Source organism: Paraburkholderia sp. BCC1886, assembly GCF_900996245.1.
Lineage (GTDB): Bacteria > Pseudomonadota > Gammaproteobacteria > Burkholderiales > Burkholderiaceae > Paraburkholderia.
Genome location: NZ_CAAJGK010000039.1, coordinates 57,672 through 173,014 on the forward strand (window position 1 = coordinate 57,672; position 115,343 = coordinate 173,014).

General features: G+C 62.5%; 101 protein-coding genes and 1 pseudogene (2 of these 102 cut by a window edge). 46 read left to right on the forward strand and 56 right to left on the reverse strand.

What is annotated here, in order from left to right:
* The 3 genes in view from FQ746_RS08470 to FQ746_RS08480 are tightly spaced (at most 22 nt apart) and all read right to left on the reverse strand, a layout consistent with a single transcriptional unit that may run on beyond the window.
* A protein-coding gene (locus FQ746_RS08470; protein WP_144108494.1) for a phosphoadenylyl-sulfate reductase crosses the window boundary here: on the reverse strand, positions 1-686 show its 5' portion. The gene continues 70 nt to the left of window position 1, outside the view; only the first 686 of its 756 coding nucleotides appear in the window; its start codon is at positions 684-686; its stop codon lies beyond the left edge, outside the window.
* The gene (locus FQ746_RS08475; RefSeq protein WP_144108495.1) at positions 683-1,234 is read right to left on the reverse strand and encodes a DUF934 domain-containing protein; all 552 of its coding nucleotides are present in this window, start codon (positions 1,232-1,234) and stop codon (positions 683-685) included. Before FQ746_RS08475 ends, FQ746_RS08470 begins: the two co-directional genes overlap by 4 nt.
* A 22-nt stretch (positions 1,235-1,256) precedes the next feature.
* Positions 1,257-2,936 (reverse strand): nitrite/sulfite reductase, encoded by a 1,680-nt coding sequence (locus tag FQ746_RS08480; RefSeq protein ID WP_144108496.1) that lies wholly within the window; start codon positions 2,934-2,936, stop codon positions 1,257-1,259.
* Positions 2,937-3,175: 239 nt separating this feature from the next.
* Here FQ746_RS08480 and FQ746_RS08485 point away from each other — a divergent pair, with 239 nt between their 5' ends.
* The 19 genes from FQ746_RS08485 (at position 3,176) to FQ746_RS08575 (ending at position 27,438) form a co-directional block, all read left to right on the forward strand.
* Entirely contained in the window at positions 3,176-4,117 is a 942-nt protein-coding gene (locus FQ746_RS08485) for a CysB family HTH-type transcriptional regulator (protein ID WP_144108497.1), read from the forward strand.
* Positions 4,118-4,158: 41 nt separating this feature from the next.
* Complete coding sequence (locus tag FQ746_RS08490) at positions 4,159-5,319, forward strand: ABC transporter substrate-binding protein (protein ID WP_144108498.1); 1,161 nt, start codon at positions 4,159-4,161, stop codon at positions 5,317-5,319.
* Between the two features lie 219 nt (positions 5,320-5,538).
* Positions 5,539-6,696 (forward strand): efflux RND transporter periplasmic adaptor subunit, encoded by a 1,158-nt coding sequence (locus FQ746_RS08495; RefSeq protein WP_144108499.1) that lies wholly within the window; start codon positions 5,539-5,541, stop codon positions 6,694-6,696.
* Between the two features lie 13 nt (positions 6,697-6,709).
* The gene (locus tag FQ746_RS08500) at positions 6,710-9,913 is read left to right on the forward strand and encodes an efflux RND transporter permease subunit (protein ID WP_144108500.1); all 3,204 of its coding nucleotides are present in this window, start codon (positions 6,710-6,712) and stop codon (positions 9,911-9,913) included.
* 42 nt (positions 9,914-9,955) lie between these two features.
* The gene (locus FQ746_RS08505) at positions 9,956-10,216 is read left to right on the forward strand and encodes a hypothetical protein (protein WP_144108501.1); all 261 of its coding nucleotides are present in this window, start codon (positions 9,956-9,958) and stop codon (positions 10,214-10,216) included.
* 174 nt (positions 10,217-10,390) lie between these two features.
* Entirely contained in the window at positions 10,391-11,044 is a 654-nt protein-coding gene (locus FQ746_RS08510) for a protein-L-isoaspartate O-methyltransferase family protein (protein WP_144108502.1), read from the forward strand.
* Between the two features lie 129 nt (positions 11,045-11,173).
* Positions 11,174-11,497 (forward strand): rhodanese-like domain-containing protein, encoded by a 324-nt coding sequence (locus tag FQ746_RS08515; RefSeq protein ID WP_144108503.1) that lies wholly within the window; start codon positions 11,174-11,176, stop codon positions 11,495-11,497.
* Positions 11,498-11,510: 13 nt separating this feature from the next.
* Positions 11,511-13,040 (forward strand): TolC family outer membrane protein, encoded by a 1,530-nt coding sequence (locus FQ746_RS08520; RefSeq protein WP_144108504.1) that lies wholly within the window; start codon positions 11,511-11,513, stop codon positions 13,038-13,040.
* Positions 13,041-13,254: 214 nt separating this feature from the next.
* Entirely contained in the window at positions 13,255-13,695 is a 441-nt protein-coding gene (locus tag FQ746_RS08525) for a DUF2844 domain-containing protein (protein WP_144108603.1), read from the forward strand.
* Between the two features lie 42 nt (positions 13,696-13,737).
* The gene (locus FQ746_RS08530; protein WP_186310676.1) at positions 13,738-15,090 is read left to right on the forward strand and encodes a DUF3443 domain-containing protein; all 1,353 of its coding nucleotides are present in this window, start codon (positions 13,738-13,740) and stop codon (positions 15,088-15,090) included.
* Positions 15,091-15,231: 141 nt separating this feature from the next.
* A complete protein-coding gene (locus FQ746_RS08535; RefSeq protein ID WP_144108505.1) occupies positions 15,232-15,693 on the forward strand; it encodes a DUF2844 domain-containing protein in 462 nt (153 codons plus the stop codon).
* An 86-nt stretch (positions 15,694-15,779) separates the two neighbouring features.
* Positions 15,780-17,222, forward strand: coding sequence for a DUF3443 domain-containing protein (locus tag FQ746_RS08540; protein ID WP_260853953.1), 1,443 nt, complete (start codon positions 15,780-15,782; stop codon positions 17,220-17,222).
* 491 nt (positions 17,223-17,713) lie between these two features.
* Positions 17,714-19,012 (forward strand): urea ABC transporter substrate-binding protein, encoded by a 1,299-nt coding sequence (urtA, locus tag FQ746_RS08545; RefSeq protein WP_144108506.1) that lies wholly within the window; start codon positions 17,714-17,716, stop codon positions 19,010-19,012.
* A 219-nt stretch (positions 19,013-19,231) separates the two neighbouring features.
* The gene (gene urtB / locus FQ746_RS08550; protein WP_144108507.1) at positions 19,232-20,857 is read left to right on the forward strand and encodes an urea ABC transporter permease subunit UrtB; all 1,626 of its coding nucleotides are present in this window, start codon (positions 19,232-19,234) and stop codon (positions 20,855-20,857) included.
* Position 20,858: 1 nt separating this feature from the next.
* Complete coding sequence (gene urtC, locus FQ746_RS08555; RefSeq protein WP_144108508.1) at positions 20,859-22,037, forward strand: urea ABC transporter permease subunit UrtC; 1,179 nt, start codon at positions 20,859-20,861, stop codon at positions 22,035-22,037.
* On the forward strand, positions 22,034-22,897 hold the full coding sequence (urtD, locus tag FQ746_RS08560) for an urea ABC transporter ATP-binding protein UrtD (RefSeq protein ID WP_144108509.1): 864 nt from the start codon (positions 22,034-22,036) through the stop codon (positions 22,895-22,897). The genes urtC and urtD overlap by 4 nt, the downstream gene beginning before the upstream one ends.
* A 631-nt stretch (positions 22,898-23,528) precedes the next feature.
* On the forward strand, positions 23,529-24,221 hold the full coding sequence (urtE, locus tag FQ746_RS08565) for an urea ABC transporter ATP-binding subunit UrtE (RefSeq protein ID WP_144108510.1): 693 nt from the start codon (positions 23,529-23,531) through the stop codon (positions 24,219-24,221).
* Between the two features lie 123 nt (positions 24,222-24,344).
* Positions 24,345-25,226 carry an urease accessory protein UreD gene (locus FQ746_RS08570; RefSeq protein ID WP_144108511.1) on the forward strand — a complete coding sequence of 294 codons (882 nt, stop codon included), beginning with the start codon at positions 24,345-24,347 and terminating at the stop codon, positions 25,224-25,226.
* 256 nt (positions 25,227-25,482) lie between these two features.
* Positions 25,483-27,438, forward strand: a complete 1,956-nt coding sequence (locus tag FQ746_RS08575; RefSeq protein ID WP_144108512.1) for a hypothetical protein — start codon at positions 25,483-25,485, stop codon at positions 27,436-27,438.
* Between the two features lie 44 nt (positions 27,439-27,482).
* Here the strand turns inward: FQ746_RS08575 and FQ746_RS08580 are convergent, their stop codons facing one another.
* The 4 genes from FQ746_RS08580 to FQ746_RS08595 all read right to left on the reverse strand — a co-directional run bounded on the left by FQ746_RS08580 (position 27,483) and on the right by FQ746_RS08595 (position 30,853).
* Positions 27,483-28,223: an SDR family oxidoreductase gene (locus tag FQ746_RS08580; protein WP_144108513.1), complete on the reverse strand. Its 741-nt coding sequence runs from the start codon at positions 28,221-28,223 to the stop codon at positions 27,483-27,485.
* Complete coding sequence (locus tag FQ746_RS08585; protein ID WP_144108514.1) at positions 28,220-29,389, reverse strand: alkene reductase; 1,170 nt, start codon at positions 29,387-29,389, stop codon at positions 28,220-28,222. Before FQ746_RS08585 ends, FQ746_RS08580 begins: the two co-directional genes overlap by 4 nt.
* A 45-nt stretch (positions 29,390-29,434) precedes the next feature.
* Positions 29,435-30,127, reverse strand: a complete 693-nt coding sequence (locus FQ746_RS08590; RefSeq protein WP_144108515.1) for a type 1 glutamine amidotransferase domain-containing protein — start codon at positions 30,125-30,127, stop codon at positions 29,435-29,437.
* Between the two features lie 120 nt (positions 30,128-30,247).
* Positions 30,248-30,853, reverse strand: a complete 606-nt coding sequence (locus tag FQ746_RS08595; protein ID WP_144108516.1) for a TetR/AcrR family transcriptional regulator — start codon at positions 30,851-30,853, stop codon at positions 30,248-30,250.
* Here FQ746_RS08595 and FQ746_RS34730 point away from each other — a divergent pair.
* The 8 genes from FQ746_RS34730 to ureG all read left to right on the forward strand — a co-directional run bounded on the left by FQ746_RS34730 (position 30,791) and on the right by ureG (position 36,677).
* Complete coding sequence (locus tag FQ746_RS34730; protein WP_186310678.1) at positions 30,791-31,066, forward strand: hypothetical protein; 276 nt, start codon at positions 30,791-30,793, stop codon at positions 31,064-31,066. The genes FQ746_RS08595 and FQ746_RS34730 overlap by 63 nt on opposite strands.
* 62 nt (positions 31,067-31,128) lie before the next feature.
* Entirely contained in the window at positions 31,129-31,941 is an 813-nt protein-coding gene (locus FQ746_RS08600) for a transporter substrate-binding domain-containing protein (protein WP_144108517.1), read from the forward strand.
* Positions 31,942-32,189: 248 nt separating this feature from the next.
* A complete protein-coding gene (locus tag FQ746_RS08605; RefSeq protein WP_144108518.1) occupies positions 32,190-32,492 on the forward strand; it encodes an urease subunit gamma in 303 nt (100 codons plus the stop codon).
* Between the two features lie 27 nt (positions 32,493-32,519).
* Positions 32,520-32,825, forward strand: a complete 306-nt coding sequence (locus FQ746_RS08610; protein ID WP_144108519.1) for an urease subunit beta — start codon at positions 32,520-32,522, stop codon at positions 32,823-32,825.
* Between the two features lie 79 nt (positions 32,826-32,904).
* Entirely contained in the window at positions 32,905-34,611 is a 1,707-nt protein-coding gene (gene ureC, locus FQ746_RS08615) for an urease subunit alpha (protein ID WP_144108520.1), read from the forward strand.
* Between the two features lie 2 nt (positions 34,612-34,613).
* Positions 34,614-35,354 carry an urease accessory protein UreE gene (ureE, locus tag FQ746_RS08620; RefSeq protein ID WP_144108521.1) on the forward strand — a complete coding sequence of 247 codons (741 nt, stop codon included), beginning with the start codon at positions 34,614-34,616 and terminating at the stop codon, positions 35,352-35,354.
* On the forward strand, positions 35,341-36,021 hold the full coding sequence (locus tag FQ746_RS08625; RefSeq protein WP_144108609.1) for an urease accessory protein UreF: 681 nt from the start codon (positions 35,341-35,343) through the stop codon (positions 36,019-36,021). The genes ureE and FQ746_RS08625 overlap by 14 nt, the downstream gene beginning before the upstream one ends.
* An 11-nt stretch (positions 36,022-36,032) precedes the next feature.
* The gene (gene ureG / locus FQ746_RS08630; protein ID WP_144108522.1) at positions 36,033-36,677 is read left to right on the forward strand and encodes an urease accessory protein UreG; all 645 of its coding nucleotides are present in this window, start codon (positions 36,033-36,035) and stop codon (positions 36,675-36,677) included.
* An 11-nt stretch (positions 36,678-36,688) separates the two neighbouring features.
* On the opposite strand, the gene FQ746_RS08635 is transcribed toward ureG, so the two are convergent.
* The 5 genes from FQ746_RS08635 to FQ746_RS08655 all read right to left on the reverse strand — a co-directional run bounded on the left by FQ746_RS08635 (position 36,689) and on the right by FQ746_RS08655 (position 42,478).
* Positions 36,689-37,465 (reverse strand): cell filamentation protein Fic, encoded by a 777-nt coding sequence (locus FQ746_RS08635; RefSeq protein WP_313955567.1) that lies wholly within the window; start codon positions 37,463-37,465, stop codon positions 36,689-36,691.
* 90 nt (positions 37,466-37,555) lie between these two features.
* Positions 37,556-38,869, reverse strand: a complete 1,314-nt coding sequence (waaA, locus tag FQ746_RS08640) for a lipid IV(A) 3-deoxy-D-manno-octulosonic acid transferase (RefSeq protein ID WP_144108523.1) — start codon at positions 38,867-38,869, stop codon at positions 37,556-37,558.
* A gap of 43 nt (positions 38,870-38,912) precedes the next feature.
* Positions 38,913-39,797, reverse strand: coding sequence for a Kdo hydroxylase family protein (locus tag FQ746_RS08645; RefSeq protein ID WP_144108524.1), 885 nt, complete (start codon positions 39,795-39,797; stop codon positions 38,913-38,915).
* A 55-nt stretch (positions 39,798-39,852) separates the two neighbouring features.
* Complete coding sequence (waaC, locus tag FQ746_RS08650; protein ID WP_144108525.1) at positions 39,853-40,854, reverse strand: lipopolysaccharide heptosyltransferase I; 1,002 nt, start codon at positions 40,852-40,854, stop codon at positions 39,853-39,855.
* A 229-nt stretch (positions 40,855-41,083) separates the two neighbouring features.
* Positions 41,084-42,478 carry a phosphomannomutase/phosphoglucomutase gene (locus FQ746_RS08655; RefSeq protein ID WP_144108526.1) on the reverse strand — a complete coding sequence of 465 codons (1,395 nt, stop codon included), beginning with the start codon at positions 42,476-42,478 and terminating at the stop codon, positions 41,084-41,086.
* 289 nt (positions 42,479-42,767) lie between these two features.
* Here FQ746_RS08655 and FQ746_RS08660 point away from each other — a divergent pair, with 289 nt between their 5' ends.
* Genes FQ746_RS08660 through galE form a run of 4 tightly spaced genes read left to right on the forward strand, consistent with a single transcriptional unit; the run spans position 42,768 to position 47,107 of the window.
* Positions 42,768-44,030, forward strand: coding sequence for an oligosaccharide flippase family protein (locus tag FQ746_RS08660; RefSeq protein ID WP_144108527.1), 1,263 nt, complete (start codon positions 42,768-42,770; stop codon positions 44,028-44,030).
* A complete protein-coding gene (locus tag FQ746_RS08665; RefSeq protein ID WP_144108528.1) occupies positions 44,027-44,866 on the forward strand; it encodes a glycosyltransferase in 840 nt (279 codons plus the stop codon). The genes FQ746_RS08660 and FQ746_RS08665 overlap by 4 nt, the downstream gene beginning before the upstream one ends.
* Positions 44,867-44,914: 48 nt before the next feature.
* Positions 44,915-46,072 (forward strand): glycosyltransferase family 4 protein, encoded by a 1,158-nt coding sequence (locus tag FQ746_RS08670; protein WP_409932385.1) that lies wholly within the window; start codon positions 44,915-44,917, stop codon positions 46,070-46,072.
* Between the two features lie 12 nt (positions 46,073-46,084).
* Entirely contained in the window at positions 46,085-47,107 is a 1,023-nt protein-coding gene (gene galE, locus FQ746_RS08675; protein WP_144108529.1) for a UDP-glucose 4-epimerase GalE, read from the forward strand.
* A gap of 73 nt (positions 47,108-47,180) precedes the next feature.
* Here galE and FQ746_RS08680 read toward each other — a convergent pair whose 3' ends face one another.
* The 3 genes from FQ746_RS08680 to FQ746_RS08690 form a co-directional block, all read right to left on the reverse strand.
* Entirely contained in the window at positions 47,181-48,296 is a 1,116-nt protein-coding gene (locus tag FQ746_RS08680) for a hypothetical protein (protein WP_260853944.1), read from the reverse strand.
* Positions 48,297-48,315: 19 nt separating this feature from the next.
* Entirely contained in the window at positions 48,316-49,554 is a 1,239-nt protein-coding gene (locus FQ746_RS08685) for a lipopolysaccharide biosynthesis protein (protein WP_144108530.1), read from the reverse strand.
* A gap of 74 nt (positions 49,555-49,628) precedes the next feature.
* A complete protein-coding gene (locus FQ746_RS08690; RefSeq protein ID WP_144108531.1) occupies positions 49,629-51,890 on the reverse strand; it encodes a polysaccharide biosynthesis tyrosine autokinase in 2,262 nt (753 codons plus the stop codon).
* Between the two features lie 408 nt (positions 51,891-52,298).
* Between FQ746_RS08690 and FQ746_RS08695 the strand changes: the two genes are divergently transcribed.
* The 3 genes from FQ746_RS08695 (at position 52,299) to FQ746_RS08705 (ending at position 55,390) form a co-directional block, all read left to right on the forward strand.
* A complete protein-coding gene (locus tag FQ746_RS08695) occupies positions 52,299-53,210 on the forward strand; it encodes a polysaccharide deacetylase family protein (RefSeq protein WP_144108532.1) in 912 nt (303 codons plus the stop codon).
* A gap of 220 nt (positions 53,211-53,430) precedes the next feature.
* The gene (locus FQ746_RS08700; RefSeq protein WP_144108615.1) at positions 53,431-54,375 is read left to right on the forward strand and encodes a glycosyltransferase; all 945 of its coding nucleotides are present in this window, start codon (positions 53,431-53,433) and stop codon (positions 54,373-54,375) included.
* 94 nt (positions 54,376-54,469) lie between these two features.
* On the forward strand, positions 54,470-55,390 hold the full coding sequence (locus FQ746_RS08705; RefSeq protein WP_144108533.1) for a glycosyltransferase: 921 nt from the start codon (positions 54,470-54,472) through the stop codon (positions 55,388-55,390).
* A 108-nt stretch (positions 55,391-55,498) separates the two neighbouring features.
* Here the strand turns inward: FQ746_RS08705 and FQ746_RS08710 are convergent, their stop codons facing one another.
* From FQ746_RS08710 to FQ746_RS08730, 5 genes and pseudogenes are all read right to left on the reverse strand, one after another.
* On the reverse strand, positions 55,499-56,605 hold the full coding sequence (locus tag FQ746_RS08710) for a glycosyltransferase (protein WP_144108534.1): 1,107 nt from the start codon (positions 56,603-56,605) through the stop codon (positions 55,499-55,501).
* A gap of 102 nt (positions 56,606-56,707) precedes the next feature.
* Positions 56,708-57,307, reverse strand: a pseudogene (locus FQ746_RS08715) (sugar transferase); the annotation flags it as partial.
* 758 nt (positions 57,308-58,065) lie between these two features.
* Positions 58,066-58,467 (reverse strand): hypothetical protein, encoded by a 402-nt coding sequence (locus FQ746_RS08720; protein WP_260853946.1) that lies wholly within the window; start codon positions 58,465-58,467, stop codon positions 58,066-58,068.
* A gap of 38 nt (positions 58,468-58,505) precedes the next feature.
* The gene (locus FQ746_RS08725) at positions 58,506-60,464 is read right to left on the reverse strand and encodes an RICIN domain-containing protein (protein ID WP_144108536.1); all 1,959 of its coding nucleotides are present in this window, start codon (positions 60,462-60,464) and stop codon (positions 58,506-58,508) included.
* A gap of 19 nt (positions 60,465-60,483) precedes the next feature.
* Positions 60,484-61,128: an SCO family protein gene (locus FQ746_RS08730; RefSeq protein ID WP_144108537.1), complete on the reverse strand. Its 645-nt coding sequence runs from the start codon at positions 61,126-61,128 to the stop codon at positions 60,484-60,486.
* A 1,098-nt stretch (positions 61,129-62,226) separates the two neighbouring features.
* Between FQ746_RS08730 and FQ746_RS08735 the strand changes: the two genes are divergently transcribed.
* Positions 62,227-62,562 (forward strand): hypothetical protein, encoded by a 336-nt coding sequence (locus tag FQ746_RS08735; RefSeq protein ID WP_144108538.1) that lies wholly within the window; start codon positions 62,227-62,229, stop codon positions 62,560-62,562.
* Between the two features lie 202 nt (positions 62,563-62,764).
* Here FQ746_RS08735 and FQ746_RS34735 read toward each other — a convergent pair whose 3' ends face one another.
* Positions 62,765-62,929: a hypothetical protein gene (locus tag FQ746_RS34735; RefSeq protein WP_186310677.1), complete on the reverse strand. Its 165-nt coding sequence runs from the start codon at positions 62,927-62,929 to the stop codon at positions 62,765-62,767.
* Here FQ746_RS34735 and FQ746_RS08740 point away from each other — a divergent pair.
* Complete coding sequence (locus FQ746_RS08740) at positions 62,928-64,013, forward strand: glycosyl hydrolase (RefSeq protein WP_144108539.1); 1,086 nt, start codon at positions 62,928-62,930, stop codon at positions 64,011-64,013. The genes FQ746_RS34735 and FQ746_RS08740 overlap by 2 nt on opposite strands.
* Before the next feature lie 493 nt (positions 64,014-64,506).
* Here the strand turns inward: FQ746_RS08740 and FQ746_RS08745 are convergent, their stop codons facing one another.
* Positions 64,507-66,057 (reverse strand): methyl-accepting chemotaxis protein, encoded by a 1,551-nt coding sequence (locus tag FQ746_RS08745; RefSeq protein ID WP_144108540.1) that lies wholly within the window; start codon positions 66,055-66,057, stop codon positions 64,507-64,509.
* A 174-nt stretch (positions 66,058-66,231) separates the two neighbouring features.
* On the opposite strand from FQ746_RS08745, the gene FQ746_RS08750 reads away from it, so the two are divergent.
* Entirely contained in the window at positions 66,232-67,332 is a 1,101-nt protein-coding gene (locus FQ746_RS08750; protein ID WP_144108541.1) for an MraY family glycosyltransferase, read from the forward strand.
* Between the two features lie 9 nt (positions 67,333-67,341).
* Here the strand turns inward: FQ746_RS08750 and FQ746_RS08755 are convergent, their stop codons facing one another.
* The 4 genes from FQ746_RS08755 to FQ746_RS08770 form a co-directional block, all read right to left on the reverse strand.
* Positions 67,342-67,713: a hypothetical protein gene (locus tag FQ746_RS08755; RefSeq protein WP_144108542.1), complete on the reverse strand. Its 372-nt coding sequence runs from the start codon at positions 67,711-67,713 to the stop codon at positions 67,342-67,344.
* A gap of 157 nt (positions 67,714-67,870) precedes the next feature.
* A complete protein-coding gene (locus FQ746_RS08760) occupies positions 67,871-69,760 on the reverse strand; it encodes a polysaccharide biosynthesis protein (RefSeq protein WP_144108543.1) in 1,890 nt (629 codons plus the stop codon).
* An 11-nt stretch (positions 69,761-69,771) separates the two neighbouring features.
* Positions 69,772-70,794 (reverse strand): MraY family glycosyltransferase, encoded by a 1,023-nt coding sequence (locus FQ746_RS08765; RefSeq protein ID WP_144108544.1) that lies wholly within the window; start codon positions 70,792-70,794, stop codon positions 69,772-69,774.
* An 11-nt stretch (positions 70,795-70,805) separates the two neighbouring features.
* Positions 70,806-71,765, reverse strand: coding sequence for a UDP-glucose 4-epimerase family protein (locus tag FQ746_RS08770; RefSeq protein WP_144108545.1), 960 nt, complete (start codon positions 71,763-71,765; stop codon positions 70,806-70,808).
* A 468-nt stretch (positions 71,766-72,233) separates the two neighbouring features.
* Here FQ746_RS08770 and FQ746_RS08775 point away from each other — a divergent pair, with 468 nt between their 5' ends.
* From FQ746_RS08775 to FQ746_RS08790, 4 genes are read left to right on the forward strand one after another with little or no spacing between them, the layout of a single operon-like run.
* Positions 72,234-73,205 (forward strand): glycosyltransferase family 4 protein, encoded by a 972-nt coding sequence (locus tag FQ746_RS08775; RefSeq protein ID WP_144108546.1) that lies wholly within the window; start codon positions 72,234-72,236, stop codon positions 73,203-73,205.
* Entirely contained in the window at positions 73,202-75,373 is a 2,172-nt protein-coding gene (locus FQ746_RS08780) for a glycosyltransferase family 2 protein (protein ID WP_144108547.1), read from the forward strand. Before FQ746_RS08775 ends, FQ746_RS08780 begins: the two co-directional genes overlap by 4 nt.
* Positions 75,366-78,167 carry a glycosyltransferase family 4 protein gene (locus tag FQ746_RS08785; protein WP_144108548.1) on the forward strand — a complete coding sequence of 934 codons (2,802 nt, stop codon included), beginning with the start codon at positions 75,366-75,368 and terminating at the stop codon, positions 78,165-78,167. The genes FQ746_RS08780 and FQ746_RS08785 overlap by 8 nt, the downstream gene beginning before the upstream one ends.
* Positions 78,164-79,228, forward strand: a complete 1,065-nt coding sequence (locus FQ746_RS08790; protein ID WP_144108549.1) for a glycosyltransferase family 4 protein — start codon at positions 78,164-78,166, stop codon at positions 79,226-79,228. The genes FQ746_RS08785 and FQ746_RS08790 overlap by 4 nt, the downstream gene beginning before the upstream one ends.
* Before the next feature lie 13 nt (positions 79,229-79,241).
* Here the strand turns inward: FQ746_RS08790 and FQ746_RS08795 are convergent, their stop codons facing one another.
* Genes FQ746_RS08795 through FQ746_RS08810 form a run of 4 tightly spaced genes read right to left on the reverse strand, consistent with a single transcriptional unit; the run spans position 79,242 to position 82,794 of the window.
* Entirely contained in the window at positions 79,242-80,135 is an 894-nt protein-coding gene (locus FQ746_RS08795; RefSeq protein ID WP_144108550.1) for a hypothetical protein, read from the reverse strand.
* Entirely contained in the window at positions 80,132-80,722 is a 591-nt protein-coding gene (locus FQ746_RS08800) for a histidine phosphatase family protein (protein WP_144108551.1), read from the reverse strand. Before FQ746_RS08800 ends, FQ746_RS08795 begins: the two co-directional genes overlap by 4 nt.
* A gap of 19 nt (positions 80,723-80,741) precedes the next feature.
* Complete coding sequence (locus FQ746_RS08805) at positions 80,742-81,755, reverse strand: glycosyltransferase (RefSeq protein ID WP_260853948.1); 1,014 nt, start codon at positions 81,753-81,755, stop codon at positions 80,742-80,744.
* Positions 81,756-81,807: 52 nt separating this feature from the next.
* Positions 81,808-82,794 carry a glycosyltransferase family 4 protein gene (locus FQ746_RS08810; RefSeq protein ID WP_144108553.1) on the reverse strand — a complete coding sequence of 329 codons (987 nt, stop codon included), beginning with the start codon at positions 82,792-82,794 and terminating at the stop codon, positions 81,808-81,810.
* A 210-nt stretch (positions 82,795-83,004) separates the two neighbouring features.
* Here FQ746_RS08810 and FQ746_RS08815 point away from each other — a divergent pair, with 210 nt between their 5' ends.
* Positions 83,005-84,117, forward strand: coding sequence for a methyltransferase domain-containing protein (locus tag FQ746_RS08815; RefSeq protein ID WP_144108554.1), 1,113 nt, complete (start codon positions 83,005-83,007; stop codon positions 84,115-84,117).
* A 116-nt stretch (positions 84,118-84,233) separates the two neighbouring features.
* Positions 84,234-85,862, forward strand: a complete 1,629-nt coding sequence (locus FQ746_RS08820; RefSeq protein ID WP_144108555.1) for a hypothetical protein — start codon at positions 84,234-84,236, stop codon at positions 85,860-85,862.
* Positions 85,863-85,885: 23 nt separating this feature from the next.
* Here the strand turns inward: FQ746_RS08820 and FQ746_RS08825 are convergent, their stop codons facing one another.
* From FQ746_RS08825 to FQ746_RS08910, 18 genes are all read right to left on the reverse strand, one after another.
* On the reverse strand, positions 85,886-86,308 hold the full coding sequence (locus FQ746_RS08825) for a GtrA family protein (protein ID WP_144108556.1): 423 nt from the start codon (positions 86,306-86,308) through the stop codon (positions 85,886-85,888).
* Positions 86,305-87,588 carry an NAD(P)/FAD-dependent oxidoreductase gene (locus tag FQ746_RS08830; protein WP_144108557.1) on the reverse strand — a complete coding sequence of 428 codons (1,284 nt, stop codon included), beginning with the start codon at positions 87,586-87,588 and terminating at the stop codon, positions 86,305-86,307. Before FQ746_RS08830 ends, FQ746_RS08825 begins: the two co-directional genes overlap by 4 nt.
* 13 nt (positions 87,589-87,601) lie before the next feature.
* Positions 87,602-88,540, reverse strand: coding sequence for an NAD-dependent epimerase/dehydratase family protein (locus tag FQ746_RS08835; RefSeq protein WP_144108558.1), 939 nt, complete (start codon positions 88,538-88,540; stop codon positions 87,602-87,604).
* A 44-nt stretch (positions 88,541-88,584) separates the two neighbouring features.
* Positions 88,585-89,325 (reverse strand): SDR family oxidoreductase, encoded by a 741-nt coding sequence (locus FQ746_RS08840; protein WP_144108559.1) that lies wholly within the window; start codon positions 89,323-89,325, stop codon positions 88,585-88,587.
* Positions 89,322-90,641, reverse strand: a complete 1,320-nt coding sequence (locus tag FQ746_RS08845; protein WP_144108560.1) for an FAD-binding oxidoreductase — start codon at positions 90,639-90,641, stop codon at positions 89,322-89,324. Before FQ746_RS08845 ends, FQ746_RS08840 begins: the two co-directional genes overlap by 4 nt.
* Positions 90,638-92,062 carry a UbiA family prenyltransferase gene (locus FQ746_RS08850; protein WP_144108561.1) on the reverse strand — a complete coding sequence of 475 codons (1,425 nt, stop codon included), beginning with the start codon at positions 92,060-92,062 and terminating at the stop codon, positions 90,638-90,640. The genes FQ746_RS08845 and FQ746_RS08850 overlap by 4 nt, the downstream gene beginning before the upstream one ends.
* Before the next feature lie 4 nt (positions 92,063-92,066).
* Entirely contained in the window at positions 92,067-93,206 is a 1,140-nt protein-coding gene (locus FQ746_RS08855; RefSeq protein ID WP_144108562.1) for a glycosyltransferase, read from the reverse strand.
* Complete coding sequence (locus tag FQ746_RS08860) at positions 93,203-94,468, reverse strand: glycosyltransferase (RefSeq protein WP_144108563.1); 1,266 nt, start codon at positions 94,466-94,468, stop codon at positions 93,203-93,205. Before FQ746_RS08860 ends, FQ746_RS08855 begins: the two co-directional genes overlap by 4 nt.
* A complete protein-coding gene (wecB, locus tag FQ746_RS08865; RefSeq protein WP_144108564.1) occupies positions 94,461-95,582 on the reverse strand; it encodes a non-hydrolyzing UDP-N-acetylglucosamine 2-epimerase in 1,122 nt (373 codons plus the stop codon). Before wecB ends, FQ746_RS08860 begins: the two co-directional genes overlap by 8 nt.
* Positions 95,579-97,162 carry a polysaccharide deacetylase gene (locus FQ746_RS08870; protein ID WP_144108565.1) on the reverse strand — a complete coding sequence of 528 codons (1,584 nt, stop codon included), beginning with the start codon at positions 97,160-97,162 and terminating at the stop codon, positions 95,579-95,581. The genes wecB and FQ746_RS08870 overlap by 4 nt, the downstream gene beginning before the upstream one ends.
* Positions 97,159-98,541, reverse strand: a complete 1,383-nt coding sequence (locus FQ746_RS08875) for a phenylacetate--CoA ligase family protein (RefSeq protein ID WP_144108566.1) — start codon at positions 98,539-98,541, stop codon at positions 97,159-97,161. Before FQ746_RS08875 ends, FQ746_RS08870 begins: the two co-directional genes overlap by 4 nt.
* Positions 98,542-98,729: 188 nt before the next feature.
* A complete protein-coding gene (locus tag FQ746_RS08880; RefSeq protein WP_144108567.1) occupies positions 98,730-99,506 on the reverse strand; it encodes an ABC transporter ATP-binding protein in 777 nt (258 codons plus the stop codon).
* Positions 99,507-99,510: 4 nt separating this feature from the next.
* Positions 99,511-100,329, reverse strand: a complete 819-nt coding sequence (locus FQ746_RS08885; RefSeq protein WP_144108568.1) for an ABC transporter permease — start codon at positions 100,327-100,329, stop codon at positions 99,511-99,513.
* A 126-nt stretch (positions 100,330-100,455) separates the two neighbouring features.
* A complete protein-coding gene (gene rfbD, locus FQ746_RS08890) occupies positions 100,456-101,382 on the reverse strand; it encodes a dTDP-4-dehydrorhamnose reductase (RefSeq protein WP_144108569.1) in 927 nt (308 codons plus the stop codon).
* Positions 101,383-101,394: 12 nt separating this feature from the next.
* Positions 101,395-101,946: a dTDP-4-dehydrorhamnose 3,5-epimerase gene (gene rfbC / locus FQ746_RS08895; protein ID WP_144108570.1), complete on the reverse strand. Its 552-nt coding sequence runs from the start codon at positions 101,944-101,946 to the stop codon at positions 101,395-101,397.
* The gene (gene rfbA, locus FQ746_RS08900) at positions 101,931-102,824 is read right to left on the reverse strand and encodes a glucose-1-phosphate thymidylyltransferase RfbA (protein ID WP_144108571.1); all 894 of its coding nucleotides are present in this window, start codon (positions 102,822-102,824) and stop codon (positions 101,931-101,933) included. Before rfbA ends, rfbC begins: the two co-directional genes overlap by 16 nt.
* A gap of 10 nt (positions 102,825-102,834) precedes the next feature.
* Positions 102,835-103,896: a dTDP-glucose 4,6-dehydratase gene (rfbB, locus tag FQ746_RS08905; RefSeq protein ID WP_144108572.1), complete on the reverse strand. Its 1,062-nt coding sequence runs from the start codon at positions 103,894-103,896 to the stop codon at positions 102,835-102,837.
* Between the two features lie 279 nt (positions 103,897-104,175).
* A complete protein-coding gene (locus tag FQ746_RS08910; RefSeq protein ID WP_144108573.1) occupies positions 104,176-105,087 on the reverse strand; it encodes a GDP-mannose 4,6-dehydratase in 912 nt (303 codons plus the stop codon).
* Positions 105,088-105,291: 204 nt separating this feature from the next.
* Between FQ746_RS08910 and FQ746_RS08915 the strand changes: the two genes are divergently transcribed.
* Positions 105,292-106,170, forward strand: a complete 879-nt coding sequence (locus tag FQ746_RS08915; protein ID WP_144108574.1) for a symmetrical bis(5'-nucleosyl)-tetraphosphatase — start codon at positions 105,292-105,294, stop codon at positions 106,168-106,170.
* 33 nt (positions 106,171-106,203) lie between these two features.
* Here FQ746_RS08915 and FQ746_RS08920 read toward each other — a convergent pair whose 3' ends face one another.
* The 8 genes from FQ746_RS08920 to FQ746_RS08955 all read right to left on the reverse strand — a co-directional run bounded on the left by FQ746_RS08920 (position 106,204) and on the right by FQ746_RS08955 (position 113,422).
* Positions 106,204-107,076: a lysophospholipid acyltransferase family protein gene (locus FQ746_RS08920; protein WP_144108575.1), complete on the reverse strand. Its 873-nt coding sequence runs from the start codon at positions 107,074-107,076 to the stop codon at positions 106,204-106,206.
* Positions 107,077-107,101: 25 nt separating this feature from the next.
* A complete protein-coding gene (locus FQ746_RS08925; RefSeq protein ID WP_144108576.1) occupies positions 107,102-108,409 on the reverse strand; it encodes a dihydroorotase in 1,308 nt (435 codons plus the stop codon).
* 100 nt (positions 108,410-108,509) lie between these two features.
* Positions 108,510-109,532 carry an aspartate carbamoyltransferase catalytic subunit gene (locus FQ746_RS08930; protein WP_144108577.1) on the reverse strand — a complete coding sequence of 341 codons (1,023 nt, stop codon included), beginning with the start codon at positions 109,530-109,532 and terminating at the stop codon, positions 108,510-108,512.
* 121 nt (positions 109,533-109,653) lie between these two features.
* Entirely contained in the window at positions 109,654-110,199 is a 546-nt protein-coding gene (gene pyrR, locus FQ746_RS08935; RefSeq protein ID WP_144108578.1) for a bifunctional pyr operon transcriptional regulator/uracil phosphoribosyltransferase PyrR, read from the reverse strand.
* On the reverse strand, positions 110,186-110,626 hold the full coding sequence (ruvX, locus tag FQ746_RS08940) for a Holliday junction resolvase RuvX (protein ID WP_144108579.1): 441 nt from the start codon (positions 110,624-110,626) through the stop codon (positions 110,186-110,188). The genes pyrR and ruvX overlap by 14 nt, the downstream gene beginning before the upstream one ends.
* Complete coding sequence (locus FQ746_RS08945; protein WP_144108580.1) at positions 110,623-111,201, reverse strand: YqgE/AlgH family protein; 579 nt, start codon at positions 111,199-111,201, stop codon at positions 110,623-110,625. Before FQ746_RS08945 ends, ruvX begins: the two co-directional genes overlap by 4 nt.
* Before the next feature lie 235 nt (positions 111,202-111,436).
* Positions 111,437-112,960 carry a hypothetical protein gene (locus tag FQ746_RS08950; RefSeq protein ID WP_144108581.1) on the reverse strand — a complete coding sequence of 508 codons (1,524 nt, stop codon included), beginning with the start codon at positions 112,958-112,960 and terminating at the stop codon, positions 111,437-111,439.
* Between the two features lie 291 nt (positions 112,961-113,251).
* The gene (locus tag FQ746_RS08955) at positions 113,252-113,422 is read right to left on the reverse strand and encodes a rubredoxin (RefSeq protein ID WP_007178992.1); all 171 of its coding nucleotides are present in this window, start codon (positions 113,420-113,422) and stop codon (positions 113,252-113,254) included.
* A 334-nt stretch (positions 113,423-113,756) separates the two neighbouring features.
* On the opposite strand from FQ746_RS08955, the gene FQ746_RS08960 reads away from it, so the two are divergent.
* Together FQ746_RS08960 and FQ746_RS08965 are read left to right on the forward strand one after the other, a co-directional pair.
* A complete protein-coding gene (locus tag FQ746_RS08960) occupies positions 113,757-114,617 on the forward strand; it encodes a hydroxymethylpyrimidine/phosphomethylpyrimidine kinase (protein ID WP_144108582.1) in 861 nt (286 codons plus the stop codon).
* A 222-nt stretch (positions 114,618-114,839) separates the two neighbouring features.
* Positions 114,840-115,343, forward strand: partial view of a sulfotransferase family 2 domain-containing protein gene (locus FQ746_RS08965; RefSeq protein WP_144108583.1) — the start only. Its footprint extends 711 nt past the window's final position; only the first 504 of its 1,215 coding nucleotides appear in the window; it begins with the start codon at positions 114,840-114,842; the stop codon falls past the right edge of the window.

Consider the following 115,343-nt stretch of genomic DNA (forward strand, 5'->3'; position numbering starts at 1 on the left):
CCGCATTCTTTCGAGTCGCGCGATTCCCACCACCAGCGGCCGGCGCGGCTGTCTTCGCCGGGGCGCACGGCGCGCGTACACGGCTCGCAGCCGATGCTCGGGTAGCCGCGCGCATGCAGCGGGTTGACCGGTACGTCGAACGCTTTCAGGTAGGCCCACACGTCCGCTTCCGTCCAGTCCGTCAACGGATTGAACTTGGCGATATTGCGTGCGCCATCCAGCTCTTCTTCGTGCAGTTCCGCGCGCGTGACCGACTGCTCGCGGCGCTGGCCGGTTACCCATGCGCTGACATCCGACAGCGCGCGGTTCAACGGCTCGACCTTGCGGATTTCGCAGCAACGCTTGCGCAGGTCGACGCTTTCATAAAACGCGTTCAGGCCGTGCGAGCCGACGTATTCATCGACCGCAGCGGCTTGCGGATGAAACTGCTCGATGTCGTAGCCATAACGCTCTTTCACGCGATCCAGCATGCCGAGTGTTTCCGCATGCAGCCGGCCGGTGTTCAGCGAGAAGATGCCGATCTTGACGCCACGCGACAGAATCGCGTGCGTGAGCAGCATATCTTCGGCAGCGAGGCTGCTCGCGAGTTTCACGTTGGCGTGACGCGCGGCGATCGAATCGAGCAGCGCATCCAGGCGCTCGACCTTGGCGGTGAGTTCCGGCGTGATCGATTGAACGTCGCTCATGCCGACGCCTTGGCGGACTCTGCTGCCTCTGCCGCCTCGCGGCGGCGGAACAGCGGCGACGGGTTATCGACGGCGCCCTGGTACTGCACGCTGAATTCGTCGAACGCCTTCAACGCGTCGTCGAAGTCTTTGTCCTCGCGCAGCGCATACGCATCGAAACCGCAGCGGAACATGAACGTGATCTGATCGCGCAGCACGTCGCCGATTGCGCGTAGTTCGCCCTTGTAGCCATAGCGTTCGCGCAGCAGGCGGCCGATGCTGTATCCGCGGCCGTCGCGAAATACCGGGAAGTCCACGCCGATCAGCGCGATTCTGTCGAAGTCGGCGACGAGTTCCGCCGGTTCATTGTCGGGCGCGAGCCACACGCCGATTTCCGCCGCGCTGCGCGATGCGCGCAACGCGTCGCCCGAAGCCTGCCACAACGCCAGCGGCACCAGTACCTTGCCGGCCGGCAAATCGTTCACCGCGGGCAGCGTGCCGTCTTCCGCGGGGCGCACCACCGTCCAGTCGTCGCTGACGATCGCGCGATTCTTGATGATAGAAGCCATCTGTTCAGTATCCTTTGCGCGCTTACGCGTGAGCCGGTTGACGCGACGCGTACACCCGGTCCTTGAACGGCGCAATGCCAATGCGGTTGTACGTTTCGATGAAACGCTCGCCTTCGTGGCGATGCTCCACGAACGTATCGATCACCTTGCTCATCACGTCCGGCATTTCTTCCGCCGAGAACGACGGGCCGATCACGCGGCCGAGATGCGCACCCGTGGCGCCGTTGCCCTGCTCGCCGCCCAGTGTCACCTGGTACCACTCCGAGCCGTCCTTATCGACGCCCAGAATGCCGATGTTGCCGATGTGATGGTGACCGCATGCGTTGATGCACCCGGAGATGTTCAACGACACGTCGCCCAGGTCGTACACGTAATCCAGATCGTTGAAGCGCTCCTGAATCGCCAGTGCGATCGGGATCGACTTCGCATTCGCGAGCGAGCAGAAATCGCCGCCCGGGCACGCGATGATGTCGGTCAGCAAACCGATGTTCGCCGTCGCGAAGCCCTGCACCTTGGCCTTTTCCCACAGCGCGAACAGATCGCGTTTCTTCACGTTCGCAAGAATCAGATTCTGTTCGTGCGACACGCGGATTTCGCCGAGCGAATACTCGTCGGCCCAATCGGCGACGGCTTCCATCTGCGTATCGGTTGCGTCGCCCGGGGCGATCGTGGTCGGCTTCAGCGACAGCGTGACCGACGCGTAGCCCGACACCTTGTGCGGACGCACGTTGCGCTCGACCCAACGCGCAAAGCCACGGTTTTCCAGCAGATGCTTTTCGAACGACGCGTCCGTATCCGGCAGCTTGTCGTACGCGGGCGGCGCGAAGTCCTGCACCACCCGATCCACTTCGGCTTGCGTGAGCGTGGCCGGGCCGTCTTTCAGGTGCTGCCATTCTTCTTCGACCTGCGCCGAGAATTTCTCCGGCGACAGCGCCTTCACCAGAATCTTGATGCGCGCCTTGTAGATGTTGTCGCGGCGGCCGTAGCGGTTGTACACGCGCAGCACGGCTTCGCAATAGGTCAGCAGATGTTGCCAGGGCAGATCGCGGCGAATGATCGCGCCGATGATCGGCGTGCGGCCCATGCCGCCGCCGGCCAGAATGTCGACCACCAGTTCGCCCTGCTCGTTCTTTTTCAGATACACGCCCATGTCGTGAATCTGCACGGCGGCGCGGTCTTCGGTCGAGCCCGACACGGCGATCTTGAACTTACGCGGCAGCCACGCGAATTCCGGGTGGAACGTCGACCACTGGCGCAGGATTTCTGCCCAGGGACGCGGATCGACCACTTCGTCCGGTGCGACGCCGGCGAACTGGTCGGCCGTGATGTTGCGGATACAGTTGCCCGAGGTCTGGATGCCGTGCATCTGCACGGCAGCGAGCTTGCGCAGGATCTCCGGCGTTTCTTCGAGCTGGATCCAGTTGTACTGGATGTTCGAGCGCGTCGAGAAGTGACCGTAGCCGCGGTCGTGTTCGCGCGCGATCTGCGCGAGCACGCGCATCTGGTCGCTGCGCAGATTGCCGTAAGGAATCGCGATGCGGTGCATGTACGCGTGGCGCTGCATGTACAGGCCGTTCTGCAAACGCAGCGGACGAAACTCCTCTTCGCTCAATTCGCCCGACAAGCGGCGGCGAACCTGATCGGCGTACTGCGCGACCCGTTCATCGACGATGGTCTGGTCGTACTGATCGTATTGGTACATTCGGGGACCCCAATTTTTTTGCGTAACGCTTTCGTGACACGCGACGTCCGGTTCGCCGCGCCGTGAAACCAGTCTGTCATCACCCTTTGTCAGCAGAAACCGGGCAGGGTTTAGGCCCAGCGCTCATTTCTTTATGACAAATACAGATAACCATATTGAAAAACATGGACTGATCGTAATAAACTCGCCTTATATTTCAAACGACTAAAAAATTCTTTTGATATGCGGAGAGGTTATATATGAACCTGCACCAGTTCCGCTTCGTGCGCGAGGCTGTGCGGCAGAATTTCAATCTGACCGAAGCAGCCAAAGCCCTGTTTACCAGCCAGCCGGGCGTCTCCAAGGCGATCATCGAGCTGGAAGACGAGCTGGGCGTCGAAATCTTCACCCGTCACGGCAAGCGCGTGCGCTCGCTAACCGAGCCGGGACGCATCATATTGCAGTCAGTCGAAAAAATCCTGCAGGAAGTCGAAAGCCTCAAGCGGGTCGGTAAAGATTACGCGGCGCAGGATCAGGGCAACCTCGTGATTGCCGCCACTCACACGCAGGCCCGCTACTCACTTCCGGCCGCCATCGCCGAATTCAAGAAGCGCTTCCCTAAAGTTCATCTGTCGATCCTGCAAGGCAGCCCCACGCAGGTTGCCGAGATGGTCATTCACGACCAGGCCGACCTGGCCATCGCTACCGAGGCGATCGCCAACTATAAGGAACTGGTGTCGCTGCCCTGCTTCCAGTGGCACCACGTAGCGGTGATGCAGCCGGATCATCCTTTACTGGACCGAAAACTTTTGTCGCTGGATGATCTGACCCAGTATCCGCTGATCACCTACGACAACGCGTTTGCCGGGCGCACCAAGATCAACGAGGCGTTCCGTCTGCGGGGCCTGCATCCGGACATCGTGCTGGAGGCGATCGACGCCGACGTCATCAAGACTTACGTGGAACTGGGTCTGGGCGTGGGCATCATGGCGGATATCGCGTTCAGCGCCGAGCGCGACCGGCATTTGCGTGCCATGCCGGTGGGGCACCTGTTCGGCAGCAATGTGACGCGGGTCGCGCTGAAACAGGGCGCCTACCTGCGCAGCTATGTGTATACGCTCGTCGAACTGCTGTCGCCGAGCATGAACCGCAAGCTGATCGAACAGGCGCTCAAAGGCGAACACGAAACTTACGAACTCTGATCCACCCTGCTTTGCGCTTTTCCGCTATGGAGACCTCCTGGATGACGTCGTATAAGAACAGCATCAGCGGCCTCGCCGCTCTCGGCGCGCTCTTGCTCGCCACCGCCGCCCACGCGGACATCAAGGTCGGCATCGACCTGTCCAGCACCGGCCCCGCCGCGGTGATCGGCATCACCAGCAAGGAAGCCATGCTGATGTGGCCCGCCACCATCGCCGGGCAGAAAGCCGACTACATCTTCCTCGACGACGCGTCCGACCCGGGCGCCGCCGTGCGCAACATCCGCAAGCTGATCAACGAAGACCACGTCGACGTGATCGTCGGCCCGAACATCACGCCGGCGGCGATGGCCGCGCTCGATCCGGTCGCCGAAAGCCAGACCCCGATGATCACGCTGATCGGCTCGGCCAGCGTCGTCGAACCGCAGGAAGGCAAGAAGGTCTGGGCCTACAAGATGGCGCAGACCGACAGCGCGATGGCCGACGTGATGACGCGCTACATGTCGAACCACAACGTGAAGACGGTGGGCTTCATCGGCTTTGCGGACGGTTACGGCGAAAGCTGGCTCAACGAGTTCAGCAAGTTCGCGGCGCTGCGCCATATCCAGCTGGTCGCGACGGAGCGCTATAACCGCACGGACGCGAGCGTCACCGGCCAGGTGCTCAAGGTGATGTCCGCGAAACCGGACGCGATCCTGATTGCCGGCGCCGGCACGCCGACGGTTCTGCCGCAACGCACGCTGATCGAGCGCGGCTACAAAGGCCCGATCTATCAGACGCACGGCATCGCCACGCCGGAGTTCATCAAGCTGGGCGGCAAGGACGTGGAAGGCACGCTGTTCCCGACCCAGCCGGTGGTGGTCGCACGTACGCTGCCGGCGGATCATCCGGCGAAGAAGGCGGCGCTCGCGTTCACCAACGACTACGAAGCGAAGTACGGCGCGGGCAGCGTGACGCAATTTGCCGGCGACGCGGCGGGCGTGTATCCGCGTCTGCAGGATGCGGTCGCGCGTGCGCTGAAAACGGCGCAGCCGGGCACGCCGGCTTTCCGTACCGCGTTGCGCGACGAACTGGAACATGCGCATGAACTGGTGGTGCCGAACGGCGTGGTGAACACCAGCCCGAAGGACCACGTCGGACTGGATCAGCGCGCGAGCGTGATGGGGACGATCAAAAACGGCAAGTTCGTGTACCTCAGCCAGTAACGGCGATCGTCCGGCACGCAGGAAGCTCCCGATACGCAAAACGGCTCGCCCCGCCAGGCGAGCCGTTTTTCGTTCAGGCCGCTCGCAGTAGTGAGATAGCGGCGCGCACGCAAGCTGCGTGTACCATGCTGACGGTTCGCTTGCAGTGAGGTGAGGCCAAGGCTCGACGGCCGGGTCCGCGAGCGCCGCGTCCGTTTCGTGAAATCCGTCAGACCGCGCATGCCAGAAAACAGAAAACGTATCGTCATCGCCGTTGTCGTGCTGCTCGGGCTGCTGGCCGTCGCCATCGCGATCGGCCAGGCCATCAAAAAACGCGGCGCAGTGGCCGCGCCGCCCGACACGACGTCCGCCGTCATCGAATTCGCGCCCGACGACCTCACCGCGGTCAGCCGCCGCACGTTGTCCGAGACACTGCCGCTCACGGGGTCGCTGCGCGCCGTCACGCAGGCGGCAGTCAAATCGAAAGTGGCCGGTTCCGCGCTCGACGTGCTGGTGCGCGAGGGCGACGCGGTCAGAAGCGGACAGATTCTCGTGAAGATCGACGCGCGCGATTACGTCGCCCGCGCCGAGCAGACTCGCGGGCAGATGGCGGCGATGTCGGGCCAGCTCGACATTGCGAAGCAGACGCTCGACAACAATCGCGTGCTGGTCGAAAAGGGTTTCATCTCGAAGAACGCGTTCGACACCGCGGCAAGCCAGTACGCGATCGCGCGCGCCAACCTCGATGCGGCGAAGGCCGCGCTCGCGTCGTCGAATCTCTCGCTCGCCGATACCGTCGTGCGCTCGCCGCTCGACGGGCAGATCGCGTCGCGCTCGGTCGAGCCTGGCGAGAAAGTCGCGGTGGACGCCAAGCTGTTCGACGTGGTCGATCTGCGCACGCTCGAACTGGAAGCACCGGTGCCGGTCGGCGAGATCGGCCGCGTGCGCGTCGGTCAGCCTGTGACCATCCGGTTCGACGGCATCGACGCGCCGGTGCAAGGCGCGATCACGCGCATCAACCCCGCCGCCCAGGCGGGCTCGCGCTCGATCATGGTGTACGTGCAGATGGCGAACCCCACGGGGACGTTGCGCGTCGGCATGTTCGGGACCGGCACGATTGCGGTCGGCAGCCGGCCGAACGTGCTGGTGGTGCCGGCGACCGCCTTGCGTAGCGACGGCGCGCGGCGCAGCGTCTACGCGCTCGCCGGCGGCAAGCTCGTCGAGCAGACGGTGCAGGCCGGCGCATCGGGCATGGCGGAAGGAGCGGCCTGGACGGAGATCGTCGGCGGACCGCTTGGCGTCGGCCAGCAGATCGTGAAGAACAATCTCGGCTCGCTGCGCATCGGCAGCACGGTGCGGATCGTCGCCACGCCCGCAGCGGGCGCAAGCTCGCCCTGACCGGAGCGCCGCCATGTGGTTCACGCGCATCAGCATCGGCAACCCGGTGCTCGCCACGATGATGATGATGGCGTTCCTCGTCATCGGTCTGTTTTCCTATCAGCGGCTCAAGGTCGACCAGTTCCCCGACATCACGTTTCCGGTCGTGGTCGTGCAGACGGCTTATCCGGGCGCGTCGCCCGAGTCGGTCGAATCGGACGTGACGCGCAAGATCGAGGAAGCGGTCAACACCATCAGCGGGATCGACGAAATCACCTCGCGCTCGTACGACGCGCAGTCGGTGGTGATCGTCCAGTTCGATCTCGCGGTCGATGCCGTGCAGGCCGCGCAGGACGTGCGCGACAAGATCGCGCTGATTCGCCCCGACCTGCGCGACGGCGTCAAAGACCCGCGCGTGCTGCGCTACGACCCGGCCGATATGCCGATCGTCACGGTGGCCGTGTCGAATGCGCCGGGCGCGTCCCTGTCGACGCGCGATCTCACCACGGTCGCCGATCAGATCGTGCGCAAACGGCTCGAGACCGTGCGCGGCGTCGGCTCGGTGTCGCTGGTCGGCGGCGTGAAACGGCAGGTGCAGATCGATATCGATCCGCAGAAACTGCAGGCGCTGTCGATCGGCGTCGATCAGGTGATCCGCGCGGTGCAGAACGAAAACCAGGAGATTCCGGCCGGCCCGCTGACCTCGCGCAACGTCGAACAGACCGTGCAGATCAAAGGGCGCTTCGAGAAACCGGACGACTTCAAACGCATCATCGTCGCGCGGCGTGGCGCGCAATCGGCGATTCCGAGCGCGTCGTCGTCGACGCAGCCGGTCACGCTCGACCAGCTCGCCGAGGTGGTCGACGGCCAGCAGGAAGCGGACAGCGTGGCGCTCCTCAACGGCCGCCGCGCGCTGTTTCTGTCGATCATCAAGGCGCAGGGCGAGAACACCGTCGACGTCGCGCATGGCGTGCGCGACGAAGTCGCGCGCCTGCAGCCGCAACTGCCGCCGGGTATCAAACTCGACATCACCGACGACTCGTCGATCAACATCGAAGACAGCGTCAACGAAGTGAAGCGCACGCTGGTGGAAGGCGCGTTGCTGACGGTGCTGATCGTGTTCCTGTTTCTCGGCTCGTGGCGCAGCACGGTGATCACCGGCCTGACGCTGCCCATCGCGCTGATCGGCACCTTTGCGGTGATGTACGCGTGCGGCTTCACGATCAACGTGATTACGCTGATGGCGCTGTCGCTGTGCGTCGGCTTGCTGATCGACGACGCGATCGTGGTGCGAGAGAACATCGTGCGCCACGTGCAACTCGGCGCGGACCATCGCACGGCGGCGCTCGACGGCACGAAAGAAATCGCGCTCGCCGTGCTGGCCACGACGTTCTCGATCGTCGCCGTGTTTCTGCCGGTGGGTTTCATGGGCGGCATCATCGGACGGTTCTTTCATCAGTTCGGCATTACCGTGGCGGCCGCCGTGCTGATCTCGATGTTCGTCTCGTTCACGCTCGATCCGATGCTGTCGTCCATCTGGCCGGACCCGGACCTGCACGATGCCGATACCGGGCGCAAAGGCTACCGTTATGGACGCGCGATCGAACGTTCGCTGCATCTGTTCGACACGCAGATAGAGCGGCTCACGCGGTTTTATCAGCAACTGCTCGGCTGGTCGCTGCAGCATCGCGCCATCACGCTGACGGTGGCGGCGGCCACGTTTTTCGGCAGCCTGTTTCTGGTGCCGCTGGTCGGCACCGAGTTCGTGCCGAGCGCCGACTTCTCGGAAACGCAGATCGGTCTGAGCACGCCGGTGGGGACCTCGCTCGATGCCACGTCGGAAAAGGTCGCGCAGGTCGAAGCGATTCTGGCGACTTACCCGGAGGTGCGCTTCAGCTACGCCACCATCAATTCGGGCAATACGCAGGGCAAGAACACGGCGCTCATCACCGTGCGATTGCTGGACCGGCGCGACCGCTCGCGCGGCATGCTCGAACTGAACCAGATATTCCGCGCGCGGCTGGCGTCGGTCGCGGGCGTGTCGATCAACGAGATCGGCGTGCCGGACGGCGCGGGCAGCACCAAGGCGATCCAGGTGAGTCTGCAGGGCGGCGACATCGACGAACTGCGGCGGCTGTCGGAAGCGGCAGAGGCGCGCATGACGAAGATTCGCGGCCTGGTCGATCTCGATTCGAGTCTGAAGGCCGACAAGCCGATCGTCGCGATCGACGTGAAGCGCGAACTTGCGTCCGACCTCGGCGTGGGTGTGGCCGACATCGGTGCGGCATTGCGTCCGCTGCTCTCGGGCGATGCCATCAGCACCTGGCGCGCGCCCGACGATCAGGATTACGACGTCAGCGTGCGTCTGCCGCGCGCGCAGCGCGAGGACGTCGACGACCTGGCCCGGCTGATGATCGCCACCAGCCGCACCGACGCCAGCGGCGCACCCGTGCTGGTGCCGCTGCGGCAAGTCGCGGACATCGTGCAGACTACCGGCCCCGACGTGCTGAACCGGCGCGACCTGCAACGCGAGGTGATGCTCTCGGCCAACGTGAACGGGCGCTCGCCGGGCGAAGTGGCAGCGGACATCGCGAAGACGCTCGACGCGATGCATCTGCCGGCGGGCTACCACTATCGCTTCGAAGGCTCGACCAAAAGCATGAACGAGTCGTTCGTATTCGCGGTGGAGGCGTTGGCGCTGGCGGTGATTTTCATCTACATGATCCTCGCCTCGCAGTTCGCCAGCTTCGCGCAGCCGCTCGCGATCATGGCGTCGCTGCCGCTCACGCTGATCGGCGTGCTGGTCGCGCTGCTGCTATTCGGCAGCACGCTGAACATGTTCTCGATCATCGGCTTCGTGATGCTGATGGGCCTGGTCACGAAGAACGCGATCCTGCTGGTGGATTTCGCGAACCAGGCGCGCCGCGGCACGCTGCTCGACGCGTCCGGCAAGGGCCGCGTGCTGGCGCGGCGCGAGGCCTTGCTCGAAGCCGCCCGCGTGCGTTTGCGGCCGATCCTGATGACCACGCTCGCGATGATCTTCGGCATGCTGCCGCTGGCGGCGGCGCTCGGCGAAGGCGGCGAACAGCGCGGGCCGCTGGGGCAGACGGTGATCGGCGGAGTGATTACCTCGTCGATCCTGACGCTGGTGGTGGTGCCGGTGGTTTATACGGTGCTGGAGGATTGGGGGGATTGGGTGCGGGGGAAGCTCGGCCGCCAGAACCCACCCCGCCGATGAAATTGCTACAGTAGACGCCTTCCGACGCCCCCACCCAAACCCATGCGCACCACCCGAGCCATCCACGCGGTCGAACGGCTGAAAACCCGTAGCGGCAATCCGCAGTTCGCGGCCATCAGCCTGTCCGGCGGCCTCTTCTATCTCGTCGACAAATCGGGCGGCAGCGACCAGAAAGTCTCCGAACCTCTGACGCTGGACGATTTCGTCAAATTCGTCGACGGCTTCGGGCCGCCCAGGCCACGCAAGGCCAGCAAGCTGGATATCGCGTTCGAAGAACAGATCAGGAAGAGCAAAAACAGCTAGAACGCCGGCCGGGACAGCCAGGTGGACCGCCGCCGGCAGGCTGCCCGGCTCGCGCAAACGCCCGGCTGCCATTTGGTACAATCCCGCAGTTACCCTGGCCGTGGTCTGGAGTGCAGACCGCCAGCCATGGGCCCCGTCGCCAATGCGTTGTCATCCCAACCTGCCGAACCCGCCATGAACATCGAGCAAGCGCGTTTCAACATGATCGAACAGCAGATCCGCCCCTGGGAAGTGCTCGACCAGGACGTGTTGAATCTGCTCTCCATCGTCAAGCGTGAACATTTCGTCCCCACGGTCTACCGCGATCTGGCCTTCGTCGACTTCGAAGTGCCGCTGCCGGCCGGTCAGCACATGCTGGCGCCGCGCGTCGAAGCCCGCGTGCTGCAGGAACTGGCGGTGAAGAAACACGAAAGCGTGCTCGAAATCGGCGCCGGCTCGGGTTACATGGCAGCACTCCTCGCCCACCGCGCGCAACACGTGCTGACGGTGGACATCGAACCGGAACTGGCCGAACTGGCCAGAAACAACCTCATCGCCAACGGCGTGCTGAACGCCGAAGTCGTCACCGGCGACGCCGCCCGCGGTTGGGCCGGCGCGGCGCCGTACGACGTGATCTGCGTATCGGGCGGCTTGCCGGTGCTCCCGCAGGAAATCCTCGAACATCTGAAAATCGGCGGCCGTCTGGCTGCGTTCGTAGGCGTGGCGCCCGTCATGAAAGCGCAAATCATCACGCGCATCGACGAAAAGCAATATCGCATTGCCGACGTGTTCGAAACGTATGTCGAACCGCTCGCCAATGCGGTTCAGCCGCCGCGTTTCAAGTTTTAACCGGCACGCAACGCTTCCCGCGGCGGAAAACGCGGGATTCTTCATATTCCGCATGGCCGGCTGATCGCGTAATGACTGCCGGCCTTGCTTCCGGCCTGCTCTCCGGCCTCTGAACTGGATGTCCCTTCGATGCAAAATCTGACCGCTCCCGCACTCGCCGAATGGCTCGCCGACTCGTCGCGTCCCGCGCCCGTGCTGCTCGACGTGCGCGAGCCGTGGGAAATCCAGACCGCGTCGATTGCCGGCGCGGTGTCCATCCCCATGCGGGACATTCCGGCTCGCAGCGAAGAACTCGACGACGACGCGCAAATCGTCTGCGTCTGTCACCACGGCGCGCGCAGTGCACAAGTCGCGATGTTTCTCGAATCGCGCGGCCACGCGAACGTGTTCAATCTGCAAGGCGGGATCGACGCGTGGTCGCGTCAGGTCGACCCGGCCGTCCCCACTTACTGATCTCACGCCCCTCATGACGCGCCAGCGGTTGCCGGTTCTACTGGCCGCTCTGGCGCTTGCCGCGACCTTCACGCTGGGCTTGCGCCCGGCGCACGCGGTCGGTCTGTCCCAGCTCTACGACGAAGCTCTCTCGAACGACGCGCAGTTGCAAAGCGCGCGCGCGGCGCTTGCCGCCAACAGCGAAGAGTTGCCGCTCGCCCGCGCCAAGCTGTTGCCGCAAGTCTCGGCGTCGCTCACCGCGAGCCGCCAGAGCACGGATTTCGGCGGCGGCTTCCCCTCCTCCTACGGCAACAGCAATGGCTACGTGATCTCGCTCACGCAGCCGCTGATTCACGTCGATAGCTGGTACGGCTATGCGCAAGGCCAACTGGCCGTGGATTCGGCGCAGGCGTCGTTCGCACAGGCCCGCCAGGATCTGATCGTACGGCTCGGCCAGGCCTACTTCGATACACTCGGCGCGCAGGACAGCCTCGCCATCACACGCTCGCAGAAGGCGTCGATTGCGCAGCAGCTGGAATCGGCGAAGCGCTCGTTCGAAGTCGGCAACACGACCATTACCGATACCAACGAAGCGCAGGCAAGATTCGATCAGGCGATTTCGCAGGAAATCGCCACGCAGAACGACCTCGCGGTGAAACTCGCGGCCTTGCAGCAGATCGTGGGGCATCCGGTCGCCCAGGTCGACGGCCTCGTGGCCGGGGCACCGCTGCCGCCGCCAATGCCCGCCGCCATCGACGACTGGGTCGACAGCGCCAGCGAAGCCAACTACGCGGTCGTGCTCAGACAGATCGCGCTCGCCAACGCGCAGCGCGAGACGTCGAAGGCGAAGGCGGGCCATCTACCCACCGTCGATCTGGTGGCGAGCCGCTCGCGCAGCAGCCTTGGCGCGGCGGGTGCGGGGAGCTTCGGCGGCAATTTCGGCGGCGGCTTCGGCAGCGGTGCGAATACGCTCGCGCCCGGCACGCCCGCGCTCGCCGCGGAACTGGGCAACCTCGGGTCGTCTTATACGAACAGCACGATCGGCGTGCAGGTGACGATTCCGATTTTCGCCGGCGGTGCCACGCAAAGCCGCGTGCGGCAGACGCTGGCGCTCGAGGATCAGGCCGCCGCCGATCTGGACAGCGCGCGTCGTCAGGCCGCGCTCTCGGCGCGCCAGGCGTTTCTCGGCGTGGTGAGCGGGCTCGCGCAAGTGCGTGCACTGCAAACCGCCGAGCGCTCGGCGCGCACTTCGCTCGAATCGAACCTGCTGGGTTATCAGGTCGGCGTGCGCATCAACATCGACGTGCTCAACGCGCAGGATCAACTGTTCTCGGCGCGCCGCGATCTGGCGAGAGCGCGCTACGACACGCTGCTCAACGGCCTCAAACTGAAGGCCGCGACCGCCAGCCTGACGGATGCCGACGTGCTGCAACTGAGCGCGCTGCTCACGCCCATCGACGACGGCGCGCTGACCGCTTTGCCGCAGGCGCCGGGCGTCCCGCATCCGGGTGTGGCCGCGAAAGGTGCGGCCGGGAAAGGCGGGCGGCAGACCATGCCGAGGTAGAGCGGCGCGTTGGTACTGCGCCTTTGCAAACCTCCGCAGTTTATTGAGCCGCTTCTCAGCCTCGCCAGGGAAATTTCGCACGATTTTCCGCGCCTTCGACAGGCACCATGCTCCGAACGTTTTGAGGAGCTGGGTGATGAGGTTGTCGAACATTTCTTTCGTGAGCGGCAGAGCGGCTGCGCTGGCCGCCGTGGTCGTCCCTGTCGCCGTGCTCATGCTAATGGCGCCCTTGCCGTCGCAGGCGAGCCTGGGGGGCGCACCGGGCAGCGGCACGCTCGCGCCCACCTCGCTGCGCGCCACGCCGCCCACTGTCCAATCGGCCTCCGTGTCCAGCACGGCTGCCGCCGTGCCCTACACCATCCACCAAACGGTCGACGCCAACGGCGTGACCATTCGCGAATACGCATCGCCCGACCGGGTGGTGTTCGCGGTCACGTGGGAAGGCCCGATTCGTCCCGATATGAGCGCGCTGCTCGGCAGCTATTTCCCCAACTACGTCAACGCAGGACAGAGCGGCGCACGCGGCACGGGCCCGCTCGTCGACGGCGACGACGCCTTTCGCATCGAATCCGCCGGCCGTCTTGGGCGTTTCTACGGCATGGCCTACCTGCCGCGCAGGATGCCCGCCAATGTTCGCGCGGGCGACCTGCAATAACCCGCTCGATAACACGCTCGACCAGTGACCGAAAACTCGAATATGACTAACTTCAGAACGAAGCGCGGGCGCGGTGCCGCGTTCCCGACTCTTCCAACTCTCCCGGCTCTCATTGCCGCGATGGGGCTCCTGCTGTGCGCTTGCGGCGGCGGAGGCAGCGGTGGTCAGGACGGTAGCGCGGTCGGCTGGAATGCCGCGCCCGAGTGGATTGACAAGCCCGGTGGCTCGGGTAGCGCCAGTGGGTCGGGCAACTCGGGCGGCAGCGCTCTGCCGGCTACCGGCGACAACACCGTGCCGATTCACGTCGACAACCGCATGGGCAGCATCAACATGCTGTCCGCGTCGATCAAGGTGTGCGTGCCCGGCTCGGCAGCGCCGGGCCAGTGCGTGACGGTAGACAACATGCTGATCGACACCGGCTCGACGGGTGTACGTATCGCGGCACGCGCGATTCCCACCATCGCGCCCTTGCTGCTGACGCAGGCGGGCGCGCTCGACGACGCCACGGGTGCCGCGCCGATCGCCGAATGCATGCTGTTCGCTTCGGGGTTCACGTGGGGATCGGTCAAACGCGCGGACATTACGATCGGCAGCAAGACGGCGAGCAACATTCCGATCCAGTTGATGGCGGATGGCGCCTTCGCCACGCCGACCGACTGCATGCAACACGGCGGCGCCGATCTGAGCACGGTGGAGAGTCTGGGCGGCAACGGCATCATCGGTATCGACCATTTCACCGGCGACTCGCGCGACGCGTTGACGACGGCCATTCCGGCCAACTACTACTATTGCCCGTCGCAGAACAACTGCATCAGCACGCGCATGCTGGCAGCCAAGGAAGTCACCAATCCGGTCGCGGCCTTTGCCACCGACAACAACGGCACGGTCATCCGTCTACCGGCGTTGCCCGCCGGCGGACAGGCGGCCGTCACGGGGCAACTCATCTTCGGTGTCGGCACGCAGCGCAACAATACGTTGCCGGCGAGCGCGACGGTACTCGCCGTGGACGACTACGGCATGTTCACGACGCAGTACAAAGGACAGGTGTTCAACCGCAGCGCAATCGACAGCGGCACCAATGCCTACGCCTTTCCGGACAGCGCGATTCCCAAGCTCGGCAGCTGGTACACCCCGGCGACGCCGCTCACGCTCAGCGCGACCATGGAGTCCAACACCGCCGCGTCCGCGCCGTTGCAGATGCCGCTGCGCGTGGCCAATGCGGGCGGTTTGATGGCGACCGGTTACGCGGCATTCGACAACATTGGCATGTACTTCTCGAATAGCCGGGGCAACATGTTTTTGTGGGGACTGCCGTTCTTTTTCGGTCGCGATGTTTATACGGTCATCGGCTACGCGAAGGTGGGCACGCTGACGGGACCGTTCGTCGCGTTCTAGCGCGAGATTCGGATCGTGGAGGGTGATCGGGAAGATCGAAGCTGAACTTCGCGGCGTTTCCTACGAGTCATTCGGACTTTTCTGGTCATCCCGATAAAAGCTCGCTGGCAACATGCTCCGACCTTTCCTCTGGAGCCCGTAATGAACTTCGTGAAGATCGCGCTTGCCGGCGCGGCACTGTGGCCGCTCGCCTCGCTGGCAACATTGGGCGGCGCGCCGGCAACCGGCACGAGCGCCGCGCCGTCCCTGTTGCGCTCGGCCGCTTCGCTCAATAGCGCGTCGGTGGCGCTGCCCTACAGCGTGCGCTACACGCTCGGTGCCGACGGCGTGGCGATCCGCGAATACGTGCTGCCTGAGAACGTTGTGTTCGCGGTCAGCTGGCAAGGGCCCGTGCGCCCGGACATGACCGCCCTGCTCGGAAGCTATCTGCCGAATTTCGCGAATGCGGGCGCGGGCACTGGTCGAAGCCGCGGCGCAGGTCCGCTCGTTCAGCACGATGGGAATTTGCATATCGAGTCCGCCGGGCGGCCGGGACATTTTTTCGGCAAGGCCTATTTACCGCGTCTCGTTCCTTCGCAGGTTCGGGTGGAGGAACTGCAATGAAGATGCTGCGTGGGAATGCGTGCCGGTCGAGCAACCTGATGACTTTGCAGAAAACGCTGGGCGTTGCGCTCGTGACGTCGAGCGTGATGCTGACTGCTTGTGGCGGAGGCGGGAGCGATGGCAATGGCGAGGGCGCGAGTGCGGCTCAGGATAATGCGGCGGCGGTGAAGCCGGCATCGGTGCCGGCGGCAACGCCGACAGCGGTTCCGGCTCCGGCACCGGCACCAACTCCGGCACCAGCACCGAGTCCGAGTCCGGCACCAGCTCCGGCTCCGACTCCGACTCCGACTCCGACTCCGGCTCCGAGTCCGGCTCCGAGTCCAACTCCAACGCCCACCCCATCGCCGAGCCCGAGCCCGAGCCCGAGCCCGAGCCCGAGCCCAAGCCCAAGCCCAAGCCCAAGCCCCACCCCAAACACCCTCCCCATCACCGTCGAACGATGGACGGGCAACTACCCGAACACGCCCTACGTCAGCGTGACGATCTGCGTCCCCGGCGTGCAAGGCAGCGATCAGTGCGCGACGCTCGACCACATGGTGCTCGACACCGGTTCCGTCGGCGTGCGCGTGCTCGGCAGCGCCCTCGGTCCGCTGCTCGCCGCGCGTCTGCCGTCGCAATCCGGCGCCACCGACGACCCGACCGGCAACGCGCCGATCGCCGAATGCGCGGTGTTCGGATCGGGCTACACGTGGGGGCCCATCCGGCGTGCCGACGTGAAGATCGGCGGCAAAGTCGCAGGCAACCTGCCGCTTCAGGTGATTGCGGACACCCAGGCCACGGTGCCGGGCGACTGTCAGTCGCGTGGTGTCGTCAACCTCGGCGCGCCCGCCCTGCTCGGCGCGAACGGCGTGCTCGGCATCGGTCCGGCGCAACGCGATTTCCCGGCCGCGGCAAACACGGTCTTGCCATCGGCTTACTACTACTGCACGACGGCCACCGGCACGTCGGCGAGCGGCTGCACGAGCACTCGCGTCCCGCTCGACACTCAGGTGATGAATCCGGTCGCCAACTTCCCGACCGACAACAACGGCACGATCATCCGTCTGCCGTCCGTCCCGGCGGAGGGGTCGGCGAGCGTGACAGGCGAACTGGTGTTCGGTATCGGCACGCAGTCCAATAACGCACTGCCCGCGGCGGCCAACGTTCTCGCGCTCGATCAATACGGCTACTTTCCCACCACGTATAAGAGCCGTGCGCTCACCAGTGCGATCGACAGCGGCTCCAATGCCAACATCTTCCCGGATTCGTCCATCCCGTCGTCCAGTCAGTGGTTCGTGCCGACTGCCACACTCGGTTTGTCCGCAATTCTGCGTAGCAGCGGCCTGACGTCGACGTCGGTCACTGTGCACTTCCCGCTCGCCAACGGCTGGACGCTCACAGCCAATCGCAACGCGGCCTACGACAGCCTCGGGGCGCCGTCCGCCGGCATGTTCATCTGGGGCTTGCCGTTCTTCTTTGGACGCGACGTCTACACCGCGCTCAGCAATGCGACCGCCGGTAAACAGTCGGGACCGTTCATCGCGTTCTGAACAGCGCTAACCCGACCAGTAACAAGCAACCAACGCCCGGCGTCTACCACGACGCCGGGCGTCTGCTTTTCATTTCCGGCATCACTTCCGGCGTCACTTCCGGCATCACAACGGCCAGACCACCAACACGTCGCCACACGAATCAGCGCCTCCCAGCCCGAGCCGCGTCCCCACCACACCGAAAAAATCCCCCATGCACAACCGCGCGGCGGCGATGCACCGCGGAAGCCCGTCGGCGGAGCACAACGCTTCCTCGCAGCGCGACACGCACTCGAACGAGGCGATTAGCCATCCAACGCACCAGGTTCGTGCACGAACGCGCAGGACTTACCGCCGCGTCAGTCGCGCCGCAGCCCGCGCCGCCAATACCGGCAGTCGAACTTACTGCATGGCACACCCTTTGCAGTACACAAACGGCACGTCATGCGGGGCTCCTACCGCTGGCTGAATACGACGCCTAAAAACACTCACATCATGGCAAGGGGATACACATGAAACGTCGCAGTCTCTTGAAGTTCGGTTCGATGTCGGGCGCGCTGGCGCTGGCGGGTCAGGTTCCGTTCGCGAACGCGCAGTCGGGCAGCGGCCCGATCAAGGTGGGTATTCTGCATTCCCTGTCGGGCACGATGGCCATCTCCGAAACGTCGCTGAAAGACACCGCGCTGATGACCATTTCGGAAATCAACAAGAGCGGTGGCGTGATGGGCCGCCAGCTCGAGCCCGTGGTGGTCGACCCGGCGTCGAACTGGCCGCTGTTCGCCGAAAAAGCCCGCCAGCTGATCACGCAGGAAAAATGCGCCGTGGTGTTCGGCTGCTGGACGTCGGTGTCGCGTAAATCGGTGCTGCCGGTCTTCGAAGAACTGAACGGCCTGCTGTTCTACCCGGTGCAATACGAAGGCGAAGAAATGTCGCGCAACGTGTTCTACACGGGCGCCGCGCCGAACCAGCAGGCCATTCCGGCCACCGAATATCTGATGAGCGCCGAAGGCGGCGCAGCCAAGCGCTTTTTCCTGCTCGGCACCGACTACGTGTACCCGCGCACGACCAACAAGATCCTGCGCGCGTTCCTCAAGTCGAAAGGCGTGCAGGAAGCCGACATCCAGGAGGTCTACACGCCGTTCGGTCATAGCGACTATCAAACCATCGTCGCGAACATCAAGACCTTCTCGCAAGGCGGCAAGACCGCGGTCATCTCGACGGTGAACGGCGACTCGAACGTGCCGTTCTACAAGGAACTGGGCAACCAGGGCTTGAAAGCGTCGGACGTGCCGGTCGTGGCGTTCTCGGTCGGTGAAGAAGAACTGCGCGGTATCGACACGAAGCCGCTGGTCGGCAACCTCGCCGCATGGAACTACTTCATGTCGCTGCGCAATCCGACCAACGAGAAGTTCAAGAAGCAATGGGCGGCATGGGTCAAGGACAACAACCTGCCCGGCGGTACCAAGCGCGTGACGAACGACCCGATGGAAGCGACTTTCGTCGGCATCCACATGTGGAAGCAGGCTGTCGAGAAAGCGAAGAGCACGGACGTCGACAAGGTGCGCGTCGCGATGATCGGCCAGAAGTACGCGGCACCGTGCGGCTTCACGCTCGAAATGGACGGCAATCACCATCTGCACAAGCCGGTGATGATCGGCGAAGTGCGCGCCGACGGTCAGTTCAACGTGGTGTGGCGCACCAAGACCACGATCCGTGCGCAGCCGTGGAGCCCGTACATTGCCGGCAACGCGGGCAAGCCGGACGTGGTCAGCTCGATTCCGGCATTCCTGAAGCGTTCGCGGGTTGCCTGAGCGGATGGCGTGAGCAGGCAGCCTGCTCACGCGAACGGATGAGCGCACCCGCACCGCCAAGGGTCGTGGGCGGGCTCATCCGAGGTGTTCCTGAGAAGGGGCGCGGTTCGCGCCCTGTAACCCGACGGTGCGGCAATCAAGATGACGATGGCTATCGCTAACGCCATCGCGCTCGCCGCCCGCCGGTTTCTCGCCCGCCGGTTTTTCTAAAAGGCCACCATGGCGTCCTCATTCCTCCCATTCGTACGGCGCAGCATTGGCGGCGTGGCGCTCGCCTTGATCGCCAGCATGCCGCTCGCCGCTTTTGCGCTCACCCAAGCCGATGTCGCGCCGCTGGCCGCCGACGACTTCGACGCGAAGTCCGCGGCTATCGACAAACTGATCGCCAATCACGACAAAGCATCGCTTGCCGTGCTCAAGGCGCTCTCCGACGACACCGCGCTCGCCACCGATTCCGGCGCCGTGTTGCTGCAGGACGGCGACACCACGCGCGACGCGATCACCGGCAAGACGGTCGAAGCCGGCGACGCTCAACCGGTCACGCTGAACAACCTGCTGCGCTCGAAAGTGGCCGGCGCGCTGTCCGGCCTGCAACTCGATTCGCCGGATCCGGCGACCCGCGAAGCGGCGATCAAGCTGCTGCTGCAAAACCCTGATCCGTCGATCAAACCGCTGGTCGACGCGGCCCGCGCCAAAGAGACCGACCCGGCACTGAAAAAACGTCTCGACACCTTGTGGGCGATGACGGCCCTGCACGACACCGATGCGGCCAAACGTCTGGAAGCCGTACAACTGGTCGCGGCACGTCACGACCTGGACATGAACGAACTGCTGCGTCCGCTGGTCGCGAAGAAAGCGGACGGCACCTTCAACGAAGCGGATGACCGGGTGCGCGCCGCCGCGCAAGCCGGTATCGACGAACTCGACGCGATCCAGCGTCGCAGCCAGATCGCGGGCACGCTGTTCGCGGGCCTGTCGCTCGGCAGCGTGCTGTTGCTGGCCGCGCTGGGGCTGGCGATTACGTATGGGCTGATCGGCGTCATCAACATGGCGCACGGTGAATTCCTGATGATCGGCGCCTACGCGACCTACGTCGTGCAGAACCTGTTTCAGCGCTTCGCGCCCGGCGCGTTCGACTGGTATCCGCTGCTCGCGGTGCCGGCCTCGTTCGCCGTGGCCGGACTGGTCGGCATCGTGCTCGAACGGCTCGTGCTCAAGCATCTGTATGGACGGCCGCTCGAAACGCTGCTGACCACCTTCGGCGTGAGCCTGATCCTGATTCAGGCCACGCGGATGATTTTCGGGGCGCAGAACGTGCAGGTGATCAACCCGTCGTGGATGAGCGGCGGCGTGACCGTCCTGCCGAATCTGATCCTGCCGTACAACCGCCTCGCGATTCTGGCGTTTTCGCTGATCGTCGTCGGCATTGCGTGGACCGTGTTGACGAAGACGCGTCTCGGTCTGTTCGTGCGCGCGGTGACGCAGAACCGTCGCATGGCAGCGTGCGTCGGCGTGAAGACGGCGCGGGTCGACTCGTATGCATTCGCATTCGGCGCGGGCATTGCCGGACTCGGCGGCTGCGCGCTGTCGCAGATCGGCAACGTCGGTCCCGATCTGGGCCAGAGCTACATCATCGATTCGTTCATGGCCGTCGTGCTGGGTGGCGTCGGTCAACTGGCCGGCACGGTGATCGGCGGCTTCGGGCTCGGTCTCGTCAGCAAGGCTATCGAACCGTTCTGGGGCGCCGTGCTCGCGAAGATCGCGGTGCTGGTGCTGATCGTTCTGTTCATCCAGAAGCGTCCGCAGGGCATGTTCGCTCTCAAGGGCCGTAGCGCGGAGGCATGACATGACATCTGTAACTTCCACGGCGTCCGTGGGCCCGACCGGCGGCGTACCGGGGCGCGACGCGCAGTCCGGTTTCGCGCTCGGTCTGCCGGCGCGGCCCGCGCTGTTGTCGCGCCGCGCATGGCTTGCGCTGATCGCCCTGATCATCGTCTTTGGACTCGGCGTGCCGTTCGCGACGCTGGTGGTGCCGGAGACCAGCGCGTTGCATCTGTCCGCTTACGCGATGACCATTACCGGCAAGTTCATGTGCTACGCGATCGCCGCGTTGGCGCTCGATCTGGTGTGGGGTTATTGCGGCATTCTGAGCCTCGGGCACGCGCTGTTCTTCGCGCTCGGCGGCTACGCCATCGGCATGTATCTGATGCGCGAAATCGGCAAGCAGGGGACGTACGGCAGCAATCTGCCGGACTTCATGGTGTTTCTCGACTGGCACCAGTTGCCATGGTATTGGGAGGGCACCGAGCATCTCGGTTATGCGTTGTTGCTGGTGGTGCTGGTGCCGGCCGTGGTCGCGTGGGTGTTCGGCTTCTTCACGTTCCGTTCGCGGGTGAAGGGCGTGTACCTGTCTATCATCACGCAAGCCATGACGTTTGCCGCAATGCTGCTGTTCTATCGCAACGAGACGGGCTTCGGCGGCAACAACGGCTTTACCGATTTCAAGCGGATTGCCGGCTTTCCGATTACGCATCCGGGCACGCGCACTGCCTTGCTGATGATCACCTTCGCCGTGTTGATCCTGGCTTTTCTGGGCGCGCGGGCGATCGTCACGTCGAAGCTCGGCCGGGTGGTGACGGCGGTGCGTGATGGCGAGACGCGGCTGATGTTCGTCGGCTATAGCCCGCTTGCTTACAAGCTGTTCGTGTGGACCGTGTCGGCGGTGTTGTGCGGCATTGCGGGGGCGCTGTACGTGCCGCAGGTCGGCATCATCAACCCGGGCGAGATGTCGCCGGGCAACTCGATCGAAATGGCGATCTGGGTTGCGGTGGGCGGACGCGGCACGTTGATTGGACCGATCATCGGCGCGTTTGCGGTGAATGGCGCGAAGAGCTTTTTCACAGCGAATTTCCCGGAGTACTGGCTGTTTTTCCTTGGACTGATCTTCGTGCTGGTTCCGCTGTTGTTGCCTAACGGCATCATGGGGCTGATCGAGCTCGTGACACGCAAGAGGAATCGCACATGAACGAGAACCCGATGGTGCCTGATCTGGCGTTGCCGGAGGATCCGGCTGAGAGTTCGCTGAGCGGCGTGGCGAATATGGGGCATGTGGTGGTGCCGGGTGAGATCGACGTATCGCACGGGACGATTCTGTATCTGGAAGACGTGACGGTGAGCTTCGATGGGTTTCGCGCGTTGAACGCGTTGAGTCTGTCGATCGAGGTGGGCGAATTGCGTTGCATCATTGGTCCGAACGGCGCGGGCAAGACCACGATGATGGATGTGATTACCGGCAAGACGAAGCCCGATGGCGGCAAGGTGTTTCTTGGGCAGTCGATCGATTTGACGCGGATGAACGAGCCGTCGATTGCGCGTTCGGGGATTGGGCGCAAGTTTCAGAAGCCGACGGTATTCGAGCAGCATCCGGTGTGGGAGAACCTCGAACTGGCGATGAAGGCCGACAAGGGTTGGTGGGCATCGTTGCGGGCGCGGCTGGATCGCGAGGCGCAGGCGCGGATTGAAGAGACGCTGGTGTTGATCGGGTTGGAGAGCGAGGCCCGGCGGCTCGCTGGGGAGTTGTCGCATGGGCAGAAGCAGCGGCTGGAGATCGGGATGTTGTTGATGCAGCAGCCTGCTTTGTTGTTGCTCGATGAGCCTGCGGCGGGCATGACCGATGATGAAACCATGCAGTTGGCTGAACTCCTGAATCATCTTCGAGGGAGTTGCTCGATGATGGTCGTCGAGCATGATATGGAGTTTGTTGCTGCGCTTTCTGGTGATGCCGGAAAGGTCACCGTCATGGCGGAAGGGCGCGTGCTGGCGCACGGGACGCTCGATGAGGTTAAGAGGGATGAGACTGTTATTGAGTCTTATCTTGGGAGGTGATGGTTTTTTTTCGTTGCACTGGCTTTTTTGGCCTTTGGCCTTTCCTTGTGTTCTTAGTGGTCTATTAGCGTTCCCCCTGTGCGGGGGGGCACCTACTTTTCTTTGCCGCCGCAAAGAAAAGTAGGCAAAAGAAAGCGGCTCACACCGCTAATTCTTAAGTGGGAACCGCGCGAGGTCTTTGGTAGTGGTGCATCTGGAATCCGGTCCCTCGCGCATTGCGCGGTAGTGACAAAGCACTCATCAGCGCCCACTCCGCACTGCGTGCGTCGCGGATGGGAACACCACGGAAACCAGGTGAACCCGTGGTTTTTAGACGACCCGGGGGCGCGCGGAGCGCCGCCGGAAGAATGAGTTCTTTGTCACTAGGGTGGAGTGTGCGAGAACACGGATTCCAGATGCACCACTACCAAGGAAATGCCGCGGGACCCGCTTAAGAATTAGCGGTGTGAGCCGCTTTCTTTTGCCTACTTTTCTTTGCGGCGGCAAAGAAAAGTAGGTGCCCCCCCGCACAGGGGGAACGCTAATAGACCGAGAGCAAAGCAAGGAAAGGCCAAAGCAATCCAGAGCAACAAAAAAAACCAAGGCGCCGCAGGCAAAAAAAACACCAGACCGTTCCGAAGGAACCACCCAAATGCTAGAAGTAGAAAACCTGAACCAGTACTACGGCGGCAGCCACATCCTCCGCGATGTAAAACTAACCGTGCCGGACGGCAAACTAACCGTCCTGCTAGGCCGCAACGGCGTAGGCAAAACAACGCTACTGCGTTGCCTGATGGGCGTAGTCCAGACACGAAGCGGCTCGATCGCCTGGCGCGGTGCGCCGATCACCAAACTCCCGACCTACTCGCGAGTAGAAAAAGGCCTCGCCTACGTCCCGCAAGGCCGCGACATCTTCCCCCGCCTGACGGTAGAAGAAAACCTGCTGGTCGGCGCCGCCAGCAAAAAATCCCCCAAAAAAATTCCCGACCGCATCTACGAACTATTCCCGGTCCTCAAAGACATGCGCTCCCGCCGCGGCGGCGATCTCTCAGGCGGTCAGCAGCAACAACTCGCCATCGGCCGAGCCCTGATGAGCGACCCGCAACTACTCATCCTCGATGAACCCACCGAAGGTATCCAGCCCTCCATCATCCAGGACATCGGCCGCACGCTGCGGCAACTGGTCGAAGACATGGGCATGACCGTACTGCTCGTCGAACAGTATTACGACTTCGCCAAAGATATCGCCGACCACTACTGGGTCATGAGCCGCGGTGAAATCGTCGCAGGCGGCGAAGGCGCCAATATGGACGCGGACGGCGTGCGCACCCTCATCGCCGTCTGACGGCAGCACGTTCGGCAACGGCCAAACCGCGTGCTATGCTCGGCGCTCAGCACGCGCGCCGTTTCGTTTTCAGCGGCCCAGCAAGCCGTCGCCCTCACTCCATCCGGTCGTCAGTCCATCCGCATGTCGCTTCACGAAAATCACGTCACGCTCGCTACCGCCAATCCGGCCTCCCACTCGTCATGGCGTGCCCGCCTCGAACTCGGCTTCGTCAAGGACGGCGAGCGAACCACGCTCAAGCATCGTCTGCATGACGGCCCGTTGCGCGTGCAACGGCCGCTCTATCCGGAAGGCCACGCGGTCTGTCACGCGGTCGTCGTGCATCCGCCCGGTGGCGTCGCGGGCGGCGACCGGCTCGATATCCAGGTCGCCGTCGGTGAGAACGCACATGCCGTGGTCACCACGCCCGGTGCCACCAAGTGGTACAAGTCCAATGGCCGTGCCGCGCATCAACGCATTGCCGTGCGTGTCGATGCACAGGCTAAACTGGACTGGCTCCCACAGAACAACATCGTTTTCGATCACGCGAATGCGCATCTGGATTTTTCGCTGACGCTAGGTGAAGACGCAACCGCGATCGGTTGGGATGCAACGCAACTCGGCCGGCAAGCCGCCGGCGAGCGTTGGACAGCAGGCGATCTGCACGTGGTGTCGCGTATCGTCCGCGCGAATGGCGAACTGTTGTGGCTCGAGCGCGCGAACCTCGCGGCCAGCGATCCGCTGCGCGATGCCGCGCAAGGGTTGGCGGGGTTTCCGGCTTATGGAACGTTGTGGGCCGTCGGCCACGCATGCGACGATGCGTTGGCCGAAGCACTCACCGCGCAATTGCCGTTTAACGATTCGCTGCGCGCGGGCGCTTCGTGCGTGACTTCAGGTGTGTTGATCGTACGGGCGGTGTCGCGGTCGATGGAGACTCTGCAAAATGCGTTGACGCAGTGCTGGTTGAAGCTCCGACCCATCGTGCATAGCGTCGAGGCCGTGCCGTTGCGGATATGGACGACGTAGGCCAATCGATGCGTTAGCGTCCAGGAACCTCAACTTAATCTGATACCGCGAATCAGACTCACTCCTTTCTAAAGGCTACATGGCTGTTGCCAGCCAATACCAGAGCGCAATATGCCCCGTGACTCGAGGCATAACTGCCTCTCCCGATTTCCAGATGATAAAGTGCGGGCTAACTTTTCGGGCCAAGCTTTTTGGGCTCCCGGTGCGCCATAGAATCAACCCACGATAAATAACGTAGAGATATCCCGTAATCGCTATGAATATGCCGTCGACATCCGAACGCCTCGCCCCAGAGTATTCAGGGAAACTCCTTTTAACCGTGCTCTTGAGGATACTGGCAGTCGCAGCGATGCTCGTTACCTTTCTCGGCATGATCCCTTTCAGTCCCGGCATCGGCTCCGGCTCAGAGGCATGGACCGTGGTCATGAACGAGGCCGTCGCCCGGCACCTTGTCATTGGGCGGGACATCGTTTTTACATTCGGGCCGTTTGCGTCGGTATATACGCAGCTTTATCACCCCGCAACGTACCCCATTATGCTAGTGGGCAGCGCAATACTTGCCCTCGGTCTTTGCGCGGGATTCGTACTTCTGTCCTTCGAGCAGCGACCCGTTTTATTGATTCTTTTGCCAGTTGTTGTGGCTGTCACCTCGACACGAGATGCCATTTTCATGGCAATCCCGTTTCTCCTGATGCTCGTCTGCTTTCGGGCCGCGTTGCCTCCCGGTAGCAAATACGCTCTAGATTTCTCCGGCCGGAGGGCGACATATCTCGGCATCGTAGCTTGCGCGGTTGGGATCCTTCCTTTGATTAAGGTCAGCTTCCTTGGACTAGCGTTTATTGCGGGCTTCGCCAGTGTGATCATGCTCATTCTGGCCAAGAGATTCAGGCTCGTGCTCGTCATCGTCGTGGTCGCCGCCGCTGCAACGCTGCTCGGATGGGTCTGGTCTGGACAACCCATCACCGGGATCGTCCAATATGTGCTGGCGCAACGTTCGATCGTCTCTGGATATTCGGAGGGCATGGCTGTCAACGGGCCGTTCTCCGAGGTGGTCTACTGGTTCGTATCCGCGGCCATCATCACCGCAGCTTTTTACGTGTTTATCGCGAAAGGCCGTGGCTTGACGGGTCTAATCGCGCTCGCCGGATTAGTCCTTTACCTCATCGTCACGTTCAAAGCCGGGTTCGTCCGCCAGGATCTTCACCAGCACACGGCGAGTGCCACATTGCTGTTCGTCGCCCTTGCCCTCGGCGCGATGCTGGAGAGACCGCGAGCACTAGTCGTTGCATTGGTCGCGGTAATCGGCTGGTTCGGCATCGAGCAATCGCTTTCCGATTTCAATCGACATTTCATCGCCGAACGTCTTGCTAGCACCTACGGGTCGGTCGCTACGTGGCTGCCTCGCCGACTGGTGGCAGACGACTCGCTACCGACGAACTACTCGAACGTCAAGTCCATCGAACACACGCAAAACACGCTGAATGGCGTAACAGGTACCGCAGACGTCTACCCCACCCGACTGGATATTCTGTTCATGAACGATATTCCTTGGGCAGGAAGGCCAGTCATACAAAGCTATTCGGCTTACCGTCCCGTGCTGGACCAGTTGAACGCAGATCATCTGACAGGCGCCGCGGCACCGGACAACGTGTTTCTGGCGGTGACACCGATCGATTTCCGGCTACCGACCCTCGAAGACGCGCTGAGCTGGGGCATTTTCCTGACCAACTATTCGATCGTCGGCCAGCAGTTGAATCTCATCCAGATGAAGAAAACGTTGCCGCCGAAGCCGACTACGTCGACGCCGCTCTTCGATGCGGATGCGAAAACCAATGAAGCCATTGCCGTGCCACCGACCGACGGCATCGTGATCGCCCGCATCAACATGCGGCCCACCCTGTTAGGACAAGCCGTACTGGCGGCCTACAAATTGCCGCAGGTTTATATCGACTTAACGCTCACATCGGGCAAGACGGTTCGATTCCGCTACATCCCGGAAATGGGCACGACGGGCTTCGTCCTCTCGCCCCTTGTCGCATCCAATGCCGACTTCGTCGCGATGGCAGCGGGGAAATTCAATCAGCCGGTGAAGTCCATCCAACTGGTTTCTTCCAGTAACCTGCTGTGGAAACACAACATTCACGTGACGCTCGAAACACTGCACGTGAAACCGCAACTCGACGCGCAAGCCGCATTCTCGGGCAGTAAATAACCGGGCACGGTGACCGCCTGTCAAGCGGTCACCGGCCGCCCCCCTCAAAACACCTGACTAGTCGGCCGGATCACGATCTCATTGATATCCACGTCGTCTGGCTGTTCGATCGCAAACGCGATTGCGCGCGCGACCGAATCCGCCGGAATCGCCTGCTTGTAGAAATCCAGCACGGTATCTTTCGCGGTCCCGGACGTGGTGAACTTCAGATCGCTTTCCACGGCGCCCGGCTCGATAGACGTCACGCGAATCCTGTCGCCAACCTCCTGCCTGAGTCCTTCCGAAATCGCGCTCACGGCGAACTTGGTGCCCGAGTACACCGTGCCACCCGGCGCAAACACCTTGATGCCGGCCACCGAACTCAGATTGATGATGTGCCCGCTCTGCTGCGCCAGAAAGCGCGGCAGCACGGCGGCGATGCCGTAAAGCGTGCCCTTCAGATTGACATCGATCATCGCGTCCCACTCGTCGGTGTTGACCTCGGCCATCGGCCGGATCGGCATCAGGCCCGCGTTGTTGATCAGCACGTCGACGCGCCCGAAATCGGCGACCACGGCAGCCGTGACCGCCTCGACTTGCCGCTTGTCCGTCACGTCCAGCGCGTAGGCTTTCGCAACACCGCCATCGGCCTCGATACTCGCGACCACTTCATCGAGTTTGTCTTTACGGCGCGCGGCCACCGCCACCTTCGCGCCGCCCGCTGCGAGCCGTCGCGCCACCGTGGCGCCAATGCCGGTGCTTGCACCCGTGATCAAGACGACCTTGCCTTTGATTCCTTTGCTCATGACATCACCTCGTCGTTTTCAGTAGTGGTAGTAGCGGATCGGGACGCGGCGTACACCGGATAGTCCGTCAGTCCTTCTTCCGCGCCGCCGTACAACGTCGCGGGATTCAACGGGTTGAGCGGCCAGCCATTGGCAATCCGCTCGGGCAGATCGGGATTCGCGATAAACGGGCGACCGAATGCGATCAGATCGGCAAGGCCCGCGTCGATCAGCCGCTCGCCGCGTTCGGCCGTGTACCGGCCCGCATAGACGATGCAGCCGCTGAAACTGCGCCGTACCTCGCGGCGAAACGCTTCGGGCAAATCGGGCGCGTTGTCCCAATCGGCTTCGGCGATCGACAGGTATGCAACGCCTGCATCCTCGAGCACCTTGATCGCTTCGATATAGGTCTCGTGCGGATCGTCTTCCACGAGTCCGATATACACGCGGTCCTGCTCGGTGCTCGTGAAGAGCGGCGTAAAACGCACACCGAGTCGGCCCGGGCCCACGACGTCGACGACGGCCTCCACGATCTCGCGCAGAAAGCGCAGGCGGTTCTGCAGCGACCCGCCATATTCGTCGACGCGCTGGTTCGCATGCGTCGAGATGAACTGGTTCACGAGATAGCCGTTGGCGGCATGAATCTCGACACCGTCGAAGCCCGCACGCAACGCGTTCTGCGCAGCCTTCGCGTAGAGCCCGACCAGTTCGCGGATCTCCGCCACCGTCAGTTCGCGCGGCTCGGACGGTTCGACGAGCGTGCCCGTCCCCGGCCCGGTTTCGATAAAGGCCTTGACCTTGCGCGCCTGGATCGCAGAAGGCGCGATGGGCGCCTTGCCATCCGGCTGCAGTGCCGTGTGCGACACGCGACCGACATGCCACAACTGCGCAAAGATCACACCACCTTCGGCATGCACGGCGTCGGTCACCTTGCGCCAGCCGTCGATCTGCGCATCGCTATAAATGCCCGGCGTCCACGCATAACCCTGGCCGCGCGGTTCGATCTGCGCGCCTTCGCTGACCATGAAACCCGCGCCCGCTCGTTGCCGGTAGTAGAGCGCGGCAAGATCGGTGGGAACGTCGCCGGGCTGGCCGCTGCGCTGACGGGTGAGCGGCGGCAGCACGATGCGATTTTTGAGCGTATGCCGGCCCAGTTGAACTGGCTTGAAGAGTGAGCTGGGTTTCATGATGGCCTGGTTTGATTGCACGGGTGCGTGGGTCGAAGAATCTGCTTACAGGCCGGCGCCAGCTGCCGGATGGGCGAGCAGCAGTTGCGCGGCACGCGTCGACGACGCCGGGTTCTGGCCGGTGATCAGCAGACCGTCGGTGACCACATGCGGCGCCCAATCGGCAACCTTGGTGTACAGACCGCCCTGCGCTTTCAGTTCGTCTTCGACGAGGAACGGCACGACGTCCGTCAGACCGGCGGCTTCCTCTTCGCTATTGGCAAAGCCGGTCACCTGCTTGCCCTGAACCAGCGGCGCACCGTCCGGCGTCTGCACATGGCGCAGTACGCCCGGTGCGTGGCAGACCAGCGCAACCGGCTTGCCGGCCGCGAGGAAAGCCTGAATCAGTTCGATCGAATTGCGGTCTTCGGCGAGGTCCCACAGCGGGCCGTGACCGCCCGGATAGAACACCGTGTCGAAGTCGGCTTGCGACACGCTATCCAGACGCACGGTGGCGGCAAGTTGCGCAGTGGCGGCGGCATCCTGTTCGAAGCGACGCGTCTGATCGGTCTGATTGGCCGGCTCGTTGCTCTTCGGATCGAGCGGCGGCTGACCGCCTGCGGGAGAAGCCAGCACGACTTCCACGCCGGCGTCCTTGAAGGTGTAGTACGGCGCAGCCAGTTCTTCGAGCCAGAAACCCGTCTTGCGGCCCGTGTTGCCGAGTTGGTCGTGCGAGGTCAGAACCATGAGTACTTTCATTTTTTGCTGCTCCAGAAGGTTGGGTTAGGTAAAGCGACTTATTTAAAGTAGACCGGTCGTCTAGTAAAACGGTACAAAAAAAGCACTTCGGTCGAAGTGCCGGCGACACGCTGTCTCGCCTCAAGTCGAGGCACGGAGAATCTGGCGAGTCGTCTTCAGGGCAATCTCAAACGGTTCGGCGTGGCGGACGATCTTCACCATCACACTCGCGCCCAGCCAAAGCTGGTAAAGACTCTGGGCAACGTCGCCAGGCCTTCCTTCGATGACGAGCGAACCTTCTTCTACTCCGGCTTCGATGGCACCCGAGAGCCGGCTGATAATTCCCGCGGTACCGCGATTGAGCGACGCCCGCATCGCTTCGGACATATCCGCGACTTCGGCGCCCAGTTTGACGGCCAGGCACTTGCCCTGACACTCGAGAAACGATTGGGCTTCCTGCCACATCAACCAGTAATTCATGAGCCGCTGGGCGTGATTCAAACCTGCTTGCCCGAGCGTCCTGTCCATCTCGGCGAGATAGTCTTCGAAGTAGTTTTCCAGCAGAGCTTCGCCGAAGCCGTCCTTCGAACCGAAGTAATGGTAGAAGGACCCCTTCGGCACGCCCGCAGCCGACAGAATCTCGTTCAGACCGACGGCGGAGAATCCCTTCGCGGCGATGATTCGTTGACCCACGGCAAGGATGTTTTCTCGAACATCGGCCGTTTCGGAGTGGTTGGCGGCTGGCATGGGAAGGACTTTACCTTGCGAGTAGACCAGTCGTCTAGAGAAATTTTAAAATTTCCCGGATTTTTTCAGAAGGCGCTTCTGGGCGGCGCTTTCCGCCGTCTTCAGCCACCTCTGCACCAAAACAGCGCGACAGCCGGCTTCAAACCCGTGCAAGTTTCTGGCGGTCGCCATGCGGCCCCAATCTGCACCGACATGGCACATACCTTGCATTGAAATCGCCACGATGTTGCCGCGTCCAGACGGCAGCCGACTTCTCGCGACCACACTCCAATAACATGATCCGATCGACTCTCCGCCCCGCCCTTCGCTCGCGCCGCGCCTGGCTGGCCGCCCTGCTGGTCTCGCCCGTTCTAGCGATTCAGGCGCCCGTCGCGCATGCCGACACGCTCGACAACATCGCCAAGGCCGGCGTGCTGAAAGTGGCCGTGCCGGAAGACTATCCGCCGTTCGGTTCGGTCGGCGCCGACATGAAGCCGCAGGGCTACGACATCGACACCGCTTCGCTGCTCGCGAAGTCGATGAACGTGAAGCTCGAACTCGTGCCGGTCAACAGCGCGAACCGCATTCCGTATCTGCAGACGGGCAAGGTGGATCTCGTGATCTCGTCGCTCGGCAAGACGCCCGAGCGCGACAAGGTGATCGACTTCTCGATCGCCTACGCGCCCTACTACCAGGGCGTGTTCGGCCCCGCCGACATCAAGGTGACGGGCCCCGCGGATCTGACGGGCAAGACGGTCGGCGCAACACGCGGCGCACTCGAAGAAATCGGCCTCACCGCGATGGCGCCGAACGCGACGATCAAACGCTTCGAAGACAACAACGCGACCATCGCCGCATTCCTCTCCGGCCAGGTCCAGTTGATCGCCGCGGGCAACATCGTCGCGGCCGCGATCCTCGCGAAGAATCCGCCGCGCCGTCCGGAACCGAAGTTCGTCATCAAGAACTCGCCGTGCTTCGTCGGCATGAACAAGAACGAAGGCCGCTTGCAGCAGAAGGTGAACGCGGCGATCACGCAGGCGAAACAGGACGGCACACTCAACACGATGTCGAAGAAGTGGTTCGGCGCACCGTTGCCCGCGGATCTGTAAGCGTCCGCGTGAAAGCGTCCCGTTAGTAGCAATCGAAGCAGAACTCGAAGCGGGACTCGAAGCAGAACTCGAAGCAGAACTCGAAGCAGCAACCCCAACAGAGTCATCTCGTCACCGGCTTATCCGGCATTGCACTTGTCGTGGACGCATCCCGTGCGTAGCATGCAATCGCGTGCCATGACTCGCAGCGCCTATCATGGCCGCAGCCGGTCCCGTCCGGGGCCGGCGCAACCCAACGCACACACTCAATGAAGCTGACACCTCGCGAAAAGGACAAGCTGCTGATCTTCACCGCCGCGCTGCTCGCCGAACGGCGCCGCGACCGCGGACTGAAGCTGAATTATCCGGAGGCAGTCGCCTTCATCACCGCCGCGCTGATGGAAGCCGCGCGTGACGGCAAGACCGTCGCCGAGGTCATGCACTACGGCACCACGCTGCTCACGCGCGCGGACGTGATGGAAGGCGTGCCGGAAATGATTCCGGACATTCAGGTCGAAGCCACCTTCCCCGACGGCACCAAGCTCGTCACCGTTCATCACCCGATTCCCTGATCACCCTCACTACGTAAGGCAGATCCCATGATTCCCGGCGAACTCCTCATCGACGACGGTGAACACGAGCTCAACGCGGGCCGCGCCACCCTCACGGTGGTCGTGTCCAATACCGGCGACCGGCCGGTGCAGATCGGCTCGCACTATCATTTTTACGAAGTCAACGAGGCACTCACTTTCGACCGCGAAGCGGCCCGCGGCTTCCGGCTGAATATCGCGGCCGGCACCGCCGTGCGTTTCGAGCCCGGCCAGGAGCGCACCGTCGAACTGGTCGAACTGGCCGGCGACCGTGTCGTCTACGGCTTCAACGGCAAGGTAATGGGCAAGCTGTGAGGCCGCGCATGCGCTTGCGCGCCGCTCGCGTTTCCCGCTTCATTTGCCCGACCGCCCTGCTCATTTCCGGATCCACACCATGACCTTACGCATTGGCCGCCGCGCTTACGCGGAAATGTTCGGCCCCACCACAGGCGACCGCGTGCGCCTCGCCGATACCGAGCTTCTGATCGAAGTCGAACGGGACTTCACCACCTACGGCGAAGAAGTGAAATTCGGCGGCGGCAAAGTGATTCGCGACGGCATGGGCCAGTCGCAACGCGTGCACGCCGACGTCGTCGATACGGTCGTGACGAACGCGCTGATTCTCGATCACTGGGGCATCGTCAAGGCCGACATCGGCATCAAGAACGGCCGCATTCACGCGATCGGCAAAGCGGGCAATCCCGACATCCAGCCGAACGTGACGATCGCGATCGGCGCGTCCACCGAAGTGATCGCCGGCGAAGGGCTGATCGTGACGGCGGGCGGCATCGATACGCACATCCACTTCATCAGTCCGCAGCAGATCGAGGAAGCGCTCGCGAGCGGTGTCACGACGATGCTTGGCGGGGGCACGGGCCCGGCCACCGGCACTAACGCGACCACCTGCACGCCGGGGCCGTGGCATCTCGAACGCATGCTGCAGGCGGCCGACGGTTATCCGATGAACCTCGGGTTTCTCGGCAAGGGCAACGCGAGCCAGCCGCAACCGGCGCTCGAACAGATCGCCGCCGGCGCCATCGGCCTGAAGCTGCACGAAGACTGGGGCACGACGCCCGCCGCGATCGACAACTGTCTGTCGGTCGCCGACGACACCGACACGCAGGTCGCGATTCACACCGACACGCTGAACGAAGCGGGCTTCGTCGAAGCGACCGTGGCTGCGTTCAAGGGCCGCACGATCCATACGTATCACACGGAAGGCGCGGGCGGCGGTCACGCGCCGGACATCATCAAGGTGTGCGGCGAATCGAACGTGCTGCCCTCCTCGACGAATCCGACGCGCCCGTACACCGTCAACACGCTCGACGAGCATCTCGACATGCTGATGGTGTGCCATCACCTGGACCCGTCGATTGCGGAAGACATCGCGTTCGCCGAATCGCGGATCCGCCGCGAGACCATCGCGGCCGAAGACATCCTGCACGACCTCGGCGCGCTGTCGATGCTGTCGTCGGATTCGCAGGCAATGGGCCGCGTCGGCGAAGTCATCATCCGCACGTGGCAGACCGCGCACAAGATGAAGGTGCAGCGCGGCGCGCTGGCCGAAGACAGCGCGCGGCACGACAACTTCCGTGCGAAACGCTACGTCGCCAAGTACACGATCAACCCGGCCATCACGCACGGTATCGCGCACGAAGTCGGTTCGATCGAACCGGGCAAGTGGGCCGATCTGGTGTTCTGGGAACCGGCGTTTTTCGGCATCAAGCCGTCGCTTATCCTCAAAGGCGGCATGATCGCGATGGCGCAGATGGGCGACCCGAACGCGTCGATTCCGACGCCGCAACCGGTCCACTATCGCGAGATGTTCGCCACGCGCGGCGGTGCGCTGGGGCGCACGTCGCTGACCTTCGTGTCGCAACTGGCCGCCGATGCGGGCGTCGGCGAACGTTATGGCTTGAGCAAGCAGATCGTCGCCGTGAAAAACTGCCGCAACATTTCGAAGGCAGACATGATCCACAACGCGTGGCGTCCGGCGATCAGCGTCGACCCGGAAACCTATCAGGTGATCGCGGACGGCCAGTTGCTGACCTGCGAGCCGGCCACGGTACTGCCGATGGCGCAACGCTATTTCCTGTTCTGATCATGCGCACTATCGACAAACTGCTGGCCCCGCATCTGAAGCTCGCACCCGTGCTGGTCAAGCGTGCGCCGAGCCTGACGCTCGCGTTCGACGAGCGCCGCAAGAGCCGCCTTGCGGCGACGCTGGATAACGGCGAGGAAGTGGCGCTCGTGCTGCCGCGCGGCACGGTGCTGCGCGACGGCGACGTGCTGGTGGCCGACGACGGCGCGCTGGTGCGCGTGGTCGCCGCGCCCGAAACCGTGCTTTACGTGCGCGCAAAAGATGCGCTGACGTTGACGCGTGCCGCGTATCACCTGGGCAACCGGCACACGCCGGTCGAGGTCGGCGCGGATTATCTGAAGCTCGAATACGACCCGGTGCTGGCCGATATGCTCAAGCGCATCGGCGCGACCGTCGATCAGGTGACGATGCCGTTCCAGCCCGAATCCGGGGCGTATGGCGGCGGCCACAAGCACGGCCATGACGAGACCTTTGCGGAAGACTATGCGTTGGCGCAGCAGGTGTTCGGCGAGCATCATGGGCATTCGCATGATCATGATCATGGCCACGGGCATAGCCACGCGGCGCACGGTCATTCGCACGATCACGATCACGATCACGATCACGATCACGATCACGATCACGATCACGATCACGGCCACGGCCATGACCACGATCACGCGCATGACCCCGCCCACGACACTCACGTGCACGACGAATCCTGCGGCCACGATCACGGGCACCCGCCACATGCGCATCGCTGAACTCACGGCGCTGCTGCATCTCGCGTCGCCTGCGCTGCCGATCGGCGCGTTCAGCTATTCGCAGGGTCTCGAAGCGGCCATCGAAGCGCAACTGATCACCGACGCGCAGTCCGCCCGCGACTGGATCGCAAGCGGTCTGACGGACGTGCTCGCGCACGGCGAGCTGCCGTTCCTCGCGCATCAGATCGAGCGCTGGCGAACTCACGACGGGGAAGGTTTGCGCACGGCTAACAGCGAGTTTCTCGCCAGCCGCGAATCCGCCGAACTGCGCCGCGAGACCGAACAGATGGGCTGGTCGCTGCGACAACTGTGCGTATCGCTGGAATGGGGCGACGCACCACGACGCACGACGCTCTCTTCGCTGACGCCGCTCGCGCAACCCACCGCGTTCGCCTTCGCGGCCTACGCACATGACGCAGCGGCCGATGCCGCGCTCGCCGCCTACGCGTTCAGCTGGGTGGAAAACCAGGCCGCCGCCGCATTGAAAGCGGTGCCGCTTGGGCAACTCGCGGGCCAACGCATCATCGTCGCGTTGCGTGAACCCATCGATGCCGCCGTTACGCGCGCGCTGGCCACGTCACCGGACAACCTCAACACGTTCGCGCCACAGTTAGGCATTCTGTCGGCGCGTCACGAGTCGCAATACTCGCGGCTCTTTCGCTCATAACTCGAACCATCATGAACGCACCTCATCATCCCGCCCAGCGCACCAAGAAACTGCCGCCGTTGCGCGTCGGCGTCGGCGGCCCGGTCGGCTCGGGCAAGACCACGCTGCTCGAAATGCTCTGCAAGGCGATGCGCGAACAGTACGACCTCGTCGCCATCACCAACGACATCTACACGAAAGAAGACCAGCGTCTGCTGACGGTGGCGGGCGCACTGCCAGCCGAGCGGATCATGGGCGTGGAAACCGGCGGCTGCCCGCACACGGCGATTCGCGAGGATGCATCGATCAACCTCGAAGCGGTCGACCGCATGCTCACGCGTTTTCCCGACGCGGATATCGTGTTCATCGAATCGGGCGGCGACAATCTCGCGGCCACGTTCAGCCCGGAACTGTCGGACCTGACTATCTACGTGATCGACGTGGCGGGCGGCGAGAAGATTCCGCGTAAAGGCGGTCCGGGCATCACGAAGTCGGATCTGCTGGTGATCAACAAGACGGACCTCGCGCCGATGGTGGGCGCCAATCTCGACGTGATGGCCTCGGACGCGAAGAAGATGCGCGGCGAACGGCCATTCGTGATGACCAATCTGAAAGCGCTCGATGGATTGAGCGAGGTGGTGGGGTTTATCGAGCGGAAGGGGTTGCTGAAGGTGTGAGCGGAGTGGGGTTAGTCGCCGGGATGGCATTCGAGCAGGAATGCCATCATCTCCGATCCGTCTTTCGACAAATAGAAACGCACCATCTTTTCGTTGAAGTCTCCTGCGCGCTGCGCCGGAACGCTGATCGCATCGATACCGTTCGACATCAGCACGCCATTCATCATGAAGCGAGACGTGCGCTTGTTGCCGTCGAAGAAGAACTGCTGCAGCGCGCCGAACAGAAAAAACGCGCAACCGCGCTCGAACGCGCCGGAGACCTGATCGGTAAGCGCCTGAGTGCCGGCGGCAAAGACGCGATTGAGTTCGGGCGCACCGGGCAGAGTCGGCAGCGGTGTGTGCCGGCCCGCTTCGCCCAAGGCAGCGTCGGATGTGTTGCGGGTTTCTTCGCCTTCACCGCGGAAAACGCCCCACTCTAATGCCTCGTTACGCGCAACGAGTCGATGCAGGTCGCAAAACGTCGTTTTATCGAGGGCAAAGCGGCCGCCTTGCACGATTGCCAACAGGTGCCTCGAACTCTCCGCCAGGTTCAAAACCTGCTCCTGGTCGGAAATCTTCCGCCCTCCGACCGTTACCCCGTCGAGCAGGGTCTTCACCTCGGGAAAAGTAAATGGGTTGCCCTCTAGCACGCTTGCATCCCACACGAATTCCGGCAGCATTCGATGAAAGCGGAAACTGACCCGCTTGATCGAGTGAGACGGGATATCTTGCGGAATCGCAGAGCGATCCCATTGAAACCCAAGGTCGGCAAAGAGCGTCATGTGAGTGAAGAAACCGATGTGAGTCATTGGCCATCTGAATTTGGCCGAGTGTTCGCAGGATAAACGATTTGTCCGCACGCATTGCGTTGAGCGGTCATCCTCCAGGCTCCCCCGCCTCTACTCCGGCAACGCCGCCATCAACACCTCCACTGTCCTTGCCGTCGCCCCGCGATGACGCGCGGCGAAGGCCGCTGCCGCGCCGCCCATCGCCAGTCTGCGCGACTTGTCGCCGAACAGTTCGTGCAGCGCCCGTCCCAGTTCGGCCGGGTCCTGCACCTGCAGCGCGGCGCCTGCGGCAACCGCGTCGGCAGTCGCCTGGGTGAAGTTGAAAACGTGCGGGCCGATCAGCACCGGCACGCCCACCGCGCAAGCCTCGATCAGATTCTGCCCGCCCAGCGGCAGCAGACTGCCGCCGATGAACGCCAGGTCCGACGCCGCATAGTAAGCGCCCAACTCGCCCATCGAATCGCCGAGCAGCACGTTCACGTTCGCCGGCAACGCGGGCACGCCGCCGAGCGCGCCGGTCGCCGCCGACGCCACCTTTGCGTCCGGCGCCCAGTTCGAGCGCCGTTCGAGCCGCAATCCCGCCTTCCCGACCAGCGCGGCCACTTCGTTGAACCGTTGCGGGTGACGCGGCACCAGGATCAACAACGCGTCGTCCATGGCCAGCGCCGCAAACGCCTGCAGCACCCGTTCCTCTTCGCCTTCCCGCGTGCTCGCCGCGACCCACACGGGCCGCGTGCCGATCGCCGCGCGCCATGCATGCCCACGCGCGACGAGTTCGGGCGCGGTGCTCATATCGAACTTCAGATTCCCCAGCACCGCGACGTTGCGCGCACCGAGCGCGGTCAAACGCTCGGCGTCCGACGGACTTTGCGCCAGCACGCGCGCAAACCCGCCGAACACATCCTTGGTCGCGCCGCCGAACTTCGCCGCACGCCTGAACGAACGCGCCGACATCCGCGCATTGGTCAGCACCAGCGGCACGTCGGCGCGACGGCATTCGTCGATCAGCGTCGGCCATACTTCGGTTTCCATCACCAGACCCAGCGACGGACGCCAGTTGCGCAAAAAACGCCGCACCGCATGCGGCATGTCGTACGGCAGATAGCTGCGCAACACCCGGTCGCCGAAAATCTGCTCGCCGGTCGCGCGACCGCTCGGCGTCATATGCGTCAAGAGAATGCGGGCGTCGGGACGCGCCTTCAGCAACGCGTCGATCAGCGGTTGCGCGGCGCGCGTTTCACCGACCGACACCGCATGCACCCAGATCAACGGCCGGTCGTCTTCGGGCAAACGCCCACGCGAAAAGCCGAAGCGCTCGGCAATATGCTCGCGATAACCGCGCTCCTTGCGCGAGCGGATTAGCAGACGCAGCACGGCCAGCGGCGCGACGATCCACCACAGTGCGTTGTAGACGGCCCTCAGCATCGACGCCCCGCACGCGGCGCTAACGACAACCGGAACGCGGCGCTCAAACCAGCGCCCTGCCTTTCAGGCGTTCGAGAATGCCGAGCGGCGCGCACTCCGGCTGTGCCATCGCCTTGACCGGCAGGAAGAAGGTCTGCTCGAGCATGAACTGGCCGGACATCACCGCATGCGAGGTCTGATCGGAGAAACACACCCATACGCTGCCCGGCGGAAACGGCATGGTCTCCTGCGGGCTCGACTTCTGATACTCGAGATCGGCCTTCATGCCGTCGTGCAGATGCAGCATCAAATGGTCGTATTCGCTACGCGGCGTCTTGGTGACGTGCAGCAGATTCAGCAGCCAGGCAGCGCCCGGCAGTTGCGGTTTGATGGTCGGCAAGAACCGTTGCGCCATCGCCTCGAACGGTTCGCCCACGCGCCAGACGCGCGGCGAGCCGTGCGGATTGACATTGGTGAACACGCGCAGGATACGTTCGCCGTAATTCGGCCGCGACGGGAACGCATCCACGTGCAGGCGGCTGTCGTCTTTACGCCATGACGTCTCGCGCGTTTCGACCTGATGCAGCCGCAGGCTGGTTGGCGCAACACGCAGACGGCCGTCGTATTCGGGAAAGAGTCCATCGACCAGCGTGCGCGCGTTGCTTTGATAGCGCGCGATCAATGCCCGCACCGCCGATTGCGTGACGGCGTCGCCGGCCACACCGTGCAGTGCCCCGCCATTCGGTTCGAGACTGATGTTCTTGCGGTTCGGATCGGCGAGCGCCGGGTCGAGCAGCGCCTGTTCGCCGCCTTCGATCGCAAAGCGCAGGTTCGGGAAATACAGCACCTTGCCGCGTTCGACGCCGGCGAGCAGCGTCTCGCGCGGCACGGAAAGATTCGCTCCGTGCCAGTCGGCGTGCGCGACTTCGATGATCTGGGTTTCGTTCATGGTCGCCCTTGAAAACGGATGGTGCATGCAGCGCAGCGGCCGCCGCGCCCGCGCCTCATAGCAGGCCGAAGCCGGCTAGCGCGGACTTGACTTCCTGCAGCGTGGGCGGCTTGCCGGCGGTGCCGAGATTGACGACGTTCGGCGACCAGTAACCGCCGGTGCGCCATGCGGTGGCGAAATTGTACAACTCGACCGTGGGCCGTTTCAGCGCTGCCGCGATGTGAACGAGACCTGTGTCAACTCCGACCGTCGCGGCCGCCCCTTCGATCAACCCGACCACTGCGGGCAGCGACAGTTTGGGCGGCACGATGGCGGCCGCGCCGAATTCTCTCGCGAGCCGTTCGCTGGTCGCGCGCTCGGCTTCGTTGCCCCACGGCAGCACGATCGACGCGCCGCGCCGCACCAGCGACTGGCCCAACTCGATCCACGCGGTATCGGGCCATTGCTTGTCGGCGCGCGAGGTGGCGTGCACGAACACCACGTAAGGCACCGGAAGATTCAGGTCCGCTTGCGACAACGCCAAAGCCGCGCGTTGCGTGTCGAGGCCGAAATCAATGTCGTCGGTGGGTTGCGGCGGCGGTTCGTTCAGCGCCGCGGCGACCAGTTGCCGCGTACGCTCGACCACGTGCGTACGCGGTTCGATCGGCACGCGCCGGTCGTAGAAGAAACGCACCGGCCATTCATAGCCGGCGCCGTCGGTGCGATTGCCGAGACCGACCAGCGGTCCGCGCGCCATGCTCGCGAGCCACGCCGTCTTGATGAGCCCCTGGCAATCGATCACGAGATCGTAATGCTCGGCGGCCAGCGCGCGCCGGAATGCGCCGATCTCGCGCCAGTTGCCCGCCGACAGCAGGCGCTTGCGCCAGCGCCGCAGCGACACCGGTATCGCGCGCCGGACGCCGCTCACGAGTTGCACGAGGCCCACGAAGCTTTCTTCGACGAGCCAGTCGATCTGCGCCTCGGGATGGCGCCGCCGGATATCGGCGATCACCGGCATGTTGTGAACGACGTCGCCCAGAGACGACACCCTCACGATCAGTATCTTTTGAACGCTCAAGTGTGGGAAAACCGGCTATCCGGCCCGAAGATGCGTTGAAAGGGTTCCGCGTTTTTCACGGGGACGGCAATTTTAGCGCGCAACCGCCAGAGCGCATGAGAAAACGCGGCGCGGTAGTGACTACCCGCGCCGCGCGACGTTGCGTTTTGCCTGTGCTGGATAACGTTCCAGCTACGTGATGCTGCGGCGCCCGCCGGCTATCCACCGGAAGCAGGCGCCGCTCGAACCGTTAGAACGGCAGCTTCGCGTCGGCCTTCTCCGCGAGAATGACGCGGCGGAAGTCCTCCTGGATGCGTTTGAGCGCTTCGTCGCTGTCGGCTTCGAAACGCATGACCACGACCGGCGTCGTGTTCGACGAACGCGCGAGGCCGAAGCCGTCCGGGTATTCGACGCGCAGACCGTCGATCTTCACGACCTGGTCCGCGCCGGTGAACGTTGCGCTTTGCTGCAGACGCGCGATGAGTTCGAAGTTCTCGCCTTCTTCGAGCTTGAGTTGCAGTTCCGGCGTGGAATTCGAATTGGGCAGCGAGTTCAGCAAGGCGCTCGGGTCTTCGACACGCGTGAGGATTTCGAGCAGACGCGCGCCCGTGTACAGGCCGTCGTCGAAACCGTACCAGCGGTCCTTGAAGAACACGTGGCCGCTCATTTCACCGGCGAGCGGTGCGCCGGTTTCACGCAGCTTGGCTTTGACGAGCGAGTGGCCGGTCTTCCACATGAGCGGCTCGCCGCCTTTCTCTTTCACCCAGGTGGCAAGATTGCGCGTGCACTTCACGTCGTAGATGATCTGTGCGCCCGGATTGCGCGACAGCACTTCTTCGGCGAACAGCATCAGTTGACGGTCTGGATAGATGATCTGACCGTCCTTGGTCACCACGCCCAGGCGGTCGCCGTCGCCGTCGAAAGCGAAGCCGATTTCGGCGTCCGTTTCCTTCAGCGCGCGAATCACGTCCTGGAGGTTTTCCGGGTGCGCCGGGTCCGGATGATGGTTCGGGAAGTTGCCGTCGATTTCCGTGAAGAGTTCGAGCAGTTCGCAGCCGAGCTTCTTGAAGAGCAACGGTGCAAGGCCGCCCGCGACGCCGTTACCCGTGTCGACGACGATCTTGATCGGGCGTGCCAGCTTGATGTCGCTCGCAATACGGTCGAGGTAGGTGTCGGCGATGTCGTACTCGGTGTATGTACCGCTGCCGCTGGCAAAGTTGTTGTCGACGATACGCTGATGCAGCGCGAGGATCTGTTCGCCGTAGATGGCGGCGCCACGCAACACCATCTTGAAGCCGTTGTAGTCTGGCGGATTGTGACTACCTGTCACGACGATGCAGGAGTCGATGCGGCGCTCACCGCTTTCGAGTTGCAACGGCACGCTGGCCGCGAAGTAACCGACCGGCGTGGGCACCATGCCGACGTTCACGACATCGACACCGGCTTCGCGCAGACCGTCCGACAGAGCCTGAATCAACTCGGGACCGGACAGGCGACCGTCGCGCGCCACGACGACGGCGTCGCCGCCTTGTGCGCGTACTTCACTACCGAAGGCGCGACCGATTGAACGGGCTGCATCGGCGTCGAGCGTCTTGCCGATCACGCCGCGAATGTCATACGCCTTGAAAATGGATTTGGAGATCATATTGGCTCACTTGCGTGCAATGGAAAAATTTGACCGGCGCGCCACTGGCTGGTCGGTAAAAGACACAGTATTTACAGCGATGCGCACTTGCCGGAAGCGATCCGGTTCCAACTTATAATTGCGCCTTTCGGACCTGCCTTATCGACACCATTCTAATGCCTAGACGCCCTCCCTTTGCAATGTTGCCGAGACTCTCGGCCAGGTGGGCGCTCGCGCACCGTGCGTTGCCGCACACCCCGCTCATGCGCGATGTGGCCGCATCGGCGTGGCTTCGGCAAACGGAAGCCGGATGCTGACGCTCAAGCGCTTCGCCAATCCCGACGTCACGCGCGCGTTTTCCAACATCGTCTGGCTCGGACTCGAACGACTCACGCAGATTGGCGTGGCAATTCTGATTAGCGGCATGCTGGCGCGTTACTTCGGAGCGGACGTGTTCGGCAAATGGCAGTACGCGAATACGCTGCTGCTCGTGCTTTCGCCCATCACCTGGGTATGCGGTGCGGAGATTCTGGTGCCCACCATCGTCAACCGGCCGCCCGCGCAACTGGGCACCGTGCTCGGCAGCGCGTTCACGCTGCGCTTTTCGGTGTCGGTCGCAGCCCTGTTGCTCACGTGGCTCGGCATCGCCCTGCACTTTTTCGAGCCGATGGTCGGCGCCATGCTGGCCGGTCTTGCCGTCACCATGCTGTTTCGCGAGCCGTTCGTCGGCGTAATCAACGCGTGGCTGCAGAGCATGACCTACAGCAGGCCGCAATTGCTCACCAGCATGAGCACCGCGGTGTTGAAGGCGGCCTTCGTCTTTGTGCTGGTGCGTGCCGCCGCTACGCCAGCGCGCTTCGGCTGGCTATGGGGACTCGAATCCGCGGCGATCGGCGCGGTGCTGCTGATCTACTACATGCGTCGGCATGGCGGCAGGCTCGGCTGGCAGTTCGACCGCTCGCTGTTCCGCCATTTCGCGAGCGCCGGCACCGTGTTCTGGCTCGGCCTGATCTGCATGTATCTGTTCCTGAAACTCGACCGGCTGATGCTGGAGCGCGCCATCACGTTCGCCGATCTCGGCCGCTATTCCGCCGCACAGCAACTGAACGAAAACTGGATCACGCTCGCGTTGATGCTCGCGCAAACCATCGCGCCGGCCTTCGTTTATCGCGTACAGGAAGCGGCCCGTCTGCGTCGCAACATGTGGCGGCTCACCGCGATGACCGCCGTGCTGATGGTGAGCGGTGCAATCGTGCTGGACCTGCTGGCCGGTGTGATCATCCGTCGCGTGTTCGGCCCGGACTTCGAAGGCGCCATCGACATTTTCCGCTGGGCGGTATGGCTTTCCGTGCCCGCCGGCATCGAGGCAATCGGCAATCTGATCGTGCTCAAATACCAGGCCAAATTCGTGTTGCTGGCCAAATGGCTGCTGGCGCTGGCGGTCGCGTTCGTCGTCAATCTGCTGGCCATTGCGCGCCTGGGTGCATATGGCGCGCTCGTGGGTCTCGCGGCCGGCTATCTGGCGGCCGCCTCGGTCAATCTCTTCTACATCCGCTTCAAGCTGCGTTCATGACGACCTCCCCCGCTAATGCGCCCGCCGCGGCCGTCCCGCTCGACGACGTCGCCGTGCTGCTTCCCGCGTACAACGGCCAGGCAGACGTCGATGCCACGCTCGCGTCGTTCGACGAGCGCGCGCGCGTGCACGTGTTGATCGTCGACGACGGCAGCACGCCGCCGATCGTCGCGCCGGCGCTGCCCAACCTGCAAATCGACGTGCTGCGCATGCCGCACAACGGCGGGATCGAGCGCGCGTTGCAAAGCGGTATCGACGCGTTGGCGCAACGGGGGTTCCGTTATGCCGCCCGCATCGACGCGGGCGACCGCAGCGTGCCGGACCGGCTGGCGCAACAGCGCGCGTTCATGGAAACGCATCCGCGCGTGGCGGGACTCGGCATGTGGACGCAAGTCGTCAGCCGCGACGGCACGCCGCTTTTCATGCTGACGCCGCCGACCGAGCCCGCGGCGATTCGCCGTCAGCGCTTCTTCCGCTCATGCCTCGCGCATCCGTCGATGATGTTGCGCATCGACGCCGTGCGCGCGGCCGGCAACTATCGTGCAGCGTATCGTTCCGCCGAAGACCTCGATCTGTTCCTGCGTCTGATGGAACGCTACGACTGCGCGAACCTGCCCGTGCTCGGCCTGTATTACGAACTGAACGAAGGCGGCATTAGCGCGACGAAGCGGCGTGCGCAAGTCAGTTCGACATTGCGGCTGCAATTACGCTATTTCGACGCATTCAACCTGTACGATTGGCTCGGTCTCGCGAAAAGCCTGCTGCATCTGGTCACGCCGTACCGCGCGTTGCAGCGGTTCAAGCGCCGGGTGCTCACGCCCCGCACGAATCGCTGAGCGGCCGGTCGTTATCTTTTCCCTTCATCGCCTTATACAAGATCGCCGATGTCCAGCCTGAACCCTGCCCTGAAGTCGACGCCCGCGCTGCGCATCACGCTCGTATGCAATACCGCGTGGGCCATTTACACCTATCGGCAAGGGCTGATCCGCATGCTGGTGGGACGGGGCGTGGACGTGACGGTGCTCGCGCCGCGCGACCGCACCTTCGACCTGCTGATTGCGATGGGTTGCCGCTGCATCGAATTGCCGGTCGCCTCCAAAGGCACCAATCCGCGGGACGATCTGCGCACGCTGCTCTCGCTGTATCGCCTGTACCGCTCGATCCGCCCGCACGTCGTGTTTCACTACACCATCAAGCCGAATATCTACGGCTCGATCGCGGCGAAACTCGCCGGCGTGCAATCGGTCGCGGTCACCACCGGACTCGGCTATGTTTTCATCCAGCAGAGCCGGGCCGCTCAGGTCGCTAAAAAGCTGTACCGTTTCGCGTTCCGTTTCCCGCGCGAAATATGGTTTTTGAATCGCGACGACCAGACAGCATTTGTCGAGCAGAATTTGTTAGTGCATCCTGAGCGTGCGCGGCTCCTGCATGGCGAAGGCGTCGATCTCGATCAGTTCGCTTTTACGCCGTTGCCCGAGCGTGCGGAATTCAAATTCATTCTGATCGGCCGGCTGCTGTGGGACAAAGGCGTCGGCGAATACGTGGAAGCGGCGCGGCGTTTGCGCGAGCGCTATCCGCAAGCCCGCTTCCAGCTGCTCGGCCCGGTCGGCGTCGACAATCCGAGCGCGATCACTCGCGCGGAAGTCGCAGCGTGGGAACAGGAAGGCGTCGTCGAATACCTCGGGGAAGCGCACGACGTGCGGCCCTTCGTCACCGAAGCGGATTGCGTCGTGCTGCCCTCGTATCGCGAAGGCGTGCCGCGCACGCTGATGGAAGCCTCCGCAATGGGCCGCCCGATCGTCACGACCGACGTGCCGGGCTGCCGCGAGGTGGTGACGGACGGCGTCAATGGCTGGTTATGCGAAGTGCGCAATGCAGAAAGTCTCGCGGCGAGTCTCGCGCGCATGCTCGACATGAGCAGCGCAGAGCGACGCGCCATGGCGGAACGCGGCCGGCAGAAAGTCGCGGCGGAGTTCGACGAACGCGTCGTCGTCGAAACGTATCAGGACCTGGTGCAAAAAATGACAGGCGTCTTACTTTAACGGAGCAACAGCATGACCACGAAGGGCACGATTCTGGTAACAGGCGGCGCGGGGTTCATTGGCTCGCACACCTGCGTCGAGTTGCTGAACGGCGGTTACGACGTCGTGGTAATCGACAATCTCGTGAACAGCAACCGCGAGTCGCTGCGTCGCGTCGAGCAGATTACGGGCCGAGCGGTGAGCTTTTACGAGGCCGACGCACGCGATGTCGGCGAACTGAATCGCATTTTCGACGCGCACCCCATTACCGGCGCGATTCATTTCGCCGCACTGAAGGCGGTGGGCGAATCGGTGAGCAAGCCGATCGAGTACTACAGCAATAACGTCGGTAGTTTGCTGGCCGTGCTTGGCGTCATGCGCGATCGCAACATCAGGCAGTTCGTGTTCAGTTCGTCCGCAACCGTTTATGGCGTGCCGAAAAGCTCGCCGATCGACGAATCGTTCCCGCTGTCGGCTACCAACCCGTACGGCCAGTCGAAACTGATCGCCGAACAGGTGCTGCGCGATCTGGAAATCGCGGACCCGTCGTGGCGTATTGCCACGCTGCGTTATTTCAATCCGGTGGGCGCGCACGAGAGCGGGCTGATCGGTGAAGATCCGGCCGGCGTCCCCAACAACCTGATGCCATACGTGGCGCAGGTGGCGGTCGGCAAGCTGGCCAAACTGCGCGTGTTCGGCGGCGATTACGACACGCCGGACGGCACGGGCGTGCGCGACTATATTCACGTAGTCGATCTGGCGCGCGGCCATCTTGCCGCGCTGGACGCGCTGGTGAAGAACGACGCCAGCTTCGTGGTGAATCTGGGTACGGGCCAGGGCTATAGCGTGCTCGACGTGGTGCGCTCGTTCGAGAAAGCGTCGAGCAAACCCGTGCCGTATGAAATCGTCGCACGGCGGCCGGGCGACGTGGCTTCGTGCTTCGCCGAGCCCGCGGCGGCCGCAAGGCTGCTGGGCTGGCAGGCGGAGTACGGCATCGAGCGGATGTGCCAGGATCACTGGCGCTGGCAGTCGACGAATCCGAACGGCTTCCTTTGATCTGAGCACGGCGCCCGCTAAGCACGGCGCCCGTTGAGCACGGCGCCCGGTTCATCGGGCGCCGGACGCTCTGTCAGGCCCGTGCGGAAATAGAGGTCATGGCCCGATTCGTCACCACGTCCGGGCCTTTGCGCAGCGATTGCAGCCGCAGAACGAGGAACATGATCATCGGCGACACCGGCGAAAGATGCCTGAGGAACGAGCCATAGTCCGGTTCGAAAATGGCCTGGGTCGAGATGAAACTGACGAGAAAACAGAAGCACAGTTTCTCGAACCGGCCCACCGGGAAGAGCGAAGCCGCCGCACGATAGCGGATGAACACGATCGCAAAAGTAAAAAACACGCCGACGCCGCCAAGCGTTTGCAGTGGCGAACCCGACGTCATCAGGCGTAACGGCAGAACAAAAGTCGCCAGCGTAATCGCAACGTTCGCGATACCGACGAACATGCCGCTGCCGGGAATGAACTGGACGATAATCGACCCCACTTCATTCGGATCCCGCCATTCGTTGGCATTCTGTCTCGCGAAGTCGAGTGACTCTCCATACGCTTTCTGAAACGCAACAGCGACGATGACGAACATCGCGAGTGCGAAGAGAATCAGTGCAATGGGTTTTCTGACGCCGTTCGGCGCGAGGTAGAGGACCACGGTCGCGATCATCGTGATCCCCCAATACGACCTGAAATAGATCGCGACCAACGTGGCCAGAAAAACGAACAGCGCCAATATTGCCCGCGACGAGCTATAGAACAGAAGCAGCAGCACCACCACGGAAATGATGAGTTCTTTCGACGGTACGCCGATATACACCGTTTGATTGACTAGCCAGAACGCAACCAGAAAGAACTCGGTGGGTCTGAGCGAGCTGACATGCGAGCGCCAGATGGCAAAGAGCATGCCGGAAGTCGACACGGCAAATCCCAGCAGCGAGATCGAGAAGTTCTCAAGCCCGAAGAAATTGAAGATGTAGGCGAGATTGTCGAACGAGTCGCCGAATGCCTTGAACGACACCGCCGTCTTCATGCGCTCGAAGATCACCGCCTCGTCGAACAGGAATCGCGCCGGCAGCGACGAGTCGTGCGTCGCCGACACCACGTAGAGCATGACGAACAGGAGGAACCAGACCGCGGCCGACACGCCGGGGCTCGCACTCTTGCCGATAATGCCGGGTATTTTCACGATACGCATGTTAGGTCCCTGTACGAGATCACGGCGTGCCGAATCCGGGTTGCCGATCCGGATAGGCGTCTGCCCCTCTACCGATCCTGAGCGCCTGATAAGTACCCACGCACGCCACGATCGTCCCGCTCGCACTGAGCAGCAAAAGTGTCTGGATGAATCCGACGCCGAAGAAATGCGCCGTGGCGAAGATCACGAAGATCAACATCGCGTTGGCCGTCTGGATCATCAAATCGATCTTCTGACGGTTCACGACGATGAAGACCTGCGCCATCGAGCCATAAATAGCCATCGTGATGAAATACGGAATGAACAGCAGATACACCGACATCGACGATTCCCACTGTTCACCCATCTTCACGTGAATGATCAGGCTCAAGCCCGCGTAACACGCTGCGACGAGCGCGACGCTAATAAACGTCAAGGTCGTGAAGAACTGTCTCGACGGATTCACGCCACCTTTTTTCTCGCCGTCGAAATAATCGATCAGATCGCGACGGAACACAGCGCCCAGGCTTTGCGATAACAACGAGGCAGGAAAGTAACCGACGCGATAGGCGAGGGCGAAGATACCGGCGTCGCGATGGTCGAAGATCATCGGCATCAGGATCGCCGACGCGTAGATCACGAACGAATTGAGCGTGGTGGTCGGCACGCCGTACTTGGCGTACTGAATCTGCAACGCGGAAAACTTCATGACGGCGGCGGGAATCATGCGCCGGGCAGAGAACAGATAGATGGCGGCCGGTACGAACGTGGACACCAGGAATATCCAGCTGTAGATATTGAACACGCTGGTGCCGGTGCACTCGCCTTTCGACACGGCCATCAGGCCCACGAAATACCCCGCGAACGCCGCGTTCGGAAAGAACCGGATCGTTGCGATCTTCGTATATTTTCTTTCCGTGGTCAGCGCCGCGCACAGCGCCTGCTGAAGGAATACACCGAATGCCAATCCAATCACCGGGATGTACTCCGGGTGGCCGGCAACGGTCGTCGCCACCACCAGCGCCACGCCAAGCAGAATGGCAACCGTGCTCGAGCTGGTCATGGCGCGGACCGCCGTCGCTTTGTCTGCGGCCATGCAGGCTACCTCCAGCCGCAAGCCGATCACGGAGCCGATGAACAGCCCGCCCGCCATCAACTGGCTGAAGTAGCCAAGATCCGTCGGCCCGCAATACTTCCCAATGAGAAGTATCGAAACGAAGTTGAGCGCCTGGCTGAGTACGACCCCGGCGATACTGACGAACGAATGTTTGATATTCACAATTTATTTACGTCGAAAGCCAGGTGGAATGTCATCGTAGTCGGCGCGACGTCGGTCCTCGTCGCCAGACAGGCTTAGCCTTTCGGCGCTTCTCCGCCAGCCGGCAGCGCCTCGAGATACGAGGCGTTCCGGTACAGACCGGCACGCGAGCCCAGGCTATAACGATAAACATCCGTGTCGATCCCGTTGAAGATCACACCCTTTACCCGCGCATTCGCCTGCTTCAGCTGCTTGGTTGCTTCGACCACTTCGGCAATCGACGTCGTTTCGAAACGCGTCACCAGCAACACGGTGCCGCAACTGTGAGCAAGCGCGGTCGCGTCGGCGACGGCGAGTACCGGCGGCGTGTCGATCAGCACGATGTCGTACTTGCTGGTCGTGGCGAGAAACTGCTGCATGCGTTCGCTCAGCAGAAGCTCGGCGGGGTTCGCAGGCATGCCGCCACGCGGAACGAAGTCGAGACCCGGCACCACGTCGTGCATGATGACCGATTCGGCGTCCGCGTCCGAGGTCAGGTAATCGGCGAGACCCGGCTTCGAACTCACGCCGAAGTACTGTTCGAGATGACCCTTGCGGAAGTCCGCGTCGATCAGCAGCACGCGCTTGCCCGCTGCCGAGACCACCGCCGCCAGATTCGCGGAAAGAAACGATTTGCCCACCTGGTCGGTCGGACCGGTCAGCATCACCCGGTTGTCGCCCGATTCCGATTCGAGCATCGCGAAATGCAGTGCGGTTCTAAGCCGGCGCAGACTTTCGATAGACGGGTCGCGCGGAAATTCGCTAGCCAGCAGAAACTTGTCGTGGCCGGGCGCGCCCGATGTCTTTCCAATGCGCGCGAGTTTGGCTTGCGACAGCGGGACCGTCGCGTAGACGTTCAAACCGGTCTGCTCCTCGATTTCCTGCGGATCCGTCACACCGCGGTACAGCGCCGCGCGAGTGAATGCCGCACCGAGGCCGAGAATCAGTCCACCAAGCGCCGCATAGATAATCACCAGAAGCTTGTTGGGCTTGATCGGGTCTCGCGGCACCACCGTGCCGTCGATCAGCCGCACCGTTCCCACCTTGCCCGCACGCACCAGCTTGAGCTGTTGCATGTTGTTCAACATGCCGACGTACAGATCGTTGTCGACGTTCACGTCGCGAGTCAGGCGCAGCGCGTTCTGCTCCAGATCGGGAAGCGCCTGTTCCTGTTGCGACAGGGTACTGATCTTGCCGCTCATCAAGCCGATTTGCTGATCGATCGCCTGAATGCTCGGGTGACCCGGTGCATAGATCGCACTCAGTTCCGCACGCTTCTGCTTGAGTTCCAGCAGGCTGCGCTGCGCGGCCACGCTCTGATCCAGCGTCGACTTACCTTGTTCGCTCAGATTGAACACGCCCATCTTGTTGCGCATGTCGTTGTAGCGGCCCTCCGCGCGTTCGAGTTCGCTCTTGAGCTGCGGCAGCAGATCGCTCAGGAATGCCAGCGATTTTTCCGCCTCCGCAGCTTTGCGCTTGAGGTTCTGGTCGACATAAGCATTGCCGATCTCGTTGAGCGTCTTCGCCGTCAACATACGGTCGGCGCCCGTCAGCGACGCGCCGATAATGCCGCTGTCCTTGCCCTTCTGCGAAATGTTCAGTTTGTTCTGCAGATTCTCGACCGTCTTTTCACGCGATTCCCTGACCAGCACGAACTCCGTACCCGGCTTTGCATTGAGGGATTCGACCTGCAACGTGATCGCGCCGTCGCCCTGCTTCGCCGTGACCGTTCCACCGACACTGCCTTCGAGCGGCTTGTCGACGTCTTCCTGTTCGAGCCGGTAGTGCCCGCCGCCCAACGCGGTCAACACGAATTTCTCGCCTTCCAGCCATTCGGGCACGGTGAAATTCGATACCTTGATCGATTCGCCGCCCCACGCGTAACCGCCATAACCGAACAGACCCGGGTCCGACAGTCGTTTGGACTGCCTGCCCAACCAGTCTCCGATCAGCGGGAAACGCTTCGGCTTGGCGCTGATGTCGAGGTTCAGATCGTCGACGGCTTTGCCGACGACCATTCGCGACTGGAGAATCTCCATTTCGGCCGTGGGTTCCGTCTTCACGTCGAACATACTGGAGACATCGCCCAGCGGGCTTCTGGACGTCGTGGTCGGGATGCTGTCCTCGACCTGGACGAGAATGTCGGCCTGATACACCGGCGGCGCGATAAACGCGTAGGCCACGCCGAGGGCAAACACGCTGCCGGCGATGCCACCGACGAGCCAACGGTTTGCCATGAGTACGTCGAAATAACGCGAGAGATTGACATCCTCATTTCGCAGCACAGAAGCATTCGCAAGCGGAGAGCTCTGGTTCATCGAAACCCCACGGGTCGGTAGACGAAAAGTTTGGAAACTTGATTAGTGCAGGCAACTCAGGCGCTGCCGCATTTTATTTTTTTACTGGACGCCCGGATTCTGGACGGGTTTTGCTGGCGCGGTCAGTACGGTGCACCACGCAGCCGCAAAACCCGGCACGACACCGTGGCAGCGGACGCCTAATTAATTCTTAATGTCTAAAGATTAAAGATTTAAGTCAGACCAGCCCCGCGCAAACCCCTGTTTTTCGCAGCTTATACCGCGATAAAAAACAGAAAATAATTTATTCGCACGAGCAGTTATCGCAGACTATCCGACAGCTGTCGCCACCTCTGTTCGCTATCGCACATTCTCATTCCTGGCCGTAACGGCACAATGTATTTAACCAGCCGTTAATTGGACATACAAATGAAACCATTGATGCGCGATATATTTACCCGCGCCCTACTTTTCACTGGAATTCCAACGGCGGTTCGTGCTTTGTTATGGCGGGACCGGGTAGCGATTTTGTTGTATCACGATCCTTCGCCAGAAACACTCGACGCTCATTTTCGTTATTTAAAAGACAAAGTGGAATTCGTTCCGCTGTCGCAGGCTAATTCGCGCGGCAACGGTCGGCCACGCGTGGCCGTCACCTTCGACGACGGCCATATCGGCAATGCCGCCCTGCTTCCCGTCTTCATCAAGTACGGCGTGCAGCCGACCATTTATCTCTGCAGCGGCGTCGTGACGTACGAACGCACGCACTGGTTCTTGCATCCAATCGCGAAAGACGCGGGCGTGCAAAGGCTCATCCGCATGAAAAACGGTGAACGCCTGGCCGAACTGGATGCACGCGGTTTCCACCAGGATAGTCTCGACGGGCAGGCGACGACCAGTGGGCTTGGAGCCGACCAGATCGAAGCCATGCGTCCTTACGTCGACTTCCAGTCTCACACACGGTTTCATCCGACGCTCACGCGTTGCGACGACGACGAATGCTACGAAGAACTCTCCGTCTCGAAGGTGGAAGTCGAGCGGATCGTCGGCAAGCCCTGCGAGCATTTCGCCTACCCGTACGGCATGTTCGGCGCTCGCGAGGTGGAGATTCTGAAATCCGCCGGCTACAAGACCGGTCGCACGACCGACGTCGGCTGGAACGACGAGTCGAGCGACCCGTATCGGCTGAAAGCGTTCGACATCGAGGACGATTCGTCGGTGCACTGGTTTGCCGCGCAACTCACCGGTCTCACGCTGGCGCCGCGCTATTTGCGGCTGGGTAAAGTCCGGCGCTTCGGGGCGCGCCTCTTCGCGATACCCCGGTCGTTGATTCGCGCGTAGTGGTCGCGTTCTGCGAGCGGCATCGAACAGACCGCCGCTCAGGACATCGCGAATATAGAGCAATTAAAACGAAAAATGCCGGTTGGCTCAACCGCGGTGGCTCAGGCCGCGAGCGGCCCGGCATGGGGACACGCTGCCATTGAACGGCGGCAATCACCCGCGACGCTTTCCACGAGTCGCGGCTTTATTGTTCCTCTCTCTGGATCGACCAAGGGGCAACATGCGTAAGATCTTCATCATGCATCCTGGCAACGCCAATTATCCGGAAGTGACCGCCTATAAGAACTATTTTCAGGCGCGCGGCGTGGATGTGGTGATTGGGACGATGAGCGAATACAAACAGCTCGAGCAGAAAGAACACTTTCTGCTCTGGGCCATCATGGGCTTTTATCCGAATCGTCTCGCATCGGATTTCGTGATTCACGACTACCGTTCGCTGTCCGTTGGTGGCTTGCCGGCCATGAAGGACTTCGCCAAACGGTTCTTCAATTCCCAGCCGAATCTGCGGATCTTCCAGAACACACGGCAACAGGAAATCATGGGCTTTGGCCCGGGCGTTCCGAGCGTCATTCTTCCGATGGGTGTTCCCAACTGGATTTTCGACGTGAAAGAGGACGATAGTCAGGCCAGCAAGAAAGCCAACTTCTGCTACATCGGCGAGATGAGCGTCGAACGCGGATTCGATCGGGTGCTGGAAGCGTTCGTCAAAAAGTTCTCCAGCCGGCAGATCTCGCTTCTGCTGGTAGGCAAGCCCGATCCGCGCATTTACCAGCGATTTTCCAAGGCCGACAATCTCATCTTCACCGGGCCGCTGCCTCAGCGCGATGCGCTCAAACACGTAGCCGAGTCCGAAGTGGCCGTGTGCTACTTCCCCTACCACCGTCCGCATTGTTATCAAACGCCGACCAAGCTTCTGGAATATGCGGCGCTGGGTAAAAAGATTCTGTGCAACGACTCGCCCTCCAACATTCAATGTTGCGAAGAAATGGGCATCAACAGCGTGATCACCACGGCGAACATCTTCGACGGTATCGACGAAGACGCGATGCGCGACGCAAAAGGGAACCGTCGCTCGGATTTCGAAAATCTCATGTGGGACCGCGTAATCGAACGATCGAATGTCGCGTCTTTTCTTCCCAAGGATATCCAGCTCAGCCTCTCCTGACCGGCTCGGGCAGGCGATGTCACGGCGCTCGGGATTCAGCGTGGCGGAAGGGAAACGGACTAGGACGCAAAACTAATAGAACGGTGGCAATGAAATGAAAATATTCATTCTTCATCCTGGTAAAGCCAATTATCCGGAGATCGACGCCTACACGAAGTATTTCTCCGATAACGGGTGCGAGGTCGCTTCGGGGACACTGGATGAGTACAAGAAAATCGAGGATCCGGAGGAGCATGTTCTGTGGTGCATCATGGGTTTCTATCCACGAACCCCGCCCGCAAAATTCGTCATACACGATTACCGGTCGCTCTCCGTGGGACGTAACAGTGCGCTGAAAGACAGTATCAAGAAGCGGTTTCACCCACGGCCCGACCTGAGAATCTTTCAGAACGAGTCGATGCGCACGATGATGGGCTTCGACGACAGCGTGGACACGATTTATCTGCCCATGGGCGTGCCTGACTGGATCTTCGCGACCAATGGGGACCGTAATCAGACGCTGCCGTCCGGCACCTACTGCTACCTGGGAGAAATCACGCGGGAGCGCGGCTTTGTCGGGTTCATCGCCGATTTTCTGGCCGCTAAACGCGAGTCGGACACGCTCGTGCTGATCGGGCCGGTCGAGAAAGAGATCTCCGACGCTTATCTGAAATCACCCGGAGTGCTATTTACGGGCCGTCTGTCCCAACGCGATGCACTGGCTGTGGTGCGTAACTGCGAGATCGCCGTGTCGACGATACCGTACAAGCGCCCGTATAACGTTCAGACGCCGACCAAGCTTCTGGAGTATGCGGCCTTGGGGAAAAGGATTATCTGCAACGACTCGCCCTCGAACCTGAACGCGGCGGCTGCATTCGGCATTCAGTGCAAGGTGACCGGCCCGAACGTGTTCTCGAGTATCTGCAATTTTCACGAAGACACGGTGCCGCTGAACAATCCTTCCGCGTTGCTGCACTTGCGCTGGACGAATGTGATCGCCGCGTCGGGCGTGCAGCGGTATCTGGAGCGGATCTAGAACAGGAGGATGGAGGGTTTTGCGTTATCTGGTAGCGCAAGACCCTTTAAAAAATACGGCCCGCGCAAGCATCGCGCGGGCCGTATTTTCGTTCGATCACTCAATAATTCACGCCACGACGCCCTGGCGGACATCGTTCAATTGCGCGCAATAGAGCGAGAGGAAATTGCCGAAGAAGCGGTCCTCGCTGAACCGGCTGCGAGCTTCCTGCTGAGCTCGGCGCGCCAGCCCCTCGCGGAAGCCGTCTTCGTCCATCATTCTTCGTATGAGCAGCGTCGCCTCGGCTGCGGTTTGGTAGAGCACGCCCGTGGATTCGTGACGAATCGTATCGGTGTTGCCCGGGCAGTCGGAAGCCACGACCGGTGTACCGAGCGTCATGGCCTCGATCAGCGAGATCGGCATCCCTTCCCAGGACGCAGTGGACAAGTAGATATCCGCCTCGCCGACGGCTTCGATCACTTCCGCCCGGGTAAGCCAGCCCGTCACGCGTACGTTTGACGCTGCGAGCGTTTGCTTGAACTCTGCATCGCCGTCTCCGATCCATACGAACTCGACATCGTCGGGATTAAATGAACGTGCGATCTCCGCGAAGAGTCGAGGGTTCTTTTGCACGCGAATACCGCCGACGGTCACGATTCTCTGCTTCGTCCTTAGCGGGCTTTTCGGTGCATGACGGTCGGTCTGCAGAGCGACGGCGCGATCGACGGCATTCTCGACGAGCACGGCGTCGCGTCGAAGGTAATGGCGAATCGACTCGCACTCGCTCTCGGAACAGCCCACGTACGTACAACTCTTCAAGCAGGCCAGCAACTCGAGTCCGGCGAATATATAGCGCTTCAGCGGGCTGATGTCCCGGCGCACGAAGGAGATGCAATGAGGGCTATACAGGAACGCAGTCGACGGCAGGCAAAACAGTGTCGACACCCGCCCGAGAAATCCTGCGAACGACGAGTGCATATGGACGATATCGGGGTTCAGTTCGACGAGCCGACGTCGCAGACCGGACACGATGCCCGGGAGCGAGGGCCCTTTCATCTGCAGATGCTCGAGCACCACGTCGGGGTGAAACAGCGCGCGCAGATCTTTGGGGGTTTCCGGTCGTTCGGAATAGATCACGTGAACTTCATGACCTTCCTTCGCAAGACGCGTGGCGAGCGTGCTGACAACGGCAAGCGTGCCTGTTGCAGTCGATTCGATTACGTGGACTACTCTCATGAAATGTTCCCGTCGACGTCGGAGGAAAAGCGGAACATATCGCCGGCGCTCCCAGCGCTTCTGGCGATATGCAGTCAGTCACTGCCCGCGAGTGCGAGCGCTCTAGTAGGCGCCGTCCTTCGCAAACACCACTTTTACCGTTCTGAATAAGATCACGATGTCGAAGGCGAGCGAGCGGTTCATTGCATACTTCACGTCGAGCGAAACTCGCGTAGGGTAATCGACGTCGTTGCGGCCGCTCACCTGCCATAGACCCGTCATGCCCGGTTTCAGCGCGAGGTAGTAGCTCACGTCGCGGCCATACCTGATGAGTTCTTTTTGTACGACGGGACGCGGGCCGACGAGGCTCATATCGCCACGCAGTACGTTCCAGAGTTGCGGCAGTTCGTCGAGACTCGTCTTTCTCAGGATACGGCCCACCGGCGTGATGCGGACATCGTTCTTGAGCTTGAAATCGCGGTCCCATTCTTCGCGCGCTTTCGGGTCCGTTGCGAGCAACGTGGCCAGAACCTCTTCCGAGTTAGTCACCATCGAGCGGAATTTCAGGCAACGGAAAGTACGTCCGCCGCGGCCGATTCGCGGGTGCCCATACACGGCATTGCCGCGATCTCTCATCACGATCGTTGCAATGCCGAGCAGAACCGGAAAGAGCAGAATGAGCAGCACGGATGCCCCGCAGACATCGAAGCTGCGCTTCAGCACGTTGCCCCACCAGGCGAAATAGACATTAGTGTCCGTCGGATTGGAAGCGTCCGGGATAGCCAGATTTGAAGCGACGTCGAGGCACGCGTCTTCCAGCTTCGGATCCGCGGCGGCGTTGGAATCGAACATACTATCTCCTGTGTAAAGCAGACACCCTTTGGAACGGTGGTGAGATGGGTACTTGGATGAAATGCTGCAATTCTTATTGATGTTCGTTTTCTTGAATATCTTTTGCCACGAGAAGTCGCGAAGGCGGCGTGGAACTCGCGATCAGCGTAACATTGCACCCTTCGACGGAATATTATGAATAGCGGTTGCTGACGCCATCGTACAGTCCGTTAAAGACACGTGATTAAAGCAGCGAAAACGACGGTTTTGTTTCATTGGTGAGAACTTCATCACCGAAGAAATTCGATGTACCACACCCCGGTTTTTTTTATTTTTCATTGTCATGAAGAATAAGGTTCTTCTCTAACTGAAGCGGAATTTCTTCATACTAAAATCGAGTACTTTATTCTACGTAACGAAGTCGTTTTTATTTAACGAGTCCCGCGACCGGAGATGCAGAGGCACGAGCGTTCTGCCTTCTGCATCGGCGTCGATTCAACTGTTTAATGATTCTGCTGGAACGCGACTTGAGCGAGCACTTCGCGCAATCCGTTGAAAAATCGCTGATCTTTCGGTGGGAAGTATGGTGGGCCAATATCACTATCCACTGCGCGCTAGCCCACACAACCTGAGAACTCGCTTACAAGGCACTACGGTTGGGTAAGGAAATGCCAGAGCGCTTTGCAATCCGGGTCCGAAATCCGGTAGTGAGGCATTGCCTTGCGCAGCATGACATCTGCCGGATCGATGCCCTCCCTGAGCACCCGGCAGAACGCCGGCTCGTCATAACTACTCGCCGGGCCGCCGCGGCGGCTCGCTGCTGCGAACAGATAGCCGGGCGTCAACGGTGGTGCGAAGCTGTCCGGCGATGCGGTTCGGGTGTGACAGTTCACACAGCGAGTCGTCGCGCCCGGCAGCAGACGATTGTCGTCGCGCAACTCCGCCGGGACCGCGCGTTTCCCGTAGAAAATCGCGCAGCCCACATCGCTGGAACTGCACGGCTCTGCCGCTTTGCTCGAACCTGACACGCCGAGCAGTGCGAGAGCAAGCACGGCTGCGCTCGCCGCAGAACATCGCGATCGCCACGCGCTCACTGGATCTGCACCGTTCGCGACACGCTCGGCACACCCTTGGCATTGAGTCCGAACAGCATGTAGTAGCCGGGGACGACCACGCCTGGGTCGGACGGAATCGCAACCAGATATTCCCCAGCCGTCCCCACGGTGAAGGTCACGGGCACACGTCGCTGCTCGTTGTTGACCGAGTGCGTGGAAGACGACAGCCGCATCAGCGAGAACGCTTTCATCCCGCTGCTGCCGGCGACCGCTATCGACGTACCGAGCTGGGCCGTGGCCGGCGCCGAGGTGAGAGTGGGCCGTGTTGCGGCCGTCCCATCCGTATTGAGCAAATATGGCGGGGTAAGTATTTCGATATTCGTATGGTTAGTCGAGCAGGTGCCGCACAGACCGCCGCCGCCGCTCAGCACCCGGCCATCCGGGAGAAGCAGCGCAATGCTGTGATAGTTACGCGGCACGGCTTGCGGAGAGAGCACCGTAAAGGCTTTCGTCGTCGGGTCCCAGAGCTCGGGCGCGAGCACGCCGGCATCGTCCGTGAAGGGTTGGGCAAACGCCTGTCCACCCACGATGACGACTTGCCCATTCGGCAGAACGACACTGTTATTGAATGCGCGGCGGTAATGCATCGGCGTGATGGTTTGTGTCACGGCGGTGCCGCTGCTGATGTCGATCATCGTGGCATTCGCGGTCGCGTTGGACTGCTCGTAACTCGGCGCGCCGCCAACAGTGAGAATCTTGCCGATGTCGTACATGGCCGCGTTGCCGTTCATTGCGTCGGCATCGCTGCCTCGATTGCCTGCCGGGCTCACGTTGCCGTTGCCGGTCGTATCGAACCAGTGCATGGCAACGCTCGGGCCCGCATGGAAGACCCGCCCGTTCGCTACCGCGAACATCCAGGCGTGGTTATCCTGGCGGAAAATGCCGCCTGCGTCCTGGGTGAGAATGTAGTCCGCGAGGATCGCGCTATTGAGACGCCATCCGGTAGCCGGGTCCCAGGTTTCGCCGTTCTTGCCGCCCTCGCCGCCGTTCCACGAGCCACCCACGGTAAATACGCTGCCGTTGCTCAACGTCAAACTACCCTGGTAGCCGCGCGGGATTTTCATCAGCGGACCCGACGACCATTTTGCGGTGGAAGGCGTATAGAAACTCGTCTCGTCACTACTCGACCCACCTGTCACGAAGATGCGGCCGTCCGGCAGATTCACGATGCCGGGGCAAAACATGTCGTGCCCGGTGTTGGTGACGATCACCTGTTTGCTCGTTCCGGTCGCCGGGTTGAAGATAGACGTATACGTTTTACCCGGCGTGACTTCGCCCGACGTGAAGTCCAATTGCTGGTCGGCGGACCATACGACGACGGTACCGTCGGGAAGATTGGCCGCGGCGGACGGCACGATCGTCAGGTTATACGCGGTGGTCCATTTCGACGGCACCGCTGTCACCGTCATACCGCTGATGGGCCACGTCTGAAGGGGTCCGCCACTGCAAGGTTGCTGGGTCACCTGCACGCCTTGCGCCGTCGAACTCGCGGCAGCCAGGCAAAGCCCGCTTTGCGACGCGACGATGGCGTAGCCATTTCCCTGCTGAATCAGTTTATAGCTCTGGTTCGCCTGGCCATTGCAGGTCCATTGCTGTGCACCCGCGCCAGCGTCCGTGCTTTGCCCGTAGATGTCGAGACAAAGCTTGCTGTTGACGTTGACGAACTGATACAGCCCGTTGTTCTGCGTGAGGGTCCAGTGCTGGTTGTTTCCGCCATTGCACGCCCACGTGATGAGTTGGGCGCCCGTCGTTTTCGACTCGCCGGTTATGTCCGCGCACAAGGTGGTACCGGTTACGGTGAGCGTGCTCGTCGCCTGTGCGTGGGCCGGATTAGCGTGTAGTGCAAACGTGAAGGCGAAGACGATCGAAAGCAGCGCCTTCGCGCACGTGTCGATGAATCCGGAGCGGATCCTGATATATCGAAGTCGTTGCATGGCATCGGTTCCAGAAAGGCTATACGCGGCTCAGTGCACTCAGAACGTCGCAGACGTCCTGAGTGCGGGGAAGATCGGAGCTGCGCCAGCGCAACATGCCGGTCGCGTCGAAGCAATAGATCTGCGTCGAATGATCCGCAATGTTGCCGAGTGGCAGCGTGCTACCGGAAAGCGCCGTGCGCATCCGATCGACGTCGCGTAACGTGGGGGTGGCCGCTTTCCACGCGGGGCCCGCCTGGAATCGCACGAGCCAGTCGTGCAGAGCGGACGGTGTGTCGGAAAGTGGATCGATTCCGATTGAGACCAATTGCACCGGATGTCGGGTTCGGAGTTGCGGTATCCGGTTCTGAACCGCGTTGAATAGCGCGCCCTGCAAAGGACAAACGGAGCTGCAGCCCGTATAGATGGTCTGCAACGCAGTCACGTTGTCGAGCAACAGGTTGCTAAGCAGCCGCTTTTGCCCTGTTTGATCGACCAGCCACACGTCTTCTAAACGAACTGGCGGTGCGACCAACCCAATCGATTCGTGCTGCGCATGCAGGGGCGATGAGGCCGCGGCGATCGCGACTGAAGCCATACTGCGCAGCAAAGTGCGTCGAGTGATTTTTCGGTCCGACGCTTCCATCAGCGAACGAGAGCGGGTGCCAATATATCCGTGAGACATCGATCATGCTCCCGCGAAAATCTGAACGGCTGATAAACGTTACGGATCGCTAAAGAATTCCCATCACGGTCGGCGAATACCGGGGACGAATCGCGTGAAATCTGTTTTTGTTGCCCCAGACGCGGGGGATTACCAACATGAAGCAGCGTAGCAGTCAGGCCGCCCAAGCGGACCTGTCTCCACGCTGGAAGTTGCCGTCGTTTGTGAGGTTGACCACACACCAGCGAAGTTTGACGAAAAGGGCTTTACGTTGGACGAAAGCGTTTGAATTCCTGCCTGTTTTTGCGAGGCCCAAAGCTCATGACAGGTACGTTAATGATCCACACAGCAGGGCTTTCAAAGGGCCTGACTCAATCCGGAAAATCTACGTGTCATGCGTTACGCATTAATTGAAACAGCCGATTTAATCGGGGTAATTTTGGGCGGTCTACGTTTGCATCCGGGCAGGCGGGCCTGTCACGACGAAATTGCCTTCCATGCAAGCTTGGTTGCGACTCAGCATATTCCTTTCAAAATCATTTTAAACGGGTCGGGTAAGATAAAGCTCATATAGTATGATGTAATAAAGTGGTATCTGAAAATAGTCCCCGAACGCCATCCAAAGCCGCCTTAAATATTTTTTTAACGTTTTGCGATGCGTTTTCAGACTTTCTTTTAAAAGCCTAAAAGCCTTGTCGGATAAGGGTTTTGAGTCCTTATCCACCACCAGTCCGACCCTATCCTTACCATACCTTCCATTGTTACGCTTAGTTACGACTCGACTTCGCGAAATTTGTTTCAACTATGTATCATCCGTATTCATCAGTTCAGACAGATTAAACCCCGTTTCAAACAGGTTTAAATATCCGTCTACTTCTCTTTATGCGAAGTTTCTACTGAACTGGTTCTGCGGTTCAATCCGGCTTTAGTCCCGCATTAAATCAGACGATTAGTTTCAGCAACGCGCCCGTCTATTCGTGCGTGCGCCAGCGTCTGGTTTCAAGAGCAATGAATTAGTTAGTACGACTGGACACTGTCGCCCCGAGTTTCGCGGCGGCCTTCTTTTCACGCGAACGCTGTTCTTTTTAACGGTCAGGTTCGATCGACCTCGATAGACACATGTCCTCTTCCAACAGACTCTTTTCACCAATCGACTTCACGTCCAACCGGCTTACCAGACTGGCCAAACTCCTGGCAGTCGTTGCGCTCGGTGCAGGGGCGCTCAGCCTCTCTGCTTGCGGTGGCGACGGCGAGGACGACGGCAGTTCGACCTCGACGGTCTCCAATGTGGCATCGCCTGCCGCGGACGGTAGCGCAGACGCGAGCATCGGCAGCACCGGCTCGGTTGTAACCAGCACCACCACCCTTGCGCAGAACGACACTGGGGCGCCCACCCAGAGCAACGGCCAGCCCTATAACCGCGCAATTCTGCAAAGGGCGGGACAGGGTGATTGACAGATGCGCGCGCCAGACGTGACACGTTATGAAATGCCATCAGCAGAATCGACCAATGCTGCTCGGCATACGTAACGCCAACGTTTTCGGACCAACTCCAAGCAATAGCCATTTATAGTCAGAAAATGAAACTTAAACTCTTCTCCCTCTTCGCAGTTGTAGCACTGCTATCGGCGCAGCCGATGTCAGCCTTCGCGCGTCATCACACGAAAACTTCGAGTACGACTACCGCTACCACGACCACCACTGCGGCCGCTGCCACCACGACCACGACCACGACCGCCGCCGCCACCACCACGACTGGCACCACGGCGGTTTCAACCGTGCAGCCGCCGCCGAACGGCAGCGGCAACGACCGGTTCGCCATGGACGTGAACTGCAATCTCTGGAGTGCCGATCAGACGGCGCTGAGCGAATGCTCGAAGGATCTCGACCTGATTTCCGCGTTGGGCGTGGGTACGGTTCGGCTGGGCTTTTCGTGGGACTTCATGGTCGAGGCCGATGGCAGCACGCTCGATCCGAACAAGGTTGCATTCATGAAGTCGCTTCTGAATGCCGCGCGTACGCGCGGCATGAAGATTCTCTTCCAGGTCGGCATGTATGCGCCGGCGAGCGCCTATAAGTGCTCCGCGACGCAAAGTCCGCCGAGCGCATCGTCGCCGCGACTCGACTTCTGCGATGCCATCTTCACGAAGTATTTTGGTTCGCTGATGGATGTCGTCCTGCCGTTCACTGCCGATATCGAGTTGTTCAACGAGACCAACTGGAGCTTCTCCGCGACGGATCCGTCGTACGGCGATCCGAACGGTGTCTCCGGCTACATCCTGAACCGCAGCAAGACGCTCTATTCGGAAGCCAAGCAGGTTCTGAACACGAAGAGCCAGTCCGGCTACCAGACGGTCCTGCACACTCAGGGCATCTCGTACTTCTATAACTCGGCGTATCCGAACAATGGCTGGCAACCGCCCGCAGGCAGCGAGCTGATCCAGGCCACGGACTACATCAAGGCCATGGGCAACAGCACGAAGAGCGCGACTAGCCCGCTGAACACCACGATCGATGTCGTCGACGTCCACCCGTACTTCAGCAGCAGTGACTACGTGATGTTGATGCAGGCGTTTATCGACACCATGTCGAGCCTGACGCCCAATGGTCCGAAAAAGCTCTGGCTCACGGAAACCAACAATGGCACGAACGGCACCGACGCCGGGCAACTTGCGGCTTTCAACCAGTTGAAAGTGATGATGACCAACGGCTCGGTGCAGAAAGCGTTCTGGTACGTCGTACGTAACGGCGATCCGAGCAATGGTGAGGGTGACGGCTATTCGATCTACGATTACAACCGCAACCTGATTCGTCCTCAACTCGCTGCGGCTATCAAGGCGTACACCGCGACGATTCCCAGTTCGGAACGATTCCTGTCAGGCAGCTACCTGACGCCGATCAAGTAAAACGAACCGTCGTAATCCATCGGATGAACGCGAACACCCAGCCGGGTGTTCGCGTCGTTTTGTGAAGCAATAACTTTGACGCCAGAAGGACGGGAACGATTAGTTCTCATCCTTCGAACCTCTGGCGCGTGCCACACAGAGAGCACACGCAAAGACACCAATCGCCACGCCGATCAACAGACAGGCGGCGTGTGTCAAGAAACTCACCATCTTCCGCTCCCTAAACGACTACATCGAATTTTTCTGGGCGTCGAACAGCACGAAGTCAGGCTGGGGACGTGGCGACCTTTGGGCATCGAGCCACGGCCGCGCACGACCCACCCCGGCTGTCGAATCGCATCGCTTTTCACGACGATAACACCGTCGAAATAAAGCCTGGAGTCGAGCTCCGCCGTCGGCGCATGCTACCAGACCTTTGTCGGGACAGATGTCCGTATCGCGTCCGCACACGAGCCGGGTCCACCGCGCTTTATGTGAGGCTTCACTTCGCCCCTCACGCCGCGACCTGAAACACCGCAACCGCTTCGCGTAACGTCTCGGCCTGTTCCTCGAGCGACCGCGCCGCGGCCGCTGCCTGCTCGACCAGCGCCGCATTATGCTGTGCCACTTCGTCGATCTGCGAGACCGCCTTGTTGACCTGCTCGATGCCATCGCTCTGCTCGAGCGCGGACGCTTCGATTTCGTTCATCACGTCCGTCACACGCTGAACCGCGCCGAGTGCTTCCTGAATGGTCTTTTGTGCGGAGCTCACCAGCGACGCACCCTGCTCCACCTTCGCGCTCGACTCGCCGATCAGCGTCTTGATCTCCTTGGCCGCCGCGCCCGAGCGCTGCGCGAGACCGCGCACTTCTGAGGCCACCACCGCAAAACCGCGCCCCTGTTCGCCGGCGCGCGCGGCTTCTACTGCCGCATTCAGCGCCAGAATATTGGTCTGAAAAGCGATCCCCTCGATCATGCCGATGATCTCGGCCACCTTGCGCGACGCGTCCGTGATGCCGTCCATCGTTTCGGTCACGCGTGACATAACCGCGCCGCCGCGCGTCACCGTATCCAACGCGCCCTGCGCGAGCCGGTTCGCCTGCCGCGCGTTGTCCGCGTTCTGCTTCACCGTGGCCGAGAGTTGCTCCATGCTCGCTGCCGTCTGTTGCACGGCTGCCGCCTGTTGTTCGGTACGCGAAGAGAGATCCGCGTTGCCCGATGCGATCTCGTTCGCTCCGTTCGTGATCGCCGAGGTGCTGCCGCGCACCTTCGCCACCATTTGCGCGAGGCCGTCGCGCATCGTGATCAGCGCGCCCAGTAGCTGTCCCATCTCGTTGCGCGAGCGGTTGCCGATGACGATGGTCAGATCGCCCGCGGCAATCCGCTCGAAGTGCCCGATGGTCGTCTTAACCGGCTGGACCACCGCCGCCGACAAGCCGATCCGCGCCGCCAACCCGAGTACGATCGCGAGCACGCCGACTGCGACGAACAGCAGCGTCGCCATCTGGAAACGTTGCGAGGCGGTCTTCGCCTGCCGGTGCTGAACGTCGACCTGAGCGCGTTCGAGCGTATCGATGGCTTTCGAATAGGTGGCATCGAAGCCGCTCGATGTCTGCCCCTGGATGCTGCGAAACGCGTTGAAGTCGAGACTGTTCAGCGCCTTGAAGGCGGGCTCCATGGCCCCGTCGATCAGCGCCGTGCGCGCTTCGGCGGCCTGGCTGGCCAGCGTGCGCTCGGCGTCGCTCGAGAACGGGCCGGCCATGTACTCGCTGAAATCGCGGCCCGATTCCATCAGCAGCTTGTGGGCAGCGGGCAAGAGCTCTTCCGTCTTCTCGCCGATGGCCACGCTCGACTGGTAAGTACCGAGTGCGAGTTGCACGCGCAGCAACTTCTCCGAGCTTGCCCGCAGACGCGACAGCGCAGCGGCGCTGTGCTGCGTGTCGTCGAGACTCTGGTCGGCCAGCGACAACGCGCCGTAACCGACACCGATCACCGTCAGCAGGAAGGCGACGAATACGCTGATCACCAGCGTCAGGCCGCCGCGAATCGTCATGTTGTTCAGCATCGGGATCCTCGAGGTCTCGTCGGCTCGTTCCGATCATATATGCGCGCTCGCCGCTTGCTCGCTGACAAGTCGCCGCACCTTATCCGTGATGAATAAAGTGGACCGGCCACGTCGCTTTCGGGGCCGCGGGCGTTTCGTTTGTATAATTCGGCGTCATCGCTCAGGCCCACTTTCATGCTCAGTTTTGCGCTCGGCTTTCTCGTTTCACTGCTGATCACGCTGTTGATCGTGCGCTATGCGCATCTGCATGAAAAATTCTCTACCGACAGCGATCTCGCCGGCGTGCAGAAATTCCATGTGAACCCGGTGCCGCGAATCGGCGGGACCGGCATTCTGCTCGGCCTGATCGTCGCCGCCGTGCAACTGCATGGCGCGTATCCCGCCGTGTCGGGCGGCATCCTCGGGCTGATTGCGTGCGGCTTGCCGGCGTTCGGCTCGGGTCTCGTGGAAGACCTGACCAAGCGGGTCTCGCCGCTCGCGCGGCTTATCTGCACGATGGCAGCCGCGGCGCTCGCCTACTTCCTGCTGGATATTGCGGTCACGCGTATCAGCGTGCCGCCGCTCGACTTTCTGCTTTCCTACGCGGTGATTTCGTGCGGGGTGACGGTGCTCGCCGTCGCGGCGCTCGCCAATGCGATCAACATCATCGACGGCTTCAACGGTCTCGCGTCGATGGTCGCGTTCATGATGTTCGCGTCGCTCGCCTACGTGGCGTTCCAGGTTTCCGATCCAGTGGTGCTGTCGGCCTCGTTCATGATGATGGGCGCGGTGCTCGGCTTCTTCATCTGGAATTTCCCGGCGGGGCTGATCTTTCTCGGCGATGGCGGCGCGTACTTCATCGGTTTCATGCTCGCCGAACTGTCGATCATGCTGGTGATGCGCAATCGGGATGTGTCGGCGTGGTATCCGGTGCTGCTTTTCATGTACCCGATCTTCGAGACGTGCTTTTCGATTTACCGGAAGAAGTTTATTCGCGGGATGTCGCCGGGTATTCCCGACGGCGTGCATCTGCATATGCTGGTGTACAAGCGGCTGATGCGCTGGGCCGTCGGCACGCGCACCGCGGCGGAATTGACGCGGCGTAACTCGCTGACCTCACCTTATCTGTGGCTGCTCTGTCTGATTGCAGTCGTGCCGGCGACGCTGTTCTGGCGGCATACGTTGCATCTGTTCTGTTTCGTGGTGGTGTTCGCGGCGACTTACGTGTGGCTGTATATGAGCATCGTGCGGTTCAAGTCGCCGCGATGGATGGTGGTGAGGAAGGGGAAGCGGTAGGGGGCGGCGTCAGCAACGACGACTGTAGACCAGCCGCAACCGCGGTCTGCCAGGCTCGACAAACACGAACGAAAACCAGGTGTCGGGGCCTTTTTGTGCGCACATGTCCTCGATCATCGACCGCGCCGATCGATTGCAGAGCGGCCGCATAGCGTCCCAAGGATCGCCGACTGCGGAAGAGTAGTCTGCAATCCCATCCATATGGAGATAGGTGCCGCCCTGGTCGATGGTGAACGTGTCTACACCGATGATCGCCACGTCATTGGCGTCGCAGTCCGCGGGGATTTTCAGAGAAACTGCGCTCGTGAAGTAGATTTCTCTGCCAGGCTCGCCGATCGCGTCCGAGCGGTACTTCTCCAGAAGCCAACACTCGAACTTCACGAGACCACCTCGTCGATTTCAGATTTCATTTCGCTCCTCTTTAAATGTCTCTCGCCGAATCGGCACGAGCATTTTTAACGAAGCGAGAATCTTTCTTCGATAGGAAAAGTCAGAACGAGCTTTCTGAAAAGTCGGAAACCACTCTACCCCTCGTCCCTCACGAAGCCCGCGTCACCGGCGTCACCACCGGCACACTCCTCAACGACGTCGCCGTGGCCGGCTGATACTCCGGCACCCAGCGACGCAGATCGCGGCGCACTTCATCGTCGGCCGGTACGCGATGCTGCATCAACCAGGGCAGCAGGTTATCGATCAGCCCCTCCGACACCTCACGCGCCCTTGCGATGCGCAACTTCGGATGCGGCGTACGGGTCGTCGTTTCATCGTCCGCGAGCAGTTCCTCGTACAGCTTTTCCCCGGGACGCAGCCCCGTGAACACCACCCGAATCTGCTCTTCGGTGAAGCCGTACAAGCGGATCAGATCGTGAGCAAGATCGGCAATGCGCACCGGCTTGCCCATATCGAGAATGAAGATCTCGCCGCCATGTCCCATGCTCGACGCCTGCAACACCAGTTGCGACGCCTCGGGAATGGTCATGAAAAACCGCGTGATTTCCGGATGCGTCACCGTCACCGGGCCACCGCGCGCAATCTGTTCCTGGAACTTCGGAATCACACTGCCCGCGCTGCCGAGCACGTTGCCGAAACGCACGATTTCGAATTGCGTGCGGCGCGCGCCCTGCTGCTGCAAAGCCGAACACGCCATCTCCGCGAGACGCTTGCTCGCGCCCATCACGTTGGTCGGGTTCACGGCTTTGTCCGTGGAAATCAGCACGAAATGGGCGACGTCATGACGAATCGCCGCTCGCGCGACGCGGTACGTGCCCAGCACGTTGTTGCGCACCGCCTGCCATGTGTTGATCTCTTCCATCAACGGCACATGCTTGTAGGCCGCCGCATGAAACACGATATGCGGACTGTAGCGCGCCAGCACCTGGTCGAGCAGCAGCGAGTCTTTCACATCGCCGATGATCGGTACCACCGACACCTCGGGGTACTTGTCGCGCAACTCTTCGTTGAGGCGATAAATCGAAAACTCGGAGATATCGAAGGCGACCAGTTGCACCGGCCCGAAGCGCAGAATCTGCCGGCATAGTTCGGAGCCGATCGATCCGCCCGCGCCCGTCACCATCACGACGCGATTCTTCAGCAGCGCGCCCACGTGCTCGGTATCGACGCTCACCGGGTCGCGACCCAGCAAGTCTTCCAGATCGATCTGTCGCACTCGCGACAGAAACGCCTGACCCTGGGTCAGCGACGTGAGCGCCGGCAACGTCATCGCACGCACGCCTGCGCGCACGCACAGCGTCGCAATGCGCCGATGCGCTTCCACCGAAGCCGACGGCACCGCGATGATCACATGCTCGACCTTCATCTCGGCCGTGATCTTCTGCAAGTCGCTGATCGCGCCGAGCACGCGATACCCGTAGATTTCGCGACCCTGTTTGACCGGATCGTCGTCGAGCAAACCCGCGAGGCGCCATTCGCCGGAGCGCTTCAATTCACGCACGAGATTCGCGCCGGCATTGCCCGCGCCGAGCACCAGCACAGGCTTGCCCTGACCGACGAGACCGCCGTAACGATAGAACTCTTTAGCCGCGCGATACAGCGCGCGAGAACCGCCCATACCGAGAAACAGCAACATGGGCGACACGATGAGAACGGAACGCGGCACCACGGGCGCCGGCTGCAACAGCGCCGAGCCGATCATGACGACCAGCGCGCCCACGCCGATCGCCTTGGCGATGCGCACGAGATCGGGCAAGCTCGCGAACACCCACATGCCGCGGTACAGACCGTAGCTGCGGAACATCACGGCATAGATGAGGAGCACCCACACCAGCGCGTGCAGGCCGCTCCACCAGAATGGATCGGGCACCGGTCCGTTGAAGCGGATCACATAGGCCAGCATCCAGGCCAGCGCCACGGCGCACAGGTCGAAAGCGAACGCACTGAACGAAAGCCATCGGGCTTTGAATCTTTTCATTGCGCAGAACCTCAGGATTGCCCGGAACGGGACACATGGCGCCGCCAATGGCGATCGATGCAAAGCCCGGCGACGACGAGTACCGCAGCCCATGCGGCGACCATTAGCCATTGGTCGCGCACGGCGAACTCAAGTGCCCAGATAGCAAGCATTATGCCCGCCGCCATAAACAAATACCAAATCCGTGCGGTTGCGCCATGGCCCAAACCCGACTGCACCATTCTCTGATAGTAGTGTTCGCGGTGAGCCTGCCAGAACTTTTCACCGCGCAGCAGGCGCTTGAGCAAGGTGACGGATGCGTCGCCGATGAACGGCGCGAAGCACACGGCGGGGAACCACACCGGCCAGACGGCTTCGCGCCAGCCCCAGTAGCCCAGCGCCCCGGCAAGGAAACCCAACGGGATCGAACCGGCATCGCCGAGAAAAATCCTTGCAGGATGAAAGTTGAATAGCAGGAAACCTGCTGCCGCACCCGCCACAATCCCGGCGGCAAGCGCAAGCGAAGGGTCCGCATGGAGCGCGACGCTCGCGGCGATCGCATAGCCGCCGAAGCCGAACAGCGCCATGCCGCCGGCCAGACCGTCCGAACCGTCCATGAAATTGTACAAATTGACCAGCCAGACCAGTAAGACCGCCATGGCCACGAGCGCCCACCAGGGGACATCGGCGGGATAGACGGCGATCAGCGCGATCACCGCGGCGGCATGGCCGCCAAAACGCACGCGTGCAGGCAGCCCGCGCCGGTCGTCGACCTGCGACAGCGCGGCCAGCAGCGCCGCAAGCAAAGCCGGCAACCACAACGCAGGCGCGCCCAGCACGATCAGGATCACGAGGACCGGCACGATGCCCCATCCGCCGACGCGTGGCGTCGGCCGCGTATGCAAGGAGCGGTCGTTGGGGATGTCGGTGGCAAGACGCCAGGCGAGACCGGTTCGCAGCAGCACCCAGAGAATCGCGGCGCATGAACAGAGCGCGGCGGCGCCCCACAACCAGGGTTGCGCCGCGGGCTGCAGCAGGAACGAGGCAATCGGCATCTATATCGGATTCAGTGCTTGGAACGGTACCAGGCTGCCGTTTCCAGCAAGCCGTGTTCGACGGTGTGCGGCGGATACCAGCCAAGGCGTTCGCGCAGATGGGAACTGTCGAGGCGCAACTCGCCGATCAGCCGGTCGATCTGCGCGGAGCGTCCGGTCAGCCGGCCCGCGAGCCTGAGCACGCCGACCGGCACCGGCACGAGCCGCGCCGGCACATGCAATTGCATGGCGAGCAGACGCGCCAGTTCGGCGACGCTGAGATCGCGGCCATCGGTCACATGGAACGTTTCGCCTATCGCACGCGGATCGGTCGTGCAATGCACCAGTGCGTCGGCGAGGTTATCGACGAACACGAGGCTGCGTCGCGCCGCAATCGCACCGAGCGGCAGCGGGATGCCGCGAGCGATGGCGTTCATCAGTTGCAGGAAGTTGGCCCGCACGCCCGGGCCGTAGACCAGCGGCGGCCGCACAATCACGATCTCGAGACCCGACTCGCGACCGTACGCGAGCAACGCCCGCTCGGCTTCGAGCTTTGAAATGCCATAGGGATCGCTGGGAGCGGCCGGGTCGGTCTCCGTCAGCGCCCGGCCGTCGCTGCCCTCGCCGACCGCCTTGACGCTGCTCACGAACACGAAGCGATGCGCGCCCGCGCGGCGAGCGGCCCGGGCGACGCGTAACGCGCCCTCGACATTGGTCGCGCGATAAGCTGCGAGTGGATCGGCCAGGGTGTCCTGCATCACATGCACGCGCGCGGCCAGATGAACCACGGCGTCGCATTGCATGGCGAGCGGCCAGCGCGCGTCCATGCCTTCGAAATCGTTCGCGTCGAACAGCCATTCGCGCACGCCTTCCACGGTGGTCTGCGCGCGCCGCACCAGACCGACGACGCTGTCGCCGCGCTGCAGCAACGCACGGCAAACCGCGCGGCCGACGAAACCATTGGCACCCGTCACCAGCACGCGTTGGGTCATGGAAGCGCTCCGGCGGGCTGGATAGGCGGTTGAGACACGATACAATCTGGCATCGGCGGCGGCGTGGGTGGCAGTGGGCTTAGTGAGCTTATTAGCGTGACTCGTCGGGCGAGCCTCTTTCCGGGACGTATTGTATGCGGGCAACTACGCGGGAAAGCAAAGTTCCTTGAGGGCTTTCCTGCGACATTAGGCGCTAGAATGCTTTGCGCATCGATCGACGCGCGGCATCGCGGCTCATTGCAAAGGAGCCTTGCCCGCAGCGAGTAGCCCCGAGTCCCGGGCCGTGATAATAAAACGGACAGCCGCGCCAAACGCGCCGTCTCAACACTTCGTAACATCTCAAACATATTCGCGCATGTGGAAATCGTGGTTCCGATCCGACGTGCTCGACGACAGCACACTCCAGCCCACCTCTAGCCGGTGCGAACGTCCCACGGCCCAGCCCGTCCAGCCACTCGAGTTCCAGCCATGAAAGTGCTGTTTGCCACTTACCCGATGGCGTTCCACACCCCCGGCGGCGGAGAAATCCAGCTGCTCGCCTATCGCAAGCACCTGCCTGCGCACGGCGTCGACGTCACGCTGTTCGATCCGTGGAACCCGCGCTTTCTCGACCACGACGTCGTGCATTTCTTCTCCTGCGTCGGCGGCTCGGTCCACTTCTGTAACTTTGTTAAACAGTTGGGCCTGCCGTTAGTGGTTTCGTCTAGTCTCTGGGTCACGGAAGAAACGCGGCACCTGTATCCCATCGGCGAGATTCATCATCAGTTCTCGCTGGCGGACCGCGTGGTGGCCAATTCGGAGATCGAGTGCGAGACGCTCGCGCGCATTTTCGAGTTGCCGCGCGAGAAATTCGTGAGCGTGCTCAACGGCGTCGAACCGGACTTTTACGAACCGGTCGCCGCCTCGCTGTTTCGCGACGAGTTCCGCATTCAGGAGCGCTTCGTCCTGAACGTCGGCAACATCGAACCGCGCAAGAACCAGCTCGCGCTGATCGAAGCGATGAAGTCGTTCCCCGAGCTCAAGCTCGTGCTGATCGGCCATCAACGCGACCCCGCGTATGCCCAGGCATGCTTCGCGCAAGGCGGCGACCAGCTCGTCTACGCCGGCACGCTCGCGCACGATTCGCCGCTGCTGCGTTCGGCCTATGCGGCTTGCGAAGCGTTCGTGCTGCCCAGCACGCTCGAAACGCCCGGACTCGCCGCGCTCGAAGCTCACGCCGCCGGCGCGCGGCTCGCGGTGACCCAGGTCGGTTCGACCGAAGAATACTTCGCGCAGCACGTCGCCTATCTGGACCCGGCGAATGTCGCGAGCATTGCCGCCGCGATCGGCGCTGCGCTCACGCAACCCCATACCGGTAGACCGGACACGGCTCGCGACCTGACGTGGCAAGCCGTCCTGACACCTTTGAAAGACCTCTACGATTCTCTGTCGACACAATGAACTTCGATCTTCGTCCTCTGAATAACGTCGAGCCTTCCGCGAATCCCGACTTCGCATGGCAGGCCACCAGCAACGACCCGCAATTCGAACTGGTGGGCTGGGAAGCGTTGTCGGGCCAGGCCGCGCGAATTTCATTCGACCTCAAAACCAGCACCGCGTCGGCCTCGCCGTGCATGATCTACGCGGACGCGGGCTCCGGCATGTCCGAGCACAGCGCCATCGGTCTGAACGTCGACGCCAACGGGCACGTCGATCAGGAAGTCGTGTTTCCGACGCTGGCCGGTCCGCTTCGCTTCGACCCGATCGCGTTGCGCGCCGCATTCACGGTGACCGGCCTGAGCATCGAGCTACTCGATTCCGACAAGTGCTCGCCCGAACTGCTGGCCCGCGCGCGGCGAATCGCCGCGTGGCGCGGCGGCCCGTTACCGGTCGCGGCGCCGGTGGTCGGCGAGTCGTATCAGCAGTGGATCGAGTCGAACGAGCCCGCGCCCGCGACCTATCCGGCCTTGCGCGAGCGTTCGAAAACGTTCGCGCTGCAGCCGTTGGTGAGCATCGTCATGCCGACGTACAACACGCCGGCAAAGTGGCTGAGCAAGGCGCTCGATTCCGTGATCGATCAGGTCTACGAGAACTGGGAAATCTGCGTGGCGGACGACTGCTCGACCAAGCCCGAAGTGCGTACCGTGCTGGACGCCTACGTGGCGCAATACCCGGGGCGCGTGAAGGTCGCCTACCGTACGCAGAACGGCCACATCAGCGCGTCGAGCAACTCGGCGCTCGAACTGGCAACCGGCGAATTCGTCGGGCTGCTCGATCACGACGACGAACTGCATCCGCTCGCGCTCTACTGCACCGTCGAGACGCTCAACGCGCATCCCGACGCGGCGCTCATCTACAGCGACGAAGACAAGATTTCCGAAGCCGGCGAGCGCTCGGACCCGTACTTCAAGTGCGATTTCAACTACGACCTGTTTCTCAGTCAGAACATGATTTCGCATTTCGGCGTGTACAAGACGTCGGTGATGCGCGAAGTCGGCGGCTTCAGGGTCGGCTTCGAAGGCTCGCAGGACTACGACCTCGCGTTGCGCGTGCTCGATCACGCCGGCCCGCAGGCAATCCAGCACGTGCCGCGCGCGCTGTACCAGTGGCGCATGATCCCGGAAAGCACGGCGGCCGGACACGACGCCAAGCCTTACGCGCATATCGCGGCGATGCGCGCGCTCGACGAACATCTGGCGCGCAACAAGATCGCCGCTCACGCCGAACACGCGCCCGGCACGGACGCGTTCAACAAGGTCGTGTATGACTTGCCGGCCGACCTGCCGTCGGTGGAAATCATCATTCCGACGCGTGACTCCGCAGGCCTCGTCGAACAGTGCGTCGAATCGGTCCGGGAGAAGTCGAGCTACCCGAACTGGCGAATCACGATCATCGACAACGGCTCGGTCAAGCCCGAAACCCACGAGCTGTTCGCGCGCCTGCAAACGGACGAGCGCATTCGCGTCGTGCGCGACGATTCGCCGTTCAACTACTCCGCGCTGAACAATCGCGTCGCGCTCGCGAGCACGGCCGATTTCGTCTGCCTGATGAACAACGACATCGAAGTCATCAACGCGGACTGGCTCGAAGAAATGGTCGCGCTCGCCTCGCAGCCGAACGTCGGCGCGGTCGGCGCCAAGCTGCTCTATCCCGACGACACCATCCAGCACGGCGGCGTGATTCTGGGCGTGGGCGGCATCGCGAGTCATGCGCACAAGCACTTCCCGAACAGCCATCCGGGCTACTTCGCGCGCGCCCGGCTGCGCAATGCGATGAGCGCGGTGACGGCTGCGTGCCTGCTGATCCGCCAGTCCATTTACCAGCAGGTCGGCGGTCTGGACGAGCAGTTGCACGTCGCCTACAACGACATCGACTTCTGCCTGCGCGTGGGCAAGGCCGGCTATCGCAATGTGTGGACGCCGTACGCCGAGCTTTATCACCACGAGTCGGCCTCGCGCGGCGCGGAAGACACGCCGGAAAAGATCAGCCGCTTCAACCAGGAATCGGAACTGGTCCGCCAGCGCTGGGGCGACCTGCTGCTGAACGACCCTTACTACTCGCCGAATCTCACGCTGAACGCCGACGATTTCTCTTTCGCGTGGCCTTCGAGGGTGGCAGACCTTGGCTAACCCGGGACCTAACAGCAGCAGGACCGGATGGCTTGCCGAATATCGTCATCCCTCGCCGGCCGAGCTTTTCTGTCTGCCGAGCGCGATCTACTTTCTGATGAAGTTCAGAAACGATCTGGCGCGCTTCAATCCCAAAGGCCTGAACGACCGGATCACGCTGTACTTCTGGTGGGAAATGACGGCGCGCGAGACGTACCCCGACTTCGACTGGGTACTGCGCCACGAAGACCGCGAGTATCTGCGGCAACTCGATAACCACACGCTGATCCAGCGTCATCCGGACGCCCTCGCGTACTGGCTGGGCGCCACCTCGCCGAGCGTGCTGGACGCCAAGCATCTCGCCGCGACGCTGCTCGAACCGCAGACCGTGCTCGTGGAAGCCGGCCTCACACTGCCGCGGCTGATCACGATGATCGTCGGCAGTCGGGGCGACCTGTCCCGCGCATTCGATCTGGGCACGTTGAGCGGCTATCTGAATTGCCTCGACTGGTGGGACGCTCACGGCCAGAACGGCAGTCCGCGCGTGAGCTGGCAGCCGCCCGCTTCGTGGCCCGAACTCCTGCAGCCTATCGACGACCCCGAGTCGGAGGCGATGCCGTTTCCGCGTTTTCTCGCGCTCATCACGGCCGAGCGTTCGGACCTGCGCAGCGCCTTCGACCTGACGAAGTTCACCGGCCGCCTCGCCGCGTTGAGCTGGTGGGAAGAGCACGGTTACCGCGAATACCCGCGCATCAAATGGACGCCGGCACCCATCGGCGGCGTGATGCTCGAACCGGAACTCGCGGTCGTCGACGGCGGTCCGGAAGTGCCGCGCTTCATCTCGCAGATCATTCGGGAACGGCCGGACCTGCAGGCCTCGTTCGATCTGCAGGCGTTCACCGGACGGCTCAGTTGCCTGTCGTGGTGGCTCGAACACGGCCAGATGCAATACCGCGCAATCAAGTGGGTGCCACCCGGCGCGCCGGTCCGCTGGTTCGAGATGGAATGGGGCGATCACGCCGACTGGCTGCCGCTGCCGCGCTTCCTGCGTCTGATCCTCGAAGAACGGCCCGATCTGCAGGCGCTCTGCGCGCCGGCGCTCTTTACCGGACGGCTGAAATGTCTGTCGTGGTGGGTCGAACACGGGCAATTGCAGTACCCGGCGATTCACTGGGTGACCCCGGCGCTGCCCGACGAGCTGTTCACGATGGAAGCCGGCACCGAATGCGCGTTGCCGCTGCTGCCGCGCTTTCTCGTTCTGATCTGGAACGAGCGGCGCGATCTTCAAGGGGCGTTCGACCTGAACAGTTTTGGCGAACGCCTGGGGTTCCTTGCCTGGTGGGAGCGCAACGGGCAGAACGAATATCACGCGATCAAATGGTCGGCCACCCGCCTGCCCGCAGCGCTCGCGCGCATGGACGACGAGCAGACGCCCGGCACGTCCGTGCTGCCGCGCTTTCTGGAAATGATCGTCAGCGAGCGTGCCGATCTGCGTGCCGCCTACGACGCGAGTACCGAGTCGGGCCGCGCGCAACTCGTGCACTGGTGGAACGAGTGGGCCGAAGTCGAATATCCGTTGCTGGGCACGCTGAAAATCCGCTGGGCCGACAGCAGCAGTGAGGGCGAAGGCGGGAGCGAGGGCGAGAGTGATCGCGCGGCCGAAGCGCCCCGCTATCACGCGTACGTCCAGCCGGCCGGCTACGAATTCGGCGTGAACATAGTCGGCTTCCCGCAAGGCGTGCTCGGCCTCGGCGAAGACGCGCGAATGGCGGCGCGGGTATTCCAACTGAACGACACGCCGGTCGCGCTGATCAACGCGCCGATGTCGGGGCCCGCCAAGCTCGACCATTCGGTCGATCATCTGATCAGCGAGTCGCTCAAGTACAGCGTCAGCCTGATTTGCCTGCCCGCGCCGGAGATGGTGCGCCTCGCGCTGGAAGGCGGCCGCCGCCTGATCGACGCGCCCACGCACAAGATCGGCGCGTGGCCGTGGGAGCTGCCTCACTGGCCGGGCGCGTTCGGCAAAGTGCACCAGATGGTCGATGAAATCTGGGCGCAGAGCCGCTTCGTGCAGAGCGTGTACACCCGTCTCGGCGATACACCCGTCTATCACATGCCGATGGCGGTCGAAGTGCCGCAGCCGGCCGATCCGCGGCGCGAACGGTTCGGGCTGCCCGCCGACCTGTTTCTGTTCTATCTGATGTTCGACGGCAATTCGTGGCTGAGCCGCAAGAATCCGCTCGCCGGCGTGCGCGCGTTCAAGGAGGCGTTCGGCGAGCGCTCTCCGGGCGTCGGGCTCGTCATCAAGGCGATGAACGTGCGCGACGACGATCCGGTCTGGCGCGCCGTCCTCGAACTGACCTCGGGCGACGAGCGTATCCATATCGTTTCCGAACGGCTCAGCCGGCAGGATTCGACCGACTTCATGGCCTGTTGCGACGCCTATGTCTCGCTGCATCGCAGTGAAGGCTTTGGCCGCGTGATTGCTGAAGCCATGGCGCTCGGACAACCGGTGGTGGTCACCAATTTTTCCGGCAACGTCGACTTCTGCGAGCCCGACACCGCGTTTCTGGTGGATGGCGAACTGATCCCGCTACGCGCCGGCGATTACCTGTTTTCCGAAGGCCAGTACTGGTGCGATCCGGACGTGTCGGTTGCGGCTAACCAGCTCAAGCGCATGATCGACGACGCGCCGCTGCGCGAGCGCATCGCGCAGGCGGGCCAGGCGCGCGTGCAGCGCGACTACTCGGTGGAAGCGGTCGCACGCGCCTACGCGCGACGCTTGAGCGAAATCGCGGAGGCGAAGTCTTCATGACGCTGCGAGTGTGTGCGCCGGATATTTTCGCCGGCGATGCAGTGGGCAATCACTGCCTGGGTCTCGCCCGCGTGGCCCGACGTCTCGGGCTTGCCGTCGAACTCTACGCGACCGGTTTCGATGCGGGGACGCCGGACGTGCATCCGCTGGAGAGCCTGTTCGACAGCGTGGCGCCCGACGATATCGTGCTGCTGAGCTATTCGATCTTCGATCCCAATCTCGAACGGCTGCTTGCGCTCGCGTGCAGGAAGATCTGCTATTTCCACGGCGTGACCGATCCCGATCTGCTGCGCACGTTCGAACCGCGGACCGCCCAGTTGTGTGAACAGGCGTTGGCGCAATTGCCGTTGCTCGCCGGCTTCGATGCCGTCGTCGCCAATTCGCATGACACCGCTCACAGTCTCGCCGGTCTCGCTCAAGCGGACGCAGTCGAAGTCGTGCCGCCGGTCTTTGCCGATATGCCGGCGTTCCGCCGCGACAAACCGCGCGAGGATTCTGCGTCGCCCGGGCACCCGCAGCCCAACCTGCTCATGGTGGGCCGCGTCGTGCCGCACAAGCGGATCGAGGACGGCATCGAACTGCTCGCGCGCCTGAAGCAAAGAGAGTTTGCGGCTACGTTGACCATTGTCGGCAGCGCACCGAATTACGACTACCTGAAGTATTTGATCAACCATGCGCGCCGCCTCGGCGTGCTGGAACAGGTGGATTTCAAAGGCATGCTCGACGACGCGGATCTGTTCGAATGCTACGACACCACCAGCGCGCTACTCGCGCTCAGCCAGCACGAAGGATTCTGCGTGCCGGTGCTCGAAGCGATGCACGCGGGTAAGCCGGTGTTCGTTCGCGGCGGTACCGCGGCGGAGGAAATCTGTCCGCCGGACTGCGTGTTCGGTGCCGGCGTGGATCTCGACGACTGGGCGGCTGCGGTGGTGGCGCGTCTCACGTCATCGGTGCAAGCCCCAACGGGCAGCGATGCCTTTATCGAACAGGCCAACGCCGTATTGCAACGCGCAAGCGACAGCATCTGGCGTGACATCTTCATTCGTCCGCTAACTGGTTGACGCGTTGCCGTCGTTACTGCTTGTCGAACCTGTCGAAGTCGATCGGCTTGCCCGTATGCGGATGCGGATTGATCGAGAAATGCGCGCGGACATACTTCAGCGAGAGTGCGCATAGCAGTTCCATCAATTCCTTCTGCTCGTGAGGAAAAGACGGGAGCCGGTCCGCGGCGTCGACCGGTTTTTGCATATACCGCACCATGTCTTTTTCGAAATCGCTGACGCAGTAGTCGAGCACGGCGTCACCCTCGATGGGATAAGCGGCGACCTTCACAGCGGAATTGAGCGTCAGGAACGTGCTGAATAACCGCTCGGCCACGAACGGCAAAAACGGCGCATCGTCCGAATGAACCGTGGGTTCGAGTACCGCGCGCGCCGCCGCGGTATTGCTTTGCGTTTCCAGAAAATTCGCGATTGGCACCAGCACCTGGCCGACGTAGTTTTCCCAGAACGATTGCGAGCCGATCCAGAAATTGCAGTAGCACAGCGTGCCCGGCGATTGCCGCGGCGCTTCTTTCAGATTCCAGCCGATTCCACACGCATCGAGTAAAAGCTGGCTGCGTGCGGTGAGTTCCGGATGAGCATGCTCGCCCTGCATCCACGCATTGAACGAGATGTACGCGAGTTGCGGAAACGGGTTGATCAGGCAGACGTCGGCGTCGGGATTGGCCTCGGCGAACGCCAGAAACTGTTCGCCGTCGATGCGCGCCTTCAGCGAAAACTTCGGCGAGAACAGGCCGGTGAACTCCTGCTGCAGATGCAGACCCTGCCGGTACATGTGGACCAGAATATAAAATTCCCGCCACGCGGCGTGCGCATTGTCCCGCAGCACGAGCGGGTGAAAGGCTTTCTCGGACAGCACTTGTCCCGGCGCGTAAATGGGCTCGAAGATCTTGATGGACGCGCTCATGACAACCCTGCAATCTGAAGGTAAAACTGTTTCGTGTGCGGGTTCTGCCGGAATATCGTCATGGACGCGTTCGGCACCAGCACGTTCGGGAATTTCGACAGTGGAATGTTCAGCAGATACTGCGAGATAACCGAAATCGGCCCTGCATGACAGACCGCGGCCATCAAACCAGGCTCGTCCGCCCGGCTTAGAAAAACCTCTTCGAACCAGTTGACCGAGCGCGCGGCCAACTCGAGATGCGACTCGCCGCCTTCGTAACGGTCCGACAGATGCTTGCCCCAATCGGGAAACGCCTGACGAAAGTCGTCGGCTTTCCACGTGGCGAACCGCCCCGCATTGGTCTCGCCGAGCCGGCTGTCGACGGTCCACTCGCAGCGGTCCTTGAACAGCACTTCGGTGGTCTGCAACGCGCGCAACCAGGGGCTGGAATACACCACGTCGGGCACGAGGCCGCGACTGTCCATCGAGACCCGCAGATTCGCGGCCTGCTGCAAGCCGTGTTCGGTCAGGCCGTCCTGCTCGGTCGAATTCAGAAGACCGGCGACGTTGCCAAATGACTGGCCGTGACGAATTAATAGAAGATCCATAGAGCGCCTGACTGCTTGATTACGAAAGCCCGGGCGCAGACGCCGGGCCGGGCAACGCTTTCAGGAACATGCCGGAAATACGGCGGACGCTGAAGCGGTCCAGCACGTCCTCGTACGCGTTCGTGCGGATGGTTTGCCGCAGCGCGGAATCGTCGAGCATTTCCTGCAGCGCCTGCTGCCAGCCGGGCGCGGTGTTCGGCGCAATATAACCGGTCAGCCGATGCTTCACGTTCTCGCGATACGTGGGGCAGTCGGAATAAATGCTGGGGATGCCGAGGCTGCCGTAGTCCGCATACTTGATCGGCGACTTGCACGAATTGAAGAACAGCGTATCCGGATCTTCCTCCGCGCCGAGCGGCACGATCGCGAAGGTATAGCCTTCGTCGCGAATCGCCTGCTTGTATTCCAGATTGCCGCGACTGCCGCGATGCGTGACGCGTGGAATCGAATTCAGCTCGGGAAACGGATCGCCCCAGAAGTCGATGCTGACGTTCGCGTTGCGGGTCAGGAAGTCGCGCAAGGTGGCGAAGAACTCTTTTCGGAAACTCACCAGCTTGATGCCGTCGAGATTCGAAAAGATGATTTTGGGCGGCTGCTGTTCCTTCCACAACTCGGGCGACAGATCGAACGCCTGATGATCGAAACCGTTCGGAATGATCAGCACGTCCGAGCGCCGGACCTTGCGCATGCGCTCCTGCAGCAACAGATTCGACGCGGTCGCCGCACTCGCCTCGCGGATCATGGCGAGCACGTTGTACAGCACGTCCTCGTTCATTTCGAGCACGCTCCACGAAGGCAGGTCGAGCAGCCAGTCGTCGAGATCGTAGATGGTATGCAGACCGAGTTCGTTGGCCATGCGCATGATTTGCAGCGACAGGTTAGACACGTGTTTGTTGAACAGCACGACGTCGAAGCGATGCAGGTGCCGGATGCCGACTTCCTCTTCGGAAATCTGCTCCCACTCGATGAGCCGGTGCCGCTGCATATACGTCAGCAATGGCGCGAATCTCGCGCCGATGGTGCGAGACTTCATTCGTCCATCGGTCATGGAGCGCCGCTGGACCACTAACAGGCGGGGAATTTTTTTAATGTGTGAGTCCGGCATCGATCAGGTGTCTGTTCAGTTCAGTGGCTACCGTGCTCGACGAGTGCCGTGCATAGACGCGCTCGTAATTGCGTGCGATCTTTTCCTCCCTGTCCGTATCGGTCAGTGCGGCCTTGATGGCAGGGGCGATATCCGCCGCATTCGGGGAAGCGGTGTACCAGACGTTGTCGCCGAAGTGCTCGCGCTGCCATTGCCCGTCGGCCATCACGAGCGGCTTTTTCATGAACGCGCCTTCCAGGCACGAGCGGCCGGGCGGATCGAAACTCGGTTCGGCCACTATCCGCGCGTTGGCCAGCGCGGAGCGCAACAGTGCGCTGCACGGCTGGATGAACGGCAAAAAATGAATGCCGGGATGCGCTTCGCGCGTGCATTGCCGGTAGTACTCCTCGTCCCTGAAACCGCCCGCCATCAGACCGTTCATCTCCAGACGGTTGAGCGCGCGGATGAGTTCGAGCTGGTTCTTCACCGGTTCGATCAGGCCCAGACACAGCACGTAGTCGGACACGTCGCACACCGTGGGCAGTAAGTCTTTATCGGCGGGCGCGAGGAACCGGTCGGAAATGCCGGAACCGATCACGACACATTTGCGCGGATCGGCCGTGATGTAGCGGTTGAAGTGCTCGAGTTCGGTGACCGACTTGAACAGCAGCCGCTCGGCATGCGCCGCGATGGCCTCGATACGACGGATTTCGGCGTCGTCGGGCGGGCTCAGGAACCAGACGTTCGGCCAGAGAAAAAGCTTCTTGCCGTGATGGACGATGGCGCGAATGATCGCCTCGCCGTCCGCATGCACGGAGAAATGCATGACGGCGTCGTAGAAACGTACCGGCCGGCTGCGGATACCGTAGATGTCGGCCTGAATGCCTGCATCGTTGAGAAGCTCGGCAACCTGTACGAGCTCCGACTCGCCGCCGCCGCTCGTGAGGAACGCGGTACTGTGCGTGGTGAGGAGAATCTTGAAATGCATGAATGCGGGCTCCGTCCCGGCCAATCCATTAGTCGGCGAGGCCCCGATTTTACGCCAAAATCCAGCGCGACCGGCCGCCAGGACAAGCCCTGAAGCGGTTAGCTAAGGGCGTTTTGAGCTTCGATCGCCTATATTGTGTAAGCAGTCGTAAAGGTAGCCGCAGCAACGCACAAAACCATAAATGCATGCCATCTAATACGAGGAAGCAACATGGTCAGAGACGACGATCCAATCACCATCACTCAGGTTCGCGACGCGCGGCGCCAGCGTCTCTTGCGCGGACTGGACATTCCCCACAGCGTCGGCGTGGAAATCGGCCCGCTTTGCTGGCCGCTCGTACGGCGCAGCGACGGCGGCGAAATCATTTACGTCGACCATACCGACACACCCAGTCTGCGGCAGAAATACCGCGACGATCTGCATCTCGATGTGAACGAGATCGTCGACGTCGATGCGGTCTGGGGTCTCAATACCCTGCATGAGGCCATTCGTGGCCGCTATGTCGACTACGTCGTCGCGTCTCACGTCGTCGAGCACGTGCCGGATCTCGTCACGTGGTTGAAAGAACTGGCCGCCGTGCTCAAACCGACCGGCGAAGTTCGACTCGCGGTGCCCGACAGACGCTTCACGTTCGACTATTTCCGGCGCGAAAGCCGGCTTCCCGAAGTACTGGCGAGCTATATTGCTCACGCCCGCATACCGCAGCCTTATTCGTTGCTCGATCATTGCCTCGCCGCCGCGGACGTTTCGACCGCCGACGCGTGGCGCGGCCCGATTGCCGCCGATTCGGTGAAGCGGCATCACACCTGGCAGGGTGCGCTGCATCTCGCCCGCGACGCATTCGAAAACGGTACCTATCACGACGTGCACTGCTGGGTCTTCACCCCGCGTTCGTTTGCGCGACTGATTGCCGAGCTTTGCAAAATGGAGTTACTCGATTTCGCCTGCGAAGACTTTTCGGACACGCTTCGCAACGAAATTGAATTCTCGGTGGTGTTGAGGCGTTCGCGCGATCGTCGATACATTGCCGAAAGCTGGCAACGCATGGAGCGCGAGGCCCGCGAAGACACACGGGAGATTCCGTTCCGGCGCGTACATCGCCGGCTCGAAGAGCTGCGTCTCGCGCAACCCTGCGACGCCGTTGCGCGCCGGGTCTGCGGGCAACGCAGCGAACTGGACTCCGACGTGGCGGCCGCGCTGCCGCCGGGCTTCGATCCGGCAGCTTATCTCGCCGCGAATCCCGATGTGGCGCAGGCTCACGCGGATCCCCAGACTCATTTCAAGCACTTCGGGTGGCGCGAAGGGCGCGCAGTGCGGCCGTAATCCCGGCGCAACCACTCCAGACTCCGGCCGAGGCTTCCGGCGACCTGCGCCTTGCACTGGACGCACCCGCGTCAATTTGCTAAGGTCGCGCAACATTTTTAGGCACGGAGTCTGGATTGCAACGCATCTATTCCCTCTGGAGTGCGCTACTCGGGATCGTTATCGTCGCGACTTCCATTTATGGCGGATTCCATTATTTTTCACCGATCCCCTACTGGGATCAGTGGAATGGTTATATCGGCTTCTACCACGCTATTGTCGACGGGGATTACAAGTTTTTCTGGTCGCAGCATATGGACCACCGCATCGTTTTTCCGCGTGTTCTGTTTTTTCTGGATATCTGGGCGTTCGGCGGCTGGAACATATTCAATATCGTCTCGATCTACTTCATGCTCGCGTGTATCGGCGCGACGGTCTGGATCGTCTACAGAAACGGGCCGGCACAACGTTATTCGCCATTCCTGATCGTCGGCCTGATTGGCTCCTTCCTTTTTTCGTGGATCCAGAACGAGAACCTGAAATGGGGATTTCAGACGCAGTTCGTCGCCGTCTACCTGTTCGCCGTTCTCGCCTTCGCCTTTTACTCGAAACCCACCGGCAGCATGAGTCGTGTCGCGTTGGGTGTGTTGTTTTGCACCATGGCAGAACTGAGCATGGGTAACGGCATCGCGACGTATTACGCAATGGCCATGCAAGGCGTGTTGCTGCGCCGCTCGTGGCGCGAGGTTCTGACGGTCGTCGTGGCCGGCGTGATCGCCAACGCCGTTTACCTGTATCACTTCGTCAAACCGGTCATGTCGTTCGACCCCGCGGTGAATCTGGTGCCTCTCGAACGGTTGAGATTTTTTCTGATCTTTATCGGCAATCCGCTTTTCTTCATCAACAACAGTCTGGCGCTCGCTGGCGCAGGCGGCCTTCTGGTATTCGCCTTTGCTGCATGGGCCACGATCTCCCTGTACTTCAAAAAGCAATTCACGCCGTACCGCGCTTTCCTGCTGGTGGGATATGCATTCATCGTCGCATCGGCGATCGGCGCGACGCAGGGGCGCTGGATGCTCGGCCTCTATGCGGCCGTATCCAGCCGCTACACATTCCCAGTATTGCTGGGCTTCCTGCTGATGTCATTGTTGGCCATCGATCTGGCGAAGACCAAACGTGCCCACGTGCTCGTGATACTGGTGCCGCTAGTCCTGCTGAGTTTCCTCGTAAAATTCCAGAGAAACGTGAACGGTGACACCGAGGTTCTGTTTCAGTGGAAGCTGGCGGTACTGGCGCAGAAGATCGGCCTCGATCGTCCCAAGCTGGACAACCTGATTTTTCCGCCGGATGTGCATTATGTGTACGAACGCGAGGCGAAATTCGCCGCCGAAAATCAGATTGGACCGTATTCGCGCGGCTGGCTGCACGATGCCGGACTTGTCAGGTTCGACAAGGATTTTGTCGACGCCACGCGCTGCGCGGGCTTCCTCGAATCCACCCATACGGACGACACGGGTATCGTGGCCTCCGGCTGGGTGGTTCCGCATATCACGACCGACAGATCGCTACTGGTCGTGATGGTCAACGGCGACGGCCAGACAGTGGGCTACGGCGTTTCGGGCCGAAGCCGTCCCGACGTCGAAGGATTCATCAAAGGCGCACCCAAAGGCGCAGGCTGGAGTGGATTTGCCAAGGCGGGAGAAAAAAACCTCAGTGCCTATGCGTTGATCGGCGACCGGTTCTGCCCGCTGGAGACCGCTAAATAACCCGTTGAAGCAGCCCGCACCCGCTACTTGAAAGTCAGCTTCTTATGACCGACGTAGCTGGTAAAAACCGGCACCACCACGCCCACGAAGTGCGCGATCTCTTTCGGATGCCACGTCACGTGGAGCCAGGGCAGCACGTAATACGCGAGCAGTACGCTCACCGCCCACGTCTGCAGCACGGCCACCACGTTCACGAGAATGAAGAACAGCCCCGATTGCCACGTCGGCCGCACGCTGTCCGTGAAGACGAACAGCTTCGTCAGCACGAACGCCGTGATCATGCCGACGATATAGGCCACGACGATCGCAGCGGAAAACGGCATCCAGTGATTGAATACGATCCGGCTGCCGAAGTTCACCGCGGCGGCCACGCCGCCCGCCAGCAGGAACTTGAGAAACTGCGGCGAGGCCAGCTTCCGCTTGACCTCGATCAGGCCGTCCGTCATACCATTTTCGCCATCGTCCGGGCGAGGCCGATACTCTCGGAAATGCCGCGGTCTTCCGGGTAGTAATAAGACGTGTCGGCCACCAGCAACCCCTTCACGGGCAACTGGATGGGCGGCAGACGGTCGAGGAATCCCGGCTCGCAAATCGGCTGCGCATAGCGGTAACGGCTCGCGCGCACGTCGATGAAATCCTGCTCGGTCAACGCGGGATTGATCCGCATCAGATAGCGCTTCACCTTGTCGATGAACACGCTGTCGGCCTCCTGATACTTGGGATGTTCGCCCGGCACGTAGAACGGCACGTAAATAATGTGCTCGTCCAGCGGACGCAGATTCGTATACTCCACGATGCCCGGAATATCCATGTCGGGATCGTTCACGTTCAGCCAGAAATTCTGCGTCACCGCTTTCTTCAACTTGGCGATCACGCACACCACCGCGACGTTCTTCACGCTCTCGAACGCGCTCAGCACATCGGCCGGCAGATCGGGCATCACGCGCGGGACATAAGGCAATGGAATCGTGCTGATAACCTTGTCGAACGGCAGAAACTCGCCGTCCACCTGCACACCCTGCACCGCGCCGTTTTCGATCACCACTTTCTGCGCGGGCGAACGCAGGCGGAACTCACCGCCATTCGCTTCGATGTAACGGCGCATGCCTTCGAGCAGCGTGTCCGAGCCGCCTTCGAGGTAACCCAGCTTCTCGTGAAACAGGTTGTAGCGCGAGCGGCCGATGCGGCGAATGCGACTCCAGATCCACGCGGCGGACAGGTTGTACGCATGGTCGTAGAACTTGTAGTCGAACAGCTTGCGCCACAGCACTTCCCACGCTTCCTCGCCGATCCAGCGGCGAATCCAGCCGGTTGCCTCGACATGGTCCAGCGGATGCCAGTCGTTACGCTTCGTGCACAGAAACGCGTGCAGGCCATAGCGGAATTTTGCCGTCAGGCTCAAGCCCTTGAACTTGAGCAACGCGACCGGATTGCCCCAGGCCTGCACCTTGCCCTGGTAGTAATAACCCATCTTGGTCTCGACCCACTTCATCTTGTCTTCGAGACCCAGCTCGCGCAGCACGTCGAAAAACGCGTGATCGGAAATCGCGTGGAAATGGTAGTAGCGCTCGATCGACTGGCCGCCGAAATCGAAGCAGGCCGCCATGCCGCCGACGCGGTCGTCGGCCTCGAAAATGACCGGCTTGCGGCCGTCCTTGACGAGTTGATATGCGACACCGAGTCCCATCGGACCCGCACCCAGCACCGCAATTTTGTCCTGACTCATGCTCACCGTCCGTTCAGAATTCGAGCGCGATCTGGCTGTACACCGGATCGTTGAAGGTTTCGTCGATAGCATCCGCGAACGAGGTCGCCTTGATGCCAAAAATGCCTTCCCAGTCGATCACTTCGAACTCGTCGCCCGCAGTCAGCGCCTTCAGTTGCGAAGCGGTAAACGGCGGGTTCTTGTCGAACAGCCCCCAGACCTTGAGCAGCACGTAGAAGAGGCCATAGGGAATGCGCACGATCGCGCAGCGTGCTTTCGTCGCGCGCTTAATCTGGCGAATGATGTCGATGTAATCCACCTGCTCGAGGCCGGTGATATTGAACGACTTGCCGCTGATCCGCGACTCGATGCAACTGATGATGACGTTGCAGAAGTCGCCGGCATACAGCGGTTGACGCATATACCGGCCGCTGCCCGGAATCGGAAACACCGGCACGCGCTGCATGAATCGCGACAGCCAGCCCAGATGCTTGCGGTCGAACCAGCCGAACATCAGCGTCGGCCGCAGCACCACGCATTCGATGCCCGACGCGAGCACGATCGCTTCCTGCTGCTTCTTGGTTTCCGTATAGAAGTCTTCAGCCACCGAATTCACCACCGACGAGCTGATGTGAACCGTATAAGGCACCTTGTAGCGCTTGATCGCGTCGAGCGCCAACTCGGTCGACGTGATGTTGTTGCGAATGAACGGCTCGAGATTCGGGTCGCCGATCTGCGCCTGCAGCATCACCACGACTTCCGCACCGTCGAAATAGCGGGTCCACTCGCCGGGTTCGGCCATATCGGCGTACTCGATCGTCAGCTCGGGATGCACGCGGCGCAATACGTCGAGATTGGCGCGGTGTTTGTCGAGCACGACGAGGTTCGTATAGCCGCGCTGCTTGAGTCGCGCGACGAGGTTCTGGCCAACCAGACCGGCGCCGCCGGGGAGAATGATGCGGGTAGTGTTCATTGTTCTGGAAAGAATGCGGATTGTCTAAAGGCCGGCACGGGGGCTCAAAGCGAAGCGCGCTTGAACAGGAAACGCGGCACCGAGCGAATGATCAGCATGATGCCCGACCAGAACCACGGCGTATAAATCGAGTCTTTCTTTCGCTCCACCGCCCGCACGATGTCGTTCGCGACGCGCTCGGGCGTGGCCACCAGCGGACCCGGCAACGGCATGCCGGCTGTCATCGGCGTATCGACGAAACCCGGCTTGATGGTCAACACATGCACGCCCGACTTGAAGAGGCGCGCACGCAACCCTTCGCAGAACGTGGTCACCGCCGCTTTCGCGGTGCCGTACACGTAATTCGACGGCCGTCCGCGATCGCCGGCCACCGACGAGATCACCGCAATCACGCCGGTCTTCGCGCTTTCCATCAGATTCGCGAGCGGCGTCAGCAGTGCGATCACCGACAGGCCATTGGTCGACAGTTCGCGCAGCGCCACCTTCACGTCCTGTTCGCACGCTTTCTGATCCGACAGGGTGCCGTGCGCGATCAGCGCGATATCCACGCCGCCGAGCGCGGCCACGCACGCGCTCAGCATCGGCTGGTGCGCGTCGAAGTCGTTCATGTCGAGCACGTGGCTGGTGGCACCTTTGGCGCCCCGCGCGACGAGGTCCGCCGCGACCTGCTCGAGGCGTTCCGCGTGCCGGCCGACGAGAAACAGCGTGGCGCCGTCCGCCGCCCAACGGCGTGCACAGGCAATCGCAATGGCGGAGGTCGCGCCGACTATCAGGACTTTTTTCATAGTTGTGTGGTTCGTTGCCAGAATCGGGACATCAGCGCGGGATCGCGCAATGCCTCCAGTTGCGGCCATGTTGGGTAGGCGAGCTGAAAATCCTGCGCGGACATATGAGCGTCTTTCGCCGGATAGATCCGTCCGCCGGCTTCCCGGACGATAACATCGAGCTGTTCGAACAGCCGGCGATTGCTGGCGTCGTGCTGCGGGAAATCGAGCGCGAGCGACGCGCCTTCCATCGGGAACGACAGGAGGCCCGGCGACACGGCCGCGCCGCAGCGTTTCAGCACAGCAAGAAAAGAGCCCGTGCCGCTCCTGCCGATTGCTTCGAGAATGGCCTGCATCGCATCGCGCGAGCGCGCTTGCGGCAGCACGCATTGGTACTGCTGGAAGCCGCGCTTGCCGTAGATGCGGTTCCATTCGAGCAGACTGTCGAGGGGATAGAAATAGCTGTCGTAATCGACATCGCTATGGACGGTTTTTTCCTGCTGGCGGTTGTAGTACAGCGTGTTGAACGCGCGCAGTGTCAGTGGATTGATCAGCGAGATGGGCGGCGTGATGGGGACGCTGCGCTTTTTCCTGACCGGCAGTTGCAGGCCGCCGCGGGTCGCGTGATCGCCCACCAGAAAAATGCCGCGCCCGAGCGCCGCGCCGCGGCTCAGGCAGTCGATCCACGCGACGCTGTATTCGTGACGGCTATCGAGCTCTTCCGACAGCGCGAAGAACTCATCGAGATTGCCGAAGCGGATGCTCGTCACCGAAATACGGCTCGAACGGATCGGCATGAGCTGGATTTCCACCCATGCAATCACGCCCGTCAGCCCCAGTCCGCCGATCGTGGCCGCGAAAAATTCAGCGTGCTCGTCGGGCGAGCATTCGAACGGCTCGCGCTCGGAGCGCAACAGCAGGAAGCGCCGTACATGGCGGCCGAACGTGCCGCGCACGTGGTGGTTCTTGCCGTGCACGTCGTTGGCCACCGCGCCGCCCAGCGTCGCGTATTTGGTGCCCGGCGTGACCGGCAACATCCAGCCGCGCGGCACGGCAATCTGCAGGATCTCGTCGAGCGTCGTGCCGGCCTCCGCGCGCAACACGCCAGTTTCCCAATCCACCGACATGAAGCGGTTCAGCGGGCGCGTTTGCACCACCTGTCCGGTGACGGCGAGACAACTGTCGCCATAGCTGCGACCGTTACCATAGGCGAGCGTCGTCCGGTTCGTATCGGCTACGTCGCGCCATACCGATTGCAGACTGTCGCGCCATTGCACCGGATGGCCCGTCTGCGGAAAGTCGGGGTAGCGTCCCCAGGATTTCAGGCCGCGACTCATATCGCCAGCCAGAACACCAGGCCCATCAACGCGACGACCAGCAGACTCGTGCGGTCTTTGGCCGCAAACACGACCGGGTCGTCGTGCATGAGTCCGCGATGCGTGATGAGCCACGTCCGGCTGATCCAGTAGAGCAGCAGCGGACAGGCAAGCCAGATCAACTGCGGATGGCTGTACAGATGCGTGGTCTTCGCGTCCTGGATGTAGAGCGCCAGCACCAGCACCGAGAGATAACCCGACGCCGCGCCCATCGACGAGATCATCGGCAAGTCGTCGGCTTCGTAACCGCGTCCGCGCGCTTTGGCCTTGCCGGCCGCACGCGTTGCGTGCAGTTCGGCATAGCGCTTGACGAGCGCAAGGCTCAGGAACAGGAACATCGAGAAGCCGAGCAGCCAGAACGTCAGCGTCATTCTGAACGCCGCCGTGCCCGCGATGATGCGCGCGGTGTAGAGCATCGCCAGCACCACCACGTCGAGAATCACCCGGCGTTTGAGCAGGAACGAATACGCCATGGTCAGCACGTAGTAGCCGGCGAGCACGGCGGCAAAGCGCCACGGCAGCCAGATCAGCGCCCCCGCGAATGCGCCGAGCGCGAAGACCGGAAACGCCACCACGCCCCAGACGATCGACAGCGCACCCGAGGCGAACGGGCGCCGCTTCTTGGTCGGATGATGCCGGTCGTCGTCGAGATCGAGCAGGTCGTTGAGCAGATAGACGCTCGACGCGCACAGTCCGAACAGCACGAAGGCCAGCAGGCCACGCAGATCGAGCGCGAACGACGACACCTGATGCGAAGCCAGAAGCGGAATGAAGATCAGCAGATTCTTCAGCCATTGATGCATGCGCAGCGCTTTGACCCATACCCGCAACGGGTTCTTGCGCGTGTGCAGCACGCTCTCGACATTGCCGAGACGTTGCGCACGGCGCTCCACGCCGGAAGACGGGTTCACCACGTAAGCGCGTTCCGCGGCCTGCCAGACCGCCACGTCGTCGTGCGAATTGCCCGCGTAATCGAAACCCTTGTTGCCGAACTCGCGCACCAGCGCATCGCGCTTGCGTTCCGACGACAGGTTCACTTTGCCGTCGGTCGCGAGCGTCCTGTCGAACAAACCGAGGTGATCCGAAATCGCGTTCGCGTAACGCGCGTCGCTGGCGGTGGCCAGCACGAGCGGACGACCGGCCGCGCGTTCGCGCTTGAGCCATTCGACCACGGTCGCGTCGTAGGGCAAGGTCGCCACGTCGACGTGCGTGGCCTCCGCCAGTTTGGCCTTCAAATGCGCTTTACCGCCCCGCGCAAGCCACAGTATCGGCCGGTAAAAGCGCAGCGGTTTCGCCTTCAGATAGGCGAAACCGGTTTCGATCAGCATGTCCGATCGTATCAACGTACCGTCCAGATCGACGGCCAGTGTCTTCCATTGCATCTCGCTAACCCTTCCCCTCGCGGCTTGGCGCCACTTCCTGGTACAGCGCACTATAAGCCCTGCCCAACGCGTCGCCGGAAAATAAACGCTCGTAGCGCGCGCGGGCCGCGCGGCCCATCGTGGCGGCCAGATCGACGTCGGCCAGCAGTGTGTTCATCGCCCGCGCCAGCTCTTGCGGCGCTTCGGGCGACACCACGAAACCCGTCACGCCGGCTTCGTTCACATACGACGTGCCGGAGCCGACTTCGCAACACACCATCGGCTTGCCGAACATCTCGGCTTCGACGAGCACCATGCCGAACGCCTCGGAGCGCAAATGCGACGGCAGCACCATCGCGCGACAGCCCTCGATCAGCGCGACTTTCTCGTCGTGCGAGACCTGGCCGGCGAACACGACGTTGTCGGCGCCCGACTCTTTGGCCTGCGCGGCGAGCCGTTCGCGCTCCGGGCCCGAACCCGCAATGACGATGCGGGCGTCGACGGCGCGCGCGGCCTCGACCAGCGTATGCAGTCCCTTGTAATAGCGCAGCACACCGAGCGCCAGGAAATACGGCTCGCCGTGCGCGAGTCCGAGGCGCTGCGCGATGTCCTGCGGTAGCCGCGGCGCGTCGCGGTAGTCGATGATGCCGAGTGGAATCGTCTTCAGCCGCGACTTCGACACGCTGGCGTTCAGCGCTTCGCTGGTATCCGCATAGGCGGGCGACGTGGCGACCACGGCGGACATGCTGCGCAGCGTGCGCCGCATCAACGGGCCATAGACCGCGCCCAATGCTTTCTGCCGCACGATATCGGAGTGATACGTCATCACCGTGGGTTTTTTCGTGCGGCCCAGCAGATGCAGCACATCGGCGAACGGCCACGGAAAGTGAAAGTGCACGACGTCGGCCCAATCGGCCAGCTCGCGATATTTCAGCAATGCGCCGGGGCCGCCGAGATCGCACGAGGCGGGCGCGGCCCACGACTTCTCGCGGACCACCGCGCCCTCGGGATAATCGAGCACGCCCGGCGTCGGCGTCGGCGAAAGCGTCAGGATCCGCGGCTCGACACCGCAGGCGCGCGTGGACAACGCGATCTGGCGAATCGCTTCCTGCAGGCCGCCCGGCGGATCGGGGAAGTACGTGCGATACACATGAACCACTCTCACGTGCGCACCTCCGCGTCGTCGCGCTGCGCGCCTGCACCACCGGCACCACCGGTCCGGCCGCTGGCGAAAGTGATCGCGAGCATCTTGTCCAGCCGCGCCTCCCAGGTGTTCTCTCCCACCGCCGCACGCGCCTCGCTGTCGCTCAGTTTGCCGCGCGCCAGTTGCTTCTCGATGGCCGCGACGAAGGCCGCAAAATCGCCGCCGACTTCGAGGCCCGCGCGCGGTTCTTTCGCGAAGTCGAGCGGCGTCGACACGACCGGCAAACCGGACGCGAGGTATTCGTAGAACTTCATTGGAAACATCGAACGCGTGTAATCGTTGAGCAGCGTGGGCAGCACGCCCACCCGCATGCCGCGCAAATATTGCGGCAGCGTTGGGTAACTCCGGTAACCGAGCCGATGCACGTTCGGCAACGCCGCCAGTTGCGCGAACAGTTCGCTGCGCTGCCCCTCGCGCTCCTCGCCGATAATCACCCACTGCCACTGCGGCCGCGCCCGTGCGGTCTGCAGCAGCAGCGGAAAGTCGACCTTGAAGTCCGACAGCACGCCGTGATACACGAGCCGCGGTTCGGGGATGGCGGCAAGTTCGGGCGGCAACGGTCCGACTGCGTCGCGTGCCTGGGCGAAGTGCCCGTCATCCACGACGTTGCCGAAAAAATGCGTGTTCGGATTGAACGCCACGCAGGTTTCCTGCAGCGAGCGCGCCGTCGTGAACACCGCCTCGCAGCGGCCTAGCAGCGCTTGCTGGGCGGCGCGAAAAGCGTTCACGTCGACGCCCGGAATCTCGGCGATATCGTCGACGCAGTGATACACGAGCGGCCCACGCGGCAGCGTGTCGATCGCATCGAGCATGTACGGGTGATACGTCCAGACCACCGGCGCCGCGAAGCGTCGCGACTTCGCGAAGCGGGTCACCGCAAAGCGCAGCAGCGCCTGATTCAGCGCGCGCACGAGCGGCAGATGATGCCCGGCGGGCACCAGCAGCGGCGACAGCACCCAGATGTTGTGCGCGCGCCGCGGCGGCCCGATTACGAGCGATTGCACACCGCGCCACAGACGCCGCCACAGGCGCGCCCAGTCGCGGCCGCTGCCGACTTTCGGCGAACGGAAACCGACGCTCTCCACGTACAGAACCCGCCAGCCGCGCGCCGCCAGAATGCTCGCGGTGTGTTGCTTGTTGGTCCAGTACGGCTCGTCCCAGTCGGCCGTCGAAAACAGGATGCAGTCGTGCGCGTGCGTTGCCGCGCCGTCGCGTTCAACCACCGAATACCTCGACCGCACGGCCTAGCAGACTGTCGAGAATGCGCTGCGACGCGAGCCCGTCACCGTACGGATTGGCGCGGTTACGGAGCGCCTCGCGACGCGCCGGCGCATCGAGCCACGCGGTGACCGCGCTTTCGATGTTCTGCGGCGACTGGCCGGCGAGCGTCGCGAAACCCGCGTCGACGCCTTCGCGCCGCTCCGTGTGGTTGCGCATCACGACGACCGGCACGCCGAACGTCGGCGCTTCTTCCTGAATGCCGCCCGAGTCGCTCACGACCACCGCGCTGCGGCTGATCAGATACAGGCTGGTCGGATAATCGACCGGCTCGATCAGCGCGAGATTGGGGATGCCGTCCAGTTCGCGCAGCACCGGGCCGCGCACGGCCGGGTTCAGGTGCACCGGGAACACCCAGCGGTACGCGCTATAGCGCTGGCAGAGATCGCGCAGCACGCGGCAGATGTCCTGCAACACGTCGCCGAAATTCTCGCGCCTGTGGCAGGTCACCAGAATATGCTGCTGCTCGGCGCCGTCCCATGCGGGCAGCGGGCTTTGCGGCGGCGTGTCCTGCCAGCTCGCGCGGACTTCGCCGATAGCGTCCACCACAGTGTTGCCGGTCACGACGATCTTCTCAGCGGCAATGCCTTCGTCCAGGAGATGCTGGCGCGCGAGACCGGTCGGCGCGAAATGCAGCGTCGCGATGCGGCTTAGCAGGCTGCGATTCGCCTCTTCGGGGAAAGGGCTGGCCAGGTCGCCGGTGCGCAATCCCGCTTCGACGTGTCCGACCCGAATGCCGCGATGAAACGCCGCGAGCCCCGCGCAAAACGCCGTGGTGGTATCGCCCTGCACGATCACCCAGTCGGGGCGCACCTGCTCGAACGCCTGATCGAGCGCGGCCAGCAGCTTCGCGGACAATGCGTTCAGCGATTGCCCGGGACTCATCGTGTCGAGCGTGATGTCCGGTTCGATGCCGAAGAACGCCAGCGCCTGCGCGGCCATGTCCTTGTGCTGGCCGCTCGCGCAGACGACGGTGTCGACTTCGCGACGCAACACCCGCACGAGCGGCGCGAGCTTGATGACTTCGGGCCGCGTGCCCATCACTACCATGACTTTCATTGCAATGGCTTCCCTGCTTCGACTTGGGTATGAGTGCCCCGGTACTCGACGCCGAGCCGCAACGGCGTGGCGCCGTCGGCATTCGGCGGCGTCTGGACGTGGAATGCGTCGCCGGCGTGAACCACCTGCGCAAGCGATCTGAACTGAAGGAAATCCAGCGCGGCGTCTTCGTGCAGGAAAAGCGGCTTGCTGGCCTTCGCGCGAATGTAGGCGACGAACTGCTCGTGCGCCGCGATCCGCGCGGCTTCGTCGGACCAGCCGTACGTATAGCGTTCGGAGAACGGGTGATCGAGATAGCCGAACAACGTGCGGGTGTCGAATGCCAGGTCGAAGGCCTGCTTGAAGACGGCGAGCGGATCGCCCTCCTTCAGCATGCTGGCGCCGTGCAGCATGCACTGCTGGCTATGCGCGACGAAGCCCGCCGGCAAGCCGGCCAACGCGCCGCCGCGCGCAGTCAGAAACTCCGGGTCGTTGCGGATCAGTCCGCCGACGCAGCCTTCGTAGCCGGCATCGGCGAGACCGCGCAAGCCCTCGGGCGGCGACTGATGAAACGGCGACACGGCATACCGCACCTTCACGCCGGTTACCGCTTCGAGCAGGTTCGCCGACTGCATGCCTTCGGCAACCGCGTTGTCGTACGTGCCACCCCAGTTCGGCGAATGCGTGGCCGAATGCGAGAGCACGGCGCCCTGCTCGCGGTCGGCCACCAGCTCGCGCAGAATCGGGTGCTGGTCCGGGCGGCTCAGGTTCTGCGTATTGACCGCCAGCGAGAACGGCACGCCCATGCGCTGGTAAGCCTGCCAAAGCGGGCGGGCCGATTCGATGTCTTCGTCGCAATCGAGCCGCGATGTGATGGCCGCATCGTAACCCCAGGGCAACTCGCTCAACACCGGCTGACACGGCAGCGTCTTTGCGCGATAACCCGACAGGAATTGCTCGACGAGGCGCCATTCGAACGAATCGCAAGGGCCGACCGGGCGGTTGAACCACAACACGCTCGACGCGCCGGCATCCCACAACGCCGCGTAGGAGAACTGGCGCTCGCCGTCGACATACACCGCGGCAAGTTCCGCTTCGGCCGGCGCCTGACCCGCCTGCCTGACGGCCCAGATCGACCCGTCGCCGCGAATCGCACCGTAGCCGAGGTTGTTCCACTCATCGGCGAAATCGTAGCGTTCGAACGGGCGCAACCAGGACTGGCCGCCGAGCGTTTGCGTGCGCGCGCCATAGCGCACCACCGCCGCGCTTTGCGCCGACGCACCCACCGGCGCCGCGGCGCTACGGCTCGCTGCTTCGAGGCCGGGCGGCAGTTCGGTCGAGTGATACCCGAGATAGCCGGCCAGCGCGAGCGGCAGGTTGCCGAACACCACCAGCTTGCGCGGCCGCGCCTGCAACCAGGCGATCAGGTCGGCGCTCCAGCCGTCCGGCGCGTCGACCGCGACGATGGTGTCGGGCGCCATGCCGCGCAGCAGACTGCGCGACACCGCCTGTGCCTGACCCGCGCTGACCGAGCGGCGCACGGCGGCCAGCACGTGGTGGCCGGCCTGTACCGCGGCATCCGCGAACAGCACGCCGATCATGCGGTCACCACGTGACGGAATTTTGCGCGGCTGCCGACGCGCACGAAATCGTCGTGGCCGACGTACGCGATCGTGAACGCGTCCTGCCAGAAGTGGCGGATCTTCTGAGTCGTGTCATCGGGATTCGCGGACGGTTCGAGCACGATCCGTAACGTGGGCGGCTCGGTGCGCAGATCGATCTGGAATTCCTGAATGCCGCCGACGCGGTGATCCAGCATGTCCTGGATATGGTGCGTCGGATGCGCGACGCCGTTGATCGGCACGACGTCGTGAATCCGGCCCACCACGTCGGTCAGGAAGAAACCCTTCGGTGTTTCCTGCACGCGCGCGAGGTCGCCGGTCGCATAGCGGATCAGCGGCATCAACCTGTTGCGAAAGCCCGTAAAGACGAGTTCGTGCGCGCCGTCCGGATTGCCCGGCGCCACCCGGCTTTCCGGCCAGCCTTCGGATTCGAGAATCTGAAAACCGCCTTCGTGCCCGTCGAGTTCATAGGCCATCACGCCCAGTTCGGCCAGACCGTAGCGGTCGATCACGCGGCAACGCAATGCCTTCGCGATGGTTTCACGCGCGTGCGGTTCGAGCAGTTCGCCGCTCGACTCGAACACGTTGAACGCCTTGCCGCCGCCATATTTGCGCTGCACGTAGCACGCGAGCGCGTACATGGTGGACGGATGCGAATGCGCCAGATACGGCTTGCGGCGCCTGAGTGTCTGCCACATTTCCTCGAGCCCCTGATCGTCGATCCGGTCGAAGAAAATGTTGCTGCGATTCATCGCGAAGCATTTGAAGTCTTCGCGCGACGGCCATTCCGGAATCACCTGATCCGGGAAACGGCACGCGAAGTGCAATTCCGAACGATGCCGCAGCTTGCCGATCCGCTCGCGCGCATACGTGGTCACGGCCGACGAATAATCGGCGCCCACCTGATCGTAGTAGATGGTCGTAGACAAGCCCGTCGAGCCGCCGGTCTTGCACGCATGATGCCGGCCCGCCTCGAGTGGTCCCGACAGCAGGCGCGGCCCCTGCTCACGGATGATGTCCTTGGTCAGATAAGGCAACGCTTCCAGATAGCGCGGGTCGTCCTTGACTTTGGCCGGATCGAATTGCGTGGCCTGGAACAGATCGCGGTAGTACGGCACCTTCGCACCGGCGAATTCGAGCATGCCGGCGAGCCGCTCAAGCGCGATGCGGCGGCGGTGCGGCATGGGCAGCGTGTAGTGCTCGCGCAGCTCTTCGATCTTCGGGCGGACCTTGCGCTTTTCGCGGCTCTCGGCGATCGGATAGGCAAGGTAGCCGCCGGCAAATCCCTTCAGTGTGCGAAACGGCTGACGCACCAGCAGGGACTCGGAGTAACGCAGAAACGGATGATTAGCTCGCATGGGATTCGAACCTTGTTGCGCCTTGGGGGGCGACCGCCGATCGCGCCGGGAGCGGGTCGCGGGCCTGTTGCAAGCGGCCTCCCGAGGCGGCTCTCGAGGTGGCTCTCGATAGGCCTCCCGAGGGGGCGCTCAAGCGGAGTCGCGAGCGGGTCACGAACTGCTGCTGCGGCACGATCGGTGCGGCGCGTTCAGTGCGGCAGTTGCGCCGCGTGGCTGACGAGCGGCGCCGCGCTTTTTTCCGGCGGCAGCACGATTTCGTCGGCGATCATCTTGCCGTGTTCCATCGAAATCTTGCGGTTGCACACGCGTGCGACCAGCGACGGATCGTGCGACGCCACGACGAGAACGGACGCCTTGCCGACCAGGCTCTCGAGCCGCTCGGCCGCCTTGATGCTGAACTCGGCGTCGCCCACGCTCAGCCATTCGTCCATGATCAGGATGTCGGCTTCGACGCTGGTCGAAATCGCGAACGCGAGGCGCAGCATCATGCCGCTCGAGTAGGTGCGCACCGGCAGGTTCAGGTAATCGCCCAGTTCGCTGAAATCGGCGATCTCGTCGATCTTGCTGCGAATGCGCGCCGGCTTCAAGCCATCGAGAATGCCGCGCAGATAGATGTTTTCGAAGCCGGTCGCATCCGGGTCCAGCCCCATCGACACGTCGAGCAGCGACGCAATCTTGCCCTGCACCTTGAGCTCGCCGCGCACCGGCGCGTAGACGCCCGACAGCGTGCGCAGCAGCGTGGTTTTGCCGGACCCGTTGTGGCCGACGAGGCCGACGCGGTCGCCTTCGGTGAAGCTGAAGCTGAGGTCGTCGATCGCCTTGACGATCGCGTGACGCCCAGCGTCCTGACCGATCCGGCCGCCCGTCGTGAGATTGAGCACCGCCTTTTTCAGCGAGCGATGCGAGTTCTCGTAAATCGGGAATTCGACGGAGATGTGATGAGCAACAATCGAGGAAGAACTCACGATATCAAAGCCAGTAAGGAACGCGATTACGGAAACGCTTCATCAGCAACTGCGCGAACGCGAAGCCGACGATCAGCAAGCCGATCGACCAGGCCCACGACTGCCAGTGCGTCGGGCGGCCGGTGAGCGGCGCGCGCACCGTTTCGATCAGGTGATACAGCGGGTTGTATTCGGCGACCCAGGCGCGGTCCTTGAGAATTTCCGGCGACCACATGACCGGCGTGAAAAAGAACACGACCTGAATCAGGTTGGTGACGATCGGCGGAATATCGCGAAAGCGCGCGCACAGCACGCCGAGCGTGACGCCGAGCCACACGCCGTGCAGCAGCAGCACGAACAGCGCGAACGGCACCAGCGCAAACTCCCAGCCCGGCCAATGGCCGAAGATGAGCAACAGCACCACGACCACCGGCAGGCTGTGCAGCAGAATCACGAAATTGCGCCACGCAATGCGGCACACGTGGACGGTGAGCGGCAGCCGGATCTGTTTGATGAGATACGCGGAGCCGATGAACGCGAGACAGCCTTCGTTGGCCACCGACGCCAGATACGCCCACACCACCAGACCTACCGCGAGATACGGCAGATACGCGGAGATTTCCTGATGCAGCAACGTCGAATACAGCGCGCCCAGCACCACCACCATGATGATCGTGCTCAGCGTGAACCAGAACGGTCCGAGCACCGAGCGCCGGTAGCGCTGCCGGATGTCGTGCCAGCCGAGCGTGCCCCAGACGCGCACCGCCTTCATGCCGACCAGCAGGTCGTCGTTCTCGGTGTGACGCGTGAGGTCTTCCGTGTCGTTGCTAAAACTGATATCCATTTCAAGTACGTCCGTAAATGTCGTCGAAGCGGACGATGTCGTGTTCGCCGGGAGAGTCGCAGCGAAACCAGATTTGCCGCGCACGCGGCGCTACGTCCCCGTGCCAAGTCCCCGTGTCACCCGTGCTCAGGAACGCCCGGCAGGCGACTTCGGAAAACCGTCCGTCAGGCACAACTGCAACGCGTCGCGCCAATGCGGCGCGGCCAGTCCGAATACACGCGCCAGCTTGTCGTTGGACATCCGCGAATTGGCGGGCCGGCTAGCCGGCGTCGGATAGTCGGCGGCGGGAATCGGCAACGCGTTCGGGCGGTTCGGCAGATCCGCGAGTTCGAAAATGGCGGACGCGAAACCGTGCCACGACGTCGAGTCCCCGGCACACAGGTGATAGATGCCGGAACGCTCGTTCCACCACGCCGCGCCGTCCTGCGCCGCAAACGCTTGCGCGGCCAGGTGAGCGGTGAGCGTCGCGATGGTGTTGCACCACGTGGGCGCGCCGAACTGGTCGGCCACCACCTTCAACTCGGGCCGATCGGCGCCGAGCCGCAGCATCGTCAGCAGAAAATTCTTGCCGCGCGTGCCGTACACCCAGCTCGTACGCAGAATCAGATGATTCACGCCAGTCGCGGCAATCGCCTGCTCGCCGGCCAGCTTGCTGCGGCCGTAGGCGTTCTGCGGCGCGGTGGGATCGTCTTCGACATAGGCGCTGTCTTTGCTGCCGTCGAACACGTAGTCGGTCGAATAGTGGATCAGCGCTGCGCCGAGTTTCTTCGCTTCTTCGGCGAGCACGCCGGGTGCCTCGCCGTTGATACGTGTGGCGAGCGCTTCTTCCTGCTCGGCCTTGTCGACCGCCGTGTAGGCGGCCGGGTTGACGATCAGCGCGGGCTGCACGTCGCGCACCACCGCGCGGATCTGCGCCGGATTCGACAGGTCGAGCGTCGAGCGGTCGACCGCGACTACCCGGCCAAGACCCTGCAACGTCCGCGCGAGCTCGTAGCCCACCTGACCATTCACACCGGTGACGAGAATCGTCCGCCTGGCATCGTGTGCGCTCATGCGGCCATTTCCTTATGCATACGTTTCGGCGTCGGCCAGGCGCTTGCCGGCCGCGTCTTTCGCGGCGAGCAGCGGCTCGAAGTCGATAGGCCACTCGATGCCGACCGCCGGATCGTTCCAGACGATGCTGCGTTCGTGCTCGGGAAACCAGTAGTCGGTCGTCTTGTACAGAAACTGCGCGGACTCGGACAGCACCACGAAGCCATGCGCAAAACCGGGCGGCACCCACAGTTGCCGATGGTTTTCCACCGACAGCGTGACGCCCACCCACTTGCCGAAATTCGGCGAGCTGCGGCGAATGTCCACGGCGACGTCGAACACCTCGCCTTCGACCACGCGCACCAGCTTGCCCTGCGCATGCTCGATCTGATAGTGAAGACCGCGCAGCACGCCACGCGCCGAACGCGAATGGTTGTCCTGCACGAACTCCACGCCGGGCGCGACCTTCTCGGCGAACTCCAGCGCGTTGAAGCTTTCGAAGAAGAAGCCCCGCGTGTCGCCGAACACCTTCGGCTCGATGATCCTGACTTCAGGCAGCGCGGTGGCGGTTACTTGGATGGCCATGCAACTTGGTCCGTAAGAATGTTTTGCAGGTACTGCCCGTAAGCGTTCTTGGCAAGCGGTTTGGCGAGCGCCAGCAACTGCTCGCCGTCGATCCAGCTCTGCCGGTAGGCGATTTCTTCAGGACACGCCACCACCAGACCCTGCCGCTTCTGCAATGTGGCGATGAAGGTGGCCGCTTCGATCAGCGAATCGTGCGTGCCCGTGTCGAGCCACGCGTAGCCGCGTCCCATGATCTCGACGTTGAGCGCCGCGTTGGCCAGATAGCGCGAATTGACGTCGGTGATTTCGAGCTCGCCGCGCGGCGACGGCTTGATGTCGGCCGCGATGTCGCACACCTGGTTGTCGTAGAAGTAGAGGCCCGTGACCGCGTAGTTCGAACGCGGCTTGAGCGGCTTTTCTTCGATGGACAACGCGCGGAACTGCTTGTCGAACTCGACCACGCCGTAGCGTTCCGGGTCGTGCACGTGATAGGCGAACACGGTGGCGCCTTCGTCTTTCAGATGCGCGTGCTCGAGCTGCTTCGCGAGATCGTGACCGTAGAAGATGTTGTCGCCGAGAATCAGCGCCGACGGGTCGTGGCCGACGAAGTCGCGGCCGATGATGAATGCCTGCGCAAGACCGTCCGGCGAAGGCTGGACCGCGTACTGGATATTCATGCCCCACTGGCTGCCGTCGCCGAGCATGGCTTCGAAGCGCGGCGTGTCCTGCGGTGTGGAGATGATCAATACGTCGCGTATGCCCGCCACCATCAGCGTGGACAGCGGGTAGTAGATCATCGGCTTGTCGTACACCGGCAGCAACTGCTTGGAAACCACATGCGTGATCGGATACAGGCGGGTGCCCGATCCGCCCGCGAGAATAATGCCTTTGCGCGCCATTGCCGTGCCTTTACGCGCGCTGCGCGTAGTTGGTCTCAACCCATTTGCGATAGTCGCCGGAAGCGACGTCGTCCGACCATGCCTGATTGTCCAGATACCACTGAACCGTTTTCGCGAGGCCCGTTTCGAACGTCTCCGCCGGCTTCCAGCCGAGTTCGCGTTCGAGCTTGCGAGCGTCGATGGCGTAACGGCGGTCGTGGCCGGGGCGATCCGTCACGTAGGTGATCTGGTCGCGGTACGAAGCGCCGGCCTTCGGACGGAACTCGTCGAGCAGGTCGCACAGCGTGTGCACGACTTCGAGGTTCTTCTTCTCGTTCCAGCCGCCGACGTTATAGGTCTCGCCCGGCGTGCCGCGCGCGAGCACTTCGCGGATGGCGCTGCAATGGTCGCCCACGTACAGCCAGTCGCGCACGTTCTGACCGTCGCCGTACACCGGCAGCGCCTTGCCCGCGAGCGCGTTGGCGATCATCAGCGGAATCAGCTTTTCGGGGAACTGGTACGGGCCGTAGTTGTTCGAGCAGTTCGTGGTGAGCACCGGCAGACCATACGTGTGATGGTAGGCGCGCACCAGATGGTCGGAACCGGCTTTGGTCGCCGAGTACGGGCTGTTGGGCGCGTACGGCGTGGTTTCGGAAAACTGCGGGTCGGTAGCGGACAGCGAGCCGAACACTTCGTCGGTCGATACGTGCAGGAAACGGAATGCGGCCTTATCGCCGGCGCTGAGCGTATTCCAGTAGCTACGGGTGGCTTCGAGCAGCGTGAAGGTGCCGACCACATTGGTTTGCACGAAGTCGGCCGGGCCGTGGATCGAGCGGTCGACGTGGCTTTCGGCGGCAAAGTGCAGCACGGCGCGCGGCTTGTGCTCGGCGAACAGCGCGTCGAGCGCGGCGCGGTCGCAGATGTCCGCGCGGGCGAACACATGGTTGGGATTACCCTGTTGCGACTTGAGCGTGCCCAGATTGCCGGCGTAGGTGAGTTTGTCGACGTTGAGTACCGCTTCGTCGGACGTATCGAGCCAGTCGAGCACGAAATTGGCGCCGATAAAACCGGCGCCGCCCGTTACCAGGATCATGAAATTCCCTTCTAGATGTTAGCGGCGGATCGGCTGGCTGCTCGCCGCTCCGCGCGCCCCGCGTTGTGGTTTTCTTGTGTTCTGGTCGGCGCCCGGGCCGCCCCGCTGCTGATTGCGGACGCTTGGACGCCATTTATGAAGCCCCGATTATAAAGCCGCCCGGCCCAAAAACGAGCACCCTAACAACTTGAAACAGCTTGACAGGTTTGGTTTCCGGGGAAATCGGACCGGCTTGCGAGGCCATACCGGCGACCGTCCAACGATGCCCCGACGCCGGCCTCAGGCCGCCAGCATCCAGCGCAACGTGTCCATGAACGGAATTGATTCGACCGCCGGCACCAGCGTGCGCAACCGCGCCGGCGAACCGGCCAGCATCTTCACGTCGGTTTGACGGACGAAGGCCGGATTGACGTGAACCTCGAGTTCATGACCGGTCAGATCGCTCGCTGCGGCGAGAATCTCACGCAACGTGTAGGGCGTGCCCGTGCAGACATTGACGGTGTCCGCCGCGGCGTCGGAGTCGAGCAAGGCTTCGTAGGCATTCACCACGTAGCGCACGTCGGAAAAGTCGCGCGCCACGTCGATATTGCCCAGTTCGATGGCGGGCTCGCGGCGGGCGAAATGCTCGACGATTTTCGGGACGAGGAAGTTCGACGCCTGGCCGCGGCCGGTGTAGTTGAACGGCCGCACGATCAGAATGGGCAGCCGGTCGAACCACGTCCGCACCATCGTTTCCATGGCCGCCTTGCTGGCCGCGTAGTGGTTGACCGGCGTGAGCGGGAAGCTTTCGTCGATGGCGTCGCTCGTCACGTTGCCATAAACGTTCGCGCTGCTTGCGATCAGCAGCTTGCGCGGCGTGTGACCGACGGCCGCGCACGCTTCCAGCAGATTCAGCGTACCGAGCACGTTGACGCGATAGAAGTCGAGCGGGTCCTGATGCCCGACGAAGCTAATTGCCGCGAGATGCACGATGTAGTCCGGGCGGACCGACGCGATGACGCGCCGGCAGTTGTCCGGCGAGGTGATATCGAGCCGCACCCGCGTCTCGGTCTCGGGCCCATCGCGCCCCGCTATTGTTTCGATCACGGTATGACCGCGGCTGCGCAGCGTGTCGACCAGATAGTGGCCGGTGAAGCCACTCGCCCCGGTGACGAGCGTGCGGACCGGTTGTTTCGCATGAAGAGACGACATGCTTTCTCCGTTCACGAGGGTCATCCTGTTGTAGTGCAATAACACGAGCCATGCGGCGAATTGCCGACGATTCAGCGCTTTCCGGCCATGCGCGATGCGTTATCCGTGCAGCAAACGGGCTATTATGTCACGCTCGCTTGCTGCACTGCCCAACCCGGCATGCTCCGTGCATCACTGCGTGTATCGAACCGCACCGACTCCCCGATGACACCTTCCCAAGCTTCTGCGCCAACCCCGTCGCCCCGTCCGGTCCCACTTGCATTCGGCGATCTGCAGGGCTGTCGCAAACCGTTCCAGCAACTGCTGGCCAAAGCCGCGCCATCGGCCGACACGCCGTTGTGGTTCGCGGGCGACCTGATCAATCGCGGCGCCGAATCGCTGGCGACGTTGCGCGACGTGATCGCGCTGGGCGAGCGGGCGGTGCCGGTGCTGGGCAATCACGATCTGCATCTGCTGTCGGTGTCGGCGGGTATCCGCAAGTCGAAAAAAGGCGACACGATCGACGAGATTCTCAACGCGCCCGATGCCGCCGATCTGCTCGAATGGGTCCGGCATCGCCCGCTCGCCCATTTCGAGGACGGCATGCTGATGATCCATGCGGGTCTCCTGCCGCAATGGGACGTGAGCCTGACGCTGGAACTCGCGGACGAACTGCAGCGCGCCCTGCGCGCGCCGAACTGGAAGGAAACGCTCGCGGGCCTGTACGGCAACGAGCCGAACCGCTGGAAACCCGGCTTGAAGGGCATCGACCGGTTGCGGCTGACCTGCAGCGTGCTCACGCGGATTCGCTTCTGTAATGCCGAAGGGGTGATGGATTTCAGCAGCAGCGGCGGTTTGAACGCGGCGCCGGCGGGCTGCATGCCCTGGTTCGACGTGCCCTCGCGCAAGACCGCGGATGTCACCGTGGTGTTCGGTCATTGGGCCGCGCTCGGTTTGACCCTGCGCGACAATCTGCTCGGACTGGATTCGGGCTGCGTGTGGGGCGAGAAGCTCTCGGCGGTGCGGCTGGCGCGCGACCCGGCGGAGCGCACGCTGACTCAGGTCCAATGCGAAAGTTGCCGCGCTTCGGGCGGCGGCAACTGAGAGGTTGAACGAAGCTTGGGCTTGGGCCCAGGCCTAGGCCGAACGGCCTGACTGATCGACCGGCTCGTCGGGTGCCTGCGGCTGCATGCGAGGCGGCACGCTCGAGCCACCCTGCTCCGCGAACAACGCGCCCGCGCTGGCCGTACCGTTCTGCATCTCGCGCAGCGCCGCACCGATCACCGCTTCCGCCTGCGCGGCCAACGTCCGCCGGTCGGGCCCCGCCGCCAGCGGTGCGCCGACATACACGTGAGCGGTCAACGGACCGCCTTGCAGCAGCAGATTTAGCGAATCGGCCAACGAGAGATCGTCGATATAAGCCGGCGCAGTGGATTGCCGCCCTTGCGCGTCTTCGTACAGGATGCACAGCGGTTGCACCGGCGCCGCGGCCGACACCGCCGCCTGGAACAGGTTCGCGTGAAACGGCAGGAGCGCGAGTCCGCTGGAAGTGGTGCCTTCGGGGAACACGCACATCAATTCGCCCGCGCTCAAACGCTGCGACAATTCATGCATGATGCGCTTCGCGTCGCTGCGCTTTTCGCGCTGGATGAACACCGTATCCAGTTGCTGCGCGAGCCAGCCGACCACCGGCCAGTTGCGGATTTCGGCCTTCGAGACGAACGGCGTCGGCCGCCACGCGTTGATCACGTAGATATCGATCCACGAGATGTGATTGGCGACTACCAGCGCGCCACGCTCGAGCCGCGCCCCGTCGTTATGCACGACGAGGCGCATGCCGCAGAGGCGCAGCATTTTCAACGACCATTCCCGGTTGAGCATCTGGCGCCGCTCGGCGCCGGCATTCGGAAAACGGGTCGCCACGATCCACATGCCGTGCAGCAGATGCGCGACGAGACGCGCTTTCTTCCAGGCCAGTGACGTCGATGACGCGGGGGGCGCGTTCTGCATGGTCGGCGTTTTCTTTGACGGACGATTAGCGCTGCTCGAAGGCGATGTGACCCGACACCACGGTGGCCCGCACACGCGCCGGCAACTCGTAGCCGAGGAACGGCGAGTTGTGCCCCTGGCTCTTCAGCGCGCGCGGCTCGACGCGCCAGTAAGCGTGGCGATCGAACACGCACAGGTCGGCCACGCTGCCCACCGCGAGGCGACCGGCGACTGGCAGGTTCAGCACGTCGGCCGGCGCGGTGGTGATGCGGTTAAACGCTTTGGCGAGCGGCAAGCCCGCTTCGTCGGCCCACTTCACCGTCAGCGACAGGAACAGCTCGAGGCCGGTCGCGCCCGGCGTGGCTTCGGCGAACGGCAACAGCTTTTCGTCGTCGTCCACCGGCGTGTGATCCGAACAGATCGCGTCGATCGTGCCGTCGACCAGCCCCGCGCGGATCGCTTCGCGATCGCGCTGCTGGCGCAGCGGCGGATCGAGCCGGAACTGCGCGTCGAAGTAGCCGATGTCGAGGTCGATCAGGTGCACGTGGTTGATGGTCACGTCGCACGAGACCGGCAGGCCTTCGGCCTTGGCCGCGCGCATCAACTCGATGCCCGCCGCCGACGATACGTGCGACAGATGCACGCGCGCGCCCGTCACGCGGACCAGTTCGAAAATCGTGTGCAGCGCGATGGTTTCCGCCGATACCGGCACGCCCGACAGGCCGAGACGCGACGCCAGCGGCCCGCTCGCGGCCACGCCGCCGCGGCCGAGATACGCGTCCACGGGACGCAGCCACACGGTGAAGCCATACGTCTTCGCGTATTGCAACGCACGCATCAGCACCTGCGTGTCGACCACTGGGACGTCGGCCTGCGAAAAGCCGATGCAGCCCGACTCCGTCAACTCGACCATCTCGGTGATGACCTGCCCTTTCAGCCCGACCGTCAACGCGCCGAGCGGGTACACGTGCGCCTGGTTCAGATTGCGCGCGCGGAACTTGAGCATTTCGACGAGACCGGGTTCGTCGAGCGTCGGATCGGTGTCCGGCGGACAGACGAGGCTGGTCACCCCGCCCGCGAGCGCCGCCGCCATTTCGGATTCGAGCGTGGCCTTGTGCTCGTAGCCCGGTTCGCGCAGACGCGCGGACAGATCGACGAGACCCGGCGCGATGTGCAGGCCGCGTGCGTCGATCGTGCGCTCGGCCTGGAAGCCGGCCGGTGCGGCCGGTGCGGCCGGTGCGTCCGGTGCCTTACCGAGGCCGACGATCTTGCCCGCGGCGATGAATACGTCCTGCTGCTGTTCGGTGCCCGCTACCGGATCGATCAGCGTGCCGCCTTGAATATGAATCTGCATGCGCTGCCTTATTTTTCCACTAGGTGTTCAGCTGGTTTCTGCGTAACTGGGTGTTCGTGCGTCGGTGCGTCGGTGCGTCGGTGCGTCGGTGAGTTACCGCTCAATCGTGATTGCCCGCGACGATGCCCATCACCGCCATGCGCACCGCGATGCCGAACGTGACCTGATTCAGGATCACCGATTGCGGACCGTCGGCCACCTGCGAATCGATTTCGACGCCGCGGTTCATCGGGCCCGGGTGCATCACGATCGCGTCGGGTTTGGCGAGCGCGAGGCGCTCGGGCGTCAGCCCCCAGCTCTTGAAATATTCCTGCGCCGACGGCAGCAACGCGCCGCTCATGCGCTCGTTCTGCAGTCGCAACATGATGATCACGTCGACGTCTTTCAGACCTTCGTCGAGATTGTGGAACACCCGCACGCCCATCTGCTCCAGGCCGCCCGGCAACAGCGTGCGCGGGCCGATCGCGCGCACTTCCGGCACGCCGAGCGTGGTGAGCGCGTGAATGTCGGAGCGCGCCACCCGCGAATGCAGAATGTCGCCGACGATCGCCACCCGCAGATTCGTGAAGTCCTTCTTGTAGTGGCGGATGGTGTACATGTCGAGCAGACCCTGGGTCGGGTGTGCATGACGGCCGTCGCCGGCGTTGATCACGTGCACGTGCGGCGCGCAATGTTGAGCGATCAGGTACGGCGCGCCGCTCGACGCATGGCGCACGACGAACATGTCGGCATGCATCGCCGAGAGATTGTTGATCGTGTCGAGCAGCGATTCGCCTTTGCTGGTGGACGACGCGTTGATGTTCAGATTCAGCACGTCCGCCGAAAGCCGCGTGGCGGCGATTTCGAACGTGGTGCGGGTGCGCGTCGAGTTCTCGAAGAACAGGTTGAACACCGACTTGCCGCGCAGCAACGGCACCTTCTTCACCTCCCGGTCCGTCACGCTGACGAACTGGTCGGCGGTATCGAGAATGTGATTGACGATCGCCTTCGGCAAACCTTCGATCGACAACAGATGTTTGAGCTCGCCGTTTTTCGTGAGCTGCGGATTGCCTTTCAGGAAGCCATGACGGAAGCGCGCGGCGCTATCGGCTGGATCCTGCGGGGCCTGGGTGGCGGTGTTCATGAGTTACCTGCTTGAAATACGGGCTTCAACGTGGTCGATGTCGATGCGCACTGCTGGTCTGCCATGGCATTGCGAGCCACGGCGGCGAGAAGATCGACGCGCTCGACGAGCGGGACGCGCTTCAATCGACGCGTGCTTCGGTATGGAAGGAGAAACGCGGGCCATCGGCGGCGGACTGTTCGTCGCGTGCCAGCACCAGGGTCGCGTCGGCGGGCACCTGCACCACGCCGCCGACGAAGCGCGCGGCTACCGGCAACTCGCGGCCGCCGCGATCGGCCAGCACGGCCAGTTCGACGGATGCCGGACGGCCGTAGTCGTACAACTCGTTCAACGCGGCGCGGATGGTGCGGCCGGTGTACAGGACGTCGTCCACCAGCACGATGCGGCGGCCGTCCACTGCGAACGGCAACGAGGTCGGGCTCGCCTGCGAGTGCAGGCCTTTTTTCGCGTAGTCGTCGCGATGCAGCGCGACGTTCACCACGCCGAAGCTCGGCAGGTTCAGGTCGCGGGCGAGACGCTCCGCCAGCCACGCGCCGCCGCTATAGATGCCGGCGAGCACTGCGCCGTCGGCGTTCGGCGCACTGCCGGCACCGAGCTGGTCACCGTACACCGCACGAATCTGGTCGAGCAAGGCGCGATAGAGCGCTTCGGCGTCAATGGAACTCATGATCGTCGGAAAGTCCGTCTAGATATTGCTGGAGGATGATGCTGGCGGCTTCGGCGTCGAGCAGATCGGCGCGGCCGATGCCAGCGCGGATTCCCGCTTTCGCCTCGACCGACGAATAGCGTTCGTCGACCCACGTGACCGGCAGGTTGAAGCGGCCGTTCAGCTGATTGCCGAAGCGTTTGGCCAGTTGGGTCATCTCGTGCGGCGTGCCGTCCGGGTGCATCGGCAATCCGACCACCAGTGCGTCGGGCTTCCATTCGGCGATCAGCTTGCCGACTGCCTCGAAGCGATATTCGCGGCTGCGGTTCTGCACGATGACCAGTGCCCGCGCGCTGCGCGTAAGCGAATTGCCGACCGCCACACCGATGCGTTTTTCGCCATAGTCGAACGCAAGCAGCGTCGCCTCACGTCCGGCCGTGAGGCTCATGCGTGCCCCGCCTCGCCCGACAGCATGGACAGCGAAATGCCGAGCAGCGCGAGGGCGGCTTCGAGACGTTCTTCGGCGGGCACGTCGAAAACGATTTTCGGGTCTGCCTCGACCGTCAGCCAGCCGTTCTTCGAGATTTCTTCTTCGAGTTGACCCGCACCCCAGCCGGCATGGCCGAGCGTGAGCAGAAAACGCTCCGGACCGGTGCCGCCCGCCACCGCTTCGAGCACGTCTTTCGAGGTGGTCATTTCGAGGCCGCCGGGCACCGACATCGACGACGTGTAGGCGTTACCGTCTTTCGGGTCGTGCAGCACGAAGCCGCGCTCGGTTTGCACCGGGCCGCCGAAATAAACCGGAACGTGGAGAAGGGGTTCGATCTCGAGTTTGAGGTCGATGCGACTGAAGAGCGCTTGCAGGTCGATATCGGTCGGCCGGTTGATGACGAGGCCGAGCGCGCCGCGCTCGCTGTGATCGCAAAGGTAGACCACGGTTCCCGAAAACGTCGGATCGGCCATGTTGGGCATGGCGATGAGGAACTGGTTGGTCAGATTGATGCGATCGGTACTCTTGGACATAGTTCGGATTTTAACAAAGACGATGCGGGATGGCGGGCTTTGAGCGTGGTACCGCGAGATGTGTCGTGAAGTCTGCCGCGAGCCATCGACGGCGAATCAGGTTGCACTCTATCACGCACGCGCGCGAGCGCCACCGGGCATGCGAAGCGGTTTGGCGGTGGGCGTCGGCGCGGGCATTGATGCGGGGGATGGGTGCGGGCGGCCGGGAGTTGCGCGCTTCGGCTCGCGGTGCGGTTCACGACCTGCCGCGTGCGTCGCCTTTTGCTGCGCCGGAGCCGCCATGCTCGATCGCGCGGGTCAGCGTCGAAAGCGCAATCGCGTTGGCGGCCGGCGCAACGCCCGCCGCCACCTTGTGCAACATCGCGCGCAACGCTTCGGCGCTTTGTTCGAGGGTTGCGGCGGACGGCGCGTCGAAGCCGCGTTGGCCGCGCTGGTTCTGTTGCTGGCCCTGTCGTTGCTCCCACCCCTCCTGGTGTTGCTCCTGCAAAGCCACTGCCGCGTGCGCGCGCCGACGCCATGCGAGACCGAGCGTGTCGGCAAGCACCGCAACGTGACCGAGGCCTAGCGCGCAGGCCGCAGCGCCGAGTCGGGAGGCCGCATCGCCGGCTTGCAACGCGGCGCCGGGTTCGAGTCTGTCGGGATGATTCGCCGCGCGTGCATGGTCCGTCAGCGCGGAAATCGCGGCATCGGCAGTTTGCAGAAAATCTTCATAGGCCTGCGTGCCGACGGTCAATACACCGAGATCGCGCGTCAACGAACTTCGCGCGGCGCTAATCGCCTGCGCCTGCAACGCGCCCGCCTCCCACAGCGCCTCCGAATCCTGCGTGCCGGCCACGTGCCAATCCACCGTCAGGCCATAGTCGCGCAGCACATCGACGTGAGCGGCGTCTTCGGCGGCGGCGCCGAACAGCGCGTAGTCGCGCCAGAGCAGCGCCAGCGTCGCGCGCACCAGCGAACGGGGCGCGTGCTGCACACCGCGCGCGTGATCGGCCAAGGCCAGGTTGCAACGTGCGTAGAAACGGCGGGCGTCGGTGTCGTTGTTCAGTGCGCTCGGGACCCCTTGGCCCCCTTGGCCGCTGATGCGGCCGCTCTGCCGCAAGCTTTTCGCGCAAGCCTGCGCGAGTCGCCAGAAGTCATACGGATCGGGGCCGATGAGTTCGGCGATCACGGCATCGATTTCGTCGAGCGCCGCCTGGGTGAGCGCATAGACCGCCGCGCTACCGCTACTGGCTTGCGAGCGCAGCACGGGTAGCAGCGCACGCTCGAAGCGCGCCCGCAGATGGGCCAGCCGATCGGCCGACTGCGCATGCAGCGACGCCAGCGGGACGGCACGGGCGCTCAACGCCAGATCGTCGAAGGTCACGCCGGGACCCGTGGCGGGATCGGATAACTGCGTGCAGAGCGATCGGTAGTGATCAAACAGCGTGGGCGAACAGGCCAATTCGCGCAGATTGTGACGCTCGAGCGCTGCCCGAAAGTCCTGCAAGGCCGCGCCGAATGCCGGGCGCGCGTTATCGGGATCGGACGGGTCGGCCGTAACGGGCGACAGGCGGACGAGCGCGTCGATATAACGCTGGGCGCTGAACCAGCCGGCGCTGCGCAGCGCGTGCGAAGCACGCAGCAGCGCCGAGGTGCTCTCGCCATATTGTTCGAACGCCAGCAACGCTTCGGCGAGCGCGAGTTCCGCGGCACGGACCGCGCCGCCGCGCGGATTCGGCAAGGCGTCGAAAGATGCGGGTTCAGCAGGTCGAAGTGGCATGGGCGGTCCGCAGGGAATCGACCGGGTCGCTCTATGCGCTGCCTTACACTGATCGGCTAACGCGCGAACCGTCGACAGGACAATGACAGGCTATCGTTGGAATACGGCGCGAGCGAACTGTTCAGCGCGCCGGGTCGGCGGAGGGTTAGCGGATAGCCGCAAACGGTGCTTGTTTCCGGCCTGGCTGGCGCCCCGCGAGGCGGATGCTGCCGTCGATGGCCGGTCTTAAAGAAGTCGGCCCACTAAGCATCCCACTGCGCAGCCCACTAAGCAGCCCAACCCGCGCCGACTTCAGATCTGGACCATCTCGAAGTCTTCCTTGCGCGCGCCGCATTCCGGGCAGGTCCAATTAATGGGAACGTCCTCCCAGCGGGTGCCCGGCGCGATGCCTTCCTCCGGCAAACCGGCTTCTTCGTCGTAAATCCAGCCGCAAATCAGGCACATCCAGCTTTGATATTCCATTCTTGAGTCGCGTCGTAGAGTCCGGGGAAATGGGAGCCATGATGGTACCGTGTTGCCGCCCCAATGCCTAGCAATCAGAAGGGTCTCTCGGGATGCGGCAAAATGCGGCGCGTCCATGGGCCTCGTGGGTTTGCGTCGGGTCCGGGCGGCGCTCCCGGCTCGTCGGCGGGTTCATGCGTCGGCATGGCGATCAGGGACGCGGCCGGCGCGCAAATCTTCAGGTTAGCCAAAGCCGCGGCGATGCAAAAAAACGCCCTCGTCACGGTTTAGGCCGCATAATTGAGCCGATTGCGCACCGTCTGCGCTTAAAAACAGCTCCTTTTTGTAAATCTTCATGCCCAGCGACACGCCCCCGATCGTCCTCACCTTCGGCCTTTCCGATCCCACCGGCGGCTCTGGCCTGCAAGCCGACCTGATGACTCTGGCCAGCATGGGGTGCCACGGCGTCTCGGTACTCACCGGCTACACCGTGCGCGACTCGGCCAGTTGCGACGAAGTCACCGGACTCGACCCCGAAGTCGTCGCCACCCAGGCGCGCATGCTGCTCGAAGACATGCCCATCGCCGCATTCAAAGTGGGCGCCTGCACCCGCGCCGAGGTGGTCAGCGCGATTGCCGAAGTGGTCGCGGATTACGACGACATTCCGCTGATTCTCGCCCCCGACTTCACGCTCGACGACGAGCACGTGCTGGCTGCAGACGAATTGCGCGAAGCCATCGCCGACCTGCTGGCGCCGCAAACCACGTTGCTGGTCGCCGACTCCGCCACGCTACTGGCGCTTGCCCAACCCGACGGCGACGCCGAAGCACCCAGCCTCGACGCGGCCATTTCGCACCTGCTCGCGCAAGGCTGCGAATACATCCTGTCGACGGAAACCGGCACGCACCGGCTCGTCAACACGCTGTTCAGCGAAGACGGGCAACTGCGCCAGGACATGTGGGACCGCGGCAGCAATCGCATCATGGGACTGACGGACACGCTCGGCGCCGCCATCGCCGCATTGCTGGCCAACGGTCAGGAACCGGCCGAGGCGGTTCGCGAGGCGCAGGAATATCTCTACCAGGCCATGCGCAACGCATTCCGGCCAGGTATGGGCGCCTACATGCCGGATCGTTTTTTCTGGGCCCGCAGCAGCGACGACGACACGCCGCCCACCACCGGCAAAGACGCAGCACCAGGCGAAGCGCGCCACTGAATCCGCGCGTGCAGACTGGCCGCCTGTTTCCCCGATAACCCGCATTCGTGCGGGTTTTCTTTTGCATGGCGCGAATTGCGGAATGCATGGCGCCGCAGATTTAACGCGGAATTTATCCATTTCACATCGATTTCGGATGTTAGAAAGCGTAATTAATCGTTACAACATCCGCGGATTACCACGCTAAACTTTGACGATCGTGTGACAAGGAGGTGATGCGATATGTCCGCACCAATCTTCTTCATTCATCCGCCGAAGAGTGGGGGGTCGACTGTCGTATCGTTTTTCGAATTGAATCTGGGAAAAAGCGGCTTCGTTCAATTCGAATGGGATCGGCCTGGATGGGAGAATTGCCGCAGTCGACTTTTGCAAACAGGCGCGGGCGGCGGCCATTTGCCGTATGGCATTCACCGGGATCTCAAAATCGCTCTGCGCTATTGCGCGATTTTGCGCGATCCGCTTGCACGGCAAATATCGCATTACCGATATGCGTTAAATGGCAAGAATGGCGCAGTGGAACTCGGCGCGAGCGTTTCGTCGCTGGAAGCATTGGTGCGCCGTGGCAATCTGACGCTCGACGAATGGGTTGGCGAATCGATGAATGGCGGCAATAATCTCTACGTGCAAATGTTGAGCGGCCGGCCAATCGTCGACCAACAGAGCCTCGAACTCGCCAGAATTCATCTCCGCCGGCATATCACGACGTTTGGCTTTTGCGAAAATATC

What these genes read in the sequence shown, in the direction of transcription:
- FQ746_RS08475 (WP_144108495.1), bottom strand. Translation starts at nt 1,234, where the DNA reads ATGGCTTCTATCATCAAGAATCGCGCGATCGTCAGCGACGACTGGACG.
- FQ746_RS08480 (WP_144108496.1), bottom strand. Translation starts at nt 2,936, where the DNA reads ATGTACCAATACGATCAGTACGACCAGACCATCGTCGATGAACGGGTC.
- FQ746_RS08485 (WP_144108497.1), top strand. Translation starts at nt 3,176, where the DNA reads ATGAACCTGCACCAGTTCCGCTTCGTGCGCGAGGCTGTGCGGCAGAAT.
- FQ746_RS08490 (WP_144108498.1), top strand. Translation starts at nt 4,159, where the DNA reads ATGACGTCGTATAAGAACAGCATCAGCGGCCTCGCCGCTCTCGGCGCG.
- FQ746_RS08495 (WP_144108499.1), top strand. Translation starts at nt 5,539, where the DNA reads ATGCCAGAAAACAGAAAACGTATCGTCATCGCCGTTGTCGTGCTGCTC.
- FQ746_RS08500 (WP_144108500.1), top strand. Translation starts at nt 6,710, where the DNA reads ATGTGGTTCACGCGCATCAGCATCGGCAACCCGGTGCTCGCCACGATG.
- FQ746_RS08505 (WP_144108501.1), top strand. Translation starts at nt 9,956, where the DNA reads ATGCGCACCACCCGAGCCATCCACGCGGTCGAACGGCTGAAAACCCGT.
- FQ746_RS08510 (WP_144108502.1), top strand. Translation starts at nt 10,391, where the DNA reads ATGAACATCGAGCAAGCGCGTTTCAACATGATCGAACAGCAGATCCGC.
- FQ746_RS08515 (WP_144108503.1), top strand. Translation starts at nt 11,174, where the DNA reads ATGCAAAATCTGACCGCTCCCGCACTCGCCGAATGGCTCGCCGACTCG.
- FQ746_RS08520 (WP_144108504.1), top strand. Translation starts at nt 11,511, where the DNA reads ATGACGCGCCAGCGGTTGCCGGTTCTACTGGCCGCTCTGGCGCTTGCC.
- FQ746_RS08525 (WP_144108603.1), top strand. Translation starts at nt 13,255, where the DNA reads ATGCTAATGGCGCCCTTGCCGTCGCAGGCGAGCCTGGGGGGCGCACCG.
- FQ746_RS08530 (WP_186310676.1), top strand. Translation starts at nt 13,738, where the DNA reads ATGACTAACTTCAGAACGAAGCGCGGGCGCGGTGCCGCGTTCCCGACT.
- FQ746_RS08535 (WP_144108505.1), top strand. Translation starts at nt 15,232, where the DNA reads ATGAACTTCGTGAAGATCGCGCTTGCCGGCGCGGCACTGTGGCCGCTC.
- FQ746_RS08540 (WP_260853953.1), top strand. Translation starts at nt 15,780, where the DNA reads ATGCTGACTGCTTGTGGCGGAGGCGGGAGCGATGGCAATGGCGAGGGC.
- urtA (WP_144108506.1), top strand. Translation starts at nt 17,714, where the DNA reads ATGAAACGTCGCAGTCTCTTGAAGTTCGGTTCGATGTCGGGCGCGCTG.
- urtB (WP_144108507.1), top strand. Translation starts at nt 19,232, where the DNA reads ATGGCGTCCTCATTCCTCCCATTCGTACGGCGCAGCATTGGCGGCGTG.
- urtC (WP_144108508.1), top strand. Translation starts at nt 20,859, where the DNA reads ATGACATCTGTAACTTCCACGGCGTCCGTGGGCCCGACCGGCGGCGTA.
- urtD (WP_144108509.1), top strand. Translation starts at nt 22,034, where the DNA reads ATGAACGAGAACCCGATGGTGCCTGATCTGGCGTTGCCGGAGGATCCG.
- urtE (WP_144108510.1), top strand. Translation starts at nt 23,529, where the DNA reads ATGCTAGAAGTAGAAAACCTGAACCAGTACTACGGCGGCAGCCACATC.
- FQ746_RS08570 (WP_144108511.1), top strand. Translation starts at nt 24,345, where the DNA reads ATGTCGCTTCACGAAAATCACGTCACGCTCGCTACCGCCAATCCGGCC.
- FQ746_RS08575 (WP_144108512.1), top strand. Translation starts at nt 25,483, where the DNA reads ATGAATATGCCGTCGACATCCGAACGCCTCGCCCCAGAGTATTCAGGG.
- FQ746_RS08580 (WP_144108513.1), bottom strand. Translation starts at nt 28,223, where the DNA reads ATGAGCAAAGGAATCAAAGGCAAGGTCGTCTTGATCACGGGTGCAAGC.
- FQ746_RS08585 (WP_144108514.1), bottom strand. Translation starts at nt 29,389, where the DNA reads ATGAAACCCAGCTCACTCTTCAAGCCAGTTCAACTGGGCCGGCATACG.
- FQ746_RS08590 (WP_144108515.1), bottom strand. Translation starts at nt 30,127, where the DNA reads ATGAAAGTACTCATGGTTCTGACCTCGCACGACCAACTCGGCAACACG.
- FQ746_RS08595 (WP_144108516.1), bottom strand. Translation starts at nt 30,853, where the DNA reads ATGCCAGCCGCCAACCACTCCGAAACGGCCGATGTTCGAGAAAACATC.
- FQ746_RS08600 (WP_144108517.1), top strand. Translation starts at nt 31,129, where the DNA reads ATGATCCGATCGACTCTCCGCCCCGCCCTTCGCTCGCGCCGCGCCTGG.
- FQ746_RS08605 (WP_144108518.1), top strand. Translation starts at nt 32,190, where the DNA reads ATGAAGCTGACACCTCGCGAAAAGGACAAGCTGCTGATCTTCACCGCC.
- FQ746_RS08610 (WP_144108519.1), top strand. Translation starts at nt 32,520, where the DNA reads ATGATTCCCGGCGAACTCCTCATCGACGACGGTGAACACGAGCTCAAC.
- ureC (WP_144108520.1), top strand. Translation starts at nt 32,905, where the DNA reads ATGACCTTACGCATTGGCCGCCGCGCTTACGCGGAAATGTTCGGCCCC.
- ureE (WP_144108521.1), top strand. Translation starts at nt 34,614, where the DNA reads ATGCGCACTATCGACAAACTGCTGGCCCCGCATCTGAAGCTCGCACCC.
- FQ746_RS08625 (WP_144108609.1), top strand. Translation starts at nt 35,341, where the DNA reads ATGCGCATCGCTGAACTCACGGCGCTGCTGCATCTCGCGTCGCCTGCG.
- ureG (WP_144108522.1), top strand. Translation starts at nt 36,033, where the DNA reads ATGAACGCACCTCATCATCCCGCCCAGCGCACCAAGAAACTGCCGCCG.
- FQ746_RS08635 (WP_313955567.1), bottom strand. Translation starts at nt 37,465, where the DNA reads ATGACTCACATCGGTTTCTTCACTCACATGACGCTCTTTGCCGACCTT.
- waaA (WP_144108523.1), bottom strand. Translation starts at nt 38,869, where the DNA reads ATGCTGAGGGCCGTCTACAACGCACTGTGGTGGATCGTCGCGCCGCTG.
- FQ746_RS08645 (WP_144108524.1), bottom strand. Translation starts at nt 39,797, where the DNA reads ATGAACGAAACCCAGATCATCGAAGTCGCGCACGCCGACTGGCACGGA.
- FQ746_RS08655 (WP_144108526.1), bottom strand. Translation starts at nt 42,478, where the DNA reads ATGATCTCCAAATCCATTTTCAAGGCGTATGACATTCGCGGCGTGATC.
- FQ746_RS08660 (WP_144108527.1), top strand. Translation starts at nt 42,768, where the DNA reads ATGCTGACGCTCAAGCGCTTCGCCAATCCCGACGTCACGCGCGCGTTT.
- FQ746_RS08665 (WP_144108528.1), top strand. Translation starts at nt 44,027, where the DNA reads ATGACGACCTCCCCCGCTAATGCGCCCGCCGCGGCCGTCCCGCTCGAC.
- FQ746_RS08670 (WP_409932385.1), top strand. Translation starts at nt 44,915, where the DNA reads ATGTCCAGCCTGAACCCTGCCCTGAAGTCGACGCCCGCGCTGCGCATC.
- galE (WP_144108529.1), top strand. Translation starts at nt 46,085, where the DNA reads ATGACCACGAAGGGCACGATTCTGGTAACAGGCGGCGCGGGGTTCATT.
- FQ746_RS08680 (WP_260853944.1), bottom strand. Translation starts at nt 48,296, where the DNA reads ATGCGTATCGTGAAAATACCCGGCATTATCGGCAAGAGTGCGAGCCCC.
- FQ746_RS08690 (WP_144108531.1), bottom strand. Translation starts at nt 51,890, where the DNA reads ATGAACCAGAGCTCTCCGCTTGCGAATGCTTCTGTGCTGCGAAATGAG.
- FQ746_RS08695 (WP_144108532.1), top strand. Translation starts at nt 52,299, where the DNA reads ATGAAACCATTGATGCGCGATATATTTACCCGCGCCCTACTTTTCACT.
- FQ746_RS08700 (WP_144108615.1), top strand. Translation starts at nt 53,431, where the DNA reads ATGCGTAAGATCTTCATCATGCATCCTGGCAACGCCAATTATCCGGAA.
- FQ746_RS08705 (WP_144108533.1), top strand. Translation starts at nt 54,470, where the DNA reads ATGAAAATATTCATTCTTCATCCTGGTAAAGCCAATTATCCGGAGATC.
- FQ746_RS08710 (WP_144108534.1), bottom strand. Translation starts at nt 56,605, where the DNA reads ATGAGAGTAGTCCACGTAATCGAATCGACTGCAACAGGCACGCTTGCC.
- FQ746_RS08725 (WP_144108536.1), bottom strand. Translation starts at nt 60,464, where the DNA reads ATGCAACGACTTCGATATATCAGGATCCGCTCCGGATTCATCGACACG.
- FQ746_RS08730 (WP_144108537.1), bottom strand. Translation starts at nt 61,128, where the DNA reads ATGTCTCACGGATATATTGGCACCCGCTCTCGTTCGCTGATGGAAGCG.
- FQ746_RS08735 (WP_144108538.1), top strand. Translation starts at nt 62,227, where the DNA reads ATGTCCTCTTCCAACAGACTCTTTTCACCAATCGACTTCACGTCCAAC.
- FQ746_RS08740 (WP_144108539.1), top strand. Translation starts at nt 62,928, where the DNA reads ATGGACGTGAACTGCAATCTCTGGAGTGCCGATCAGACGGCGCTGAGC.
- FQ746_RS34735 (WP_186310677.1), bottom strand. Translation starts at nt 62,929, where the DNA reads ATGGCGAACCGGTCGTTGCCGCTGCCGTTCGGCGGCGGCTGCACGGTT.
- FQ746_RS08745 (WP_144108540.1), bottom strand. Translation starts at nt 66,057, where the DNA reads ATGCTGAACAACATGACGATTCGCGGCGGCCTGACGCTGGTGATCAGC.
- FQ746_RS08750 (WP_144108541.1), top strand. Translation starts at nt 66,232, where the DNA reads ATGCTCAGTTTTGCGCTCGGCTTTCTCGTTTCACTGCTGATCACGCTG.
- FQ746_RS08760 (WP_144108543.1), bottom strand. Translation starts at nt 69,760, where the DNA reads ATGAAAAGATTCAAAGCCCGATGGCTTTCGTTCAGTGCGTTCGCTTTC.
- FQ746_RS08765 (WP_144108544.1), bottom strand. Translation starts at nt 70,794, where the DNA reads ATGCCGATTGCCTCGTTCCTGCTGCAGCCCGCGGCGCAACCCTGGTTG.
- FQ746_RS08770 (WP_144108545.1), bottom strand. Translation starts at nt 71,765, where the DNA reads ATGACCCAACGCGTGCTGGTGACGGGTGCCAATGGTTTCGTCGGCCGC.
- FQ746_RS08775 (WP_144108546.1), top strand. Translation starts at nt 72,234, where the DNA reads ATGAAAGTGCTGTTTGCCACTTACCCGATGGCGTTCCACACCCCCGGC.
- FQ746_RS08780 (WP_144108547.1), top strand. Translation starts at nt 73,202, where the DNA reads ATGAACTTCGATCTTCGTCCTCTGAATAACGTCGAGCCTTCCGCGAAT.
- FQ746_RS08790 (WP_144108549.1), top strand. Translation starts at nt 78,164, where the DNA reads ATGACGCTGCGAGTGTGTGCGCCGGATATTTTCGCCGGCGATGCAGTG.
- FQ746_RS08795 (WP_144108550.1), bottom strand. Translation starts at nt 80,135, where the DNA reads ATGAGCGCGTCCATCAAGATCTTCGAGCCCATTTACGCGCCGGGACAA.
- FQ746_RS08800 (WP_144108551.1), bottom strand. Translation starts at nt 80,722, where the DNA reads ATGGATCTTCTATTAATTCGTCACGGCCAGTCATTTGGCAACGTCGCC.
- FQ746_RS08805 (WP_260853948.1), bottom strand. Translation starts at nt 81,755, where the DNA reads ATGAAGTCTCGCACCATCGGCGCGAGATTCGCGCCATTGCTGACGTAT.
- FQ746_RS08810 (WP_144108553.1), bottom strand. Translation starts at nt 82,794, where the DNA reads ATGCATTTCAAGATTCTCCTCACCACGCACAGTACCGCGTTCCTCACG.
- FQ746_RS08815 (WP_144108554.1), top strand. Translation starts at nt 83,005, where the DNA reads ATGGTCAGAGACGACGATCCAATCACCATCACTCAGGTTCGCGACGCG.
- FQ746_RS08825 (WP_144108556.1), bottom strand. Translation starts at nt 86,308, where the DNA reads ATGACGGACGGCCTGATCGAGGTCAAGCGGAAGCTGGCCTCGCCGCAG.
- FQ746_RS08830 (WP_144108557.1), bottom strand. Translation starts at nt 87,588, where the DNA reads ATGAGTCAGGACAAAATTGCGGTGCTGGGTGCGGGTCCGATGGGACTC.
- FQ746_RS08835 (WP_144108558.1), bottom strand. Translation starts at nt 88,540, where the DNA reads ATGAACACTACCCGCATCATTCTCCCCGGCGGCGCCGGTCTGGTTGGC.
- FQ746_RS08840 (WP_144108559.1), bottom strand. Translation starts at nt 89,325, where the DNA reads ATGAAAAAAGTCCTGATAGTCGGCGCGACCTCCGCCATTGCGATTGCC.
- FQ746_RS08845 (WP_144108560.1), bottom strand. Translation starts at nt 90,641, where the DNA reads ATGAGTCGCGGCCTGAAATCCTGGGGACGCTACCCCGACTTTCCGCAG.
- FQ746_RS08850 (WP_144108561.1), bottom strand. Translation starts at nt 92,062, where the DNA reads ATGCAATGGAAGACACTGGCCGTCGATCTGGACGGTACGTTGATACGA.
- wecB (WP_144108564.1), bottom strand. Translation starts at nt 95,582, where the DNA reads ATGAAAGTCATGGTAGTGATGGGCACGCGGCCCGAAGTCATCAAGCTC.
- FQ746_RS08870 (WP_144108565.1), bottom strand. Translation starts at nt 97,162, where the DNA reads ATGATCGGCGTGCTGTTCGCGGATGCCGCGGTACAGGCCGGCCACCAC.
- FQ746_RS08875 (WP_144108566.1), bottom strand. Translation starts at nt 98,541, where the DNA reads ATGCGAGCTAATCATCCGTTTCTGCGTTACTCCGAGTCCCTGCTGGTG.
- FQ746_RS08885 (WP_144108568.1), bottom strand. Translation starts at nt 100,329, where the DNA reads ATGGATATCAGTTTTAGCAACGACACGGAAGACCTCACGCGTCACACC.
- rfbD (WP_144108569.1), bottom strand. Translation starts at nt 101,382, where the DNA reads ATGAGCGCACACGATGCCAGGCGGACGATTCTCGTCACCGGTGTGAAT.
- rfbC (WP_144108570.1), bottom strand. Translation starts at nt 101,946, where the DNA reads ATGGCCATCCAAGTAACCGCCACCGCGCTGCCTGAAGTCAGGATCATC.
- rfbA (WP_144108571.1), bottom strand. Translation starts at nt 102,824, where the DNA reads ATGGCGCGCAAAGGCATTATTCTCGCGGGCGGATCGGGCACCCGCCTG.
- rfbB (WP_144108572.1), bottom strand. Translation starts at nt 103,896, where the DNA reads ATGATCCTGGTAACGGGCGGCGCCGGTTTTATCGGCGCCAATTTCGTG.
- FQ746_RS08910 (WP_144108573.1), bottom strand. Translation starts at nt 105,087, where the DNA reads ATGTCGTCTCTTCATGCGAAACAACCGGTCCGCACGCTCGTCACCGGG.
- FQ746_RS08915 (WP_144108574.1), top strand. Translation starts at nt 105,292, where the DNA reads ATGACACCTTCCCAAGCTTCTGCGCCAACCCCGTCGCCCCGTCCGGTC.
- FQ746_RS08920 (WP_144108575.1), bottom strand. Translation starts at nt 107,076, where the DNA reads ATGCAGAACGCGCCCCCCGCGTCATCGACGTCACTGGCCTGGAAGAAA.
- FQ746_RS08925 (WP_144108576.1), bottom strand. Translation starts at nt 108,409, where the DNA reads ATGCAGATTCATATTCAAGGCGGCACGCTGATCGATCCGGTAGCGGGC.
- FQ746_RS08930 (WP_144108577.1), bottom strand. Translation starts at nt 109,532, where the DNA reads ATGAACACCGCCACCCAGGCCCCGCAGGATCCAGCCGATAGCGCCGCG.
- pyrR (WP_144108578.1), bottom strand. Translation starts at nt 110,199, where the DNA reads ATGAGTTCCATTGACGCCGAAGCGCTCTATCGCGCCTTGCTCGACCAG.
- ruvX (WP_144108579.1), bottom strand. Translation starts at nt 110,626, where the DNA reads ATGAGCCTCACGGCCGGACGTGAGGCGACGCTGCTTGCGTTCGACTAT.
- FQ746_RS08945 (WP_144108580.1), bottom strand. Translation starts at nt 111,201, where the DNA reads ATGTCCAAGAGTACCGATCGCATCAATCTGACCAACCAGTTCCTCATC.
- FQ746_RS08950 (WP_144108581.1), bottom strand. Translation starts at nt 112,960, where the DNA reads ATGCCACTTCGACCTGCTGAACCCGCATCTTTCGACGCCTTGCCGAAT.
- FQ746_RS08955 (WP_007178992.1), bottom strand. Translation starts at nt 113,422, where the DNA reads ATGGAATATCAAAGCTGGATGTGCCTGATTTGCGGCTGGATTTACGAC.
- FQ746_RS08960 (WP_144108582.1), top strand. Translation starts at nt 113,757, where the DNA reads ATGCCCAGCGACACGCCCCCGATCGTCCTCACCTTCGGCCTTTCCGAT.